The 109,130-nt window shown below is 60.4% G+C and carries 130 protein-coding genes, 2 tRNA genes and 1 pseudogene (2 of these 133 running past the window's edge); 59 read left to right on the top strand and 74 right to left on the bottom strand.

All coding sequences use genetic code 11. From position 1 onward, the window contains the following. Positions 1-728: the 3' portion of an O-acetylhomoserine aminocarboxypropyltransferase/cysteine synthase family protein gene (locus FZZ85_RS00955; protein ID WP_226411299.1), read on the top strand. The gene continues 598 nt to the left of window position 1, outside the view; 728 of the gene's 1,326 nt are visible here — the last part of the coding sequence; the start codon falls outside the window, past its left edge; it ends in the stop codon at positions 726-728. 17 nt (positions 729-745) lie between these two features. After that, a complete protein-coding gene (locus FZZ85_RS00950) occupies positions 746-1,639 on the top strand; it encodes a homoserine O-succinyltransferase (protein WP_226411297.1) in 894 nt (297 codons plus the stop codon). A 33-nt stretch (positions 1,640-1,672) separates the two neighbouring features. Here FZZ85_RS00950 and FZZ85_RS00945 read toward each other — a convergent pair whose 3' ends face one another. Further along, the gene (locus tag FZZ85_RS00945; protein WP_226411295.1) at positions 1,673-1,981 is read right to left on the bottom strand and encodes a hypothetical protein; all 309 of its coding nucleotides are present in this window, start codon (positions 1,979-1,981) and stop codon (positions 1,673-1,675) included. 58 nt (positions 1,982-2,039) lie between these two features. On the opposite strand from FZZ85_RS00945, the gene FZZ85_RS00940 reads away from it, so the two are divergent. Then, positions 2,040-2,624, top strand: coding sequence for an alpha-ketoglutarate-dependent dioxygenase AlkB (locus FZZ85_RS00940; RefSeq protein ID WP_226399221.1), 585 nt, complete (start codon positions 2,040-2,042; stop codon positions 2,622-2,624). Here FZZ85_RS00940 and FZZ85_RS00935 read toward each other — a convergent pair. Then, positions 2,615-3,529: an AEC family transporter gene (locus tag FZZ85_RS00935; RefSeq protein ID WP_226411293.1), complete on the bottom strand. Its 915-nt coding sequence runs from the start codon at positions 3,527-3,529 to the stop codon at positions 2,615-2,617. The genes FZZ85_RS00940 and FZZ85_RS00935 overlap by 10 nt on opposite strands. 472 nt (positions 3,530-4,001) lie before the next feature. Between FZZ85_RS00935 and FZZ85_RS00925 the strand changes: the two genes are divergently transcribed. After that, the gene (locus FZZ85_RS00925; RefSeq protein ID WP_226411289.1) at positions 4,002-4,391 is read left to right on the top strand and encodes an AbrB family transcriptional regulator; all 390 of its coding nucleotides are present in this window, start codon (positions 4,002-4,004) and stop codon (positions 4,389-4,391) included. A 462-nt stretch (positions 4,392-4,853) separates the two neighbouring features. Here the strand turns inward: FZZ85_RS00925 and FZZ85_RS00920 are convergent, their stop codons facing one another. The 6 genes from FZZ85_RS00920 to FZZ85_RS00895 all read right to left on the bottom strand — a co-directional run bounded on the left by FZZ85_RS00920 (position 4,854) and on the right by FZZ85_RS00895 (position 11,819). Continuing rightward, positions 4,854-5,597 (bottom strand): amino acid ABC transporter ATP-binding protein, encoded by a 744-nt coding sequence (locus tag FZZ85_RS00920; protein WP_226411287.1) that lies wholly within the window; start codon positions 5,595-5,597, stop codon positions 4,854-4,856. Further along, on the bottom strand, positions 5,594-6,568 hold the full coding sequence (locus FZZ85_RS00915; RefSeq protein ID WP_226411285.1) for an amino acid ABC transporter permease: 975 nt from the start codon (positions 6,566-6,568) through the stop codon (positions 5,594-5,596). The genes FZZ85_RS00920 and FZZ85_RS00915 overlap by 4 nt, the downstream gene beginning before the upstream one ends. Then, positions 6,568-7,458 (bottom strand): ABC transporter permease subunit, encoded by an 891-nt coding sequence (locus tag FZZ85_RS00910; protein ID WP_226411283.1) that lies wholly within the window; start codon positions 7,456-7,458, stop codon positions 6,568-6,570. Before FZZ85_RS00910 ends, FZZ85_RS00915 begins: the two co-directional genes overlap by 1 nt. Next, positions 7,458-8,519, bottom strand: a complete 1,062-nt coding sequence (locus FZZ85_RS00905) for an amino acid ABC transporter substrate-binding protein (protein ID WP_226411941.1) — start codon at positions 8,517-8,519, stop codon at positions 7,458-7,460. Before FZZ85_RS00905 ends, FZZ85_RS00910 begins: the two co-directional genes overlap by 1 nt. Positions 8,520-8,912: 393 nt before the next feature. Continuing rightward, entirely contained in the window at positions 8,913-10,475 is a 1,563-nt protein-coding gene (locus tag FZZ85_RS00900; protein WP_226411281.1) for a SulP family inorganic anion transporter, read from the bottom strand. 30 nt (positions 10,476-10,505) lie between these two features. Beyond that, positions 10,506-11,819 carry an FAD-binding protein gene (locus FZZ85_RS00895; RefSeq protein ID WP_226411279.1) on the bottom strand — a complete coding sequence of 438 codons (1,314 nt, stop codon included), beginning with the start codon at positions 11,817-11,819 and terminating at the stop codon, positions 10,506-10,508. Here FZZ85_RS00895 and FZZ85_RS00890 point away from each other — a divergent pair. Together FZZ85_RS00890 and FZZ85_RS00885 are read left to right on the top strand one after the other, a co-directional pair. Then, positions 11,760-12,857: a sirohydrochlorin chelatase gene (locus FZZ85_RS00890; protein ID WP_226411277.1), complete on the top strand. Its 1,098-nt coding sequence runs from the start codon at positions 11,760-11,762 to the stop codon at positions 12,855-12,857. The two genes, FZZ85_RS00895 and FZZ85_RS00890, sit on opposite strands and share 60 nt — an antisense overlap. A 403-nt stretch (positions 12,858-13,260) precedes the next feature. Beyond that, positions 13,261-13,527: a DUF2811 domain-containing protein gene (locus tag FZZ85_RS00885; protein ID WP_226411275.1), complete on the top strand. Its 267-nt coding sequence runs from the start codon at positions 13,261-13,263 to the stop codon at positions 13,525-13,527. On the opposite strand, the gene FZZ85_RS00880 is transcribed toward FZZ85_RS00885, so the two are convergent. The 6 genes from FZZ85_RS00880 to FZZ85_RS00855 all read right to left on the bottom strand — a co-directional run bounded on the left by FZZ85_RS00880 (position 13,508) and on the right by FZZ85_RS00855 (position 17,808). Further along, complete coding sequence (locus FZZ85_RS00880) at positions 13,508-15,151, bottom strand: GMC oxidoreductase (protein ID WP_226411273.1); 1,644 nt, start codon at positions 15,149-15,151, stop codon at positions 13,508-13,510. The genes FZZ85_RS00885 and FZZ85_RS00880 overlap by 20 nt on opposite strands. Before the next feature lie 58 nt (positions 15,152-15,209). Continuing rightward, positions 15,210-15,286 (bottom strand) — tRNA-Met (locus FZZ85_RS00875). A gap of 45 nt (positions 15,287-15,331) precedes the next feature. Further along, complete coding sequence (locus FZZ85_RS00870) at positions 15,332-16,300, bottom strand: asparaginase (RefSeq protein ID WP_226411271.1); 969 nt, start codon at positions 16,298-16,300, stop codon at positions 15,332-15,334. Positions 16,301-16,317: 17 nt separating this feature from the next. Continuing rightward, complete coding sequence (locus FZZ85_RS00865; protein ID WP_226411269.1) at positions 16,318-16,812, bottom strand: CGLD27 family protein; 495 nt, start codon at positions 16,810-16,812, stop codon at positions 16,318-16,320. A gap of 11 nt (positions 16,813-16,823) precedes the next feature. Further along, positions 16,824-17,180, bottom strand: coding sequence for a ribosome silencing factor (gene rsfS / locus FZZ85_RS00860; protein ID WP_038554011.1), 357 nt, complete (start codon positions 17,178-17,180; stop codon positions 16,824-16,826). Continuing rightward, a complete protein-coding gene (locus FZZ85_RS00855) occupies positions 17,173-17,808 on the bottom strand; it encodes a DUF3318 domain-containing protein (protein ID WP_226399205.1) in 636 nt (211 codons plus the stop codon). The genes rsfS and FZZ85_RS00855 overlap by 8 nt, the downstream gene beginning before the upstream one ends. A 104-nt stretch (positions 17,809-17,912) precedes the next feature. On the opposite strand from FZZ85_RS00855, the gene carB reads away from it, so the two are divergent. Genes carB through FZZ85_RS00840 form a run of 3 tightly spaced genes read left to right on the top strand, consistent with a single transcriptional unit; the run spans position 17,913 to position 23,346 of the window. Beyond that, complete coding sequence (gene carB / locus FZZ85_RS00850; RefSeq protein ID WP_226411266.1) at positions 17,913-21,236, top strand: carbamoyl-phosphate synthase large subunit; 3,324 nt, start codon at positions 17,913-17,915, stop codon at positions 21,234-21,236. A 35-nt stretch (positions 21,237-21,271) separates the two neighbouring features. Then, positions 21,272-21,937, top strand: coding sequence for a DUF3386 domain-containing protein (locus FZZ85_RS00845; RefSeq protein WP_226411264.1), 666 nt, complete (start codon positions 21,272-21,274; stop codon positions 21,935-21,937). A 56-nt stretch (positions 21,938-21,993) separates the two neighbouring features. Continuing rightward, positions 21,994-23,346, top strand: coding sequence for a sodium:alanine symporter family protein (locus tag FZZ85_RS00840; RefSeq protein ID WP_226411939.1), 1,353 nt, complete (start codon positions 21,994-21,996; stop codon positions 23,344-23,346). Between the two features lie 59 nt (positions 23,347-23,405). Here the strand turns inward: FZZ85_RS00840 and FZZ85_RS00835 are convergent, their stop codons facing one another. Next, a complete protein-coding gene (locus FZZ85_RS00835) occupies positions 23,406-23,636 on the bottom strand; it encodes a DUF6447 family protein (protein WP_114987892.1) in 231 nt (76 codons plus the stop codon). 49 nt (positions 23,637-23,685) lie between these two features. Beyond that, positions 23,686-25,431, bottom strand: a complete 1,746-nt coding sequence (locus tag FZZ85_RS00830; RefSeq protein ID WP_226411262.1) for an ABC transporter ATP-binding protein — start codon at positions 25,429-25,431, stop codon at positions 23,686-23,688. 39 nt (positions 25,432-25,470) lie between these two features. Here FZZ85_RS00830 and FZZ85_RS00825 point away from each other — a divergent pair, with 39 nt between their 5' ends. The 4 genes from FZZ85_RS00825 to FZZ85_RS00810 are packed head-to-tail and all read left to right on the top strand — an operon-like array spanning position 25,471 to position 28,235. Beyond that, positions 25,471-25,668 carry an RNA-binding S4 domain-containing protein gene (locus FZZ85_RS00825; protein WP_115161771.1) on the top strand — a complete coding sequence of 66 codons (198 nt, stop codon included), beginning with the start codon at positions 25,471-25,473 and terminating at the stop codon, positions 25,666-25,668. A gap of 32 nt (positions 25,669-25,700) precedes the next feature. After that, positions 25,701-26,432 (top strand): triose-phosphate isomerase, encoded by a 732-nt coding sequence (gene tpiA / locus FZZ85_RS00820; protein WP_186495377.1) that lies wholly within the window; start codon positions 25,701-25,703, stop codon positions 26,430-26,432. After that, positions 26,410-27,255, top strand: coding sequence for a dihydropteroate synthase (gene folP, locus FZZ85_RS00815; protein WP_226411260.1), 846 nt, complete (start codon positions 26,410-26,412; stop codon positions 27,253-27,255). Before tpiA ends, folP begins: the two co-directional genes overlap by 23 nt. Further along, positions 27,252-28,235, top strand: coding sequence for a GlcNAc-transferase family protein (locus FZZ85_RS00810; protein ID WP_226411258.1), 984 nt, complete (start codon positions 27,252-27,254; stop codon positions 28,233-28,235). Before folP ends, FZZ85_RS00810 begins: the two co-directional genes overlap by 4 nt. Positions 28,236-28,312: 77 nt before the next feature. Here FZZ85_RS00810 and FZZ85_RS00805 read toward each other — a convergent pair whose 3' ends face one another. Next, a complete protein-coding gene (locus tag FZZ85_RS00805) occupies positions 28,313-32,323 on the bottom strand; it encodes a magnesium chelatase subunit H (RefSeq protein WP_226411256.1) in 4,011 nt (1,336 codons plus the stop codon). Between the two features lie 117 nt (positions 32,324-32,440). Here FZZ85_RS00805 and dapB point away from each other — a divergent pair, with 117 nt between their 5' ends. Genes dapB through FZZ85_RS00780 form a run of 5 tightly spaced genes read left to right on the top strand, consistent with a single transcriptional unit; the run spans position 32,441 to position 35,664 of the window. Beyond that, complete coding sequence (gene dapB, locus FZZ85_RS00800) at positions 32,441-33,274, top strand: 4-hydroxy-tetrahydrodipicolinate reductase (protein WP_226411254.1); 834 nt, start codon at positions 32,441-32,443, stop codon at positions 33,272-33,274. 10 nt (positions 33,275-33,284) lie between these two features. Next, entirely contained in the window at positions 33,285-33,941 is a 657-nt protein-coding gene (locus FZZ85_RS00795) for a hypothetical protein (protein WP_226411252.1), read from the top strand. Positions 33,942-33,992: 51 nt separating this feature from the next. Then, positions 33,993-34,244 (top strand): high light inducible protein, encoded by a 252-nt coding sequence (locus tag FZZ85_RS00790; RefSeq protein ID WP_186493572.1) that lies wholly within the window; start codon positions 33,993-33,995, stop codon positions 34,242-34,244. Between the two features lie 41 nt (positions 34,245-34,285). Continuing rightward, a complete protein-coding gene (locus FZZ85_RS00785) occupies positions 34,286-35,431 on the top strand; it encodes an FAD-dependent monooxygenase (protein WP_226411250.1) in 1,146 nt (381 codons plus the stop codon). Positions 35,432-35,451: 20 nt separating this feature from the next. Next, complete coding sequence (locus tag FZZ85_RS00780; RefSeq protein WP_226411248.1) at positions 35,452-35,664, top strand: DUF2949 domain-containing protein; 213 nt, start codon at positions 35,452-35,454, stop codon at positions 35,662-35,664. On the opposite strand, the gene FZZ85_RS00775 is transcribed toward FZZ85_RS00780, so the two are convergent. Further along, positions 35,655-36,209 (bottom strand): adenine phosphoribosyltransferase, encoded by a 555-nt coding sequence (locus tag FZZ85_RS00775; RefSeq protein WP_370631108.1) that lies wholly within the window; start codon positions 36,207-36,209, stop codon positions 35,655-35,657. The two genes, FZZ85_RS00780 and FZZ85_RS00775, sit on opposite strands and share 10 nt — an antisense overlap. Before the next feature lie 7 nt (positions 36,210-36,216). Between FZZ85_RS00775 and FZZ85_RS00770 the strand changes: the two genes are divergently transcribed. The 3 genes from FZZ85_RS00770 to FZZ85_RS00760 are packed head-to-tail and all read left to right on the top strand — an operon-like array spanning position 36,217 to position 37,815. Then, the gene (locus FZZ85_RS00770; RefSeq protein ID WP_226411244.1) at positions 36,217-36,765 is read left to right on the top strand and encodes a DUF3038 domain-containing protein; all 549 of its coding nucleotides are present in this window, start codon (positions 36,217-36,219) and stop codon (positions 36,763-36,765) included. Between the two features lie 7 nt (positions 36,766-36,772). After that, on the top strand, positions 36,773-37,387 hold the full coding sequence (locus FZZ85_RS00765) for a DUF4335 domain-containing protein (protein ID WP_226411242.1): 615 nt from the start codon (positions 36,773-36,775) through the stop codon (positions 37,385-37,387). A gap of 59 nt (positions 37,388-37,446) precedes the next feature. Beyond that, on the top strand, positions 37,447-37,815 hold the full coding sequence (locus FZZ85_RS00760) for a hypothetical protein (RefSeq protein ID WP_226411236.1): 369 nt from the start codon (positions 37,447-37,449) through the stop codon (positions 37,813-37,815). Here the strand turns inward: FZZ85_RS00760 and FZZ85_RS12120 are convergent. Continuing rightward, positions 37,800-37,886: a hypothetical protein gene (locus tag FZZ85_RS12120; RefSeq protein WP_226411937.1), complete on the bottom strand. Its 87-nt coding sequence runs from the start codon at positions 37,884-37,886 to the stop codon at positions 37,800-37,802. The genes FZZ85_RS00760 and FZZ85_RS12120 overlap by 16 nt on opposite strands. Positions 37,887-38,643: 757 nt before the next feature. Between FZZ85_RS12120 and FZZ85_RS00750 the strand changes: the two genes are divergently transcribed. Next, on the top strand, positions 38,644-38,856 hold the full coding sequence (locus FZZ85_RS00750) for a hypothetical protein (RefSeq protein WP_226399187.1): 213 nt from the start codon (positions 38,644-38,646) through the stop codon (positions 38,854-38,856). A 166-nt stretch (positions 38,857-39,022) separates the two neighbouring features. Here the strand turns inward: FZZ85_RS00750 and FZZ85_RS00745 are convergent, their stop codons facing one another. From FZZ85_RS00745 to FZZ85_RS00735, 3 genes are all read right to left on the bottom strand, one after another. Further along, positions 39,023-39,244 carry a hypothetical protein gene (locus FZZ85_RS00745; RefSeq protein WP_041435027.1) on the bottom strand — a complete coding sequence of 74 codons (222 nt, stop codon included), beginning with the start codon at positions 39,242-39,244 and terminating at the stop codon, positions 39,023-39,025. 124 nt (positions 39,245-39,368) lie between these two features. Continuing rightward, positions 39,369-40,622 (bottom strand): organoarsenical effux MFS transporter ArsJ, encoded by a 1,254-nt coding sequence (arsJ, locus tag FZZ85_RS00740; RefSeq protein ID WP_226411234.1) that lies wholly within the window; start codon positions 40,620-40,622, stop codon positions 39,369-39,371. Then, positions 40,619-41,641: an ArsJ-associated glyceraldehyde-3-phosphate dehydrogenase gene (locus FZZ85_RS00735; RefSeq protein ID WP_226411231.1), complete on the bottom strand. Its 1,023-nt coding sequence runs from the start codon at positions 41,639-41,641 to the stop codon at positions 40,619-40,621. Before FZZ85_RS00735 ends, arsJ begins: the two co-directional genes overlap by 4 nt. A 61-nt stretch (positions 41,642-41,702) precedes the next feature. On the opposite strand from FZZ85_RS00735, the gene FZZ85_RS00730 reads away from it, so the two are divergent. From FZZ85_RS00730 to FZZ85_RS00720, 3 genes are all read left to right on the top strand, one after another. After that, the gene (locus FZZ85_RS00730; RefSeq protein WP_226411229.1) at positions 41,703-42,020 is read left to right on the top strand and encodes a metalloregulator ArsR/SmtB family transcription factor; all 318 of its coding nucleotides are present in this window, start codon (positions 41,703-41,705) and stop codon (positions 42,018-42,020) included. A 2-nt stretch (positions 42,021-42,022) separates the two neighbouring features. Then, positions 42,023-42,640 carry a DUF938 domain-containing protein gene (locus FZZ85_RS00725; RefSeq protein ID WP_226411935.1) on the top strand — a complete coding sequence of 206 codons (618 nt, stop codon included), beginning with the start codon at positions 42,023-42,025 and terminating at the stop codon, positions 42,638-42,640. Between the two features lie 63 nt (positions 42,641-42,703). After that, the gene (locus FZZ85_RS00720) at positions 42,704-43,729 is read left to right on the top strand and encodes a mechanosensitive ion channel family protein (RefSeq protein ID WP_226411226.1); all 1,026 of its coding nucleotides are present in this window, start codon (positions 42,704-42,706) and stop codon (positions 43,727-43,729) included. Here FZZ85_RS00720 and FZZ85_RS00715 read toward each other — a convergent pair. Both FZZ85_RS00715 and FZZ85_RS00710 read right to left on the bottom strand, forming a co-directional pair. Beyond that, complete coding sequence (locus FZZ85_RS00715; protein WP_226411224.1) at positions 43,690-44,004, bottom strand: Tat pathway signal protein; 315 nt, start codon at positions 44,002-44,004, stop codon at positions 43,690-43,692. The two genes, FZZ85_RS00720 and FZZ85_RS00715, sit on opposite strands and share 40 nt — an antisense overlap. A 38-nt stretch (positions 44,005-44,042) precedes the next feature. Further along, complete coding sequence (locus FZZ85_RS00710) at positions 44,043-44,447, bottom strand: hypothetical protein (RefSeq protein ID WP_226411222.1); 405 nt, start codon at positions 44,445-44,447, stop codon at positions 44,043-44,045. A gap of 55 nt (positions 44,448-44,502) precedes the next feature. Between FZZ85_RS00710 and purS the strand changes: the two genes are divergently transcribed. The 3 genes from purS to FZZ85_RS00695 are packed head-to-tail and all read left to right on the top strand — an operon-like array spanning position 44,503 to position 46,357. Continuing rightward, a complete protein-coding gene (purS, locus tag FZZ85_RS00705) occupies positions 44,503-44,757 on the top strand; it encodes a phosphoribosylformylglycinamidine synthase subunit PurS (protein ID WP_226399180.1) in 255 nt (84 codons plus the stop codon). Then, positions 44,754-45,404 carry a phosphoribosylformylglycinamidine synthase subunit PurQ gene (gene purQ, locus FZZ85_RS00700; RefSeq protein ID WP_226411219.1) on the top strand — a complete coding sequence of 217 codons (651 nt, stop codon included), beginning with the start codon at positions 44,754-44,756 and terminating at the stop codon, positions 45,402-45,404. Before purS ends, purQ begins: the two co-directional genes overlap by 4 nt. Further along, entirely contained in the window at positions 45,404-46,357 is a 954-nt protein-coding gene (locus FZZ85_RS00695) for an LD-carboxypeptidase (RefSeq protein ID WP_226411217.1), read from the top strand. Before purQ ends, FZZ85_RS00695 begins: the two co-directional genes overlap by 1 nt. An 87-nt stretch (positions 46,358-46,444) precedes the next feature. On the opposite strand, the gene fba is transcribed toward FZZ85_RS00695, so the two are convergent. The 19 genes and pseudogenes from fba to hisA form a co-directional block, all read right to left on the bottom strand. Then, a complete protein-coding gene (gene fba / locus FZZ85_RS00690) occupies positions 46,445-47,518 on the bottom strand; it encodes a class II fructose-bisphosphate aldolase (RefSeq protein ID WP_115025231.1) in 1,074 nt (357 codons plus the stop codon). 60 nt (positions 47,519-47,578) lie between these two features. Next, entirely contained in the window at positions 47,579-48,661 is a 1,083-nt protein-coding gene (locus FZZ85_RS00685) for a Gfo/Idh/MocA family protein (protein WP_226411215.1), read from the bottom strand. 1 nt (position 48,662) lies between these two features. Beyond that, entirely contained in the window at positions 48,663-49,034 is a 372-nt protein-coding gene (locus FZZ85_RS00680; RefSeq protein WP_226411213.1) for a hypothetical protein, read from the bottom strand. Continuing rightward, entirely contained in the window at positions 49,031-49,912 is an 882-nt protein-coding gene (gene accD / locus FZZ85_RS00675) for an acetyl-CoA carboxylase, carboxyltransferase subunit beta (RefSeq protein ID WP_226411211.1), read from the bottom strand. The genes FZZ85_RS00680 and accD overlap by 4 nt, the downstream gene beginning before the upstream one ends. Before the next feature lie 54 nt (positions 49,913-49,966). Beyond that, positions 49,967-50,732: pseudogene (locus FZZ85_RS00670) on the bottom strand (A24 family peptidase). A 17-nt stretch (positions 50,733-50,749) separates the two neighbouring features. Further along, entirely contained in the window at positions 50,750-51,037 is a 288-nt protein-coding gene (locus FZZ85_RS00665; protein WP_226411933.1) for a hypothetical protein, read from the bottom strand. A gap of 67 nt (positions 51,038-51,104) precedes the next feature. Next, complete coding sequence (locus FZZ85_RS00660) at positions 51,105-52,007, bottom strand: phosphoribulokinase (protein ID WP_226399173.1); 903 nt, start codon at positions 52,005-52,007, stop codon at positions 51,105-51,107. Positions 52,008-52,071: 64 nt separating this feature from the next. After that, complete coding sequence (gene leuB / locus FZZ85_RS00655; RefSeq protein WP_226411931.1) at positions 52,072-53,145, bottom strand: 3-isopropylmalate dehydrogenase; 1,074 nt, start codon at positions 53,143-53,145, stop codon at positions 52,072-52,074. A 32-nt stretch (positions 53,146-53,177) separates the two neighbouring features. Beyond that, positions 53,178-54,221, bottom strand: coding sequence for a UDP-3-O-(3-hydroxymyristoyl)glucosamine N-acyltransferase (gene lpxD, locus FZZ85_RS00650; RefSeq protein WP_226411208.1), 1,044 nt, complete (start codon positions 54,219-54,221; stop codon positions 53,178-53,180). Positions 54,222-54,256: 35 nt separating this feature from the next. Next, positions 54,257-55,330: a glutamate 5-kinase gene (gene proB, locus FZZ85_RS00645; protein ID WP_226411206.1), complete on the bottom strand. Its 1,074-nt coding sequence runs from the start codon at positions 55,328-55,330 to the stop codon at positions 54,257-54,259. Further along, positions 55,327-55,848 (bottom strand): YqeG family HAD IIIA-type phosphatase, encoded by a 522-nt coding sequence (locus tag FZZ85_RS00640; protein ID WP_226411203.1) that lies wholly within the window; start codon positions 55,846-55,848, stop codon positions 55,327-55,329. The genes proB and FZZ85_RS00640 overlap by 4 nt, the downstream gene beginning before the upstream one ends. After that, positions 55,836-56,390, bottom strand: a complete 555-nt coding sequence (locus FZZ85_RS00635) for a DUF3727 domain-containing protein (protein ID WP_226411201.1) — start codon at positions 56,388-56,390, stop codon at positions 55,836-55,838. The genes FZZ85_RS00640 and FZZ85_RS00635 overlap by 13 nt, the downstream gene beginning before the upstream one ends. A gap of 20 nt (positions 56,391-56,410) precedes the next feature. Continuing rightward, positions 56,411-56,887, bottom strand: a complete 477-nt coding sequence (ruvX, locus tag FZZ85_RS00630; RefSeq protein WP_226411199.1) for a Holliday junction resolvase RuvX — start codon at positions 56,885-56,887, stop codon at positions 56,411-56,413. Further along, on the bottom strand, positions 56,887-57,918 hold the full coding sequence (locus FZZ85_RS00625) for a hypothetical protein (protein WP_226411197.1): 1,032 nt from the start codon (positions 57,916-57,918) through the stop codon (positions 56,887-56,889). Before FZZ85_RS00625 ends, ruvX begins: the two co-directional genes overlap by 1 nt. Before the next feature lie 38 nt (positions 57,919-57,956). Further along, on the bottom strand, positions 57,957-59,117 hold the full coding sequence (locus FZZ85_RS00620; protein ID WP_226411195.1) for a F420-0:Gamma-glutamyl ligase: 1,161 nt from the start codon (positions 59,115-59,117) through the stop codon (positions 57,957-57,959). Positions 59,118-59,181: 64 nt separating this feature from the next. Next, positions 59,182-59,748, bottom strand: a complete 567-nt coding sequence (locus FZZ85_RS00615; RefSeq protein WP_226411193.1) for a thylakoid membrane photosystem I accumulation factor — start codon at positions 59,746-59,748, stop codon at positions 59,182-59,184. 15 nt (positions 59,749-59,763) lie between these two features. Next, on the bottom strand, positions 59,764-61,359 hold the full coding sequence (locus tag FZZ85_RS00610; protein WP_226411929.1) for a DUF3685 domain-containing protein: 1,596 nt from the start codon (positions 61,357-61,359) through the stop codon (positions 59,764-59,766). 68 nt (positions 61,360-61,427) lie between these two features. Further along, the gene (locus tag FZZ85_RS00605; protein WP_226411927.1) at positions 61,428-61,796 is read right to left on the bottom strand and encodes a Fur family transcriptional regulator; all 369 of its coding nucleotides are present in this window, start codon (positions 61,794-61,796) and stop codon (positions 61,428-61,430) included. Positions 61,797-61,924: 128 nt separating this feature from the next. Next, positions 61,925-62,692: a 1-(5-phosphoribosyl)-5-[(5-phosphoribosylamino)methylideneamino]imidazole-4-carboxamide isomerase gene (hisA, locus tag FZZ85_RS00600; RefSeq protein ID WP_226411191.1), complete on the bottom strand. Its 768-nt coding sequence runs from the start codon at positions 62,690-62,692 to the stop codon at positions 61,925-61,927. Between the two features lie 71 nt (positions 62,693-62,763). On the opposite strand from hisA, the gene FZZ85_RS00595 reads away from it, so the two are divergent. Next, positions 62,764-63,684, top strand: a complete 921-nt coding sequence (locus FZZ85_RS00595; protein ID WP_226411925.1) for an NAD-dependent epimerase/dehydratase family protein — start codon at positions 62,764-62,766, stop codon at positions 63,682-63,684. On the opposite strand, the gene FZZ85_RS00590 is transcribed toward FZZ85_RS00595, so the two are convergent. Next, positions 63,653-64,189, bottom strand: a complete 537-nt coding sequence (locus FZZ85_RS00590) for a CDP-alcohol phosphatidyltransferase family protein (protein WP_226411190.1) — start codon at positions 64,187-64,189, stop codon at positions 63,653-63,655. The genes FZZ85_RS00595 and FZZ85_RS00590 overlap by 32 nt on opposite strands. 31 nt (positions 64,190-64,220) lie before the next feature. Between FZZ85_RS00590 and FZZ85_RS00585 the strand changes: the two genes are divergently transcribed. Beyond that, positions 64,221-64,694, top strand: a complete 474-nt coding sequence (locus tag FZZ85_RS00585) for a CBS domain-containing protein (protein WP_226411188.1) — start codon at positions 64,221-64,223, stop codon at positions 64,692-64,694. 1 nt (position 64,695) lies between these two features. Here FZZ85_RS00585 and FZZ85_RS00580 read toward each other — a convergent pair whose 3' ends face one another. Beyond that, positions 64,696-65,169, bottom strand: coding sequence for a hypothetical protein (locus FZZ85_RS00580; RefSeq protein ID WP_226411186.1), 474 nt, complete (start codon positions 65,167-65,169; stop codon positions 64,696-64,698). A 227-nt stretch (positions 65,170-65,396) separates the two neighbouring features. Here FZZ85_RS00580 and FZZ85_RS00575 point away from each other — a divergent pair, with 227 nt between their 5' ends. From FZZ85_RS00575 to FZZ85_RS00565, 3 genes are all read left to right on the top strand, one after another. After that, positions 65,397-65,561 carry a hypothetical protein gene (locus tag FZZ85_RS00575; protein ID WP_226411184.1) on the top strand — a complete coding sequence of 55 codons (165 nt, stop codon included), beginning with the start codon at positions 65,397-65,399 and terminating at the stop codon, positions 65,559-65,561. Between the two features lie 286 nt (positions 65,562-65,847). Further along, positions 65,848-66,057, top strand: coding sequence for a hypothetical protein (locus FZZ85_RS00570; RefSeq protein WP_226411182.1), 210 nt, complete (start codon positions 65,848-65,850; stop codon positions 66,055-66,057). Between the two features lie 278 nt (positions 66,058-66,335). Beyond that, positions 66,336-66,626, top strand: coding sequence for a 2Fe-2S iron-sulfur cluster-binding protein (locus tag FZZ85_RS00565; protein ID WP_226411180.1), 291 nt, complete (start codon positions 66,336-66,338; stop codon positions 66,624-66,626). A 902-nt stretch (positions 66,627-67,528) separates the two neighbouring features. Here FZZ85_RS00565 and dcd read toward each other — a convergent pair. After that, the gene (gene dcd / locus FZZ85_RS00560) at positions 67,529-68,053 is read right to left on the bottom strand and encodes a dCTP deaminase (protein WP_226411178.1); all 525 of its coding nucleotides are present in this window, start codon (positions 68,051-68,053) and stop codon (positions 67,529-67,531) included. Between the two features lie 685 nt (positions 68,054-68,738). On the opposite strand from dcd, the gene FZZ85_RS00555 reads away from it, so the two are divergent. Then, on the top strand, positions 68,739-69,182 hold the full coding sequence (locus tag FZZ85_RS00555; RefSeq protein ID WP_226411176.1) for a hypothetical protein: 444 nt from the start codon (positions 68,739-68,741) through the stop codon (positions 69,180-69,182). After that, entirely contained in the window at positions 69,182-69,547 is a 366-nt protein-coding gene (locus FZZ85_RS00550; protein ID WP_226411174.1) for a hypothetical protein, read from the top strand. Before FZZ85_RS00555 ends, FZZ85_RS00550 begins: the two co-directional genes overlap by 1 nt. Before the next feature lie 306 nt (positions 69,548-69,853). On the opposite strand, the gene FZZ85_RS00545 is transcribed toward FZZ85_RS00550, so the two are convergent. From FZZ85_RS00545 to pdeM, 5 genes are all read right to left on the bottom strand, one after another. Next, complete coding sequence (locus FZZ85_RS00545; RefSeq protein ID WP_370631089.1) at positions 69,854-70,174, bottom strand: hypothetical protein; 321 nt, start codon at positions 70,172-70,174, stop codon at positions 69,854-69,856. Beyond that, positions 70,153-70,350: a hypothetical protein gene (locus tag FZZ85_RS00540; RefSeq protein WP_226411172.1), complete on the bottom strand. Its 198-nt coding sequence runs from the start codon at positions 70,348-70,350 to the stop codon at positions 70,153-70,155. The genes FZZ85_RS00545 and FZZ85_RS00540 overlap by 22 nt, the downstream gene beginning before the upstream one ends. A gap of 28 nt (positions 70,351-70,378) precedes the next feature. Then, a complete protein-coding gene (locus FZZ85_RS00535; protein ID WP_226411170.1) occupies positions 70,379-70,894 on the bottom strand; it encodes a 4'-phosphopantetheinyl transferase superfamily protein in 516 nt (171 codons plus the stop codon). A gap of 57 nt (positions 70,895-70,951) precedes the next feature. Next, complete coding sequence (locus tag FZZ85_RS00530) at positions 70,952-72,316, bottom strand: hypothetical protein (RefSeq protein WP_370631107.1); 1,365 nt, start codon at positions 72,314-72,316, stop codon at positions 70,952-70,954. A 77-nt stretch (positions 72,317-72,393) separates the two neighbouring features. Next, positions 72,394-73,068 (bottom strand): ligase-associated DNA damage response endonuclease PdeM, encoded by a 675-nt coding sequence (gene pdeM / locus FZZ85_RS00525; protein ID WP_226411166.1) that lies wholly within the window; start codon positions 73,066-73,068, stop codon positions 72,394-72,396. An 89-nt stretch (positions 73,069-73,157) separates the two neighbouring features. Between pdeM and FZZ85_RS00520 the strand changes: the two genes are divergently transcribed. Both FZZ85_RS00520 and FZZ85_RS00515 read left to right on the top strand, forming a co-directional pair. Next, positions 73,158-73,337: a hypothetical protein gene (locus FZZ85_RS00520; protein ID WP_226411164.1), complete on the top strand. Its 180-nt coding sequence runs from the start codon at positions 73,158-73,160 to the stop codon at positions 73,335-73,337. 87 nt (positions 73,338-73,424) lie between these two features. Then, positions 73,425-74,498 (top strand): transporter substrate-binding domain-containing protein, encoded by a 1,074-nt coding sequence (locus FZZ85_RS00515; protein ID WP_226411162.1) that lies wholly within the window; start codon positions 73,425-73,427, stop codon positions 74,496-74,498. A gap of 8 nt (positions 74,499-74,506) precedes the next feature. Here the strand turns inward: FZZ85_RS00515 and FZZ85_RS00510 are convergent, their stop codons facing one another. Beyond that, positions 74,507-74,743: a CopG family transcriptional regulator gene (locus FZZ85_RS00510; protein ID WP_226411160.1), complete on the bottom strand. Its 237-nt coding sequence runs from the start codon at positions 74,741-74,743 to the stop codon at positions 74,507-74,509. 84 nt (positions 74,744-74,827) lie between these two features. Between FZZ85_RS00510 and FZZ85_RS00505 the strand changes: the two genes are divergently transcribed. Then, entirely contained in the window at positions 74,828-75,430 is a 603-nt protein-coding gene (locus FZZ85_RS00505) for a PCC domain-containing protein (RefSeq protein WP_226411158.1), read from the top strand. Further along, a complete protein-coding gene (locus FZZ85_RS00500; protein WP_226411156.1) occupies positions 75,408-75,644 on the top strand; it encodes a DUF6737 family protein in 237 nt (78 codons plus the stop codon). Before FZZ85_RS00505 ends, FZZ85_RS00500 begins: the two co-directional genes overlap by 23 nt. Here FZZ85_RS00500 and FZZ85_RS00495 read toward each other — a convergent pair. Both FZZ85_RS00495 and FZZ85_RS00490 read right to left on the bottom strand, forming a co-directional pair. Then, a complete protein-coding gene (locus tag FZZ85_RS00495; protein WP_226411154.1) occupies positions 75,635-75,835 on the bottom strand; it encodes a hypothetical protein in 201 nt (66 codons plus the stop codon). The two genes, FZZ85_RS00500 and FZZ85_RS00495, sit on opposite strands and share 10 nt — an antisense overlap. 45 nt (positions 75,836-75,880) lie before the next feature. Next, positions 75,881-77,416 carry an NAD(P)/FAD-dependent oxidoreductase gene (locus FZZ85_RS00490; RefSeq protein ID WP_226411152.1) on the bottom strand — a complete coding sequence of 512 codons (1,536 nt, stop codon included), beginning with the start codon at positions 77,414-77,416 and terminating at the stop codon, positions 75,881-75,883. Between the two features lie 44 nt (positions 77,417-77,460). Between FZZ85_RS00490 and FZZ85_RS00485 the strand changes: the two genes are divergently transcribed. Continuing rightward, the gene (locus tag FZZ85_RS00485) at positions 77,461-78,012 is read left to right on the top strand and encodes a rhomboid family intramembrane serine protease (RefSeq protein WP_226411150.1); all 552 of its coding nucleotides are present in this window, start codon (positions 77,461-77,463) and stop codon (positions 78,010-78,012) included. On the opposite strand, the gene FZZ85_RS00480 is transcribed toward FZZ85_RS00485, so the two are convergent. Further along, positions 78,003-78,734, bottom strand: coding sequence for a peroxiredoxin-like family protein (locus FZZ85_RS00480; protein WP_226411148.1), 732 nt, complete (start codon positions 78,732-78,734; stop codon positions 78,003-78,005). The two genes, FZZ85_RS00485 and FZZ85_RS00480, sit on opposite strands and share 10 nt — an antisense overlap. Positions 78,735-78,818: 84 nt before the next feature. Here FZZ85_RS00480 and FZZ85_RS00475 point away from each other — a divergent pair, with 84 nt between their 5' ends. The 5 genes from FZZ85_RS00475 (at position 78,819) to FZZ85_RS00455 (ending at position 80,787) form a co-directional block, all read left to right on the top strand. Continuing rightward, positions 78,819-79,217, top strand: a complete 399-nt coding sequence (locus FZZ85_RS00475; protein WP_226411146.1) for a hypothetical protein — start codon at positions 78,819-78,821, stop codon at positions 79,215-79,217. 252 nt (positions 79,218-79,469) lie between these two features. Next, positions 79,470-79,637 (top strand): DUF4278 domain-containing protein, encoded by a 168-nt coding sequence (locus FZZ85_RS12115; protein WP_226411144.1) that lies wholly within the window; start codon positions 79,470-79,472, stop codon positions 79,635-79,637. Positions 79,638-79,725: 88 nt separating this feature from the next. After that, positions 79,726-79,962, top strand: coding sequence for a hypothetical protein (locus FZZ85_RS00465; RefSeq protein WP_226411142.1), 237 nt, complete (start codon positions 79,726-79,728; stop codon positions 79,960-79,962). A gap of 109 nt (positions 79,963-80,071) precedes the next feature. Beyond that, positions 80,072-80,263 (top strand): hypothetical protein, encoded by a 192-nt coding sequence (locus FZZ85_RS00460; RefSeq protein WP_226411140.1) that lies wholly within the window; start codon positions 80,072-80,074, stop codon positions 80,261-80,263. A gap of 314 nt (positions 80,264-80,577) precedes the next feature. After that, a complete protein-coding gene (locus FZZ85_RS00455; protein WP_226411138.1) occupies positions 80,578-80,787 on the top strand; it encodes a transcriptional regulator in 210 nt (69 codons plus the stop codon). Here FZZ85_RS00455 and pepN read toward each other — a convergent pair. The 3 genes from pepN to FZZ85_RS00440 all read right to left on the bottom strand — a co-directional run bounded on the left by pepN (position 80,777) and on the right by FZZ85_RS00440 (position 84,666). Continuing rightward, positions 80,777-83,380 (bottom strand): aminopeptidase N, encoded by a 2,604-nt coding sequence (pepN, locus tag FZZ85_RS00450; protein ID WP_226411136.1) that lies wholly within the window; start codon positions 83,378-83,380, stop codon positions 80,777-80,779. The genes FZZ85_RS00455 and pepN overlap by 11 nt on opposite strands. Before the next feature lie 182 nt (positions 83,381-83,562). Next, positions 83,563-83,973, bottom strand: coding sequence for a cAMP phosphodiesterase (locus tag FZZ85_RS00445; protein WP_226411134.1), 411 nt, complete (start codon positions 83,971-83,973; stop codon positions 83,563-83,565). Positions 83,974-84,078: 105 nt separating this feature from the next. Further along, the gene (locus FZZ85_RS00440; protein WP_226411132.1) at positions 84,079-84,666 is read right to left on the bottom strand and encodes a hypothetical protein; all 588 of its coding nucleotides are present in this window, start codon (positions 84,664-84,666) and stop codon (positions 84,079-84,081) included. Between the two features lie 108 nt (positions 84,667-84,774). Here FZZ85_RS00440 and FZZ85_RS00435 point away from each other — a divergent pair, with 108 nt between their 5' ends. Both FZZ85_RS00435 and FZZ85_RS00430 read left to right on the top strand, forming a co-directional pair. Continuing rightward, entirely contained in the window at positions 84,775-85,926 is a 1,152-nt protein-coding gene (locus FZZ85_RS00435; RefSeq protein ID WP_226411130.1) for a histidine kinase, read from the top strand. Positions 85,927-85,973: 47 nt separating this feature from the next. Further along, positions 85,974-86,046 (top strand) — tRNA-Glu (locus FZZ85_RS00430). 173 nt (positions 86,047-86,219) lie between these two features. On the opposite strand, the gene FZZ85_RS00425 is transcribed toward FZZ85_RS00430, so the two are convergent. Next, positions 86,220-86,741: an SRPBCC family protein gene (locus tag FZZ85_RS00425; protein WP_226411128.1), complete on the bottom strand. Its 522-nt coding sequence runs from the start codon at positions 86,739-86,741 to the stop codon at positions 86,220-86,222. A gap of 161 nt (positions 86,742-86,902) precedes the next feature. Between FZZ85_RS00425 and FZZ85_RS00420 the strand changes: the two genes are divergently transcribed. From FZZ85_RS00420 to FZZ85_RS12105, 8 genes are all read left to right on the top strand, one after another. Further along, complete coding sequence (locus tag FZZ85_RS00420; protein ID WP_226411126.1) at positions 86,903-88,093, top strand: FAD-binding oxidoreductase; 1,191 nt, start codon at positions 86,903-86,905, stop codon at positions 88,091-88,093. Between the two features lie 154 nt (positions 88,094-88,247). Further along, positions 88,248-89,771 (top strand): glucose-6-phosphate dehydrogenase, encoded by a 1,524-nt coding sequence (gene zwf, locus FZZ85_RS00415; protein WP_226411124.1) that lies wholly within the window; start codon positions 88,248-88,250, stop codon positions 89,769-89,771. A gap of 56 nt (positions 89,772-89,827) precedes the next feature. After that, entirely contained in the window at positions 89,828-91,114 is a 1,287-nt protein-coding gene (locus FZZ85_RS00410) for a glucose-6-phosphate dehydrogenase assembly protein OpcA (protein WP_226411122.1), read from the top strand. Positions 91,115-91,128: 14 nt separating this feature from the next. Then, complete coding sequence (locus FZZ85_RS00405; protein WP_226411120.1) at positions 91,129-92,556, top strand: cobyrinate a,c-diamide synthase; 1,428 nt, start codon at positions 91,129-91,131, stop codon at positions 92,554-92,556. Then, on the top strand, positions 92,484-92,804 hold the full coding sequence (locus tag FZZ85_RS00400) for an acylphosphatase (protein ID WP_370631106.1): 321 nt from the start codon (positions 92,484-92,486) through the stop codon (positions 92,802-92,804). Before FZZ85_RS00405 ends, FZZ85_RS00400 begins: the two co-directional genes overlap by 73 nt. 85 nt (positions 92,805-92,889) lie before the next feature. Continuing rightward, complete coding sequence (locus FZZ85_RS00395) at positions 92,890-93,264, top strand: hypothetical protein (RefSeq protein WP_226411116.1); 375 nt, start codon at positions 92,890-92,892, stop codon at positions 93,262-93,264. Between the two features lie 177 nt (positions 93,265-93,441). Then, positions 93,442-93,666 (top strand): GAP family protein, encoded by a 225-nt coding sequence (locus tag FZZ85_RS12110; protein ID WP_370631087.1) that lies wholly within the window; start codon positions 93,442-93,444, stop codon positions 93,664-93,666. 8 nt (positions 93,667-93,674) lie between these two features. Beyond that, positions 93,675-93,923 (top strand): hypothetical protein, encoded by a 249-nt coding sequence (locus FZZ85_RS12105; RefSeq protein ID WP_370631086.1) that lies wholly within the window; start codon positions 93,675-93,677, stop codon positions 93,921-93,923. A 144-nt stretch (positions 93,924-94,067) separates the two neighbouring features. Here FZZ85_RS12105 and FZZ85_RS00385 read toward each other — a convergent pair whose 3' ends face one another. Genes FZZ85_RS00385 through folD form a run of 7 tightly spaced genes read right to left on the bottom strand, consistent with a single transcriptional unit; the run spans position 94,068 to position 98,522 of the window. Continuing rightward, positions 94,068-95,519: an AAA family ATPase gene (locus FZZ85_RS00385; protein WP_226411114.1), complete on the bottom strand. Its 1,452-nt coding sequence runs from the start codon at positions 95,517-95,519 to the stop codon at positions 94,068-94,070. After that, a complete protein-coding gene (locus tag FZZ85_RS00380) occupies positions 95,516-96,028 on the bottom strand; it encodes a divergent PAP2 family protein (protein ID WP_226411112.1) in 513 nt (170 codons plus the stop codon). The genes FZZ85_RS00385 and FZZ85_RS00380 overlap by 4 nt, the downstream gene beginning before the upstream one ends. Further along, positions 96,025-96,915 carry a geranylgeranyl diphosphate synthase CrtE gene (gene crtE / locus FZZ85_RS00375; protein ID WP_226411110.1) on the bottom strand — a complete coding sequence of 297 codons (891 nt, stop codon included), beginning with the start codon at positions 96,913-96,915 and terminating at the stop codon, positions 96,025-96,027. The genes FZZ85_RS00380 and crtE overlap by 4 nt, the downstream gene beginning before the upstream one ends. A 27-nt stretch (positions 96,916-96,942) precedes the next feature. Continuing rightward, positions 96,943-97,251, bottom strand: coding sequence for a hypothetical protein (locus FZZ85_RS00370; protein WP_226411108.1), 309 nt, complete (start codon positions 97,249-97,251; stop codon positions 96,943-96,945). Further along, the gene (locus tag FZZ85_RS00365; RefSeq protein ID WP_226411106.1) at positions 97,252-97,398 is read right to left on the bottom strand and encodes a hypothetical protein; all 147 of its coding nucleotides are present in this window, start codon (positions 97,396-97,398) and stop codon (positions 97,252-97,254) included. Between the two features lie 12 nt (positions 97,399-97,410). Continuing rightward, positions 97,411-97,632: a hypothetical protein gene (locus tag FZZ85_RS00360; protein WP_226411104.1), complete on the bottom strand. Its 222-nt coding sequence runs from the start codon at positions 97,630-97,632 to the stop codon at positions 97,411-97,413. Between the two features lie 8 nt (positions 97,633-97,640). Beyond that, on the bottom strand, positions 97,641-98,522 hold the full coding sequence (gene folD, locus FZZ85_RS00355; RefSeq protein WP_226411921.1) for a bifunctional methylenetetrahydrofolate dehydrogenase/methenyltetrahydrofolate cyclohydrolase FolD: 882 nt from the start codon (positions 98,520-98,522) through the stop codon (positions 97,641-97,643). Between the two features lie 70 nt (positions 98,523-98,592). Between folD and FZZ85_RS00350 the strand changes: the two genes are divergently transcribed. After that, positions 98,593-100,683, top strand: coding sequence for an HDIG domain-containing metalloprotein (locus FZZ85_RS00350; protein ID WP_226411102.1), 2,091 nt, complete (start codon positions 98,593-98,595; stop codon positions 100,681-100,683). 109 nt (positions 100,684-100,792) lie between these two features. Here the strand turns inward: FZZ85_RS00350 and FZZ85_RS00345 are convergent, their stop codons facing one another. The 4 genes from FZZ85_RS00345 to FZZ85_RS00330 all read right to left on the bottom strand — a co-directional run bounded on the left by FZZ85_RS00345 (position 100,793) and on the right by FZZ85_RS00330 (position 102,528). Next, positions 100,793-101,398, bottom strand: coding sequence for an RluA family pseudouridine synthase (locus FZZ85_RS00345; protein ID WP_226411100.1), 606 nt, complete (start codon positions 101,396-101,398; stop codon positions 100,793-100,795). A gap of 8 nt (positions 101,399-101,406) precedes the next feature. Next, on the bottom strand, positions 101,407-101,895 hold the full coding sequence (locus FZZ85_RS00340) for a hypothetical protein (protein WP_226411098.1): 489 nt from the start codon (positions 101,893-101,895) through the stop codon (positions 101,407-101,409). Positions 101,896-101,977: 82 nt separating this feature from the next. Beyond that, positions 101,978-102,280, bottom strand: a complete 303-nt coding sequence (locus FZZ85_RS00335; protein WP_226411096.1) for an MTH1187 family thiamine-binding protein — start codon at positions 102,278-102,280, stop codon at positions 101,978-101,980. Continuing rightward, positions 102,280-102,528 (bottom strand): hypothetical protein, encoded by a 249-nt coding sequence (locus FZZ85_RS00330; protein WP_226411094.1) that lies wholly within the window; start codon positions 102,526-102,528, stop codon positions 102,280-102,282. Before FZZ85_RS00330 ends, FZZ85_RS00335 begins: the two co-directional genes overlap by 1 nt. A 90-nt stretch (positions 102,529-102,618) precedes the next feature. Between FZZ85_RS00330 and FZZ85_RS00325 the strand changes: the two genes are divergently transcribed. Beyond that, the gene (locus tag FZZ85_RS00325; RefSeq protein ID WP_370631105.1) at positions 102,619-103,065 is read left to right on the top strand and encodes a hypothetical protein; all 447 of its coding nucleotides are present in this window, start codon (positions 102,619-102,621) and stop codon (positions 103,063-103,065) included. 70 nt (positions 103,066-103,135) lie between these two features. Next, the gene (locus tag FZZ85_RS00320) at positions 103,136-103,345 is read left to right on the top strand and encodes a hypothetical protein (RefSeq protein WP_226411090.1); all 210 of its coding nucleotides are present in this window, start codon (positions 103,136-103,138) and stop codon (positions 103,343-103,345) included. Between the two features lie 18 nt (positions 103,346-103,363). On the opposite strand, the gene FZZ85_RS00315 is transcribed toward FZZ85_RS00320, so the two are convergent. From FZZ85_RS00315 to FZZ85_RS00305, 3 genes are all read right to left on the bottom strand, one after another. Next, positions 103,364-103,555: a bacteriocin gene (locus FZZ85_RS00315; protein WP_255615914.1), complete on the bottom strand. Its 192-nt coding sequence runs from the start codon at positions 103,553-103,555 to the stop codon at positions 103,364-103,366. Positions 103,556-103,902: 347 nt separating this feature from the next. Then, the gene (locus tag FZZ85_RS00310; protein WP_226411088.1) at positions 103,903-104,727 is read right to left on the bottom strand and encodes a carbohydrate ABC transporter permease; all 825 of its coding nucleotides are present in this window, start codon (positions 104,725-104,727) and stop codon (positions 103,903-103,905) included. Between the two features lie 10 nt (positions 104,728-104,737). Next, entirely contained in the window at positions 104,738-106,360 is a 1,623-nt protein-coding gene (locus FZZ85_RS00305; RefSeq protein ID WP_226411086.1) for a 2-isopropylmalate synthase, read from the bottom strand. A 109-nt stretch (positions 106,361-106,469) separates the two neighbouring features. Between FZZ85_RS00305 and FZZ85_RS00300 the strand changes: the two genes are divergently transcribed. Next, the gene (locus FZZ85_RS00300; RefSeq protein ID WP_226411084.1) at positions 106,470-108,053 is read left to right on the top strand and encodes a 1,4-alpha-glucan branching protein domain-containing protein; all 1,584 of its coding nucleotides are present in this window, start codon (positions 106,470-106,472) and stop codon (positions 108,051-108,053) included. An 81-nt stretch (positions 108,054-108,134) separates the two neighbouring features. Here FZZ85_RS00300 and crtL read toward each other — a convergent pair whose 3' ends face one another. After that, positions 108,135-109,130: the 3' portion of a lycopene beta cyclase gene (crtL, locus tag FZZ85_RS00295; RefSeq protein WP_226411082.1), read on the bottom strand. The gene runs 243 nt beyond the window's last position; the window shows 996 of its 1,239 coding nt (coding positions 244-1,239); its start codon lies off the right edge, out of view — the gene reads right to left on this strand; its stop codon occupies positions 108,135-108,137.

Below are 109,130 nucleotides of genomic sequence, written 5' to 3'. Positions count from 1 at the left end.
TGGTGGTTGAAAGTGCCACCAAGTGGATCGGGGGCCACGGCACCAGCCTGGGGGGCGTGATCGTGGATGCCGGCACTTTCAATTGGGGCAACGGCAAGTTCCCATTGATGAGCCAGCCAAGCGCGGCGTATCACGGCTTGGTGCACTGGGATGCGTTTGGCTTCGGCAGTGACGTCTGCAAAATGCTTGGCCTGCCAGATGACCGCAACATCGCCTTCGCGCTGCGGGCCCGGGTGGAGGGCTTACGAGATTGGGGTCCGGCCGTCAGTCCGTTCAACAGCTTCTTGCTGCTGCAGGGCCTGGAAACCCTGAGCCTGCGGGTTGAGCGTCACACGGAAAACGCAATGGCCCTAGCCACCTGGCTGCAGACCCATCCCGCCATTGCCCATGTGAGCTACCCCGGTCTGGCAGGTGATCCTTACAACGCTGCCGCGAAGAAATACCTGACAGGCCGGGGGATGGGATGCATGCTGATGTTCTCCCTCAACGGTGGCTACGACGATGCAGTTCGGTTCATCGACAGCCTCAAGCTGGCCAGCCACCTTGCCAACGTGGGCGATGCCAAAACCCTGGTGATTCACCCTGCATCCACGACCCACCAGCAACTGAGTGAAGCTGAACAAGCCTCGGCTGGCGTGACCCCCACGATGGTGAGGGTCTCTGTAGGACTCGAACACATCGACGACATCAAGGCCGACTTCGAGCAGGCCCTAGCCGTTGTCAGCTGAATGACGACCCAGCCCCCATGGCGCTGATCCTTCCTGGCAGTTATCACAAAATCGCGGAGGTTGAACGCAACCGGATCTCCTGGATTCAGCCTGAACAGGCCGAACGCCAGGACATCCGACCCCTGCGTATCGGCATTTTGAACATCATGCCGCTGGGCAAGCAGTACGAGTTCAACCTGTTGCATCCACTGGGCCTTTCGGTGCTGCAGATCGAACCGATTTGGATTCGACTCAACTCCCATGCCTACAAGAGTTGGGATCAGAACCATCTCGACCAGCTCTATGTGAGCTGGGATGAAGCCTTGTCCCAGGGTCCCCTGGATGGCTTGATCATCACCGGTGCCCCCGTGGAACACCTGCCCTTTGAACAGGTCAGTTACTGGAACGAACTGGTCCAGTTGATCAAGGAAGCGCGCAGCACCTGTGCCAGCACCCTCGGACTGTGCTGGGCCGGTTTCGCCCTCGCCTACCTTGCAGGCGTCGACAAGGTGGCCTTCCAGCAGAAGCTGTTCGGGATCTACCCGATGCGCAGCCTTGTTCCGGGGCATCCATTGATGGGAACCCAGGACGACCATTTCGTCTGCCCCCAAAGCCGTCATGCCGGACTGCCGGATGCCGCGATGGAAGCCGCCGAACGGGACGGTCGTCTTCGTTTGCTCGCCCATGGCGAACAGGTGGGCTACACCATTTTCGAGACACCGGATCAGCGGCAGCTGATGCACCTCGGCCACCCCGAATACAACGTGGGACGGATCCTCGGAGAAATGGAACGAGACCAGGCCCGGGGAGATGTTCCTCCGCCTGAAAATTTCGATCCAGCCCAACCGCTGACCCTCTGGCGGTCCCACCGAAACCTTCTGTTCCAACAGTGGCTCTGGTTCTGCTACCAGCGAGTCAGCCTGAAGGCCTGATCAAGCTTGGCTACAGCAGCACCCTCAACCGTTTCATTTCGGGGTTGGTTCCAAATTGACCGATGGCTCGTGAGCGACGGCATCTGGGCGCTCAGCTGATCTGCGATTGAGTTCCCTCTCAAGCGAGGCGATGCGTCTCTCGCGAAGGCAATGACGGCAGCCACCCAGGGTTTGAAGATGCTTTTCCGGTGTGATCGTGATCGGTTGAACCGGATGGGCGTTGCAACGGATTTGAACGGGACTCTTGTAACTGCGCCAGCGGATCAAGCTGTAATCGAATTGATCACCGAAGCGCTGTACGGCGCGCTTGAGGAATTCGTCTTGGGTAATGCGGGCTCCCATGCACCGAATGTATGGGACAGTCGCGGGAACGAAGCGACCTCGTCATCCGACGTCACGAATGGCCATCCATCCAGCCGCAGCTGTAACGGACTGGTCCCTGCATGAAGGTTGGCTGAAGCCAGATCTTGCCAGGCACTGGCAAACACAGCTTGAACACCAGCTCCAGTGGGAGCAGCCCGTCGTTCAGGTCTATGGCAAGCGCCACCCGGTCCCCCGAATGACGGTGTTTCTTGCCAATGAAGGAATTCACTACCGCTACAGCGGTGCCATTCACACCGGCTGTGGCTGGCCTGAATGGTTCAAGCCATTGCTCCACCAGGTGAATGAAGCCTGTGAGACCCACTTCAATGGATGCCTGCTCAATTTGTATCGCCATGGCGATGACCGCATGGGTTGGCACGCCGATGACGAACCGGAAATTGATCAGCGGGCTCCGATTGCCTCCCTTTCACTCGGGGCGACGCGGGATTTTCAGCTCCGCCACCGCAACACTGCTCAGCTGAAGATGTCTCTGCCGTTGGCCGATGGTGACCTTCTGGTGATGCACCCGGGGTGTCAGAGCCGCTGGATGCACAGTGTTCCCCAGCGGCGCAAAGTGCAGAGCACCCGCATCAACCTCACCTTTCGCCGTTTTCAGAACTGAGATCGCAGCAGCACACCCCATGCAGGCGCTGTCATCAAGGCCAGCAGCGTGCTCCAAAACACCAGACCTGCGGCCTGCTCCTGATCAGCACCCACAGACTCTGCAATCAACAAAAGAGAGATCGCCGTCGGTGCGGCTCCTTGCAGAGCAACCGCCTGAACCATCAAAGGCTTGAATTGCAACAACGACGCAAGCAGCAACAGGAGCAACGGGTAGAGCAGAAGTTTGCCCACCAGTGGCTTGAGCAGCTGCACAGGACGTGCCACTGGAGCGATGCCATGACGATGAATGCTGCCCAGGCGCATGCCCAACACCATCAGAGCCAGCACAATCACGCTGCGGGAGGGCCACCACAGCGCATCGGCCACCGCCCCAGACCATGGGGTCGCCTGAACCAGCAAGGCGCCGATGAGCCCTCGGGTTGCAGGACTCCCAGCAACGCTGCTCAGAAGACCACGTAACCGTTTGGAACCATCGACCTGCCCCTCGATCAGCAGCGGTCCCAGGCTCCAGGCCAACAGGGTCGCCCCGAGGTCGTAGCCAATGCTGATGGGCAGAGCTTCGTCAGGGAGGAAGGCCAGGGCGAGAGGAACCCCGAAATAGGCCGTGTTTCCGGTGCAGCTGCCGAGCCGCAGCGTGGGAGACGCCAGCTCAGCCAATCCCGGCAGGCGCGCGGCCCCCACCAGAACAAGGCCCATGGCGAGCACCGCAAGACCTGCGGACTGCAACATGTCGCCGCTGAGGCCACCTTTCAACAGCAGGCCCATCACACTGATCGGCACACCGAAGCGCACTAGCGGTGCGGCCATGAGGGTGGACAGGGTTTCATGGCGTCGACCAGCCCAGAGCCCAAGCAGAAGAGAGGGCACAAGCTCCAGCAAAAACCGAAGAATTGGCACCTCCATCAGACAAATCGACCCTAGAAAACTGAGGTAACTGATGCCTCAGCCCCAGGCTTAATCTGACGCCCGATCGGCCGCGGAGATCCAGCTGATGCAACCAGCTTCGTGCCACCGCATCGTGCGCAGTGATCAATCAGAGGATGGGCTGACAAGGCAGCGCTTTGACTGCTACGACGCTGCCTACGATGAACTTGAGCGTTACTACAGCGATTTTTGCTGCTCTGATGATGATCGTGTCGAGTACACGATCGTTTGTGAACCCTCAGACAGTCCTGAGGTTTAAACCACTGAGGAGGCCTCAAAATCAGCCCGTCAAACTTCATCGCAGGAGAGCAGTCTCAAAAGCCAGACCACAGAGACGCATCCCCAGATACCAACCTTTCAAACCAATAAGCCTTGGCAATATCGGCTCGAATGATTGACATCCAGCCAGCTAACCAGTTATGAACTATGTATCCATTGAGACGCATTTAAAATGCTGACCGGTTCCGATCTGCTTGCCAAGGTCAAAGAGATTGGAGATGTTTCCAAATCCGATCTGGTGAGAGCTTGCGGATACGTCTCTGACAAGAAAGATGGTGGTGATCGCCTGAATTTCACAGCCTTCTACGAAGCTCTGCTTGAAGCCAAGGGCGTGAATCTGAGCAGCGGTGGTGCTGCGATTGGCAAAGGCGGTCGCAAGCTGAGCTACATCGCCAAAGTGCAGGGCAACGGCAATCTGCTGATCGGCAAGGCTTACACCGCCATGCTGAACCTGGAACCCGGTGACGAGTTTGAGATCAAGCTTGGCAAGAAAGCCATCCGTCTGATCCCCACGGGTGCAGCTGCGGAGCACAGCGAAGCTGCCGACCAGGTTGACGATTGATCAACTGATCCATCACCCCAAGGTGAATCTCTCTCAGCCCCTCCAGCACAAGGAGGGGCTTTTTTTTGGCAACAAAACAACCCGGGTCTTACCGCAGCCACGATGGGGCTGGCATCACAATTGTTGCTCGGTAATGTGAGCCTGAGTGGAGCGACAGAGTTGAAATCCTTCAGGACAACCGTCGCTTCGCTCCTGAGCAATACGTTTCTGATAGGGGGCTCAGTCGCCATATCCATCCATATCGTGCTGACCTTTTTTCGGATGCACGGACTGGCTCTGACCCTCGCTTTTGTGGTGTTTTGGCTGATCAGCGTGACTGCCTACCTCCATTGGAAGGAGCAGCATTCGAAGCCTCGGACTGTCAGCCAAGCTGCAACGCACCAAAAGAACAGCCGAAAGCCCACTGAGGCTTGGAGAGAACGACAGTCGGCCTGAAGCAATGCACGAGGCTGTGCAAGCCGTTTAGTGCTGCATCTGATTGAGGAACCTGCGGCTGCGTTCTTCCCTGGCATTGCTGAAAAACGTTTCTGGATCGGAGGTCTCCACCACCTGGCCCCGATCCATGAACATCACCCGATCCGCCACCTCACGGGCAAAGCTCAGTTCGTGGGTGACCACCACCATCGTCATGCCGCCTTTGGCCAACTGACGCATCGCATCCAACACTTCCTTCACCCGCTCCGGATCCAAGGCGCTGGTGGGCTCGTCGAACAGCATCACCTCAGGATCCAACGCCAGAGCCCGGGCGATTGCCACCCGCTGCTGCTGACCACCACTGAGCTGCGCCGGGTACTTGTAGGCCTGCTCGCGAATCCCCATCTGATCAAGAAGCTCCATCGCCCGCTGCTCGGCAGACGCCTTGGCACGCTGTTGCACCTTGATCGGGGCAAGGGTGATGTTGTCGAGAATGGAAAGGTGAGGAAACAGGTTGAACTGCTGAAACACCATCCCCACGCGCTTGCGAATCGCAAGCACCTGACGTTCACCATGGGTGGCATCCAAGGAAACCCCGAGCACATCAAGAGCACCGCCGTCCAGCGTTTCCAGACCATTGAAGGTACGGATCAGCGTGCTCTTACCGGACCCAGAAGGGCCCATCACCACCAGCACTTCGCCGCTGTTCACCTCAAGGGTGACGCCATCGAGAGCTCGAACCCCTTGGGAATAGCTCTTAACCAGATCAGTGGCACGAATGGCAACAGTCATGAGGCGGAGCGGGCAGGGTCAAGCTGAACTTCCAGGTGGCGGGCCAGCAGCGCCATGGCCGTACAAGCCAGCCAGTAAACCGCAGCAAGCCAGAGATAGACCTCCAGATAGCGGCCGATGAAAGCTGGATTCGCCAACAGGCTGCGGCTGATGCCCAGTAATTCCACCAAACCCAGAATGGCCATCAGGCTTGTGTTTTGCAGCAAACCCACCGCCTGGTTGGTAAGCGAAGGAAGCGCAACCCGCAGTGCCTGCGGCAGCACCACCAATTGCAGCGATTGACGTGGCGACAGCCCCAGCACGGCTGCAGCTTCCCGCTGGGTGGGCGGAATCGCCTGCAGTCCACCGCGCACATCCTCTGCGATGTATGCCGCTGCAAACAAAGCGAAAGCGACAAGCGCCCGCAGAACCCGATTGATCTCAAGCCCTGGCGGCAGGAACAACGGAATCAGCAGTTGTCCGAAAAACAGAACTGCAATCAACGGCACAGCCCGCATCAGCTCGATGTAAGCAGCGCTGCTCCAACGCAGCACTGGCAGATCACTGCGCCTGCCGAGGGCTAGGAGGATCCCCAACGGAAGCGCCAAAGCACCACTGCCTCCCGTAAGCAGCAGCGTGAGCGTCAGACCACCCCAACTGCGCGTGCCCACCGGCAGCAAGCCCAAACCTCCGGCCAAAAACCAGAGACCCAGCGGTGCCATCACGATCCAGAACAACGGCAACCAACGGCGAAGCCAGCCATGCTTTGGACCGACGAGGGTCAGCAGCGTGAGCGTGATCAGTGCAGCCATCCACAGCAGCGGTCGCCAGCGTTGATCCGCTGGAAAACTGCCCACGGCATACAGCGGCAGATTTGTGGTCACCACAGACCAATCGGCCCCAAGCAGCAGCCAATGCAGCATTGACCAGCCAGCCCATCCGAGCAGAGCCAGCAGTAGCAGGGTGATCCCACGATCCAACCAACGGTTCATCAACGGCTCCTATTGAGACGGCCCAGAACGGCACGATTGAAGGCAGCCATGCCGCCGCTGATCAACAAATTCAGCAGCAGAAAGCTGAGCAGCAGCAGCAGGAAGCCTTCAATGGCGCGGCCGGTTTGGGTGATGGTGGTGTCACTGACGGCGTAGAGATCGGCGTAGCCCACGGCAATCGCCAGAGTGCTGTTCTTCGCGAGATTGAGGTACTGGCTCGTGAGCGCGGGAAGAATCGCCGGCAGCGCCTGGGGCAACACAATCCGACGCAGCCCTAACCCTTCCCCAAGTCCAAGGCTGCGAAAGGCCTCCCACTGGCCCCTTGGCACAGCGTTGATGCCACCGCGCACGATCTCTGCAATCGACGCACCCGTAAACACCGTGAGTCCGACAAGAACCGCACAAAATTCAACGCTGAGATTCAGGCCCAACAACTGAATGCCCTGATTCGAAAGCCGGATCAGCCCACCGATCGGCACGGACGGAAGGCCAAGGAAGGCAACGAAATACCAGAACAGCAACTGCAGGAGCAGAGGAACCTGACGAATCAACGCCACATAGCCCCCGGCCAAGCTGCGCAGCAAACGGTTGTTGCTGCTGCGGGCTGCACCAGCAGCCACACCCAGGACGGTGGCCAACACCAGACCAGCCGCGATCACCTTGAGGCTGTTAAGCCAACCGATGGTCAAGGCCCAGAGGTAGCTATCGGATGGGGCATAGGGGAGAGCTGTTTCCGCCAGAGCAAAACCAGCGGGTCGACCCAGCCAGCCAAAACCCAGCCCCAAGCCCGTCCTGATCAGATTGACGGCCAGATTGTTGACCAAGAGAGCCAGCAGGCCGATCAGAACGGCGGCGACACCAACCTGAACCAGGAGACGACGCTGCCGCATCAGGTGAACGGTGGGGAAATCATCAAACCACCTTCACCGCCCAGGCGGTTCGCCCCCCGTGGAATCGCCACGGCACTGTCCGGTCCGAGATGGCGGTTGTAGATCTCGCCGTAATTACCCGTGGCACGGATCATTTGAACGACAAAGTCATCGGCGAGTCCGAGTTTGTGACCCAGGCCTGGATCCACACCCAAGAATCGCCGCAGAGCGGTCTGGGAGGGATCGGCTGCGGCTTGCTTCATCACCGCATCCACATTCACTTGGGTGATGCCCCGTTCCTCAGCTTCAATAAGGGCGTTGACCACCCAAGTCATGGCATCTCCCATGGGCTGGTCCCCCCCCACCACAGCTGGAGACAATGGCTCCTTGCTGATCCGGTCATCAAGGATCAGATGCGCCTGGGGATCACTGAAACCTGAGCGCGCCGCCGCAAGTTGCGACCGATCAGACGTCATGGCTTCGCAGCGCCCCTGGAGGTAGCCGCCAACCACCTGATTGAGATCTTGATATTTGATCGGTGTGTAGGGGAGCCCCTGGGAGGCGAAGGCGTCGTTGAGGTTTTGCTCGGTCGTGGTGCCCGATCCCACGCAAATGGACTTACCACTCAAATCAGCCAGCGCACGCACTCCGCTGGTGGCGTTCACCATCAAGCCCTGTCCGTCATGGAACACCACAGGTCCGAAGCGCAGCCCATTGCCCCCCACCGCATCGCGGCTGAGGGTGTGGGTGGTGTTGCGGGACAACAGATCGATTTCGCCCGATCGCAAGGCCGTGAACCGCTCGGGCGCGGTTAAAGGCCGGTACTGAACCTTCTCAGCATCGCCAACAAAAGCAGCAGCCATGGCACGGCAGATGTCGACGTCCAGGCCGGTGTAACGCCCATCAGGGCTGAGAAAACTGAAGCCTGGGATCTTGCCGCTCACCCCGCAAAGCAACTCCCCTCGCGCTTTGACCAGATCAAGACGCGAGCCAGACGCACTGTCCAGTGACGCGCAGGACGCAAGCAATGAGGACAACCCGGCCAACGCAACGATCAGAACACGCGAACTGGATCGGAACATCAGCGTTGGTAGGGATCGGGTGGGATTGTCCCAGATCCCGAGGACATCCATTACTTCCGACCTACGTTCACGGCAATCAGCATCGCTGCAATGAAGGTCTGAGCCTGCCTTTTGGCTGGACTGATCGCTGGAACCACGGTTCCCGGTGCTACGGCATTGGACGAGCAAGACCGTGGTGCGTACAACAAGCAAGATGGCGCTGTTGGACTTTCTTCTAGAAAGTGCCCAGCAAAGTACCGGACGTGATGTTCAAACCATGTGCCTGTTGATGAGCATCGGCAACGATGTCACCGAGTAGTACATGGCGACCAACCCTGAGGACATGCAGATTCAGCAGCGGCTCATGACGATGCGCCAAGACCTCAGCGCCTGTCTTGCCAACCAAGTGGAGGCTCATGCATGGGCTGATTCCTGACCGCCGATCCGCTCGAACAGATCAAGGCTTTCCTCATTCAGTCCAATCACGCTGACAACAGATCCCCCGCTGCGGAATTTGCGGATGACCTGATCCAGCGCAGCCACGCCGCTCTGGTCCCAGATGTGGGCTTGGGAGAGGTCAATCGTGATGCGCTCGGGATGATCGTGAAGATCAAATCCCTGGAGAAAATACACCTTGCTAACAAAAAACAGCTGCCCCTGCACGCGGTACAACCGCTCCTGATCACTGATCTCGACAGCCTCCACCTGAATCACCTTGGCTACCTTGCGGCTGAACAGAATTCCTGCCAGCGCCACGCCAGCCAACACGCCAAGGGCGAGGTTGTGCGGGGTGGTGAGCATTGTGACGGCGAAGGTCATCAGCATCACCGAGGTGTCGCTCTTGGGGATGCGACGGAGGTTGCGCAGACCATTGATGTCAGCGGTGCTGACAGCGATGCTGATCATCACGGCCACCAGTGCCGCCATCGGAATTTGCTTTAGCCAGGACCCAGCCAGCAGGATCATCGCAAGCAGGCTCACCCCCGAGAACAGGGTTGAGAGCCGCGTGCGACCGCCGTTATCCACATTCATCACGGACTGACCCACCAGGGCACAGCCGGCCATGCCACCGAACAGGGACGCGACGATATTGGCGATGCCTTGCCCCCTGGCCTCAACGTTTTTGTTGGTGGTGGTGTCGGTCTTGTCGTCGAGGATGTCCTGGGTCAAGAAGGTTTCCATCAGACCAACCAGGGAGATGGCCAAGGCTGTGGGGAGCACCAAGCCAAGGGTGTCCAAGCTGAAGGGAACACCGCCTTCACCGAAGGGAAGGCTGAAGGAGGGCAGCCCTGCCGGGAGGGTGCCGAGACTGCTGACCGTGGGGATGTCGAAGCTGAATCCCACACTGATGGCGGTCAGAACAATGATGGCAACCAGCTGTGAAGGCACCACCCTGGTCAGCCGGGGAAGGCCATAGATGATCACCAAACCCAGCAGGACCAAGCCCCAGACGACGGGGATCTGGCCGCCATGAGGGAGCAACGACGAGGCCCCATGTTCACCATCTCCAGCATGAAGATTGAGACCGAGCTGAGGCAGCTGGGCCTGAAAAATCAGCAAGGCGAGCGCATTGACGAAGCCGCTCAGCACCCCTTGGGGAACAAAGCGCATCTGATAGGCAAGACGCAGATACCCCCAAAGGATCTGCAGCAGACCCGTCACAAGCCCGGCCACCATCAGGTACTGGACACCCAGGCCTGGCCCCCTGGCTTCACCGGTGGCCACAAGCCCTGTCATCAACAGGGCCGTAGAGCCGGTGGCTGAGGTGATCATGGCCATGCGACCACCCACGACAGCGATGGTCAACGACAGGCAGAACGCTCCGAACAGGCCCACCTTGGGATCAACCCCAGCGATCCCCGAAAAGGCAATGGCCTCGGGAATCATCGCGAAAGCCACCACCAGACCCGAGAGCAGGTCTTTACTGGGGTTGGCCAACCACTGATTCACCAGGGTTGGGCTGGATCGTTTGGCCATCAATGGATGCCGATTAGTGGCGACCGTAAATCAGAGCGTCGGCAGGGTGCCTGCTGGATCCAAGCGCTGTTTCAGCTTTCGCAACTCGAGCAACCAGAGGCCGAACGCTGCTTCCAACTCCTTGTGATGGAAGGGCAGATGGTCGTGAAACTGCGCCAGATGCACACCAGGGCAGACCGGCTGGAGGACCTGCCAGACCTCCTCCAACCAAGCGAGGCTGCGCCTTTGGCCAGGGGCATCCCCGGGCGTCCACGCGGCCGTGATCCATGGTTTCCACTCGGAGTTGCGGTGCACAAACGAGCTGGCCTCCACCGCAACCTGTTGCGTCGCCGCCCCAAGCTGCTGACAGGCCAGGCTGCAGAGGGGATGAGGACGGTGCTGCAGCAAACGACATAAATCCGGCATCAAAGCCCGCCAGAGCTCAGCAGCTGCAGGCCCCAACAAGCCGACCACCTCCGTGTGACAGCGGGGAGACATCGGGGCCGATCCCCGCAACGGCGGGAGCTGATGCAACCCTTCGATCTTCTGCGCACCGGCCCATGGGGTATCGGCAATCCGGAGCAACTGCACCGCGTCAGCGCTCTCCCAATGCCACTGCAGGCTGGCGCTGGAGTCGGATGCTTCCGCCTGAAGCATGAACTCAGCCAGTTGATCCGGAGACACCACGCGTTGCTCCGCCCACAGCGGCACGAGCGGCTGGGTGGTCATGCGCAACGCGCTCACCACCCCCAGAAACGGCGCGGCACCACAGAGGCTGCGCCACTCCAGCGAACCAGCATCAGCAGCCCGAGACAGGGCAAAGGGGCTGCCATCGCCCCAGACCCCATGGATCTCGAGCACTTGATCGACAGCGAGCCCCACCTGCCGGCTCAACGGCCCCATGCCGCCCGTGAGCACATAGCCAAGCCCAGGCAGACCCGACAAACCTGCAGCCACAGTTCGGGCGTGGGGAAGCAAGGCCTCCAGTACCTCTCCCATGCGGCAGCCCGCTCCAATCCAGACCGACTGATCAGCGGGCTTCCACTCCAGACGCTGGAAGTGGGTTTGAAGATCGAGGGTCCAGTGGTCGTCCACGGCGGAACGAGACGTGGTCCCCCCACCACAGAGACGCAGCGGCCGCGGGCCGGTCCAGTTTTGAACCAAGGCCACCAACTCCTCTGGTCGGGGGGAGACCAGACCGGAGCGCCTCGCATCAGCCGCCTGCGCATTGAAGAAAACGGGACGGTCTGAATCCATTGCGATGCGACCGATATCGTCAAACCATTGGAACAGCAGAGCGACCTTTTGGCCGAACAGCACGCGGAAACCGGCAACGAGCGTCTTGGCGTTCTGATCTGCGGCCACGGCAGTCGCAACCGACTAGCCGTTGAAGAATTCGCCCAGATGGTGGACGCCCTCCGACCCCGGCTCGCCCCCATGCCGGTGGAGCACGGCTATTTGGAATTCGCCCGACCCATCCTTCGAGATGGCCTTGAAGCGCTCCGGCAAAAAGGCGTCACCAAGGTGCTGGCCATTCCAGCCATGCTGTTTGCCGCAGGGCATGCCAAGAACGACATCCCCTCTGTTCTGAACACCTATACGGCCGAAACGGGTTTACCGATCGATTACGGACGAGAGCTTGGGGTGGATCGGTTGATGGTGTTGGCCGCCGGGGCCCGCGTTCAGGAGTGCCTGAGTGCGGCGAAGCACGACGTTCCACTGGCCGAAACCCTGCTGGTGGTGGTGGGTCGAGGTTCCTCGGATCCAGACGCCAACTCCAACGTGGCCAAGGTGACGCGGCTGTTGGTGGAGGGATTTGGCTTCAGCTGGGGAGAAACGGTGTATTCGGGCGTGACCTTCCCCCTGGTGGAACCGGGGCTTCGTCACGCCGTGAAGCTGGGCTTCCGCCGGGTGGTGGTAATGCCCTATTTCCTCTTTTCAGGGGTTCTGGTGAGCCGAATCCGCCAACACACCGAGCTGGTGGCTGCCGATCATCCCGAGGTGGAGTTTCTCTCTGCGGGCTATCTGGGCGACCACACCCTGGTGGTGGACACTTTCAAAGAACGGGTCGAAGAGGTGTTGCGAGGAGACACCGCCATGAACTGCTCCCTCTGCAAATACCGCGCCCAGGTGCTGGGCTTCGAACAGGACGTGGGACGTGCCCAGGAAAGCCACCACCACCATGTCGAAGGGCTTGCGGAAAGCTGCACGCTCTGCGAACTGGAGTGCACGGGTGCCTGCCAACCCGACGGCATCCCGATTGCCAATGACCACAGCCACCCTTCAGACAACAGCAATGGGTCAGACCACAACCATGTGCACCATCACCCGCCCTATCCCCACGCCGATCACCCCCTTGGGCCGGTAACGCTGCAACGCAGAAGCGATACTCCTAAAGATTGAGTCCATAACCCTTAAGGGAAACAGTTTCTCGGTCACCAATGACACGGTTCTCGAAAGCGACAGCAGCGACGAAGCAAAGATCAGGCTTTCTTATCGAAATTGCTTCGCCAGGGGCCGCCCTCTTTTTCCACAAAAAACAACGTCGTTTTCCACAGGCAGAAGTTGGCCCGCCGGCTGTGACGGTCAACCTGTGAATTTCTGAGGGAATCGTTCCACCAGGTTGACAGACTGTCTATTCGACCTAGGTCAACCGCACTTCGTCATTTTCCATGCACTCAGACCCAGTCACAGACTGCCGTCTCATCTCGTCTCACCTGCAACTCAACAAATGTGGACGTCTTTGACGCAAGTGCCGGTTATGTGGCTTTCTTGGTGGGCGTTGGACAAGGACAAGCTGGAAGGAATGAATCGAAATCACCTCGAGCGATGCCATGAAAAGGGGACCACGGAGCGCGGAAATGCTTCAAAAGCCAGCTACGTGAGCCTGGAAACGGAAATCCCCGAGGTGCTCTATCGAGGCATGAAGGATTTCCTCGGAGAGAACCCCACTTGGGACCAATACCGCGTGATGAGTTCTGCTCTTGCCCACTTTCTGTTTCAGAACGGCTGTGACGACCGCGCCGTGACCGAGCGCTATCTCGACGATCTGTTCACCCGCCCCGACCACTGAGGGCCAGCAGACAGGCCCGACGGCTCAGGGCCATCATCGTTAGCGTTGGGCTTTGCCAGGCCGAAGTCGGCCAACAGGCGCCATCCACCACAAGAACGTTGGGAGCTCGCCAAAGGCGGTTAGAGGAATCAACAACGCTGCTGGTCTCGCTCCCCCCCATCGCAGCCCCTCCCACCTCGTGGATGTAGTAGCCAGGTGGAGCTGCACCGTCTGAAAGCGCAACAGCCCCCTCCAGGAAAGGCTCAACCAAGGGCAGGTGGAAGAGGTCTTTGATCGATTTGGCTTCGCCTCCGGCTGCGGCAATGCAGGCCTTGATCGAGGCGCGCATGTGCCTCACCATTGCCAATTCATTGCCGCTCCAACGGCAGGCAATCGAGGGGACACGCACGCCCCAGCGGTCCATACGCTCACTCAGGGTCACCCTGTTGTCAGCCCTGGGTAGAACTTCGCCATGACCAATGAGGAACCCTGTGATGCTTGAAGGTCGACGCCGCAACCACCGCGGCGGATCAAACCGTCCAATGCCACCCCAAAGGCCATAGCCACCCTGAAAATCAGCCGATGGCAGGTGTCGGCCAAACGGAACAAAAAAACTTCCAGCCCCCGTGAGCATGGGCTGATCGCCCTGAACAGGCTCGGGGAAGGCAAAAAACTGCGATGTGGACACATGGTCCATCAAACGTGTTCCAAGTCGTCCTGAAGGGTCGTCCAAACCGTTGCTCTGTTCCCCACGACGGGAACGCAACAGGATGGACACGGTCTGAATCGTGGAAGCAGCCAAGACCACGAGATCCGCCTTCAACTCCCTGCGGTTGCCGTTGGATTGGTCAACGGCAACCAGACCAATGGCTTTGTCTCCGCCGGCATCCATCAACACATGCTCCACCAAATGCGCAGAAAGCAGCTGTGTACGTCCTGTGGCCATGGCGCGAGGGAGGCTACTGCCGCGACTGCTGGAACGAGGCCAGGCGGGATCCTCTCCCTGCGGCGCCGGACCAAACCCCCTTGAAGGAATCACGGGATACCCCAACCGTTGCCTCACAGCTTCAGCAAAACGCTCTTCCGCCGGCGTCGCCGCCAGAGCCGGTTGCGTTTCGCCATCCGGCAGATGATTCAAACCATCGCGCCCACCATGAACGCCTAGCCAGCGCTCCAGTTCGGCGTAGTGAGAAGTCAGCTCACCGCTGCGCAAAGGCCAACTGACCTGTTCACCTTCCACATCCACACCGGCCAGATCCTCATCAGAGAGACGCAGGGTGATGCCACCCCAGGTGAGGCTGCGGCCGCCAACTTGCAAGCCTCGCGTCCACAGAAACGGCTGTTCCGACGGGTGCTCGTAGGGATGCAGACGCTCGTCGGCATACAGACGAGGATTGGCTTTCCAGTAGCCGGGATGCTGGGACTGCTGGCGGTGGCTGCCGCTGGTCAGGCCCACGATCCGCCGCAAAAGATTTCCTGGTTCAGACCCGAAGGCTTGTGTGCTGTTGAGGTCAGGGCCTGCCTCCACCACGAGCACGCGCGCTCCTGCTTCAGCCAAGGTCATTGCGGCCACGCCGCCACTCGCTCCAGAGCCAACAACAATGGCGTCCCAAGGGCCATCGCAGTTCATAGAGCGACTGCTCATGGAGGTACGACAAGCAAAAAAAATCTCCCGTGGGGGAGATCTGTTATTCAATCAGAGTTGGTGGCGGGGGGGAGATTTGAACTCCCGACCTTCGGGTTATGAGCCCGACGAGCTACCAGACTGCTCTACCCCGCGGCGACCTAAAAATCATACATGTCGGTGTCGCACGTGACAGCAAAGTCACGACTGCAAGGCACCGGACACGCTGAGCTTGACGCTCGGGTTCACGACCAGCACCTGCTCATCGAGCTCATCAAGCCCCATCGGTGTGAGCCACTCCAGTTGACGCAACAAATGCAGAGCAACCGCTTGCTTGGCACGACGGGAGCCGTCTTCCACCTTGATGGCTACACCAAGACCCTCACCAACGCGGCTTAGGCATTGAATGCCCTCTGCACCACCTTTGCTCAAGACCTGACCATGGCTGCGCCGCATCAGCTCAGTGTCAAAACGACCCTCGCCGGCCACCAGATCAGGATGACTCAGCATCGCCCGACTGATCTGCTCGAACTCAGCATTCTGTGAAGCGCCGAGGTGGGCATAGAGCAAGGCCATCTGAGCGCACTGCAACACCAGGGTGGGAGCACCACAGTCATCCCTTTCTGCAACTAACTCCTCAGCAGGTAGACCGATCAGTTCAGCGACCCGGCGGTTCACTTCAAGCTGCAGCGGATGGTCCTGCTGGAGATAGGTCTCGATGGGCCAGCCCATCTTTCGACTGGTAGCCAGGAACGCAGCGTGCTTACCAGAACAATTGTGCTGCAGCGGACTGTCAGCCCCATTTGGAACTGGACATTGAAGTGAGGAGCTGTCCAACTCTGCTTTCCAGAGCAATCTGAAGGCTTCCCGGGCATGGGCATTGGTGCCCGCATGGGACGCGCAGCTGATGGCGATGCCCCGTTCATCTACATCCAGTTGGTCGGCGGTTCCACTGCTGAGAAACGGCAGAGCCTGAAAGGGTTTCAGAGCCGAACGAATGAAACTTTCCTGCCCGGGGTTTCCTGCCGACATCAACACCCGTCCTCGGCCATCACAAACCACCGCATGAACGCGATGCACCGATTCAGTAATCGATCCACGCCGCAGACAGACCTCAAGGGGGGCTGACGCGGATCGGGCTGCAGGGCTGAAGCCCGAGGGCAAAGTCATCGGACACCCCGATTGATTCAGAGAGCCTGACAGAGACTGGCACCGGCCAGCATCAAACCTGCCGAGGTGGCCATGGCTCGTCCGAGACGTCCAAGGATCGGGCGAACCTCATGCCGCGCCACAAGAAGATCCCGTTCCCGCCAGGAGAGCGGCTTTTCCCACGTCTGCCCGTCGTACCAGCCGGATTCTTCGTAGTCGACGGATTCACGCAGAAGCCTCTGCATGACGTAAGTCCATCCAAGCCATTGCCGAACCAGTAGAAGCAGGGGGAGCACAAGAGCTGCAACAGCGGCTGAGGCCAGGAGCCTGGGCGGATCCTGCTTCAAGGTCCAACTCCCACTGGCAATCAAGCTGCAGACCGGGAGTATCAGCAGCCAGAAGCCGGCAAGGCGTTGGGTCAGGAGAGGGGCTTGCCCAGCTGGCCAAGAAAAAAACCATGACTCACAGAGCTGCTGAAACTCTTCAAGTGGCCGCTGCTCCGGTGGAACGGGGCAGGGCACCGCTTCTGACATGGGGCAAGCGGCTACTTCACCGACGGTAAGAAGGTTCGGCTTTCACCGTGACTCCAAAACGCCTCAAGGTCGTAGTAGCCGCGCTCATCGGGCATCAGCACATGAACGATCACGTCGCCATAGTCCAGAAGAGCCCAACGCCCCTCATTAAGCCCTTCCTTGCGCAAAGGGAGCAGGTCTGCCTCAGTCTCCAAGCGGTCTTCAACCGACCGGGCAATTGCACGTACCTGAACATCGGACTGACCGCCGGCGATCACCATCCAATCGGCGAGGCTGGAGACTTCATCAACGCGGATTAGTCGGATATCGGTGGCCTTGCGGTCATCGCAGGCGTCCGCCACCAACTCAGCAAGCTTCTCGCTATCCATAAACGTTCTCACTGGTGACGGAACTACGTGAGCCCTCCTGTTGAGCCATTTCAGCTCTGGCCTTGCTGGCGCTCTTGCGCAGGGCCTCAAGACGGTCTTCGTAGTAGCTGCGGCGGCGCTTCTTGCGGGTCTTTTCGACCAAGTCCTTCAGCGCTCCCCCCAAACTGCGGTAGGCATTGGGCACGCTGTAACCAAACCGGCAGGCCAGGTCAATCGCGCGCTCATCAGCGCTGATGGCGTCTTGAAGACGCTTTTCAGAATTGTTCTTCAGGTACAGCCTGTAGCCCGCGAATCCGGAAAGGCCAAGGGCCATCATCAGCAGCAGGCCGTCCTGAACCCACAATTCACCGATGGCTCCCCCGAGGCCGATGGCGAGAGCCGCCATCTCCCAGCCATCCCGAGGAATGGTGTCGTTCTGGATGCGGCCAACCTCGTGCCAGAACAAGAGATTGCGATGGTCCAGCGCGAGAGCATCCCATTCATCGAGATCCACCTGGATCTCCACTTCATCCCGGCCGATCTCTTCCAGGGTGATCAATGGAGGATCGACTGCAGCAGCTGATTCCACAAACACCCAGCTCTGCATTTCCGGTGGCAGCAGCCCCTTCAGGCGCTGGAGCTCACTCATTGCAACTCTGGTGCTGATCTGCACTCACCGTAGCGAGGCCAAGTCCCGCGGTCGGGGCAAGGCCGCGTGAGAGGCTTGAACTGTTTGGCCAAGGACGATTTCCCATGCCGAGGCGGTCTGACCTGCGTCGCATTCTCCTGGTGGGATCTGGTCCGATTGTGATCGGCCAGGCCTGCGAGTTCGATTACTCCGGAACCCAAGCCTGCAAAGCCCTTAGAGCCGAGGGATATGAAGTCATTCTGATCAACTCCAATCCGGCATCGATCATGACCGACCCGGAGATGGCTGATCGGACTTACATAGAGCCGCTGACGCCGGATGTCGTCACCCGGGTCATCGAAAAGGAGCGCCCGGATGCTCTGCTGCCCACTATGGGGGGGCAGACCGCCCTGAACCTGGCTGTCACCCTGGCGGAAAACGGCACCCTGGAACGCTTCGGCGTCGAGTTAATCGGTGCCGACCTCAAGGCGATCCAGAAGGCAGAAGACCGTCTGCTGTTCAAGCAGGCGATGGAGCGCATCGGCGTGAAGGTCTGCCCTTCAGGGATTGCCTCAACCCAGGAGGAAGCCGAGGCCGTTGGGGCCGCAATCGGCAGTTTCCCCCGGATCATCCGTCCTGCGTTCACCCTCGGCGGAAGTGGCGGCGGCATTGCCTACAACCCAGAGGAATACGCAGCAATATGCAAGAGCGGACTTGAGGCGAGTCCTGTTTCTCAGATCCTGATCGAGCAATCGCTCCTTGGCTGGAAGGAATTCGAGCTTGAAGTGATGCGTGATCTGGCGGACAACGTCGTGATCGTCTGCAGCATCGAAAACCTCGACCCCATGGGGGTGCATACGGGGGATTCGATCACGGTGGCTCCGGCCCAGACCCTCACCGACCGGGAATACCAGCGACTTCGCGACCAATCGATCGCCATCATTCGCGAAATCGGTGTCGCAACTGGCGGTAGCAACATCCAATTCGCGATCAATCCCGACAACGGCGATGTTGTGGTGATTGAGATGAATCCCAGGGTGAGTCGATCCTCGGCCTTGGCCAGCAAGGCCACCGGCTTCCCGATCGCCAAGATCGCCGCACGCCTCGCCGTCGGTTACACACTCGACGAAATCCTCAACGACATCACCGGTAAGACGCCTGCCTGCTTCGAGCCGACCATTGATTACGTCGTCACCAAAATCCCGCGCTTCGCCTTCGAAAAATTCCGAGGCAGTCCGGCCGTGCTCACCACCTCAATGAAATCGGTGGGCGAAGCAATGGCCATCGGCCGTTGTTTCGAAGAGTCCTTCCAGAAAGCCGTGCGATCCCTGGAAACGGGATTCTCGGGATGGGGAGGCGACCGGGAGGAACCGGAGCTCACTGATGGTGAGCTGGATCGCCAGTTGAGGACCCCCTCTCCAGAGCGCATCCTCAGCGTGCGTACGGCGATGGTGCGCGGACGCAGCGATGAGGAGATTCATCGGATCAGCAGGATTGACCCCTGGTTCCTGGCCAAACTGCGACGCATCATTGAGGCGGAGGCAAGGCTGATCAAGGGCAAAAGCCTGGAACAGCTGGATGCTGACAGCCTGTTTGAAGCCAAGCAGCTGGGTTTTTCAGACCGACAGATCGCGTGGCATACCAACAGCGACGAATTGTCGGTGCGTCAGAGGCGTCATCAGCTCGATGTTCGCGCCATCTTCAAAACCGTCGACACCTGCGCTGCGGAGTTCGCTTCCTCCACTCCTTATCACTACTCGACCTACGAGCGTCCCTTGCAGACCCTGCAGGCCGACGGATCCCTCAAGCCCCTTCCCGCTTCATCTGAGGTATGTCGCCGCGAGGACGGCCGCAAGATGATGATCCTCGGCGGTGGACCCAACAGGATCGGGCAGGGAATCGAATTCGACTACTGCTGCTGCCATGCCTCCTTTGCAGGGCAGGACCAAGGGATCACCACGGTGATGGTGAACAGCAATCCGGAAACGGTGTCCACCGATTACGACACCAGCGACAGCCTCTACTTCGAACCGCTCACCTTGGAGGACGTTCTCAATGTGATCGAAGCGGAGCGTCCCGATGGCGTAGTGGTGCAGTTCGGTGGACAAACGCCTCTGAAACTCGCGATTCCCCTGCTGCGCTGGCTTGACAGTGATGAGGGGCGCGCAACGGGTACCAGCATCTGGGGCACCTCTCCTGAATCGATCGACCGAGCCGAGGACCGCGAACAGTTCGAAGCCATCCTCCGGAATCTGAACATCCGCCAACCCCGCAATGGCTTGGCACGCAGTGAGGAGGAGGCACGGGCCGTGGCGACGAGGGTGGGCTATCCAGTCGTCGTGCGTCCGTCCTACGTCTTGGGCGGACGAGCCATGGAGGTGGTGTTCGACGAAGAGGAACTCAACCGCTACATGCGCGAAGCCGTGCAGGTGGAGCCAGACCATCCGGTGCTGATTGACCAGTACCTCGAAAATGCCGTTGAGGTGGACGTGGACGCGCTCTGCGATCACACCGGTGCTGTGATTATCGGTGGTCTGATGGAGCACATCGAACCGGCTGGAATCCATTCCGGAGACTCAGCCTGCTGCTTGCCGGCGGTCTCTCTAGGCGAGGCTGCACTGAACACGATTCGCGATTGGAGTCGCTCCCTGGCGCAAACCCTCGAGGTGCGGGGTCTGATCAACCTTCAGTTCGCCGTGCAGCGCAACACTGATGGATCGGAGGTCGTCTACATCATCGAAGCCAACCCCCGCGCATCCAGGACTGTCCCCTTCGTCGCCAAGGCCACAGGACAACCACTGGCTCGCCTGGCAACCCGACTGATGGCGGGCGAAACCCTGACCGACATCGGTATGACCAACGAACCGAAGCCACCGCTTCAGTCGATCAAGGAGGCGGTGCTGCCGTTCCGGCGCTTCCCGGGGGCGGACACGGTGCTAGGGCCAGAAATGCGCTCCACGGGAGAGGTGATGGGATCCGCCGATAGTTTCGGCATGGCCTATGCCAAGGCTGAACTCGGCGCTGGAGAAGCTCTGCCCACCCAGGGGACGGTGTTCCTCTCCACCCACGACCGGGACAAGCAGGCGCTGGTGCCCATCGCCGCTCGGCTGATCGAACTCGGGTTCGATGTCACGGCCACCTCGGGCACGGCTCAGGCTCTCGCCAACGCGGGATTGAAGGTGCAATCGGTGCTCAAGGTGCACGAAGGGCGCCCCAACATCGAGGATCAGATCCGCTCCAATCAGGTGCAGCTGGTGATCAACACACCGATCGGTCGGCAAGCTGCCCATGACGACAAGTACCTGCGTCGAGCAGCGCTCGATTACGCCGTGCCAACGGTGACGACCCTGGCGGGAGCACGGGCGGCTGTGGAGGCGATCTCAGCGCTCCAGCAACAGCCGAGGCTCAGCATCCATGCCCTGCAGGACGTTCACGCCATGCATCGTTAGGCCACCGGTAGGGTTGCAGAAGCCATCTCACCGCTGTGACAGCCTCCCTTCCCGTCAAGTCTGGTAATGACCTGCGTGATGATTTCCGTCGCGCCTACGAAAACCGCTACACCTGGGCGCCTGGATTCCCCGGTTACCGCGGACGCTGCATCTGGCAGCAGGGGGATCAGCGGGTCGAGGGCAAGTTTGAGATCGGCGCAGATCTCAAAGCCAAGGTGGAAGGTATCGAAAACGAAGAGATCCTCAAGGCGGTGAATTCCCAGCTCTGGGAAGTCGCCATCCATCGCGTACGTCGCAGCTTCGAGCAGACCCACGGTGAGAACACCTTCACCGCCGGTGACACCAACCATGTGGGAACCGAAGTCCTGGTCGGCGGCAAAGGAGCAGGGGACAAATACCGCATCAAGGATGACGTGGTGACCATGGTTCACCGTCACATCCACGGCACTGTCGTGACGATCTACACCACCGATGTCACCGACACGGGTGCGGGCTACCTCAGTCACACCTACACCAGTCAGTATTCCGACCCGGCAACGGGAGAAGCCCGGGGCGGCCGCAGCAGCTTCAAAGACAGCTTCTCTCCCCTGCCTGGGGATGGCCCCTGGGTGCTGGCCGAGCGGGTCGTGACCACCGAAGCCCATGGCGATACCCCCACCGGAAGCCAGACCTTCCGCTTTGAAGATCTCGAATCACTCTGAGTTGATTGCCGGTACAAGCCGGCTATGAGACCATCCGCCCAAACCTGTTGGAAGGTATGGGCGGAGTCGAGTCGACCATTCAGGCCATCAATGGCCCGATCAACAGCATTGTCTGGGGATGGCCCACCGTCCTTTTGATTGCCGCAACGGGCATTCTTCTGATGGTGGGTCTGCGGTTCATGCCGCTGCAACGGCTGGGCTATGGCATCTCAATGATGCTGCGTCCTGCCGCGTCTCAAACCGAAGGAGAGATCACCCCCTTTCAAGCGCTGATGACCTCGTTGTCGGCAACGATCGGCACGGGAAACATCGCCGGTGTTGCTGGGGCCATTGCCGTTGGTGGACCTGGTGCCGTCTTTTGGATGTGGATCATCGCGATCTTCGGCATTGCGACCAAGTACGCCGAAGCTGTGCTCGCGGTTCAGTTCCGCGAAACCGATGGAGACGGCAACCACGTAGGTGGTCCGATGTATTACATCCGCAACGGACTCGGAAGCGACTGGAGCTGGATGGCTGGCCTGTTTGCCCTCTTCGGCATGTTGGCGGGATTCGGCATCGGCAACGGGGTTCAGGCCTTTGAGGTGTCGTCAGCCTTGAGCCTGATCGGCATCCCGAAGCTGGCGACCGGTGTGATTTTGGCGGCCCTGGTTTTTGCTGTCGTCATCGGGGGCATCAAGCGCATCGCCCAGGCGGCCTCCGCCATTGTTCCGTTGATGTCGATCCTCTACATCGCTGCATGCCTTCTGGTGTTGTTGGCAAATCTGGGGAGCGTGCCTGAAGCCTTCGCTACAATTTTTTCCAACGCCTTCTCTGGCAAAGCTGCGGCCGGTGGTGCCCTCGGTCAGGTTGTGCTGATGGGGTTCAAACGGGGCATCTTCTCCAATGAAGCAGGCCTGGGGAGCGCTCCGATCGCTCACGCGGCTGCCAAAACCGATGATCCCGTCCGCCAAGGCACGGTGGCGATGCTGGGCACCTTCATCGACACCCTGATTATCTGCACAATGACCGCTCTGGTGATCATCACCACCAAAGCCAATCTGATCCTCGATGCAGCGGGCGAAAAGCTAAGCGGAGCAGATCTCTCAATCACTGCCTTCAACACCGGCATCGCAGGCAGCGGCGTGGTGGTCACCCTGGGGTTGGTGGTCTTCGCCTTCACAACCATTCTCGGCTGGAGCTTCTATGGCGAGCGCTGCACCACCTATCTGTTCGGTCAGTCCGCCGTGCTGCCCTTTCGTCTGACTTGGGTGGCTGTTGTGGTGATTGGTGCTGTCGCCGGCGACCGTGGAGTGATCTGGTCGATCGCCGACACCCTGAACGGCCTGATGGCTCTACCGAACCTCGTGGCCTTGATCCTGCTGTCCGGAACGGTGTTCAAACTCACCAAGGACTACAGCTTCAGCGACTGAGCACAACGACGAGCATTAAAAAAGGGGGCTGTTGAGCCCCCTTTTTTAATGGACGGCGATCAACCCTGATCAGGCAACGGAGTCACAGACTTGAGCCTTTCATTGAGCTGCGTGGCCAGGCTCTGACGGCCCACCGCCAGAACCTTGAGGGTGTCTTCGTGCATCCGCAGCTGAGCGTCGGCAACCTGCATGCCACGCACAAGTTCCTTGAGCTCATCGGGAAGCGTATTGAGGTCATAGCGCTTGCCCTCAAAGGTCAAGACAGGGTTGTTGGCTGCAGAGTCAGTCATCATTCATTGCCGGGATGGCGGTGTGCCGGCGGCCAGATCGTAGAGGGATTCAAGTCTTTTGCTGATCTCGAATGAACTGCCGTTCGCACAATTCGCGATAACGCCCACCACGCTGCATCAATTCATCGTGGGTTCCTCGATCGACAACAGCACCTTTCTCAAGAACCACGATTCGATCAGCTTCCTGCACCGTGGCCAGACGGTGAGCGATCACCAACACCGTTCGTCCCTTCATCGCCTGCTTCAGTCCGAGTTGCACCGCAGCCTCGGCTTCAGCATCGAGGGCACTGGTGGCTTCATCCAGCAGCAACAGCGCTGGGTTGCCAAGCACCGCCCGGGCAATAGCGATCCGCTGCAGTTGTCCTCCGGAAACGTTGGTTCCCCGTTCCTCAAGCTGGGTGTCATACCCCCGGGGCAAGGCACGGATGAAATCATCCGCATTGGCCAACCGAGCCGCATCGCGCACCTCATCGTCCGTCGCACGACGCCCGAACCGAATCGCTTCAGCAACGGTTCCGGAGAACACGGTTGTGCGCTGCGGAACCAGGGCCACCTGCTGACGCAGCTCACGGGCGCGCATCAGGCTGATGTCGGTGGCATCAAGACGAATCTCACCCTGTTGAACGGTGTTGAATCGCAGCAGGAGCGACAGCAAGGTGCTTTTGCCCGCACCGGAGGGGCCAACGATGGCCAGCACCTGACCGGCATCCACCCGCAGATTGAACTGATGCAGCACTGGCTGGGCTGGGTCATAGCCAAAGCTCACCTGATCAAAAACCAGATCACCTCGGAGAGCACCGATGGATTGCGCCTCGGCTGGATCAGCAGCCTCCTGAGGCTCTCTCTCGATCTCACGCAGACGTCGCAGCGACGCCTGCCCCTGCTGGAATTCGTTGAAGTTGTTGGTGACGTGGGCAATGGGATCGATCAGCACGATCAGCCCCGTCAAGTAACTGCTCAGCCCGGCAATGCTCAGGTCCCCGGTCTTAATCCTCCAGGCTCCGAGGGCCAATACGGCAAACAGACCCACCACCTCGATGATGCCAACCACCGGATGCTGCAGCGCCACGAGGCTGTAGGTGCGGTGGCGAGCCTGCCGGTGCTGGTCGATTTCCGTCTCGAAACGCTCCTGCAGCCAAGGCTCAGCGGCAAAAGCACGCACCAGGGGCAAACCTTCGATGGCCTCACCAAGCAGACCGGCCAGTTCACTCACCTTTTTCTGACTGCGTTCAGTGGCCGCCATAACGCGCGCACCAAACAGGCTGATCAACCAGACGATCACCGGTGCCAGCAACAGGATGGCCAGCGTCAGTTTCCAGTCGAGCCAAAGCATCATCCCCAGCACAGCAAAGAGCTGAAGCACGCTGGGAACCGTGTCGTGAATGGTCTTGTAGAGCACCTCGCTGACGCGATCTGCGTCTTCGGTGAAGCGGTAGGTGAGATCACCGGCCGAGAGCTTCTCCAGCGCTCCCAGCTCCACGGTCTGCAAGCGGCGGAACAAATCGCGCCGTAAGTCTTGGCTCACCAGCAATGCAGGCCCGGCAAGAAGAGAGTCCTGACCGAACTGGGCGATTTTCTGAACAGCAAAGATCAGCAACGCCAGCCCGATCAGCTGAAACACGCGAGCAAGATCACCCGACCCCAGGGCTGGCAACAAGTCCCCGGCCAGCTGCACGAGCAGCGGAAAGCTACCGACGTAAACCACCATGCAGCAGCCCCCCCAGAGCAGTTCCCGCAAGTGGGGGCGAAGCAGCGGCAGCAGCCGGCGGAATCCGGCCTGGGATGGGGTCAGCATCGCGGCACAGTATCAATGGTGAGATCAGAACTCTCTCCAATGAAGCTGGATCAGTTCCTGAAATGGAAGGGTTGGGTCTCCACCGGCGGTGAAGCGAAGCAACGCATTCAGATGGGTGAAGTGGAGGTCAATGGAAGCGTTGAAACCCGGCGGGGACGTCAGCTTTCTCCGGGAGATCGGGTTGTGCTTGCTGGGGAGGAGTCCGTTGTCGGGGGCGAAAACGCGACCGGGCCGTAAGTTGGCTGCCACATTCCATGGGGAAGCAAGGCGTGCGCAGACCGGTGATCGCTGGCAACTGGAAGATGCACATGACCTGCGCTCAGTCGCGGGAATTCATGGAAGCCTTCCTGCCACTGATTGCTGACACCCCAGACGACCGCGATCTGGTGCTGGCACCACCCTTCACGGCGCTGTCGACCATGGCGGAACTCAGCCAGAACTCCCGTCTCTGCCTTTCAAGCCAGAACGTGCACTGGGAAGGCCAAGGGGCCTTCACTGGAGAGATCTCCCCAGCGATGCTCAAGGAGCATGGTGTGACCCACACGATCGTGGGCCACAGCGAACCCCGGAAATACTTCAGCGAAAGCGACGAGCAGATCAACCACCGGGCCAGGTCATCCCAGTCCAATGGTCTGATTCCGATCGTTTGCGTTGGCGAAAGCGATGAGCAACGTGAACGGGGCGAAGCCGAACGGGTGATCCGCCGCCAGATCGAGCAGGGACTCGAGGGTCTCGATGCAGAGAAGTTAGTGGTCGCCTACGAACCGATCTGGGCGATCGGCACAGGCAAAACCTGCGCTGCCGAAGAAGCCAACCGCATCTGCGGTCTGATTCGAAGCTGGGTGGGATCCCCCGATCTGGTGATTCAGTACGGCGGCTCCGTCAAGCCCAGCAACATTGATGAATTGATGGGAATGAGCGATATCGACGGGGTTCTAGTGGGGGGAGCTTCCTTGGAGCCTGAAAGCTTTGGACGAATTGCCAACTACCAAGCAGCTTGATTCAGGCAACTGGCCCCAGGGCTGGCGCCAACGCACAACAGTGATGGGGGTAATCAACATCACCCCTGATTCCTTCAGCGATGGAGGACGATTCCTCGCCAGCGAACGGGCCCTCGCCGAAGCCCAGCGGCAACTGAGCAATGGCGCTGACGTGTTGGATCTGGGAGCACAGAGCACCCGCCCTGGGGCTGAGGAGGTTGGCGCCGAGGAGGAATTACGCCGACTGTTGCCTGCGCTCCAAGCAATCCGGCAACACTGCCCAGAGGCCCTGATCTCCATCGACACGTTTCTCGCACCAGTTGCCGCAAAAGCACTGGAGGCAGGTGCCAATTGGATCAATGATGTGAGCGGTGGCAGGCGTGATCCCGATCTGCTGCGCGTTGTCGCCGACGCGGGCTGTCCGGTGGTGCTGATGCACAGCCGCGGTGACAGCCAAACCATGGATCAACTCACGACCTATGCCGATGTCGTTGCGGATGTGAAGGAGGCGTTGCGGGAGTGCAGTGAGGCCGCGATTCAAGCCGGCGTCCTGGAAAGCCAAATCATCTGGGATCCGGGTCTCGGTTTTGCCAAGACTCACGAGCAGAACCTCCAGCTGCTGCGGGATCTGGAACAACTCACTGAGGGCCCGCAACCGGTGCTGATCGGTCCTTCGCGCAAGCGCTTCATTGGTGCCGTGCTCAACGAGCCCAGACCGAAAGCGCGGCTCTGGGGGACCGCTGCCGTGGCCTGCCGCTGCGCTCAGGCGCGCACTGCCGTGCTTCGGGTGCACGATGTAGGCCCCATCAGCCAGACGCTGCGCATGGCTGCCGCCCTTTGGTGAAATCCACGATCTTCATACAGATCGCGTCTTACCGAGACCCGGATCTTCCGGCCACGCTGCACAACCTGATCGAAAGGGCAGCACAACCCGAACGCCTGCGCTTCGGCATCTGCCTGCAGCTGGCTGATGACGACCCAGCCCACTGGGGAGAAAGTGCATTTCCGAATCATCCACACCTGAAGATCGTCAGGATCGACGCGACGGAAAGTCATGGAGCCTGCTGGGCACGTCGGCAGGCCCAAAGCTTTTACGGCGGGGAAGATTTCCTGCTCCAGATCGACAGCCACATGCGGTCCGTGGAGCACTGGGATGACCTGCTGCTGAAGACCTGGAAAGAATGCAGCGATGAGCAAGCCATCCTCAGTGTTTACCCCAACGGCTTTCAACCGCCCTGTCGATTGCAAACATCAACATTGCCGGTGATGGGTGCGGACGAGTTCGATGCATACGGCATCCTCAAGCTACGAGGCATCAGCCGATTCCAGCTTCCAGAAGAACAGCCAGAACGTCCTATCCCCGGAGCCTTTATCGCAGGAGGCTTCCTGTTCGGAGCTGGCTCAATCGTGAGAGAAGTGCCCTACGACCCCGAGCTCTACTTCTATGGAGAAGAGATTGCAATGTCGGCACGACTTTGGACTTCGGGTTTCAACATCTACGCCCCGAATCGCCTGCTTCTTTTTCATCTCTACAAGCAAGAAACCGCGGCAGCAGTACATTCAGCCACTCATTGGGGTGATCACAGTGACTGGCACCGGCACAACCTTCGCTCACTCAAACGTGTTCACATACTGCTTGGCAGCCTCGACAATGCCCCGACAGCAATCCGTTGCTTCAATGATCATCCTGGCGAACTTAAATACTTCGGATTAGGGACGAATCGCAACTTAAAAATGTATCAAGATTGGGCTGGAGTTGATTTTAAAACAGCAAAGATTAGCCTTGCCGCAAGAAAGGCAGAGTTCAACATTTCGCAGCTCTGAATTGCAGCCAATTCATCTCCAAAAAAAAGCCAGAGTTCGTTGAGAACTCTGGCTGATGTTCAACGCTTGCTTGAAGGTCAGTCGGTGACAACACCCTCAATCCGATCTTCCACTTCCTGATACAGCTCCTGCAGCTGCTCGATGTTCTCGTCTGAGGTTTCCCAGTAGCCGCGACCATGAACCTCAAGAAGCGTGCCCACAATCTGGCGGAAGCTGTTGGGGTTCAATTCCAGAAGACGCTTGCGCATCTCCGGGTCGTTGATGAAAGTCTCGTTGGCTTCCTCGTAAACGAAGTTGTCTACGGCACCACTGGTTGCACTCCAACCCAAAGTGAAGTTGAGGCGCTTGGCCACCTCTCGCACACCCTCATAGCCAGAGTCGAGCATGCCTTCGTACCACTTGGGATTCAGCAACTTGGTGCGTGAATCCAGGCGGATAGTTTCACTCAACGAACGAACCTGCGCATTGGCCGTGGTGGTGTCAGCGATGTAGCTGGTGGGAGCTTTGCCGTCATCACGGAGGCCAGCGATCAGCTTGGTGGGATCGGAGTCGAAGTAGTGGCTCACATCGGTGAGGGAAATCTCAGCCGAATCCAGATTCTGGAAGGTCACATCCGCCGTCTTCATCACATTCTCGAACACTTCCCGCTTCTGGTTCATCTCACCAGGGTTGTCGGCATTGAAGGCAAAGGTCTTGCGGGAGAGGTACATCTCCTGCAGCTCACCTTCCTCCTCCCAGGTGCTGTTCTCCACCGCAAGGTTCACGTTGGAGCTGTAGCTGCCGCTGGCGTTGGAGAACACCCGACAGGCCGCATCACGCAGGCTCATGCCTTCTTTCTCGGCCTGCTCAAGGGCGTGCTTGCGTACAAAGTTCTGCTCCAGGGGCTCGTCGGCCTCTGCAGCCATCTTCACGGCCTGATCAATCAGGGCCATCTGGTTGATGAACAGATCGCGGAACACACCCGAGCAATTCACCACCACATCAACACGGGGACGACCGAGTTCTTCAAGGGGGATCAGCTCAAGCTTGTTAACCCGACCCACGGAATCAGGCATCGGCTTGACACCGACGAACCAGAGAATCTGAGCCAGGGATTCGCCATAGGTCTTGATGTTGTCCGTTCCCCAGAGCACGCAAGCGATTGTCTCGGGCCAAGTGCCCTGCTCCTCGCGCTGACGCTCAATCAACTTGTCAACAACACTCTTGGCTGCAGCCACCGCGGCACGGGTGGGAATCGCCTGCGGATCCAGCGCGTGGATGTTCTTGCCGCTAGGAAGCACACCAGGATTCCGAATCGGGTCACCACCAGGGCCCGGAAGGATGTATTCACCATCCAGCGCCTTCAAGAGACTCTCCATCTCCATGTCGGCACACACCTGCTCGAGGCAGAAGCGCAGATAAGCAAAGAGTTTGTCGAGCTCGGTGGAATCGATCTGAACGAAACCGGCCGTACAACAAGCCCGCAACCAGGGTGAGGGAAGCTTGAAGCCAAACTTCGCCAGCAGGTCGTAGAACCAACCAAAGCTGTTGCGCAGGCTGACACGACCATCACGACCGGTGAGGGTGCGAACCATGGCACCGATCGCAGCGCGAGATGTCTCCGTGATCGTGCGGTTGAGCTCGACATCAGCGAGCACGCCCTCGTCGTTGCCTTTGTAGATGTCTTCAATGGAGCGACCCATCGCCTCAGCCAGCAGACCGGGGAGTGAGCGCAGGCCATCCTCCTCACGCTCAAGAGCAGCGATGCTCACCAACGTGGCAACTGCTTCCTCCGCGGTGGGAGGCTTACCAATGGTGTGCAGGCCACAAGGAAGGAGACGGCTTTCAATCTCCATCAACTGGCGATAAACGGCACCCACCAGGGCATCGCGTCCCTCCAATTCGAGGGTCGAAGCATCTTCCTCAGGAAGGTCGACGTCCTTATCGAGGTTGCACTGACGTGCCGTCTCAACAATCGTGTTGACGATCTGAATGCCGCGGCCGCCCTCACGGAGCTGCTGGTAGGAACCAACCAGCTCACCCAGTTCCTTCAGGCCCTTGTAGAGACCGGCGTTTTCGGCAGGAGGGGTGAGGTAACTGATGGTGGAGGCATACCCCCTCCGCTTGGCAATGGTGGCCTCGGAGGGGTTATTGGCGGCGTAGTAATAAAGATTGGGCAGCGCACCGATGAGTGAATCGGGATAGCAGGTTTCGCTCATGCCCATCTGCTTTCCGGGCATGAATTCGAGGGAGCCGTGGGTGCCGAAATGCAGCACCGCATCAGCCTTCCAGATCTTCTGCAGGTAGGTGTAGTAGGCGGCGAAGCCATGATGAGGGCTTGCACTACGGGAGTAGAGCAGGCGCATCGGGTCACCTTCGTAGCCAAAGGTGGGCTGAACACCGACGAAGAGGTTGCCGAAGTGGCGACCGAAAACCAAAAGGTTCTGGCCATCGCTGTTGAGGTTGCCAGGGGGCTTACCCCAGTTCTCTTCAAGCCGCTCGGAGTAAGGAGTCAGGCGCTCGTACTCCTCAACGCTCATCCGATGGGCAATGGACAGCTCCGGGGAGCCCTGCATGGCATCGGCGTCATTGATGACGGCCTCCAACAGCTCTCGAGGAGTTGAAGGCATGTCCTGAACGTCGTACCCCTTGGCCTTCATCTCCTGCATCACCCGATGGATGGAGCCGAAGACGTCGAGGTAAGCCGCCGTTCCGACATTGCCCTTGTCGGGAGGGAAACTGAACACGGTGATCGCCAGCTTCTTTTCGTTTCGGGGCTTGATCCGCAGTGATGACCAGCGGATCGCGCGCTCAGCAATGGCATCAACCCGATCTTGGAGGGTATGAGCTTTGCCGGTGGCGTCGTCGCGACCAGACAAAACGATGGGCTCGATGGCACCATCAAGTTCCGGAATGGCGATCTGCAAGGCCACCTGCACCGGGTGCAGGCCAAGGTCGCTCTGTTCCCACTCCTGGGTGGTTTGGAAGACGAGAGGAAGCGCAACCATGTAGGGGCGGTTGAGCTTTTTCAGCGACTCAATCGCCTTGGGGTGGTCCTGGCGGGCCGGGCCTCCGACCAGCGCAAAACCGGTGAGGGAGACGATGCCGTCCACCAGGGGCTGCTCGGGATTCAGCGGGTCGTAGAAGAAAGCGTTGACAGGCTTTGAGAAGTCGAGGCCACCGCAGAAGATCGGAATCACGCGGGCGCCACGGAACTCCAATTCCTGGATGGTGGCCACATAATGCGCATCGTCACCGGTGACGATGTGGCTGCGCTGCAGCACCAGGCCAATCACAGGTCCTTTGCGGGCTTCCTCAGACAGGTCTGAGCGACTGGAGTTCCAGTTCAGATATTCCTTGAGGTCCTCGAACATCGAGGGAGCCAAGGGATGCCAGATCCCGAGGTCGGGGAACACTTCGGGCTCCGCCACGTCCATCGCTGGACGCTCCTCACCTTCTGCGGCTGGGAAGACGTACTTGTCCGCCAGCATCAACAGGAAGTTGCGGAGGTTGTCGGGAGTACCGCCCAGCCAGTACTGGAAGCTGAGCATGAAGCTGCGGGCATCCTGCGCCTTCTCGACTGGCAGGTACTTGAGGACGGTGGGCAGGGTGTTCAGCAGCTTGAGCATCGCGTCCTGGAAACCAGCACCTCCGGCCTCCTTCCGCTTCTTCATGAAGCCTGCGATGGCGCTCTTGCTCTGGCCGAGCTGGGCCATCGAGAAGCTGCCCAGCTTGTTCAGCCGCATCACTTCAGGCATGGACGGGAAGACCACAGCCGCCTTGAGTCGTTCGCGGTGTGGGGCAACGGCGTCTACAACCTTCTGAGCCAGATCTTCAATGAAGATCAAGGAGGCGACAAAGACATCAGCCTCAGCCACATCGGCACAGAAGCTGGCGTAATTGTCGTCGTCGCGGAGTTCTTCGATCAGATAGCCGCTCAGTTCGATCCCGAGATCGCCACTTGAGGCATTCAGTGCCGTCGCAGCCTGAGTGAGGGCGTTTTGATACTGGGGCTCCAGCACCACATAAACCGCTTTCATCACGGACTTGTGGTTCTGACCCTCCACAGGAGCAACTCGGCGATCGGCGGAGCGGACCTGTGTGAACATTTGGGCGCTTTTAGCAATGTAAAGAACCTTACGGTGACTGGCCCTAGGGACGCGAGAATTTCTGATCGGCCGTTACACGAGCCGACCCATAGGCTTTGAAGCGTCTGCTGCGCTTTCATGACCGCTCCGATTCCCGTCGTTGTCGCCGGTGCCTTGGGGCGAATGGGCGCCGAGGTAATCAAGGCTGTGGTGGGGGCCCAAGACTGCAGTCTGGCTGGCGCCATCGACAACACACCCGGCAAAGAGGGGGCCGACGTGGGCCTGGAGCTGGGCTTGGGCGAGCTTGAGGTGGCCGTGACGGCTGATTTCGAAGGCTGTCTCTGCGCTGTGAGCCAATCGGTGCGGGACAGCGGCAGCGGCGCCGTGCTGGTGGACTTCACCCACCCTTCCGTTGTGTACGAGCACACCCGAGCGGCAATCGCCTACGGCGTTCATCCCGTGATCGGAACCACGGGGTTATCCCCGGAGCAACTCAACGACCTCACCGAGTTTTCGGTCAAAGCGTCCGTGGGTGGGGCCGTGATCCCTAATTTTTCAGTGGGCATGGTGCTTTTGCAGCAAGCGGCAGCCGCAGCGGCACGGTTTTACGACCACGCGGAACTGACGGAGTTGCACCACAACCGCAAGGCCGACGCCCCCAGCGGCACCTGCATCAAAACCGCTGAGCTGATGGAAGAGCTGGGGAAAAGCTTCAATCCCGAGGAAGTGGACGAGCACGAATCCTTAGCGGGTTGCCGCGGTGGACAGCGGGACAGTGGTCTGCGGCTGCACTCTGTGCGGCTGCCGGGCCTAGTGGCTCACCAGGAAGTGATGTTCGGTGCCCCGGGGGAGACCTACACCCTGCGTCACGACACGATCGATCGCTCCGCCTATATGCCAGGCGTGCTGCTGACAGTGCGCAAGGTGGGCAGCCTCGGCAGCCTTGTGTACGGCCTTGAGCGCCTGATCTGAAGGCGACACCATGCTCATTCCCCTTCGCCCCGGTGAACTGCAACGGCTAATCCCTGCCGTTGCCACCGCCAACCAGTTCCGCTTCTCCCTCGGCAACCCCCAGGAGGTGCTGCAGCGCCTGATGATCGCCGCCATCGGTGGAGTCATCACATTCCTGATCTACAACCAAGCGCAGCTCGGTAGCCGCTGGGGACCCGTCTGGCTGGTGATCAGCGTCGTTTTTTTCCTATATGTGCTGTGGGGCCCAATCGTTCAGGCCGGCCAGCGCAACGCCACCCTGCGGCGATATCCCTCGGCTGCACTGTTTGAGGGTGAAGTAGCGGACGTGATCACCCGAGAACGGGTGGAAAACCGCCACGAGCAGGCCGACAGCCGAGGCCGGCTGGAACTCGTGGAGAACCGACGCACATGGATGCTGCTGGAACTCGAAGACGAGGAGGGCTATCTCGGCAGAGTGGCATTTCCGATGGAGAAAAAGCACCAGTCGATCCGACGCGGCAGCGTGATCCGCTGCCTAGTGCTTAGTGAGCGCAAGGATTTCTCACAGATAGGAGCCCTCAGCGATGCTTGGCTGCCGGGCATGCGGATGTGGGTTGGCGAGTACCCATTCCTGCTCCGTCCAGCCTTTGAGGAGCTCTGCCAACTCCGCTTAAACAGCCGCAGCTGAATATTTCTTAAACCTGGTTTACACTTCTTATTAATTCAAGCGGTGGCATCCATGTCTCAGTCCTCACCTTCCACTCCTGTCGTGCGCGGTGCGCAGGTCACCATGGAAGACGGCGGCCGCCTCAACGCCTTTGCCACGGAACCCCGCATGGAAGTGGTTGAAGCGACGCAGGGTTGGGGTTTTCATGACCGCGCCGAAAAACTGAACGGCCGCATGGCCATGCTTGGCTTCATCGCTCTGCTCGCCACCGAGTTGGCCCTGGGTGGCGAATCCTTCGTTCACGGGCTGCTCGGCCTGGGCTGATTGCCTCGCGCTGGATTGGGATGGCTGGCCAGACTCCCCGAATGGTCCCTTCCCTTCCAGAAATTCATGTCTTGGGCGCTGGTCCCACCGGCGCCCTTACAGCTCTTGCTCTCGGTCTCCGAGGTCAGCGCGTGGTCCTGTTTGACCCGCTGACGTCATCGGAATTGCAGGCCAGAAGTCGCGCCTATGCCATCACCCACTCCAGTCGTCGGTTATTGACAAATCTGGGGCTCTGGCACGACCTGCACGATGCCTTGGTGCCCTTCCGTGACCTTGATTTGCGAGATGGGGCTACCAACTCACGCGTTCTCTTCGGCCAGGACGATCTGGCATCAGCCAATCGGAACCATGACGGCATTGGATGGATCCTCGATCACCGGCCATTGATGAAGCTGCTGCTGGCACGGCTGGAGGCCAATGCAAACGTTGCAATGCACCTGGCAGAACCATGCCCTGGTCCAAACGCTGATGCCCTGATCGTGGCGGCTGATGGACCGCGCTCCCCCACGCGAGAGGCCTGGGGCATCAGTCACTGGGGCATCCGCTATCGCCAGGGATGTCTCACCGCAAAAGTTGTCCTACGGGGACTCCCCCACGACAGGGCCTGCGAGTTGTTTCGTCCGGAAGGACCCCTCGCCGTTCTGCCTTTGGGTCAGGGAATCTTCCAAGTGGTGTGGAGTGCACCCTGGCAGCGTTGCCAGCAGCGCAGCACGCTGCAAAACAGTGCATTTCTCGATCAGCTGGCCGCTGTTCTCCCGCAGGGGATTGAACCGGATCGCCTGCTCGATCAACCCCGTGCTTTCCCTCAACAATGGCTGCTGGCTCGCCGCTTTCATCGCGGACGGGGCGTGCTGATCGGCGAAGCAGGCCACCGCTGCCATCCCGTGGGAGGCCAAGGGCTCAATCTCTGCTGGCGAGATGTGGAAGGTTTACTGAGCGCCGTGGAGCGGGGCGGCAGCGCTGCAACGATCGCTCGGCACTACGGGATGAGCCGCTGGCTTGATGTGCTCCAGGTGGGTTTGGCGACGGATCTTCTGGTGCGAGTGTTTTCCAACCGCCAACCGCTGCTGCTTCCCCTGCGGCGTTTGGCACTGCTGCTGCTAAAAGAGTTTTCTGTGTTACGCCGACTCAGCCTGCGGGCCATGAGTGACGGTCCCATGCAGCTCTGGCAGGCCTTGCCAAACTGAATCCAGCGCGGGTCGCGACCATGGTGATGTCCAGCCAGCGGCAACCTCCAGCAACCGACGCGCTGCTGCACTTTCTGCAGCGCCGTTTGGGGTTGAGTCCCAGCGCCCTGGAACTGGGGCAACGCCAGGCGGAACTGGAACAAGCCCCCCTCCCGATTGTGCTTTGGAGCTTCGGGTTGTTGAGTTTGAAGCAGTTGGAGGAGGTGTTCGACTGGCAGAACAGTCAGCCGTAGCGCAACAACACTTCCACGGGTTGGCCTGAGGGCAACGCCTGGCGACCTCCGAGCCCCTCCAGCTCGATCACAAAAGAAAAACCCACCAAACAACCCCCGGCTTGCTCCACCAGCTGTCCTGTCGCCGCAGCCGTTCCACCGGTGGCAAGTAGATCGTCCACCACCAAGACCCGGGGTGAATTCTCAAAGGCATCGGCTTGAATCTCCAGCCGATCGGTGCCGTACTCGAGGGCGTAGTCCAGACCAACCACCTCGCCAGGCAGCTTTCCGGGCTTCCGCACAGGCACGAAGCCAATTCGTCGGTCGCTGGCCAAAGGAGCCCCAAAGATGAACCCCCGGGATTCGATCCCCACGATCAGATCCGGCTTCACCTGGTCGCAGAACCGGCCCAGCTGTCGAATCACCTCGGCCATGGCCTCGGGCGAACGCAGGAGTGGGTTGATGTCTCGAAACAGAATTCCAGGCTTGGGAAAGTCTGGAATTGAACGAATGTGCGACTGAAGATCCAAATCCAGGTGACGCAATGGCGGTGCCCCTGGCATCATCTCAGCCATGACTGAAGCTCCAGCCCCAAGCGCACCCACCGACGGCTCGCGTCTCAGCCGGCGGGGCGTCGAGCGCCTCGACCTATTGCTGCTGACCATCGAGGCTTTGGATCTCAATGGTGGCGAGGCGATGGTCTGGACCAGCCAGCAGATGGGCCTTCAGGCGCAATTCCCTAACCGGGTTGAACTCTGGAAGCGGCGCTGTCATAACCCCCTTCGGCGGACCACCCGGCGGGACCAGCTCGACCCAGTGGACGCCGAATCCCTGATCTGCCTGGTTTGTGCCATGGCAGATCGGCTCTACCCATTGCTCCACCAACTCCTCTCGAGCCGCGAGCCGGAACAGCTCACCCAACAGCGTTGGCAGTTGTTCCACGAGCGTCTACGCGACCTCATCGAAGAGCGGATGAATCAGCGGCGGGAAGCGGTTGTTCGCCTTCTCACGATGGAGCCGGCGGGCTCTCTGCACCGCGAACTGATCAGCACCCTGGCGTTCTGCGCAGGCCCAGGAGGAATCGATCGACTCCGCGCCACCCTGCTCGACCCCACGCCCTAGGCCGACCATGTTGAAAACGACCTACCAATACGAACAGACCGCGGCAAGGCTGGTGGTTGAGGGCTTTCCCGACCTCTCCGCCGGCCATTCCAATGAGGCGATCGGCATCCTGTCGTCCTGGCGGCTGCAGTTGGTCGGAGCACCGGAACTAGAAGGCACACGGGATCATCTGGAGGCTCTGATGGGAGCCGTGATGCCCTACGCCAGACATCGCTTGTCCGGAGTGCAGCGCCGTTTTGGCCAGGAGAGTGGTTTTGTAAGCATCGCGCCGGATCAGGCCAACCATCGACTGGAACTGCGCAGCAGCAGAGAGGGCGTTGAGCCGCTGCAGCTCAAGCTCGATGACGCCGAACTGGCCGATCTGGTGCGTTGCCTCGATCGCTTGCGGCTGGACAGCCGGGTCAAGCTGACCTGGACGTTCCCCGAGGACCGCCCCTTGAAGCGTCAAGAGATCGTCGATCGCGTTCCTCTGCAGAAACGCCTTGGACCACCCCTTCTGGCTGGAGTCGCTCTGGCGTGCACCATCGCCACGGCATGGCTTGTTCCTCTACCTCATGAGACCAAGGAGTCGTCGCCGGTGCCCGCACCAGTAGAGAAGCCTGAAACGCAGTCAGACCGTTGACGTGCAGGAAACACGCTTCAGAATCGCCGCATTAATGGCTCACTGATCAGCACCATGCCATGAGGAAGGCACGCCGTAGCAGCAAACTCGATCAACGACGGGTCTTCCGCCCCCGTCGTCGGTTCCCCTACAGCGCCGTGCTGCGTCAGTTCACGGTCGTCGTTCTGATGCTGGCTGCGGCAGCCGGGATCGCTGTGCTTCTTCATCAGTTGCCCCAGCAGGTCGACATCATGCTGCTGCTGAGCACGGCCATCGATGATCTGATTGGCGGTGTTCAGCAACTGCTGGAAGCCATGCTTGGGCTCGCCGCCATCGTGCTGATCGCTGGCATCGCGCTCTTGGCCGGCATCCTCTTGCTTGGTGCGCTCTGGAGGTTGATTCGCATTATCCGCCTGGTGATCTCGCCCCCCGCTCAAGGCCGGCGCTGAGGCGGAGCCAGAGAGCGCTGATGGTTCCACAACTCCTCAAGCGTCACGGTTCCATCCCGATCACCATCCAAAACATTGAAGTTGCGACTGATCCATGCGATGCGCTTGGCTTCCTCTGGATCCAAGCGAAGATTCCGGTCGCGGTCGGCCTGGCGGAGATGGTGCTTCAGGCGTGAGCCAGTGGGCTATGAATCCTGAAGACGTAGGTCCTTCAAAGGAAGATAGGAACGATTTTTCTGCCGCTTGAGCACACGGCTCAAGGCACGTCGACCCTGCACTTCTGTCGGCCTCAGACAGACCGTTGGGTTTCGATTAGGCCAATGCCATCGAAATCCTTGCAATCCAAATCAGTACGCAAACCAACAGAACAAATAGATCAACAGTGATAAGCCAAACACCAATATCCCGATCGATGTTTTAATCCGCATCCACTTTTGTCCCATTTGTAGGGAACCATCACCACGATCATAAAAAATGTCAAAGCGGCATACACAACCAAGGTGTGCTTGGGCTGCTCCTTAGCAGCCAACGTACTGACACCATGCCAGAAGAAGGTCAGCATCGAGGCATAGGACGAAATCGCACCAAGGTTCTAAGCAACTCTTTGCGCTTTTTGAGTTGACCAGAAATCGATTATTGAAGGCGGATCAGAGACAATGAAGGGCCAAGAACTTCAACATAGCGACTAGATCTTTTTACTCACACTCCAATGAATCTCCTCATGAGATGGAGTGTCACGCGCAGCGGGCTTGAGCCCATACAGCAGCACGCTTTAAGGTGGCCAACCATCCAGTCCTGCAGGTTTTGCTCGGTTCCTGGCAAGTCCTAATGCGGTGTGTCGCGAGCGCACTGTTCCTGGTGGCCCATGGACTGCTGGTGCTGGAGCACATCACCATTGGAACGGCACTCCATGGGATCGCGGAGTTGTTCCTTGCCCCTTGGGCGATCCGCCACAAAGCATGGGACATCATCGTGATCGGACTGATTTTCTGCGTCTTCGACCTGTGGGGAACGCTGCGTCTGACCGGCGTGTTGGTCTAAAACCCTTCAACCACTCAGCCGCTGGGACCACAAACCAAACAGCTGCCACGACGACCAGAGGAACATCCCAAGAAAAACCCAGTTCAGCCAAGCCGGACGTCGTTCGTTTTCAAACATCTCTCAAGACAGCGAAAGGCGACACCTGACCTTATCGGTGTAAACCGGATCACTTCGCCGAAGAACTCCAATCGGCGGAACGAAACGACACGTTGGCGCCACCACTACGTTTCAAGTCGTGCATGCCCTCCAACTGGTTGTAGACCGACAAAAGCTGTCGGCGCATGTGGTCGGTATGGGGCAGATCAGCGATCAAACGCAGCACATCCTCCAAGGATCGCTTGGCATCGATCACCAAACGACAATCGGGGCTGCCGGGCTCGTCACGCATCAGATCAAAAGCGAATACATCTATTCAGCAGAAAATGCCTGCTCGTGGGTGTCTAAATCCCTACCAACACGGCGATATTCAGCAGAAATTCATGGTTTGTCCCCAACGTCCACCACCCATGCATTCATCCCGCGGCGTTTCGCACCGCTGGCAGCCTGAGGCTGCTGAACCACGACAACAACACCAGCAGGGATGAAGCCCAGAGACAAGCCTGCATGCCCGCGGCTTCGGTTCTGCCGAGCATGAACACCGCTCCCGAGAGCAACGTGCCCACGAGTCGCCCGGCAGCATTGGCCATGTAATAGAAGCCCACGTTGAGGCTGACGTTCTCCGCATCGGTGTACGCCAGCACCATGTAGGAGTGGATCGACGAATTCATCGCGAACACCACGCCGAAGGCGGCAAGGCCTCCAGTGATGGCCACCGCCACATCCACCTGGCGCCACAGCGCCACCGCGATCAAAGCCGGTATTGCCGTCAACAACGCACTCCAGAACTGCACCGCAGACACTCCCGGGGATGTGGTCTGCCCCCAGAGTCGTCGAAGTGCCGGCGCTGATCCCTGAACGATGCCGTAGCCAATCACCCAGAAACCGAGAAAGCCACCGATCTCCCCGAAGCTCCAGCCCAGGGAGGCCTCGAGGAACACCGGCAAAGCCACCACAAACCAGACATCCCGGGCACCAAACAAAAAGAAGCGCGCCAGAGACAGCACGTTGATGCCCTCGGATTTCGAGAACAGCGAGGAGAAGGCCGGCTTGGACTTCATCTTTCCGATCTCCCTGGGCAGCACCAGGGTGAGCAGGAAGGCAAGGGCGAGGCCTGACGCCATCCAGCCCACGGCAGCATTGAAGCCAAAGGAGGTCAGCAGCACTCCACCGAGAAAGAAGCCCACACCCTTGAGAGCGTTCTTGGACCCCGTGAGGATCGCCACCCACTTGAACAGCTGCTGCTGCCCCTGCTGCTGATCATCCGGAGTTTCTGGCACCACCGTCTTGATGGCACTCTTGGCGCTCATCTTGTTGAGATCTTTGGCGATGCCGCTGATGGCCTGAGCGGCCATCACGTAGATCACGCTCAACAGTTTCGGCCAACTGGCGGCGACGGGCATCAGCATCAGCAGCGCCAAGATCTGCAGCAGCGTGCCCACCCAGAGGGTGAGCCGAAGACCGTATCGGGCCCCAATCCATCCCCCGTAGAGGTTGGTGATCACCCCGAACAATTCGTAGAAGAGGAAGAGGAACGCAATCTCGAGGGTGGTGTAGCCGAGCTGATGAAAATGGAACACCACCAGCATGCGCAGCGCTCCATCGGTGAGCGTGAACGCCCAATAGTTGGCGGTGACGATGCCGTACTGCTGCAGGGGGGAAAGCCTCATGCCTCCAGTCCCACCACGTGGCAGGCGAGGTCAGCCATGCGGCAGCTGTAGCCCCACTCGTTGTCGTACCAGGCAAACACCTTCAGCTGGTTGCCATCCACCACCATCGTCGAGAGGGCATCGACAATCGAGCTGCGGTTGTCGTTGGTGTAATCGCACGACACCAACGGGCGTTCCTCGTAACCCAGAATTCCCTTCAGCGGCCCTTCAGCAGCTGCTTTGAAGGCGGCATTCACCTGCTCCACCGTGACGCTCTGCTTGAGCTCAAACACCGCATCGATGAGTGATCCATTCAGCAGAGGAACGCGCACAGCATGACCGTTGAGCTTGCCCTTCAGCTCGGGGAAGATCATCGCGATCGCCTTGGCCGAGCCGGTGGTGGTGGGGATCAGTGAGGTGAGGCCGGAGCGCGCCCGGCGTAGATCGGTCTTGAAGGAATCGACCGGCACCTGGGTGTTGGTGATGTCGTGAATGGTGGTGATCAGCCCGTGCTCAATGCCGAAGCTTTCGTGCACCACCTTCACCACCGGCGCCAGGCAGTTGGTGGTGCAGGAGGCGGCCGTCACCAACTTGTGCCGCGCCGGTTCATAGAGGTGGTGATTGATCCCGTAAACGATGTTGAGCGCGTCCTCACCGGCGATCACACCCTTCACGGGACAGGCCACCACCACACGCTTGAGGCCCAGCTGATCGAAATAGGGATTGAGAGTCTCCGGCGTTTTGATCTTGCCGCTGGCCTCGAGCACCATCTCCACCCCCCGATCGCTCCAGGGCACGGCGGTGGGATCGCTTTCACTGGACCAGGTGAGTGCGGATCCCTCCACGCTGAATCCATCAGCGCTGCTGGTGATTCCTCTATCCCAGCGACCATGCACAGAATCGAACTCCAGCAGGTGGGCCGCCGTTGATGCATCGCCAGCGGGATCATTGACGTGCACCAATTCGATGCCAGGCCGGCCCCAGAGGGCCCGGAACACCAGGCGACCAATCCGCCCAAAGCCGTTGAGGCCGATGCGCATGCCGAACCCCAATCATCCATCAAATTATGTTGATCCAAGCAGATCGGGCGATGCGGCTCTTGTGATCCAGAACACCCTCAATGTCGAGCAGTCGAGGCAGCTGTTCAAAGCACTGGCCGACCCGATCCGCCTCGACGTGATCCATGCATTGGCGCAAGGCGAACGATGCGTCTGCGACCTCACCGGTGATCTCAACCTCTCCCAGTCGAAGCTCTCGTTTCATCTCAAGGTGCTTCGCGAAGCAGGGCTGCTGACAGACCGACAAAGCGGCCGCTGGATCTACTACCGCCTGCAACCGAACGCCCTGGCAGCACTGGAAGCCTGGCTGGCGGAGCTGCGCCTTCATTGCAGCCAGAGCGCTGCCCCCTGCCCGAGCTGACGATGGACCAACGGCTTTTCTTCCCAGCCACAGAACGCAATCGAGGCCCCATCGGAGATCTGCTGAACCAGCTGTTGCCTGCCTCAGGGGCCGTGCTGGAACTGGCCAGCGGCAGTGGTGAGCACGCCACCTGTTTTCAGCAACGCTTCCCCCATCTGCGCTGGCAAGCCAGCGATCCAGATCGAAACCATCGCGCCAGCATCGACGCCTGGATCCAGCACCAGGGTCTGAGCCAGGTGATGCCAGCAGCTCTCAACATCGATGTTGAGAAACGCCCCTGGCCCCTGCCCCAGACCATACGAGGAGCACTGAACGCTGTGGTTTGTATCAATCTGCTGCACATCAGTCCAGCCAGCTGCACTGATGCCGTGCTGGAGGAATCCGCCCTGCTACTCCCCAGCGGAGCCCCCTTGATCATTTACGGACCGTTCATGCGCAATGGTGCTCACACGAGTGCAAGCAATGCAGCCTTCGACCAATCCCTTAGGGAACGCAACCATCGGTGGGGGTTGAGGGAGCTGAATCACGTAACAGCCATCGCCGCCAATGCAGGCTTCAAAACCGAAAACGTGCTCCCCATGCCCGCCAACAATCTGAGCCTCGTTTTTCAGCGCGCTTGAGCCCGATCTTGTTGCCAGCTTCAGCAAGGCCATCGACAATCACGCTTATATCCGGTGCGCGCGATGGATCCGACTGGTGTTTTAACAACGCTGCTGATCGGTTCAGCCATCACCCTGGCCCTGGTCTTCCTATGTAGGACGGTTTTTCCTCGGTTCACGAAGCGGAGCAAAACCGACTTCGACGACTTTGTGCTCAACGCCTTAGCCGCTTCGGTGGTGCCTTTCGGTTTGGTGGTCACCCTGATCCTTGCGCAGGATGATTTGGGCTTGCCCAACAACATCGAAAGGGCCTACAACACATCGCTACGGATTGTTGGCACGGTCATTCTTATTCGGTTGGTTAACCGAATCGGAGCTCGATTCCTTTTCGGATTGGCACGCCGTGCAGGCGCAGATGATCTTCAAAAACTCCTCCAAAGCCTGCTCCCGCTGCTAAGAACCGTGGTGTGGGCTATCGGCTCCTTGGTGCTGCTGCAGAGCCTGGGCGTGAAGATGACGGTGATCTGGGGTTTGCTCAGCGCCGGCGGCATCGGCATCGGCTTGGCCCTGAAAGAACCTGCCCAGGAATTGTTCGCTTATCTGATGATTCTTCTGGACAAGCCTTTCACCGTTGGGCAATTCATCACGGTGGGCTCAACTTCGGCAACGGTGGAACGCATCGGTGTTCGCTCCACCCATCTGCGCAGCCTGCGCGGTGAACAAGTGGTGATGAGCAACTCATCCCTTACAGGCTCCACCATCCTCAACTTCGCCGAAATGGCACAACGCCGGATGATCTATTCGATTGGCGTCACCTACACCACATCAGCCGAGCAGATGAAGGCGATACCAACGATGATTCAAGCCATCATCGATGCTCAGGAGCACAGCACCTTCAACCGCTGCCACTTCACCGAATTCGCTGATTCAAGCTTAAATTTTGAACTGGTTTATTACATCGACACCCGCGATTTCACGGTCGCTATGAACGAACAGCAAGCAATCAACCTCGGAATCATGGAGGCCTTTGCAGAAGAAGGCATCGATTTTGCCTTCCCGAGCCGGACGCTCTACCTGGAGGGAGATTCACTCACTGGTAAAGCCTCCTGAGCCGTCGGCACGGCAGCACGCCAAACGACACCGGCGATCAACAGGGCCGAGGCCGCCACAGCAGCGACCAGGGGAATCAAGCGTCGACGCCCAGGACTGGGCCCAAGAGCGATCTGGCCTGAGATGTTGTCGCGTCGTGACGCCAGGAATGCCCCCTGCCGGCATTGGGTGCACACCGTTTTGGCGACCCCTGCACTCTTCAACTTGAAGCCGTAACGACCAGGGATCTCAACGGGTGTTCCACAGCTGGAACAAGGGAGAGAAAAAACTGCCATGGGGAATCTGCCCTCAATTCAGATCTATCACTCCGGTTTCACTCCAGCGGGATGACACCCGTGGCACAAACCGAACCCCAGCAGAGGCTGTGATCCACCGTCCAGAAGGGCTGCACCTCGAGCCAGTCTTCAGCCTGACCAACCCGCATCATCATCTGACCGCTGCCGTCATGGACAAATTCGACGCGCTGCTGATTCCAGGTCAACACCCAGCGCTCTCCAGGACTGGAGGCAACCATCCGACAGGGACTCCAGGCCTGCTGAGCAATCCGGCAACGCATCGAGGCCGCTGCTGCTGAGCTGCCATCTGCTGAGCTGCCAATCAGCAGCAGAGCAGCTGTCCAGAGCTGAATGCGAAACACAGACACCGACTCGGCAACACACTGGCTAGAGGCCTCCTTTTCACCGTGGGGGCGGGCGATGGTCACGCCGTTGAGGCGCACCGGATCTCTTCAGGGTTTGGTGTCTGTCAGGATTTGATCAGACCAGTTGCTGATCGTGCCGCGTTTTCAAGCCCGCGTCCTCGTGCGTCTGCGCCCCTCTGTGCTCGATCCAGCCGGAGAAGCAGCGCGTGGTGCCGCTGAACGACTTGGGGTGGAAGGCCTCAGCAAACTGCGCATCGGCAAAGCCGTGGAAATGGAGCTGGAGGCTCCTGATGAAGCCGAAGCCCGCCGCAGGTTGGAACTGCTCAGTGATCGCTTGCTGGCCAACCCGGTGATCGAAGACTGGACCCTGGAGCTGGAGCAGTCATGAGCATCGGGGTCATCGTTTTTCCAGGCTCGAACTGCGATCGGGATGTGCAATGGGCTACTGAGGGTTGCCTGGGGATAAGCACGCGCCGGGTCTGGCATGAGGAGACCGACCTCAGCAGCTTTGACGCCATCGTTTTGCCAGGCGGTTTCAGCTATGGCGACTACCTGCGTTGCGGTGCCATTGCCCGCTTCGCGCCAGCCCTGCAGTCCTTGATCGACTTTGCAGCCAAGGGCGGTCGCGTGCTCGGCATCTGCAACGGATTTCAGGTGCTCACAGAACTGGGGCTCCTCCCCGGTGCACTCACCCGAAACCGGGATCTGCACTTCATCTGTGAGGACGCACCCCTCAAGGTGGTGAGCCAACGCACGGCCTGGATGCAGGGGTACAACGACGGAGCCCTGACCCTTCCGATCGCCCACGGTGAAGGCCGTTACCAATGCAGCGATGAGACGCTGAAGCAGCTTCAGGACGAAGACGCCATTGCCCTCAGCTATGGCAACAACCCCAATGGGTCGGTGTCCGACATCGCGGGCATCACCAATGCCAGCGGCAGTGTTCTTGGCCTAATGCCCCACCCGGAGCGGGCCTGTGATCCAGCCACGGGAGGAACCGACGGCCGCCGCATGCTGGAAGCCCTGCTGGGCTGATGCCAACCAGACGGACGCTGCTGATTTCAGGGGCATCCACCGTCATCACTGCCCTGCTCTCCCCCCTGGGCATGGCTGCCCAGCGCAGGCTGAAACCCCTCAAGCCTGGATCGCGCATCCGCACCGTGAACCCCGGCACCTGGATGGATCCGGACACCGATCTGCAGGCCTTGCGCGAACGCTGTGATGAACAGCAGTGGCATCTGGAGACTCCCAAAGCCGTCACCCGTCAATGGCGCTATTTCTCGGGAACCGACCAGGAACGGGTTCAGGATCTGAAGTCAGCCTGGAATGATCCAACCGTGGATGCCGTGGTGACCCTTGGCGGTGGCTGGGGGGGCGCCCGTGTGCTCGAAGCTGGGTTTCGCTTTCCGCGACATCCCAAATGGAGTCTGGGGTTCTCCGACACCAGCTCCCTACTACTGGCCCAGTGGGCCGCTGGGCTACCGGGTGCCATCCATGGATCCAGCGGCGGCAGTGAGGCGCAGTGGCAACGCACGGTGGATTTGCTCTGCGGACATCCTGTGGCGCCCCTGCTGGGCGAGTCACGACGACGGGGAATTGCCCGCGGCCCTTTGGTGGTCACCAACCTCACCGTGGCGACCCACCTGATCGGCACGCCCTGGCTTCCCTCCCTGAAGGGGGCCATCCTGGTGCTCGAAGACGTGGGCGAAGCGCCCTACAGGGTCGATCGGATGCTGACCCAGTGGCGCAGCGCAGGCCTGTTGCAGCACTTGGCAGGGGTGGCGTGCGGTCGCTTCAGCTGGGCAGAAGACGACATCCTTCCGGGTGATTTCACGATGGACGAGATCCTTGAAGAACGGCTTGGCGATCTCGGTATTCCACTGGTGCTGAATCTGCCACTGGGCCATGGAGGGCCCAACCAGGCCTTGCCCCTGGGAGCGCAGGCGCAACTGGATGGCAACCACGGCCGTCTCAGCCTGATGGCCTGATCAAAGGCTGACTCCGCTCACGAAGGAGCAGCGCAACAAAAAAGGGGGCCTTTCGGCCCCCGGTGATCGATCGTTTGATCGTGATGATCATGCAGCGACGGCAGCCTTGGGATCGAGAGCGCCCTTGGCGTACAGGCCGGCGAAGTGGGTGATGCTCTGCTGCTGGATCTTGCTGGCATTGCCGGCAGCCCAGAACTGCTGATAGCGGTCGAGGCAGACCTGCTTCATGTACTTCCGAGCCGGCTTGTTGAAGTGGCGGGGATCGAAGTTGGCAGGGTCAGCCATGGCGGCTTCACGCACAGCGGCGGTGAAGGCCAGACGGTTGTCGGTGTCAATATTCACCTTGCGCACACCGTTTCGGATGCCTTCCTGGATTTCTTCGACGGGAACGCCGTAGGTCTCAGGGATGGAACCACCGTGCTTGTTGATCATCTCCAGCCATTCCTGGGGAACGGAGGAGGAGCCGTGCATCACCAGGTGGGTGTTGGGGATGGCTTTGTGGATTTCAGCGATGCGGCTGATGGCCAGCACTTCACCTGTGGGCTTGCGGGTGAACTTGTAAGCGCCGTGGCTGGTGCCGATGGCGATGGCCAGAGCGTCGCACTTGGTCTTGGCAACGAAGTCGGCAGCCTCAGCGGGATCGGTGAGCAGCATGTCCTTGGACAGCTCGCCCTCGAAGCCGTGGCCGTCTTCTGCTTCACCCTTGCCGGTTTCCAGGGAGCCCAGGCAACCCAGCTCACCCTCAACGCTCACACCCACGGAGTGAGCGAAGTCCACCACCTGCTTGGTGACATTGACGTTGTAGTCGTAGCTGGCGGGAGTCTTGGCGTCTGCTTCCAGGGAACCGTCCATCATCACGGAGGTGAAACCGTTGATGGCAGCGGAGTAGCAGGTGTCAGGGGCGTTGCCGTGGTCCTGGTGCATCACCACGGGAATGTGGGGATAGGTCTCGGTCGCGGCCAGGATCAGGTGACGCAGGAAGATCTCGCCGGCGTAGCTGCGGGCACCGCGGGAAGCCTGGAGGATCACAGGGCTGTCGGTCTCGTCAGCCGCTTCCATGATGGCCTGGACCTGCTCCAGATTGTTCACGTTGAACGCAGGAATGCCATAGCCGTTCTCAGCGGCGTGGTCGAGCAGGAGCCGAAGCGGAACGAGCGCCATGGATAAATCCTCGGAGGGTTGGGGTCGTCGAAGACGAGTCGGCGGCAACTTTACCGCGTGTTACGCAAGATCCAATGTGCCGAGGGCAGCCTGATCGCAAGCCACACGACTCGCCACGCCCTCGGCCAGTCCAGGCAGCATCGGTTGCCCACTGCGAATGCTCTCGGCCCACCCGCCCAGCACCCGCACCACAGGGGCGATCCGGCCATCCGACCAGGTTTGCGGGAAAGCGAGGTCGGCATCGGGCTCCACCGCGCGGAAGGGCTCACCGAGCGGGGCGTGCTGCAGCTCAAAGCCATGGACGTAGTCCTTCTGATTGGTGCTGCTGAGCAGCAGCGATCCCGAGGACCCCACCACATCCAGGCAGAACCCGCGACCGTTGCGTGACACGGAACTGAGGCTGACCTGTGCCGGCACCGGCAGGTCTTGCCTTCCCTGCCAATGGGCAACGGTCTGCAGCAGCGACACATCGGGGGCATCCACGGCGGCCAGACCACCATCGCGGCGGGGGCGTTGCTTGATCGAAACACTGTTCAAGGCCTCAACGGCCCCCAGGGGACCGATCAGCCAGGCCAGCATGTCCATGGCATGGGTTCCGAGGGCTCCAATCACGCCGCCGCCCTGATCCGCCTGGGCATACCAGTTCCAGCCGCGCTGGGGATCGGCACGGCTGCCCATCAACCAGTCGAGCTTCACCAGCCAGGGGGTACCTACAGCACCGGCCTGCAAAAGGCGTGCGGCCTGCATGAACAGGGGAACGGCACGGTACTCGTAATCCACAGCCACCGATAGTCCACGTGCCAGGGCCAGCCGCTGCAGCTCCCGGGCTTGATCGGCATGCAGCGCGATTGGCTTCTCCAGCAGCAGGTGCTTCCCCGCCTCCAGGGCCCGACGAGCCAGGTCAAAGCGGGGGGCCGGGGGGGTAGCGATGATCACCGCGTCCACCGCGGGATCGGACAGCAGAGCATCCCAGTCGCTGAATCCCTTCAAGCCATGGGCGGCCGTGGCGGCATCCAAGCGCTCCTGGCGCGGGTGCCAAAGCGCCACTGCCTCAAGATCAGTCGCTGCAGCAAGGGCCGGCAGGTGCACCTTCTCCCCGAAGCCGAGACCGGCTACGGCAACACCAAGGGGTTGTGGGGACATCTCAGCTGGAGAGGGGTTCGGTGCAGACAGCCTCAATCACGGAGGTGATCAGCCCGTCATCCCCGGCAGGCTGCCATTGGGCACGAAAACGCGGCAAACCATTGACCTGTTTGTCGCGATACAGCTCCTGGGAGCAGTCCAGCTGCATCACATAGAGCTCTCCGGAGGGCTGATCTCCATCTTCGGTGGCCGCTGGGGTGAACCGGCTGAGCACGGTTCGGTATCCATCCCGATCGATGCGCACACTGCCGCGGTCCCACCACTGCTGGCCCGCGTCGGTGGCAGGCACCTCAATCCATTCGACGGGGCCCGCCAGCACGGGAGCGACCCAGCAGACCAAGGCCAAGATCAGAACACAACCAGCTCGGATCATGCGCTGGTGAGCTCCATCGGTTTGCAGCCATGCAGGCGCAGAAGATTGGCCAGGGTGGAGCGCAGCTGTGTGCGAGGAACGATCGTGTCCACGAAGCCGTGCTCCTGCAAATATTCAGCCGTCTGGAAATTGTCAGGAAGCTTCTCCCTCAGGGTCTGCTCGATCACCCGGCGCCCAGCAAAACCAATCAAGGCCTTCGGTTCCGCCAGGATCAAGTCGCCCAGCATGGCGAAACTGGCGGTCACACCTCCCGTGGTGGGGTGGGTGAGCAAGGGCATGTAGAGCAGCTCGGCTTCGCGGTGACGTTCCAGCGCGCCGGAGATTTTCGCCATCTGCATGAGGCTGAGCATCCCCTCCTGCATCCGGGCACCGCCGGAGGCACAAACGATCAGCAGCGGCAGCTTGCGGGCGGTGGACTCCTCGATCAGACGGGTGATTTTCTCCCCAACCACCGAGCCCATCGATCCACCCATGAAGCGAAAGTCCATCGCTGCCAGGCCCATGGGGATGCCTTCCACACGGCAGAGCCCGGTGACCACACCATCTCGCAGCCCCGTCGAAGCCTGACTTTCCCGCAGCCGGTCGGCATAGGCGCGCCGGTCTTTGAATCCAAGAGGATCCACCGGTGCCAGATCCGCATTCAGCACCTGGAAGCTGTCGGGATCCGCAATCAGTGCGATGCGTTCAGAACTGTCGATCCGGTGGTGATAGCCACAGTTAGCGCAAACACTGGCATTGAGTTTCAGGTCTTTGAGATAGACGACCTGAGCACATTCCGGACACTTGCTCCAAAGACCATCGCCTTCATCCGGTTCCTGCTTGACGTTGGCGACGTACTGACCCTTGCGGCGATCAGCAAACCAATCGAACAGAGACACACAGGGCCGTCAGCTCACACCATTAAAAGCCGGCCCGGGAATAGAGCTGGTTCATCAAGCGCCCAACAACATCAACCAGGTGCTCCACCACCACTGCGGACCGGTCAGCCAGACCAGCCAAATGCCCAGGGCGATGAAGGGACCGAAGGGGAACGGTTCCCTAGGGCCCAGCCGGCCACTGAGGCGAGCGGTGCTTCCGACCAATGCTCCCGACACAACCGCAAGGGCCATCGCCGCTGCGATGCCCCCGGGGCCCAGCCATGCCCCACCCAACGCCGCCAACTTGGCATCGCCCAGGCCCAGCGCGGGCTGTCCCAACAACTGTTCGGCCAGGGCACTGAGACCTTCCAACAGCAGCAAGGCCAGCACCGCGGTGATCAAATGGTTCGCCAGAACAGGGATCCCAGCAGCAGTGCTGACGAGCAAGACCAGCACCACCCCCCATCGGCACAGGGGCACCGGCAACCAAAGGTGATTCAGATCGATCAACACCAGCGGCAAAAGCAGCGCGATCAAGGGGAGACCAGCCCAGGGGAGCCAGAAATCAGACAGGCTCCCTCCAGCACCAGGCAACACCAACAGCGCCGAGATCCAGAGACCGGCACTAAGGGCTTCCACTACGGGGTAACGCCAGCTGATCGCTGCATCACAGTCGCAGCAGCGCCCCCTCAGCAGCAGCCAACCAAGCAACGGGGTTGTCATACCAGCGGATGGCATAGCCGCATTTGGGGCAGTGGCTGCCGGGGAAGACCACCGATTCCTGGCGGGGCAAGCGCCAGGCCACCACATCGGTGAAGCTGCCGACGCAGGCGCCCAGCAGGCCGGTTCAAGCCAGAATCAACCCTTCCATCGGGTCCGACCACGGCTCGTGCGCCCCCGGATCAGATCGATGACAATAAATTCTTCATCCGGCAGAAGAACAGGGGTCTCAAAGACCACCCGACCATCGGGGTCTTGCGTATCCACCACCACGCCGAGGGGCTCCTGCCCTGCAGGGCTGCTGGAGAGATACGCGAAATAAACTCGACGGGCCTGGGCGATCAGAGAGCGGCTGTCAATACGGTCCCAACGGGGAGTCGATGGCGCCCCCGAGGCTCCACGGATTTCAAAGGAGGGCGTTGGCAAAGAAATAGAGCCCACCTGATCACTCAGATGAGCCCATTGTAAAGACGATTGTTGGTAGGAGAAGCGATCAGCTGGCCTTGTTCTTCTCTTCGATCATGCGGTGAATGATCGGGGTGAGAATCAGCTCCATGGCGAAACCCATCTTGCCGCCGTTCACCACAATGCTGGTAGGGCTCGACATGAAGGAATCGTGGATCATGTTCAGCAGATAACCGAAGTCGATCCCCCACTTCTCACGAGCACCTTTGCGGAAGTGGATGATCACGAAGCTTTCATCCGGGGTGGGAATGTTCCGGCAGATGAAGGGATTGGAGGTGTCCACAGTGGGAACCCTCTGGAAATTGATGTCGGTCTGGCTGAACTGAGGGCAGATGTGATTGATGTAATCAGGCATCCGGCGCAGGATCGTATCAACGATGGCCTCAGCGGAATAACCACGCTCAGCGTTGTCACGGTGGATCTTCTGAATCCACTCGAGGTTGGTGATCGGCACCACACCCACCAAGAGGTCGGCCAGGGCGGACACGTCGTAACCCTCGCCCTTCACACCACCATGAAGGCCTTCGTAGAACAGCACGTCAGTGCCTGAGGGGATGTCTTCCCAAGGCGTGAACTGACCCGGCTCGAGGTTGACGCCAAGACGGGCGTTGTGTTCAGCAGCTTCTTCGACGCTGTGAAGGTAGTAGCGCTTCTGACCAGCACCGGTTTCGCCGTAGGTGCGGAAAAGTTCCTCGAGCTTGTCGAAAAGGTTGGCCTCAGGGCCGAAGTGAGAGAAGTTCTCACCCTTGGCCAGGGCATCCGCCATGGCCTGTTTCATGGGCATCCGCTCGTAGCGGTGGTAGCTATCGCCTTCCACCACTGCAGGGGTAATGCCTTCCCTCGCAAAGATGTGCTCGAAGGCGCGCTTGACGGTGCTGGTTCCCGCTCCGGAAGAACCGGTAACAGCGACAACCGGATGACGCTTCGACATCGACGCAGGGACTACGGGCTCGGCGATCCTGCCAGATCAGGGCCCGATTGCACCAATCTCGGGCTTAAAGAGCTTTAAGCAATTGCTCACCCATGGCGCGACAACCCAGCTGGATGCAGCCTTCTGCCATCAGATCACCGGTGCGGAAGCCACCGGCCAGAACGGCATCGACGGCCGCTTCCAGATCATCGGCGGCCGCGGATTCTTTCAAACCAATGCGCAGCATCATTGCGGCCGACAGCACCATGGCCATGGGGTTGGCCTTGTCCTGACCGGCGATGTCAGGGGCGGAACCGTGCACAGGCTCAAACAGACCAGGTCCCTCACTGCCAAGGGAGGCCGAGGGCAGCATGCCGATGGAGCCGGTAAGCATCGCTGCCTCGTCGCTGAGGATATCGCCGAAAAGGTTGCCGGTGAGCAGCACATCGAACTGGCGTGGATCACGCACCAGCTGCATCGCCGCGTTGTCCACATACATGTGACTCACCTCCACACCGCCATAGGTGGGCGCCATGGCATCAACCCGGTCCCGCCAGAGCTGGCTGACATCGAGCACATTTGCCTTGTCCACCGAGCAGAGCCGGCCCCGCCGTTCCTGGGCGATTTCAAAGGCCACCTTTGCAATCCGATCCACCTCCGAGGCGGAGTAGGTCATGGTGTTGAAACCGCGCTCCTCCCCCTCGGTCTGGATGCGTCCCTTGGGCTGACCGAAATAAATCCCCCCGGTGAGTTCCCGCACCACCATCAAATCCACCCCGTCGATCACCTCACGCTTGAGGCTGCTGGCATCGATGAGGGCCGGAACAATCTTCACCGGCCGCAGATTGGCGAACAGCTCCATACCGGAGCGCAGGCCAAGCAAGCCTGTCTCTGGCCGTTTCTCGCGGGGAAGGCTGTCGAAGCGGGGGCTGCCGATGGCGGCCAGCAACACCGCATCGGCAGCCTTGCAGGCCTCCAGGGTGCTAGTGGGCAACGGCTCACCGGTGGCATCGATGGCGCTGCCGCCGATGGGCTGCTCTTCGAAGCTCAGCGAAAAATCATGGCGCTGGCTCACCACCTCCAGCAGCTGACGGGCGACAGCGGTGATCTCGGGGCCGATGCCATCACCGGGCAGGAGAACGACGCGGTGCTGAGCCATGACGGTGCTGTGCGGCAGGTCGACCGCTGAGGTTACTGAGGGGTGTCGCGTTTCAGCTCCCGCAGGGTCTTGGCCATCTCCGGCAGCTTGCTGAAGGTGACGGCGCATCGCAGCCAGAGGCGATTCGGAATCGCGGGAAAACCACTCACCACCTCTCCGGGGGCCACATCACCGGTAATGCCGGTCTTGGAGCTGGCGATGACGCGATCGCCGACGACAACACGATTGGCGACCCCGACCTGGCCCGCCAGGATTACCCCCTGACCGATCCGGGCGCCGCCGGCGATGCCCACCTGGGACGCGAAGGCACAGCCACGCCCAGTGGTGACCCCATGACCGATCTGCACAAGGTTGTCGATCTTGGTGCCGGCACCAATGCGGGTCTCCCCAACGGAAGGGCGATCGATGGTGGTGCAGCTGCCCACCTCAACGCCGTCTTCAATAACCACCTGGCCGGTCTGCGGCATTTTTCGCCATCCTTTCGCTGTCGGCACGAAGCCAAAGCCCTCGGAGCCGACAACGGCATTGGAGTTCACCACACAGCCACGTCCGAGACGACTGCCGGGATGGAGCACGGCATTGGCGTGCAGCTCGCAGCCATCACCCACCACCACGTCTGCGTAGATCACGACCCCAGGATGAACGATGCAGTCGGCACCAAGGCGGCTTCCCTCACCGATGCATACCCGCGGGCCCACCGCCGTGCCTGGGCCCACCACAGCCCGTTCATCGATCACCGCCGAGGGGTGAATCTCCGCCAAGGGCCGGCGGCGGGGATGCAACTGATCGAGGGCTTCAGCAAAAGCCAGGCGCGGATCAGCGAAGACCGCAAAGGCGATGCCACGCTGCGACGCCAGATCAATCAGATCCTGTTGATCGGGTAGCAACAGGGCACCCACGCCGCTGGCACCCAAGGCCGAAGTGAGGGCGTTGCCCTTCTCCAAAAAGCTGATCTGCTCAGCTGAGGCCTGATCGAGCGAAGCAGCACCTTCAAGCCATGGGTCCAAGCCCGCCTGGCTCCAGCGCAAGCCTGCATCACCGGTCTGCAAAACCTTGATCAGGGTGCTGAAACGCATGGAGGCCAGAACATTCCGGCGGATCGTAGACGTGGTTACCGACTGCGAAGCACCAGACCATCGCGATGCACCACCACCGGGGAGGACTCCCCCGGCGATGGATCATTCATCGCGGCCCGCAGCTGGTCGCTGTCCATCGAACAGAGGCCACGGCCCAGGTCCTCGCCCTGGGGGTCCAGCAACTGAACGGGTTGATTGGCTGCGAAATCGCCCCGCACCGCTGTCACACCCACCAGCAGCAGAGACGCGCCACGGTGCTGCAGCGCATCACAGGCCCCCGCATCCAGCTGCAGTTCACCCTCAGGCCGAAGCACGTGGGCGAGCCAACTGCGTCGATTACCCAGAGGTTCGGGGTGGGGATGGAACACTGTCCCCCCCCGTTCCCCCTGCAACAAGGCCTCGAGGCGAGCGGTGTCGCGGCCATCGGCGAGCTGCACAGTGATGCCACTAGCGGTGGCGATGCGGGCTGCCGCCAGCTTCGTGGTCATGCCGCCGGTGCCCCAGCGACCGCCGTCGCCGGCCCCCTGTTCGAGCTGGTCCAGCTCCCGGGGGTGGCGAACATCCGAGATCGGTTCGGCATTGGCATCAACCCGCGGATCGGAGGAATAAAGGCGGTCAACATCCGTGAGCAGGATTAGTTGCTGCGCTTCAACAGCGGCGGCCACCAAAGCCGAAAGGGTGTCGTTGTCGCCGAAGCGCAACTCCGCCGGCGAGAGGGCATCGTTCTCGTTGATCACCGGCAGCACCCCCCAGCTCAGCAGCTGCCGCAAGGTGCCCGAAGCGTTCTGATAGCGACGGCGATCGGCCAGATCGGAGCGGGTCAGCAACACTTGAGCCACGGAATAGCCGTGGCGTTCCATCGCTCCCTCATAAAGAGCCATGAGCGCGCCCTGCCCGATGGCTGCAGCGGCCTGCAGAGCAACAACCGTGTCAGGTCGACTGGAGAGAGCCAGCTTCTGGCAGCCCAGCCCAACGGCACCACTGGTGACCAGCACCACCTGATCCCCCCGGGCCATGGCCTCTGCGAAGCAGCGGGCGTAGCCATCAATTGTGGCGGCTGTCTCCCCCCGAAGCAGGCTGGTACCGACTTTCACGACCCACAGGGTCATGCTGAAGGCGCCCCCATGACGCGGGCCATGGCGCGTTCAAACCGCTGCACTCGGTCATGGCGGCAGGGCTTGCCATCCTCTCGAACCGGACGCACCAACACCGTGTAAAGCCCCATCCGGTTGCCGCAGAGCACATCTGTGAACACACGGTCTCCGATCATCGCGATCGCCTCCGGTGGCAGCGCGAGATCGCGAACCACGCTGCGCAGGGCGCCACGCCGGGGCTTGCCAGCACCAAAGGTGAAGCTGACCTCCAGCTGATCAGCCACAGCGGCAATCCGATCGCGGGAGGGGTTGTTGCTGAACAGATGCAGTTGCAGGCGGCGGCCGGCATCAACCAGCCAGTCGCGCACAGGCCCTGGCAAGGTCACATCACGACCGGGCAGGAGGGTGCGGTCGACATCGATCACAGCAGCCATCAGGCCATGGGCCGTGAGGTGGGGTATCGAAAGCTGGGCAATGGTGAGATGCGAATCCCAATCAGGGGTCAACCAATGCTGTGCCGTCAATCCGGCCATTCACGCTCCTCCAGTTCGGCCTCAATCAAGGGTTGAACGCGGTCGAGCTCATCGTCGCTCAGAAGCACCGCCTGACCATCGACCATCCGCACCAACACCAGGAAAGGATCGAGCGGGATGTAAAGGCCGTATTCCTCCGCTTCGACCATGAAGCTCACCAGCAGTTCAAAGGTCTCGGCGTCCTCATCAACGTCGTCATCGTCCTCCAGCTCATCGAGCTCGTCCTGATCCGGCTCCTCCAATTCACCACTGACGGTGAGGGTGATCGCCGATCGCACCAAGACCAGGTCGTGCTCCTGGAGCACCACATCAGCCACCGAGAGAATCGGCTCGCTGCTGGCGACTTCCGTGATCGGCACTGGCTCAGCATCGTCATTAAGCCGAAACAGCGACACGGGCGTGTCGACCGGCGAGAGCAGGGCGTAGTCCTGCCCCTCGATGGGGATCAGATGCTCGAGGAAGCACAGCAGGTCATGGCCCTCGCGGTCGCGTACCAGCAAGGTGGGGTGATCGCTGCTCTTACCGGGGCCCGACTCAGACATAGACGCGGCTCTGACTGGGCTTAGGATCCACCATCGCCCGCCCCGGCGCCCGACCTTGACGCACTCTGTTGGGCCGGTTTGAGCTCCGGACCCTCCTCCAGCCACTGCTCCAGCAGCAGGGCAGCGGCTGCACTGTCCAGACGCCCGCTGCGGTCACCCGTCAACCCGAACTGTTCACCGGCCGCCCAGGTGCTGCTGTGTTCATTCACCCAGGCCAGGGGCAGCTCAAGGGCGGCTGCCAGCCGCAGGCCGTAACGCTGGCAATGCTCCGCCTGGGCAGTGGGCTGGCCCGCGGCATCCAGGGGCAATCCCACCACGAGCCCCTGCACTGAGCGTTCGCGGCAATGAGACCGCAGAACGACCAGATCGGCATCAAAGCGACCGCGACGCAGGGCAGTAAGGGGGGTGACGCTAATGCCGAGGGCATCGCAGCCGGCCAGGCCGATACGCCGCCGGCCCACATCAAGGCTGAGGATCGAACAGGGACGCGGGCGCATCAGTGCCGATCACCCAGGCTTGGCGTGGGAAGGGGTGTGCCCTGGGGCCGCAAACGGCCCAGCACCTGATCGAGCGATCGGGACAGCTGCGAGTTGCGCTGGGGTGACTGACGCCGCCACATGCTTCGTCCGAGCAGCAGCTGCTCTTCGCCGCGGGTCCACCCCTCGGCCTCCAAGATCCGGCTGAGGGGTGCATCGTCAAACGCTGTGAGCAGCCCACGGGGGCGGCCGCGCTGAATGATTCCGTTCAAAATGTGGGGAAGGGCCTGATCCAGCCGGGGATCCCAGGCGACGTCACGCATCAGCTCCAGGAAACCGGCCTCGCCCGCGTCGGGAAGGCGGATGCAGCCTGCAAGAACAGCGTCTCCGGCCATGAGCACGCCGCAGCCGGGTCCGTTCCGGTCCAGCAGATCCAGCCAATGGCGGTCGGTGATCTGACGCAGGTGGCTGTGGCTGCCGCCCTGCTCGATCGGCCACAGCAACTGGGCGGTGCGGCGGTTCAATGCCGCCCAACGCAGACCCGCAGGCAGCTGATCGCTGCCCATTGACTCAACCTCGCCACCTGGTGGACACCAGCACTGATATGGGCGAAGCGGTTGAAAACCAAGCTCCCGCAGCAGGGCGATGGCATCGGCATCGGTGGCCGGACAACGGATCACCCAGCTGCAAATCTGGGCCGTCCAGGACTGCAGGGCCTGCTGAAGCAAGGACTGCTGAATGATGCGATGGCTGTGATCGTCCACCGGCCCCAGCAGCTCCGGCAAATGGAGGATCCAGCAGCTGCCGCGGCGGTTGAACGGCCGCGCCACAACACTGGCCACCGGGCGATCAGCATCAAGGGCCATCAAGCAACGAGGCGAGCGGCTGGGAAGCAGATCAGGGAAGCGCTGCTCGACTCTTGAAAGCCATTCACCGATCAGAAAGCCCTGAAACCGTGAGAGCTGATTGATCGGCGCGTCTTGATTCCACTGCGCTAGGTGGGCCGGATTGAGGGGCTCAATACGGATGGAGGTTGTCTTGGGTTCTGTCACCGGACACCCTCCAAGCCCAACTGTTCACAATGTATCGCTCATTCCAGGCCTGGCCGCACCAAGACCAGGGGGGTGCGCTCATTGGCATTGCCAGCGGGATTGGGGCGCAGGGCCCGACCCAGCAAGCCCTCATCACATCCGGGGCTGGAAGCCAGTACCTTCACTCGGCCGAGGTCGTTGACGTCGACGATGGCTACGTCAACCCCGAGTTCAGCAGAGGCATCACGACAGAACTGCTCGGCCTGCGATGGACCCAAAACGATGGTCTGGTCGTAGGGCGGTGTGGTTCCGGTGATGTCGTCGATCAAGCGAGCCTGATCACCGGCGAGGCGATAGAAGCCCCCGGGGATGCCCACCAGCTTCATCAGCAGGCCCCCCAGCCAGGCCGCAAGCACCCGCGTCGGGCCCACCAAATCGATCAAGGTCTGCATGCCGCAGGCAGTCGCCAGGCTGCTGGTGGGGTGGAACACACGGCAAGCCAGACGCGCCACCATGCCTGGTTCCACCTCACTGGGATGGCGATAGCGCCCCTGGATCACAGCCACGGGGGTCTCGCCGATGGTGAGTATGTCGCCGGGCTGGACCAAATCGGCGGCATAGGTCCGCAAGACGTCAATGGAGTCATCCAGGGGTCCGAGCAGGTGGGTGCGCAGCGGCAGCACACGGCAGCCCTCCCCCTGGCGGAAGTTGGCTTGATCGGGCTGCAGGGGTTTAGGACGGGTCAGGGGAACCAGCACGCCCTGACGGCGCTGCAAGCGACCGAAGGGTCCGTAATTCACCCAGTGGGCATCCACCCAGAGGCTGTCAACCCGGGCCGATGGCGTTGGTCCGGTGATCTCGATCGAAACCCGAGCACGCGTGGTCTTGCGTCCTTTGACGATGTAAGCCGCCCAGTAGCCGTCCGCCCTGGTCTCCTCATCGGGATGGTCAGCAATGATCCGCGTTTTCACCTCCAGACCGGCGGGGTCGAAGGACCCAAGCAGAACGGGTTCGACCCGCAGCTCCGGCACAAAAACCTCCATGCGGGGGTGGGGGTTGCTGATCTCCAACACACCTTCGATGCGGAGCCGGCCGCTCAGATCATCGACGCGCCAGTTGCGAGGAGTCATCCGCAACGGCGAAGCCGGTCTCAGGCGGTGGCGGAGCTCCAACCAGGCCACGGCGAGTCCAAGGCCTAGCGGAGCAAGCAGCAGCGACACAGCGGATCCGGCTCAGCGACCGGGACAACTGGCCGGCAGCGTAGGCGCCGTGGCTGTGGGCGTCTCAGTTAGCGGTGACTTCGATGTTCACTTCGTTGAAGCTGCCTTCCTGGTTAATCCGCCCTAGATCGGGAGCGGGAAGACCGGTGGAGGCGCTAATGGCATCGTTGATCGCCGCCAGGGGAACCTGACCCTTCTGATCGAGAACAATCCGGCCATCGGTACCGATCACCACCACCTGAGGAATGGTTCCGGACCAATAGGTGGCTGGATCACCGGCCCCCAGGGCTTCACGGCCCTGTAGCGGATCGGTGGAGAGCGGCAGCAGATCAATGCTGCGGCCCCAAAGCCGTTGCAGTTCAGACACCACCGGAGCGAAGCGTTTGCTCACGGCGCTGTCATCCAAGTAGTAGATGATCACGGCCGTGCGTCCCTCCGCAAGGGACTCCTCCAGAGTGTTAGCGGGAGGCACCAACGAACCGTTGCCGGCGTAGAGGGCATAGATGTTGCCGTCGTAGCTGTCACTGTTCAACACAGCGGCGGCTGGAGCGACATGGAGCAGCAGCGCGATCGAAACGGTGATCAGACAGCGCACCAAAGCAAGCATCAAGCCGAAGCAGCGGATCGCCATTGTGGACCCAGGCGCCTAACCGCGGCCGAAGCTGCGTCCCATGCCCTGGGCAATGCCCCGCCCAACTAGACCGATAGCGCGACCCAGCACCTGAGTGAGCAGGATCACAGCAAGGTCGCCGATCCGGCGCACCAGGGCCTGCACCTGAGGTGCGAGGGCATCCCTGGCTTCCAACAGCAAGGCCACCTGCCGCTGCCACCAACCCAGCTGATTGAGCTCTTTATCGCGGGGCTCCGTCAGCAGCAGCGGTTCGATGCGACCTGAGCGCAACTGGAAAAGGGTGCGCTGGCTTTCGTAGAGCTGAATGGGGCGCTCAACCCAATCCGCCCAACGCAGCTGGGTGTTCAAGCGGTTCCTGAGGCGATCGAGTTCCCGGGTCGCCAGTAGGGGATCCCGCAGCAGATAACGACGCAGCTCCGGCCAGTCACCACAGGCATCCAACAGTTCGGCACCAATCAGTTCAGCTGTCCTAACCAGCCAATTGCTGACCAGGGTTTCCAGCTGCAGGAAGGCCCTGGGATCATCGGCCGGCAGCAGCAAGCCATTCACCAGCATCGGCTGATCGGCCACCAGCGGGGCCAGCATTCCGGTTGGATCCGGCAGCTCGCCGTCCGCACCGGTGAGATCAGCACGGCTGAGCAGCGATGCAACCACCGGTTGCAGCTCGCCGTCGCAGGGGATCTGAACGTAGCTGCCGGCCAAAGCGGTGAGGGCCTGCTGGCGCAACTCGGGCTGAAGGGCATCCCAGGATTGGGCTATCGCAATGCTGTCCTGGCGGCTGCGCAGGCGCTGCAAGACCTGATCAAGCTGTTGCAGCAAAGCCAGAAGCAACTCCCGGCGGCGATCCGGGTGCAGACCTTCAATCGCCAGCAGACGGCCGGTGGAATTAGTCAATCCCGCCTGAACCGATGCATCGATGCGGTCTCTGATGGCATCCCAAACCGCAACGGCATTGCGTTCGCGCAGGCTGATCGCCGTGGTGGTGGGTAATCCATTGCTGGACGCGGATGGGGCCAAAGGCTCCGCATGCTCGAGGCCCATTTGCAGCGGCCCCCAAAGCCAGAGCAGCAAGCCCTTTGCGAAGCGCAATTCGCGTCGGCGACCCTGGAGCAGAAGGAACAGCAACGGTTGCTCCGGGGGCGGATTGAGCAGGGCCTCCACCCGCCGGAGGTCGCGGCTTACCTGCTGCAGGCCACTCACCAGCAACCACTGCCCCAGGCCCATGGTTTGACCCTGGTTCTGGGTCTCCGAAGCAGCCTCAAGGCGAATATCACGACCACCCTGCAGCAGGGTTTCAATGGCGTTCTGGAGGCCCTGTGCATCAACGTTTTGAAGCAGGCCGGCGGCCGGCAGCTCCAGTAGCTGTTCCCGCGACAGGAGTAGCCCGCTGGGAAGCAGCAGCAACACCGGGGCGGGCTGCCAGCGCTCCTGAAGGGCGAACAGCTCCTGCTGAATCGCCGACAATGAGGCCACGGTGTCGATCGACCAGATCACGAGGGCAGGGGAGCCCTTCAGGCGCTCAGGACGAAGCACCACCTCCCAATCGGTGCGGGCGGAGGTGAGTTTCAGCGCCAGCGACTCCCCGAACAGATCCGGAGCAAGCAGCAACATCCGCACCGGCGAAGGGGAGGCCAAGCGTTGAACCCGAAAGAGTTGGGCTCAAGGTAACGAGCTTCTGCTCAGTTCTCCAGGGTGCGCCGGCCGTTCAATTGCAGGGTGTACGACTCGATGCAAAAGCCGGTGCGCTGTTCGATCTGAAGCAACAGGTCGTCGGGAAGAACAACGTCGATGTCTTCGATCGAACCACTGTCCAGACAGGTGAGATGGCTATGAGGATCACTCCGGTAGCCATACAGGCGACCACTGGCACGGTCGAGACATTCGATGACGCCTGCCGACTGCAGGGCTTCGAGGTTCTGATACACCGATGTGTGGCCGATGCTCCGCCCCCTCAGATTCAATTGTTCAAAAATGTCTCGAGCACTTAGGTGGCTCTTTTCGCTCCAGAGCAGGTCGAGCACCATGCGGCGCTGACGGCTGAGGCGCATCCCCAGACCCCGGCATTGCTCAAACACCTCCTGCAAGCTACCCGCGGGGGACAGCGTGCTGCTCTTGCCGGCGGCTGCTCTTACCACAGAAGGTGCCTGCTCCCTTAACCATAAGGCCCTAGGCCTGTTCAGGCGATGTCTGCCGCCACGGAGGTGACGTCTTGAAGCCTTGCCTCACCCAACGCGGCGATGGCCTCCGCCAGGTCAACACGGCCGTCATAGAGGGCTCGGCCAACGATCACTCCCGTCACACCAAGAGGCTCCAAGGGCAGAAGCGACAGGAGATCGGCCATGCAACCGATACCACCGGAGGCGATCACCGGAACAGCGCTGCATTGCGCCATGGTTCTCAAGGCCTCCAGGTTGGGGCCGGCGAGGGTTCCGTCGGTGGCGATGTCGGTGGTGATGATCGCCGCGATGCCAGCAGCACTGAACTGCTTGGCCAGATCGGTAGCTAGAACATCGCTCTGCTCGATCCAGCCCCGGGTGGCCACCCGGCCATTTTTGGCATCAATGCCAACAACAATGCGGCCGGGATGAAGTTGGGCCAACTCCTGGACCAACTGCGGCTGTTCAATCGCCACCGTGCCGAGGATGACCCGATCCAGGCCACAGGCGATCAACTCTTCGGCACGCCCAAGCGAGCGCACACCACCACCGAGCTGAACAGGAATGTCGAGAGCGGAGGTGATGGCCCGCACCGCTGCGTCATTGATCGGCTCACCCCGTTTGGCGCCATCGAGATCCACCAGGTGCAAACGGGTTGCCCCCTGGCTCTGCCAGCTGAGGGCCTGAGCCACAGGATCCTCACTGAATCGGGTCACCTGGTCGTAATCCCCCTGGTGGAGCCGGACGCAGGCACCATCGAGCAAATCAATTGCGGGAAGGATCTCCATCGGAGGCGGACCAGAGACCCTCCATCCTGCAGCGCCACGCTTCAATGGCTGCGCTTTTCGGGCCCAAGTGCATGAAGATCCTGGTGATGGGGGGAACCCGCTTCGTGGGCAGGCCCCTGGTGGCCCGCCTACATGCCCAGGGCCATGCACTCACCCTGTTCACCCGCGGCAAGAACCCCGTTCCCGCCGGTGTGGAACATCTCTGTGGAGATCGCAGCAACGATGAAGGTCTAAGCGCACTGCAGGGCCGCAACTTCGATGTGATCGTTGATAGTTCCGGACGCAAGCAGGAGGACAGCAGCCGCGTGGTGGCCATCACTGGGGCCCCCAGCCATCGCTTTGTATATGTGAGTTCAGCCGGGGTGTATGCAGATTCGGAACAGTGGCCCCTGGATGAATCCAGCCCCATCGATCCGCAGAGCCGTCACGCCGGCAAGGCCGACACCGAAGCCTGGCTGCGCAAAGAAGGTATCTCCTTCACCAGCTTCCGGCCGACCTACATCTACGGGCCGGGCAACTACAACCCGGTGGAACGCTGGTTCTTCGATCGCATCGTGCACAATCGCCCCATTCCCCTCCCCGGTGACGGCAGCACGATCACCCAATTGGGCCATGTGGAGGATCTAGCGGAGGCAATGGCCCGTTGCATCGAGGTGGATGCAGCGGCCAACCGCATCTTCAACTGCTCCGGCAAACAGGGCATCAGCTTCCGGGGCCTGATCCGCGCCGCCGCCGTGGCTTGCGGCCGCGATCCCGATGGCCTCGATCTGCGCAGCTTCAACCCCAGCGATCTGGACCCCAAGGCCCGCAAGGCCTTCCCACTGCGGCTCAATCACTTTCTTACCGACATCACCCGGGTGGAACGCGAGTTGGCCTGGCAACCGAGCTTTGACCTGGCCAAGGGCCTGGCCGACAGCTACAGCAACGACTACGCCAAGAGTCCAACCGCAGCTCCAGACTTCAGTTCTGACGTGGCGCTGATCGGGGCATGAGGTAACCCAGGGCTGAGCTCAGAGCCAGGGCAAGGGAGGGCCAGAACAGCCACCAGCCCAGGCTCTGAAGCTCGGGAGCATGGATCCAACCGGCAGGCCAGAGCATCAGCAACAGGCTGAGGAACTGAAGAATCGTCTTGGCTTTGCCCGACAACGAGGCCGGCCCCCCATCGCTGACTTGGGACCGCCAGCCAGAGATCAGCAGTTCACGTGCCAACAACAACCAGACCGCCCAGAGCGGCAGCACGGCGGACGACGCCAGCCAGAGCAACGGTGCCGCGATCAACACCTTGTCAGTGAGGGGATCCAGGCGAGCGCCCCAGCTGCTGCCGCCCCCTGCGCGACGGGCCAGCCAGCCATCGGCCGCATCACTGAGGCCGGCCAGCAGCAGCAACCACCAGGCCGAGCCCTGCCAGCCGAACTGCAGGGCAAGGATCAGCGGGAAACCGGCAACAGCTCGCGCCACAGTGAGTCCGTTGGCAATCGAACGCAAAGACAGAAACAACTCTCAGAATGTGGTGAGCTGAACCTTGATCATGGTCCTGCAGCTGACGGTGGCTGATGTGATGACCAAGCCTGTTCTGACGGTCACGCCCGACACCCCGTTGCAGCAAGCCGTGCAGATCATCAGCGATCACCACGTGAGTGGTTTACCGGTGGTGGACGCAGAAGGGCGTCTGATCGGCGAGCTGACGGAGCAAGATCTGATGGTGCGGGAAAGCGGCGTTGATGCCGGCCCTTACGTGATGCTGCTGGACAGCGTGATCTACCTGCGCAATCCCTTGAACTGGGACAAGCAGGTGCACCAGGTGCTCGGCACCAACGTGAGCGATTTGATGCGCAAGGACTCCCACAGTTGTAGGAACGACCTACCGCTGCCCAAAGCAGCATCCCAGCTGCATGAGAGGGGCACGCAGCGCCTGTTCGTTCTCGACGGGAACAAATGTCCCATCGGCGTGATCACGCGGGGCGACGTGGTGCGCGCCCTCGCCTCCCATCAAAAGAGCTGATTCATCGGGCCAGCCGAATCCAGATCGCAATCCGTTGAATCGAACAGAAACCGACAAAGTCACCCAGTTTGAGTTGGGTAAGACGATCGCTGTTGAGCCATGGGCGTACGACGAGGTTATGAACCACTCCGAAGGGACCGCGGAGGCTGAGTTCATGGTCGTTCTCCGAGATCTTCACCACCTCCGCGGTGCCTGTCCCCATCGCCACCCTGGCGCCCTTGCGCACCTCACTGAAATCCTCCGAAAGGATCACGTCTTCTCGCTTGAAGCTGAGGCTGCTGGCGGAGCCTTTGCTTAGGTCCACCACAAGGCCATCCAGAACGTCGACGATCACCTCATTGCCGTTGTGCACCCCAGCTGTTTTGAGCCCGCCCCCCATGGTGTTCAACAGAGTGTGGCCGTAGGGGCTCTGAAGCTCCATCACCTGCTGATGCGGCTTGAACTGCAGCAGCGTTACCTGCACCTGCGAGAGCACGAACGCCTCCAGCAGCTCTGCCTTCAGGTTGGTGCGGAGATCAGCACGGCCCCTGAGCAGCGATTGCGACGTTGACGCACTTCACCAACTGGTCCTTCGTTCTCCCTTTCCAATCTGATAGTGCGTTTTGTTCTGTTCGTTTGTTTGGTGGCAGCTGTGCCCCTCCCTCCAGAGCCATGCGTTCCCCACAGCAGAAATCGAGAAAAACGACTTCCTCGATCTTGTTGATGGAGAAGGCAAACATGCGGATCCAGGCCCGAGGGGTTGATGCGGTCAATGCTGAAGCCCGAACCCAGGGCTTGGCGTTTCATGCCCTGGGCTACTGGTCGCCAGAGAGTCACGGCTTTGTGAAAACTGCTCCGGGGGACTGCAACGGTGTGTTCAAGCGCTAAGGGCGTTCCGCCGTTTGCGATGCATGAGCAGGCTGCACGCGGTTATCCACGCGCAACGGCGAGAAAAGAACGAGGTTGCCCGCCACCAAACCTGCGGTGACAACAACAGCCGCGAGAACCTCTAAGCCTTCCAATATTTTGGCTTGCATGCCTCGAGCATGCGCCCTTGGGTTGCCAATGGCGAGGCCATGTCTGGCTTTCAACGTGTGCAAACAAACGGAGTCAGTTGATACCTCAACCGTCGAACCAGGAGAGTTACGACGGAGCAGTTGATGCGCCCAGACCTGTGTCGCTCATCTCACGATTTCACGCCGACACAGGTGATGTGCCTCCGATCAAGTTCGAGACCGGGCATCAGGGGAAGGAGGCGGAACGCCTGACTCGATTCATCTGGAATCAAGTTATTCAACTGCTGCTGGCAGGCAAGGAGTTAGAAGCCAACTCGCTGTTGGAAGAATTTGATGAACCACTCCTTTGGGACGACCCAATCGACTAACAGACCATGGGAACTCCACTCACGCAATGGCTTCAGCTGGTGGGCTGGGTGCTGCTCGCCACAACCCTGATTTGCTTGAGTGCGACAGGGGTTTTCTGAGTTGATCAGTTGAATCAAAACACCCTCTTCAGCAATCGATCTAATCTGCAAAATCAGAGATCAATGACATCGGAATTAATCCTGTATGACTTGCTACATCGATCCCGAAGTCTTCCTTGAATGAATTAGCTGCGGCATCCAATCGGATTTTTGATTGATGCATGCATTGATTGAAACCAATGGCTTCGTATCAGATCACAGTCTCCACATCCGAAGGGTCGTCGACCTTTGCGTGTGCCGACGATCAGTACATCCTGGATGCTGCAGAGGAAGCTGGTGCTGACCTGCCCTATTCATGCCGAGCTGGCGCCTGCTCCACCTGCGCGGGCAAGCTTTCGAGTGGCTCTCTTGATCAATCGGATCAGAGCTTCTTAGACGACGAACAGATCTCCAAAGGCTTCGCCCTGCTTTGCGTGGCTTACCCGACAAGTGATTGTCAGATCGCAGGGGAAGCTGAAGAAGACCTCTGATCATCTTTGGGCTGAAGGGAGCGGGGAGGTATCCCTATCGCCCCGCTTTTATGTTCAAGGTTTGGCCCTAGCGATCATGGATCGTCCCAAAAAAAAAAACCCGGCGTTTAATACCGGGACCTCCGCCTCTCATTACATCAACCAGTTCTAGCAAAGTGCGTAAGCACTTATACGCACGGTTCATATGACTTCTTACGGCGAAGAACGGTCAAACCCTGTCTCTGTTTTTTTTGACCAGCTCCAGTCCATTCACTTGAGCAATCACGTGATTCGCCCAGGCTGAATTCACCACGCGATAGGTGCCCAATGTAGCCATTGACTTAGTGCGAGCGTTCACAAAAGCTTTGAACTCCGTCTTGAAGCAGATTTCTCTCCTCCATTGAGCGTCATCGTCTTGGCGTTCGATGCAATACATGCCGTGAAGCTCTATCAGCACATACAAGCCAGGCAATGCTCAAACGCAGTGAAATTGCAGAACCGCTTCGGGATTGCCTCTTCAATTCCTCACAGTGGCTTGTTGCAGCGGTAGCAGGTGATGCATAAGTGCTCCCTCTGACTTGCACCTGCAAGGAGCGGCGAAGCGAGGCTCGTCGTAGGGATTAGACGCCAAAGAAAGCAAGGACTGCTTCTAAGGCTCCGAGACCCAACAGGAAAACAGCCGTGAGCAAGGCAAAGTCTTTTTTTGAGTTAGCCACAGATGCAACGGTTGCTCCGACGAATGCCAACAGAACAAACCTAAAGAGAATCGGAAGGGTGAACATTGCGGAGGATGTACGCCTCCGATGAGTTTTGTAAACCCGCTGCGGTGCAGGGAGTTAGCGGCTCAATACCAATGTTGAGTTCCTTAATTCCTCTCGAAGGAGGTAATCAGGATGACCAAAGGCATCACCCTCCCCCCCCCCTTAAAAACTGCCCTGGCTCTGCCCAGCGAAGCGGCCCGCGTAGTGCTCTTCACCATCCATCCGCTGAAAGATGAACTGACAGATCAGCGTGCCCGGCACCACCGCCAGTGGAGCCGGGCCGAAATTGCTCATTTCCAGCACCTGCTGACTGTCGATCCCCGGCCCCATGAATGGCGCACTGATATGCACCATCAACCCCAGGCGAGCAAAGCGACTGCGGCCCTCAAGCCAACCGCAAAGGCCTGGACCAAGCTTGACCCGCTCGCGGGTGATCCCCAGTACGGTCTCCCCCGGCATGATCAAGATGTGCCCGCCCTCTGGGATCTCCAGCTTGTCGGTGCATTCGCGGTAATCGGTGTGATCGCGAACCTCGATCACTTCATGCACCTTGCGGAACACCCGAAACATTGAGCCGAGGGTGAGGTCCAGCGATGCAGGCCCGACATTGCCGGCGCTGAAAGGCGTGATAGCGATCAGACCGTCATCAACCGCTTGAAGAATGGCCTGACGCCCAAGCACCGCCATGGGTCGATCCCTTGATGGGACATGAGTATGGACGCCTCAGACGCCTGGGTGCTCAAACAGAACCGTCGATCGCTCTGACTCGCTCAGTTCGGCAGCATCTTGCTCCTGAGACGGCTTAAGCGGTGGAGCTTCGGGAAGCCGGAATGCTTTTTCGAGATCTGTCTTGATGGCACCAAAGGGGTAGGTCATAAAAAAGAGGACTGCCCACAGCCCCCTCGGAAAGACTTGGCGACGCATCACTGCGTCTTCGTTACAATAGTAAACAAAGTTTTGTATTGGGAGTCATGGCCTTCACCACCCAGGACCTGCTCATCGCGTTCGGCAGCTTCGGCATGGCCGTCTTCGCCCTGAACCTTTACAAACTGACAAAGCCGGCCAACGGCTGATCACATTGGACGCTCAAAGAGCCGGAGCCGGCGACCTTCATCGGTTTGTACGTCCCCTGAGTGGAAGCAGCCCAGCTCTGTTGGGGGAACCCGCATGCCGACGTGAGTCGAAAAATGAGCAGAGCTCCTTACCCTTAGTCGCCAACACGAGCACAAAAGCAGCGAGTGAGAGGAGAGCTGTGAGAAGCACTCGCATCCAGCTCTGAACAAAAGAAATTTAAGTCTGGTCGGAAGATCCCCTCGGTGAAGCCCCTCGAAGAAGAAACTCCTCCTTAGGCTGATCTCAGGAACCCTGGACAATGGAAAAAACCAGAGAGCCGGTTGGTCATCTCAGCTCGATCGTCGGGATCGGCCTCTTACTGATTGGCCTCGTTGTCTTTGGAGTTGTCGAACAGAAGGCCTGGAGCCATCAAGCGGAACTCACCAAAAATTTTGAAGCATGCATGGAGAGCGCTCCATTCAAAAAGTCTCTACGTGTGCCGAGACCAGAGGCTGTGCTGACAGCAAAGCAACTGCAAAACCACTTTGACGCTTTTGATCAGATGATCAAAGAGACAGGTTTACCGCCAATTTGGGATGGGAAAACCTTGATTCCTTGGAAGAAATACCACAAAAACTCAATTGAGTTCGCAAGGCAATGCCACGGCCAGCTGGGCATCAATCAGCCTCAACGACAACTAAAGGGGAGCTACTCCAAACCCGTCTGGGATCCCAACTCTCCAATCTGGCGGCAGGCTGATTGATGAGCACGCCTCGATTTAAAGGGCTCTACTTGAAAGCCACCGGTGATCCATGCTGCTTCTCATTTGTGACGTACACACCACAAACCAAAGAACAGATGGTTGCTTATGGAGGCCTAGATGAAAGCGAAGAATATTTTAATCCAGTAATTTTTGATTTTCTTTTGTTCGCATCAGAAGCTGTACTTAGAGCACCATCTGGCGACTCATTCCCCATCAAATACGACGACGTCTCGATCATCACATCACGACAAAGAGGCTCGGGCATTCAGCACGAATACCTGATCAGGCTCTCAGGCCAAGACTGGAATGATTCGAAACAATCTGCAATTGATCAACTTCAAGATGTGTTAACGAGTGAGCAATGAATGGAGCTCGGCTCACAGATTCGCGCGATTAAAAAAAGCAGCGAACCGCCAAGGGACAGCCGAGTCCTTTAGCTTGCCTGCTTCAAAAGTGATCACCATAATTCCAGAGCCCCACGAACCCTTTGAATCCAACAAAAAGGAAGACTCGATCTTCCTTTTTGGTTCAATGTTCATTGTGATTTTACTCCTCCTACTTTAAAAGAGAAGCTACTGATCCCGAACAGCAAACAAAAAGGACTTGCCTGACATTAACAGGTGCTTTTGGGCTGCTTAATTAACATTAACGAACAATTTGCTAGGCAATTTTCAACGGCTCGGCAGGCTCACCTGATACATCGTGTCGTCAGCAGGCTTCCACTGCACAAGATGAAGTCGATCGATGTTGTTGTTTTCCAAACAATCCCAAATCGTGGTGCCTGAAAGTATTGCCATCGACCACATATCTCCCTGGCTCTTCATCTGCTTGCGATTTCGATCTTTCCATTCCGTCCAATTGATTTTTGGATAGGAGCCCACCTGCTCACTCAGAATCACAACAGTGAATTCCACCGAACCCGAACCAAAACCGCCTTCAACTCTAAGTTGTTGAACTGCAATTCCTTGGTTCAGCCCACCGGTTTGCGCCATATCCGCCAGACGAGCCAGCCCGTTATCCCGAGCCAGAGGAACGCCACGGCCGAGAGGATCGGGACGACGATCAGATAGCTCCACACCCCCAGGGCCACCCAAGCCAGCAAAGACGTGATCAACGCCTTCTGGAAGTTGTTGGCCTCAGCCAGACGTTGCTGAAGACGAGATCTCACGCTGTTGCTCGATGCTCCACCCCTTCCTCTAGCCACGGATCCCCTCAGCGACCGCAACACTGAAGCCCTCCTGGGTCCACAGGCTGAGGGCGTAGCGCGAGCCATGCAGCCATGCCGCAGCCCCATCCGGCGCAATGATCACGTTGGCAAGTCCGCCGCCCAGTCCCAGTCCCGCTGCCTTCAACACTGCCTCCTTCGCCGTCCAGGCCTGAATCAACGTCCAGTGCTGCAGGCAGGCTGTCGCATCAGCGGCCGAGGCAAACATGCGCCGCTTCAACAGTTCAGAGGCCACACGCAACGGCCGGTCCAGCGCTTCAACATCAATTCCAATCGGATCAGGTCCCACCACACCAAGGCTGAGCAAACCGGTGTTGGAAATGCTGTGGTGCAGAAGGGAATCGCGCAGCTGCGGCTTGCCATAAATCGTGCGGCCGATGTCATCCGCAGCAACCACCTGGCCTGCATCGGCGAACAGTCGGCAGGTGAGGCTGTCGCTCAAGGCCCGCTGCTCAGCGCGCGTTGGGGGTTGGGGGAGATGCGCCACCAAAACCCGACGTTGCGTGCTGGGGATCGACCACCAAGACCAAACGGCTTCCAAAACTCAATCCTGAACAGCAGGCACGGGCACCTGCGGGATGGGAGGCAGAGCCGGCGGCGGCATCTCCGGTGGAGCTGGCTCATCCAGGAGAACCTCAGCGGAGTTGAGCATCGGCTCATCGAGCACAATCGGCGGCGGCAGATCGGGGGGCAACGGAACAAACGGCTGCGGCTCTGTCCAGCTGTCATCTGAGCTGTCATCTGAACCGAGTTCAGCGGGCTCCGGCTCCCGGATCACAGCCGGCGGCTCGCGCAACACCAAAGGATCCGCCGTGATCGGGGGTTCCCTCAGGGGTGCACGGTCCAGATCGATGCTGCGGTCGTCGGCATCCGCAGGCAAGCCCGGCTTGGTGAGGTTGTTGGAGGGCCCCCAAATCATCCGGGCCAATGGTTCAACGCCCTGTTCCATCACCCGGTTCAAGCCCGCCAGGGCGCGATCGGCGAAGTGATTGCCAAAAGACGACACACAGTCGAGCGGGCCATCGCAGCCCTCATCCAGCACCAACTTGGGCGTCAGAGCCGCGATCAAATTGCCCTGCAGTGGGATCTGGCGAGGGCTCAACCGCAGTAGGTAGGGGACGTGCACAAAGCTTGTGGCACCGCCGCTGATCCAGTTGGCGTCTTCTTCGGTGAAACCCTTGACCCCAGGAATAATCAAACGACTCTTCGAGGCATGGTCGGGCATGTAGGCCGCCAGATAGCCCCGGCGACGGGCGAGGTCTTTGGTCTGCTCGAGGGTCAGGCCATCACGGCTCATCAACACCTCCATGTGACCGTCCTGACGCAGGCCCATCACCATGCGGATCCGCGGCAGGTAGTAGCGGATCCGCTGACCCATGCTGATGCTGTAGGCCCCCTTGTAGCTCTCCGGCGGAGCCTCGATGTCGTTGTAAAGACTGTGCAGGCCGCCGATGAAGGTGTCGTAGGTGCGGCTGCGCTCATCGGTCAGCTCCCCGTAGCTGAAATCAATGCTGCCGTCGTGGCGGATGCCGATAAAGGCCCGTTGGCGGGAAGCCGTGCGGTTCCGCCCGAACCAGACCTGCTTACCGAATTTGAGATCCCCCAGGGGGACCGTGATCTCTCGGCCATCGTCGTCCACATGGCGCTCATACATCGGGCCCGTGACGTAGGCCAGGGCAGCGCTGTCCTGGTAGGCATCCTGTTCACGATCCCAACCCTCCAGCAGCCCGAAGCGCACCCTCCGTGGATCGAGATCCAACGCGTAGACCTCATCGTCGGGGATGTAGCGGAACGGCTTGGCATCCCGGCCGCGCTGCTGGGCCGAACGGACAGGTTGATCCTCAAGGTCGGCGCGCTCGGGAACCACAGGGGCCAAGGCGATCAGACCGCTTAACACCACAAACGGCATGGCCAGCAAGAGCCAGCGCTTGCGCAGACGGATTCTGCGGTTGGTTCGGGGTCTGGGTCGCGGCGCAGCGGGCTGAGTCACGCGATCCTTCGCTCTCGGTTTTTGGGGATTGAATCGAACCAAGGAACGATGGAGTCTTCAGCCACCAGCCATTGCTGATAACGCTCGCCGCAGTCATGGCCTCCCGTCAACTGCCCGAAGGAAGGAATCACTAAACGCGGCCCATCCGGATCAAAGGCGAAGCAGGGCAAGCGCAACTGATCGGAACGGCTGCGAATCCGGGTGGTGGGATGCAGGTGACCGCACACGTTCAACAACCCCGGCTCAGGAACCCGTTCGGGCATATGGCTCAACCAAAGATTGCCCAAGCGCTGAGAAGGCTGCTGGGGCAAGCCTTCAATCCAGCTGTCCTGGTCATGGTTGCCACCGATCAGCACCACCGGGCAACCACACAGATCGGGCAGCGCCAGCAAGGTCTCGCGCAGGAGAGCGGTGATGCCGGTCCGGGCATGCACGAGATCACCCAGCACAAACAAGCGCTGAGGTGACCAGGCATTGCAGAGCTCTATCAATGGATTGAGGGTTCCCTGATCCCCGTCGCTGGGCAGGGGGATCCCATGGACCTGGAACACCTCGGCCTTGCCGAGATGCAGGTCGGCGACAAATAGCTCTCGCCCCTCAGTCCGCCACAGGGCCCGCTGGGGCAGGAACGTGAGCGGGCTATCGCCCCAGGACCACTCCACTGCTGTCATGAAGGGTGCAGATCGCAGATCTGTAGCGCTGGCTGCATTGGATGACTGACGTCGTGCCGCAAGCTTCGAGGGCCTCCAGAAAACTCATTGTGGCGCGGAGCAAGGGTCCACACCAGCTCGCGAGTTCAACCCTGCGCACGCTCGAACAACGGTTGAGCTCGCTGGAAGAGGAAGGCCGTTTCGAATGTGCCTATGCCCTGAGGATGGAAGTGGCCGACTGGCTGCTCGGGGCCGGGGATGCCAACCTGAGCGAACTATCACTTTCCTGACGTTTCCATGACCATTGCCCTGCTGATCGCGCTGGCGGGTTCCCTGGCGGCAATGGCCGTAATCGTGCGTCGTCTGGAACAGCGCTGATGGAAGGGGTCCGGCGCTGGTCCGTCGTCCTCGCGCTCGCTTGCTTCGGCACCGCACTTCCCCTACAGGCCAACCAACTGAAGGTGGGGGTCAGTGGATCGGCCCCCTTCGTGATCAAGAACGGCGAGCAGATCAGCGGTATCAGCCTCGAGATCTGGCGACGCGTCGCCGAAGACAACAACCTCAGCTACGACCTAATTCCCCAGCCAACGCCCAAAGCCGGCATTGAGGCGGTTGATGAGGGCGTCATCGACGTGCTCGTCGGCCCAATCAGCATCACCTCCCGCCGCCTTGCTATCGCAGGGATTGACTTCACCCAGCCCTACTTCCTGAGCAAGGAGGGCATTCTTCTTCCCCTGAAGGCCCCCTCCCTCTTCAGTCGCCTGGGGGTGTTCTTCGGCTGGGCCGTGATCTCCTCAATGTTGGTGCTGATAACCGTGCTGTTGGTGGTCGGCAGCCTGGTCTGGCTGGCCGAGCGGCGCACGAACAGCGAGCAGTTCCCCCGCGACTGGCTGCCCGGCATTAGCAGCGGCATGTGGTTTGCCTTGGTGACGTTGACGACCGTGGGTTATGGCGACAAGGCACCGATCACACGAACCGGCCGGGGCATCACCGGCGCCTGGATGGTGATCTCCCTGATCGCGGTGTCATCCCTGACCGCCAGCCTGGCCTCAGCCTTCACCCTGTTTCTCTCGGGGACCACCGAAGTAGCCATCGACAGTCCTCAACAGCTCATCGGCCGCCGGGTCGCCGTCGTCAAAGGCACCGATGGCATGGAGCTGGCGGAAAACCGCGAGATGCGCGTCGTGCCGGCACCCAGCCTCGACAGCGCCGTTCAGTTGGTGCTGGATCGCAAGGCCGACGCCCTGATCTTTGATCGGCATTCGCTTCGTTACCACCTCAAACAGAACCCTGACATTGCTGTGCGGATCGCACCGTTCACCCTCGCGGATGAGACCTACGGATTCGTGTTGACCCCCAACAGCGAGCTGCGCACGCGCTTGGGGGTGTCGATCCTGAAGCTCCAACAGAGTGGTGGCGCGGAAGCCATCGCCGACAAGTTTCTGGATTGAAAGGAGCCCTAGCCCAGGGGGCGATGGCGACGCAGGGCCTCTTCCAAGAGGTAGGCAGCGAGATTGCCGCAACTACGCCCTTCAGCGAGAGCGTGGCGCTTGAGGTCATCCATCACCCCGCGGGGCAGGGTGACATTGATGCGCTCCGAGCCGGCCGCATCGGCCACCGCAGCCGTGCTGGGAGCCACGGCCTGGTCCTCGATCCGCTGCTGCAACTCCTGAACCAGGTCTTGAAGGAGAGACACGATTTCGTGAAAATACAAACACAATAAGTAAACAATATCGTGCAAGACAAGATTGCGTAATCTTGAAGCCCCAATTGAGGCGCCATGCAACCCCTGCCGCTGAAGCTTGCTCCCGGCAGTGATCTGCGCCTCAGCCTCGAAGAGCTGGCCCAGCGAGACGGAATCAACGGCTTCATTCTCGGCGTGGTTGGCAACCTGACCAGGGCGTCGTTCCAGTGCCCCGGCCAGGCTGAGCCCACTGTCCTGGAAGGCGACCTTGAGGTGATCACACTCAATGGGACCTTTTCCCCTGAGGGTGTGCACCTGCACCTGAGCCTCTCGGATGGAGCCTGCCAGGTCTGGGGAGGCCACCTGGAGCCCGGCACGATCGTGCAGAAAGGCGTCGACCTCCTGATTGGGGTCCTAGAGCAACGAGCATGCCGCCCTGCACGCCAAACCGCAGCGCCGCGGATAGAGATCGCCGTGCTGCCGGGATGCCCCTGGTGCAGCCGCGCCCTGCGCATCCTGAGAACCCTGGATCTGCCCCATACCGTTACCACCATCAACGACGACGCAGCCTTCCAAGCCGTGCAGCAGCGCAGTGGAATGACCACCTTCCCCCAGGTGTTCATCGACGGATCCGTGATTGGTGGCTACGACGATCTCGCCGCCATGCAAGCCGCCGGTGAACTCAACGCCTTCCGCTGAACCGCCGAAACAGCCTCCGTTCTGGTCGCTGAAACCCTGGTGGTGCCGGCCCTGGTCCATCGTCTCGACAGGGGTACTTGTGGTCAGCGGGTCCTGGACCCTGCTGCATCAGCTCTGGATAAGCCTTCCCCTGGCCCTGGGCGTGCTGGCCTGGTGGCTGCTGTTTCTGGTGCTCGTTCCCGCCGCTTACCGATCCGCCTCAGATCAGGCCTGACGTGAGACTGAACGGGACCGCTGTTTCTCATCCAGCAATTCCCCTTCCAGCTGCTCGATCAAACGACTCACCAACGCCTGAAATTCCGGCTGGCATCCACGAAATGCAGCCTTGTGACGGATCGGCTCGTTGCGCATGCGCAGATCCGTGAGCATCAGCTGCAGCGAATCGATCCGGGCGTTGGAAGTCATGGACTGCGTCGGTGTTCCAAGACGAGGTTATGACGCGCAGCTGCTTCAGAGCCCTAGCTCCCGCAGCAAACTGTTTTGCGTCTCTCGACCGAGGATTGCATGGGCCGCCATCGCACCACTCGCCGCCACGGGAGGTATGCCTATACCGGGGAAGGTGCTGGCACCACAAAGCCAGAAATTAGCGAGGGGCGTCGTCACACCAGGGAAGAGACCTTCAGCCGCTGAGAGGGCAGGGCCATAACTGCCTTGATGAACATTGAGGAAATAGCTGTGGGTCAGCGGCGTCCCCTCCATGATCAGCTCGCATCGTTCGCGGATGTCGGGAATACGGCGATCAAGCACCCGCCAGAAAACAGCGCATCGCTCCTGTTTTCTCTGCTGATACGCCGCACTGTCACGCTCCAGATCAGCCCAAAACTCCCAGGGTTCGCTGGCCGGGGTGTAGGCGTGCAGCACATGGCGACCTGGTGGCGCCATTGAGGAATCCAACACCGACGGAATCGACAACACCACAGCATTGCGCTCGGCGTCGATCCCACGCTCCCAGTCGTCGACCCAGACGTTGTGGATCGGCAAATCCTCCAGCCCCGTGGCATCAAAGCCCAGATGCAGATGCAAGAAGCCGTTGCAGGCCGGCGTGGCCTGGCGCTGACGCTGCCACTTCGGCGCCACGGACTCCGGCAGCAGACCAAGGGTGGACCAGATGTCGGCATTGCAGATCACCTGCTTCGCCGCAATCTGCGTTCCATCGGCCAGGGTCACACCCACAGCACGATCACCCTCCACCCGCAGCTGTTGCACCGCCGTGCCCGTCTCCAGACTGCCGCCGTGGGCCTCCAGGCCACGCACCAGGGCATCAACCACCGCAGCACTGCCGCCAACGGGGTAGTCGAGATGGGCTTCCGGTTCAAACCACTCGCCGAACAGCGTGGCCATGGCTGCGGCGTTGGTGTCTCCCATCGGCATGCCGCTGATCAGGAAGGAGAGGAGATCCACCCAATGGCGTAGGAAGGGATCGCTGAGGTGACGATCCACCAGCGGCCCAAAGGAACCGGAGAGGTGACGCATCGCCGCGAGGTGCGGCAAGAGGCGTCCGCCGCGCTTCAGCAGTTGCGCCATGCCATCCACCCCAGGCCGCAGGGCCAGCAAGGGCAAAGCATCGGCAGCGGCGGCAATCGGCTGAAGCGCCTCCACAAAACGCCGCCATTCGGCTGCCACCTCGGGACCGCGCAGGCTGCGCACCACAGCCTCGAAATCATCGTGGCCAACGGCGATGCGCAGATCCCCTTCCGGCAAAAGCACATCCCAGGTGCGATAGGGAATCACTTCGACGGTCTGCCCCAGCGCGCGAAGCACCTGGGCCAAGGGATTGCTGCTGGGCCAACGCCCCAGGCCACTCCAGAGGGATGGACCGGATTCAAAGTGATAGCCCTGGCGTTGAAAGCCATGGGCGGCCCCACCGGGTTGGTGGTGGGCTTCCAGCACCAGCACCTCACGGCCAGCGCGGGCACACAAACCAGCGGCACAGAGCCCACCGATGCCGCTGCCGATAACCAGAACGTCGACGTCTCCTCTGATCATCCGCCCAGCGTTCGCGTCATTATTGTGATCATTGGCGCAAGACGATGCGCGCTCGACTGCTGCTTCCCCTGCTGATCCTGGCGTTGGCCTGGGGGCAGGAGTTGATAGACAAACTGATCTTTGCGGGGCAGTTGAACCTGCCGATGGGCCTGGATCAACCGTGGTGGGGGGTCATCACAGCGCCGTTCAGCCATGCCGGCTTTGGGCATCTGATCTCCAACAGCCTGGCGTTTCTGCCCCTGAGCTGGCTGGTGCTCAGCCTAGGGATGCGCGATTACCTGAGCGTCTGGCTGTCGGTGCTGCTGATCAACATTCCCGTCGCCCTGTTCTGGCCAGCCCGCAGCCATGGACTCTCGGGCGTGGTTTACGGACTGCTGGGCTACCTGCTGCTGATCGGCTGGCTGGAACGTCGCATTTTGTCCTTGGTCCTGGGCCTGGTGGCGTTCTGGCTCTACGGCTCAGCCCTGATCGCCTTGATCCCCGGCGTTTCACCCGCCGGTGTCAGCTGGATCGGCCACAGCGCAGGCTTCATCGGCGGCTTGGTGGCAGCCCTGGCGGTGTATCGCGAGCATTCCGCCGATGGCGGTCAGCCCTGAGACAAAACCGCGTCCAGAAATGCCAAGGGGCATTCCATGGTGGCGGAGTAGCCGAGCAGGCTTTGATCGCGGTGGCAGTAGATCACGCTGTCATCCTCATCGAGGAGAACGGTGGCACCGCGCTGAGTGATGTAGTCGTCGCAGGGCACATAGGTGCGCCAGTTGCGAAGCACTTCGTTCATGTTGCGCAGACGCTTGGTGGCGAGCTCAAACGGTCGCTGGAAACCTGCGCCACCAGCACGACGGAACAGAGCACCCCGGAAGCGCGGCAGAGGAAACGCCTCAACCCACTCGTCGTCGTCGAAGATCTGGACAGCCGAGCGATCCCCGGTGTAGCCGCGCAACACCTCGCGCAGGGTGCCGGGTGAACCTACGCCCGCACACATCAGTAAAAAGCCAGGCCAGGGCCCACCGGGCAGCTTCAAGCCGGCCTCCAACCCCAGGGACTCATGCAACAGCGGTGATGGATCAGCGATCAGCTGTAGCAGCGGAAATCCGGTGAAAGCAGCAAACTGCTCGGCGCTGGCGGCGTTGCCGATGCCGAACAGTTGAACCTTGACCCCAACCGCCGCTAACTGGGGAAGCCTTGGCACCAGCGCCTGGGCGTATTCGATCGAGTCGAAATCGCCCAGCTGACCCAGCACAACAACAAGGCGCTTGCAGCCGCTCTCCATGCCGGCGACTCCGGCCAGCCGTTGCAGCAGAGGGTCTAGTGGGATCATCCTGACAGGTTGACATTTCGCCTCCGAGAACGTGGATGGCGCTTGCGCACCGGCTGAGAGACTCAAATCAAAGGCAGGAAGCAGGTGGGCAAGAAATCTGGCTTCACAAGTGCTGAGATCGAGGAGATCAAGCGTCTGTATCTGCAGGAAGGGCGATCGATCCTGCAGATCCCCAAGATCCTGGGCAAAGGCAGTGAAAACTCCGTGCGCAACGCCCTGCACAAGGCGCGGGTCAAGCATGCCCCCGAACAACGCACCAAGCTGGAACGATTCAAGCCAGACCAAGTTTTTGGCAACGTCACCCTTTTAAAGCGACTCAAAAAAGCGAAAAAGCTGAAGTTCCATGCCCGCTGCGCCTGTGGCTACGAATTTGACGTGGATCCATTCCGGCTGACGCTGCCGGAACACCACAAAGACAGGATTACTGCATGCCAACGCTGCAGCAAAGCGCACACAGAGGAACGCTCCAAGCCTCAAGACTGAGAGAATCAATCAAACAATTTCAACAGCACGAGTAAAACCAACAAATATTTCAACCACTACACAACAACCAACGCAAAATCCCACAACTCGCATCGCCTCCTTTCCCCAGCCAGGGCAGCGGTTAAGAGCAGAACCCGTACCAAGCCGACGCAGCCTTAACAATCGCTATAGAACAAAGTATCGGGCGGAACCTTGCAGCTTTTTTACGACGACGTAGAACACAAAGAGTTTTAATCCAATCCTATTCCCAACATGGAACTCACTTTCTTGGGGAACAAATACGCAAAGACAGAAGCAGTATCTACGAGGCCAACAATCCAACTGAAATACATGGGGAAAAGCTATCGCGCTGAGCCAATCAAATCCGTTCGCAATTGCGTTGCTCTGACCTACCGCGGCGTCTCCTACTCCAAAGCCTGAACAAACTTGGACTGAGCCGTTACGACGCAGCCCTGACAACGCAGCCGACGTGACGGCATGACGCCGCAGGATCGGCAAAAATGGCGGGATGAGACTTCTGATCACAGCCCTGATCGCGTCCAGCGCTTTGGCATGGCCGGCAAAGAGTGCGGAACCGATACCCCTCGTGGTGGTTCCCTTTGATGCCGCATGGGGGTCGCGACGTCTTCCCGTTCAGCCCGCAGCGTTGTTGCCGCCACCTCCAATCCCTGGATCGAGTGGAGCAGAAGAAGCCGATCCTGAACCGAAGCCGCAACGCCTGCGCTGGTGCCGACGCGGCTGCTGAACACAGCACGGCTGTCACCTTGAGGCGTTCTGTCAAGACCGAAAGGAAGAACAACCTAATCGGGCTCTAACGATGCGAAAAGCGGCTCTGTAGGTGGCTAGCAACTGACTTGGATCCCCTGGCTCTTGCGGGCGACAAGCAGGCCACAGCCCAAAGGCCGTCCGAGCAGTTCGCCACCGATGAGGCGATACGGGTGATCCCGAAAGGGGCAACGATCACCGACACAACCTGCAAAAGCATTGATGTGGGAGCCAGCCAGCAGCCGCTATCGCCGCACCATCACCTACAGCCGCTGAGCTGATCGATGAAAGGCTGGTGTGCTGCGTGTTGGAGCCTGGTCCTGTTTGGGATACCGGCTGCGGGGCTCGCCGAATCTAATCAGCGTCGACGAATCGATCGGGTGCTTAATCGCCTGGGCAACGCCATGGCAATCAACCCTGAAAGTAGTGATCAGCAAAGCAGTTATTGCGGCCAGTGATGCTTTGGCCTAACAGAACGAGAGCTACCGGATTCCCAAACGCCAACACTCCAAGGCCGGCTGCGACGGCTGGCGAAGTGACTGGCTGGCTGGCTGACAAACTCCAGGCAAGCTGGTGAAACGATGATCGAGGGACCTTGGCCGTCACCGTCTGCCAGAACTGCGGAAGCCGCCGGTTTCGTGCCGACCGATCCATGGCCGGTCGGCTGATCTGTCAAAACTGCGGCCTTGCAGCTGGAAGCCGAGCTGGGCGGTCCACAACGCGCAGCAGCCGGCGCAGCAACGCAAAACGTTGGCTGGTGATCCTTCTGATCGCGGTGATCGTGCTGGTGGTGGTCACGTCGTGAGCAGCTGCACCACCTCGGCCGTGTTCGCCGACAAGGGCTTGGCGGCCAGTTGGTCAATGGCCTGACGCATGACCGTTTGACGCTCGGTGCCGTAACTGCAATAGCGGCTGAACACTTTGGCCATCCGTGATGCGGTGATTGGATTGCGGGAATCGACCGCTGCGATTTGCTCCGCCATGAACCGGTAACCACTGCCATCGGCGGCATGAAATGCCTGCAGATTGGCGGTGAATCCACCGAGAACAGCGCGAAGGGAATTGGGCGCAAGGGGATCGAAGCGAGGGTGCTCCAAAAGTTGTTGGACCCGCTCCAACGCATTGGACCTGGGGGCTGATGCCTCCATCGCAAACCAGGCGTCAAGGATCACGGGCTTGTCTTGCCAACGCTCGTAGAACAGCGCCATCGCCTGCTCACGCTTAGCGCTCTCCTGCGGCAGCAAGGCCCGCAGGGCTCCCCGAGCAAGGGTCATCGAGGGTCCGGAAACCGCCGCCAACGCTTGCGCTTGAACCGTGGCATCTCCCGCCGCGGCAAGCGAGCGCCAGGCCAAGGCCGTCAGGGCACGACCGCCCTGGCCAGCCGGCCAAGCCAAGGTCCAGTCACCTCGGGCCAGCTCCAGGAGTCGGCGCAGGGACGACTGCAATTGAACGCCCATCTCCTGAGTCCACGACCGGAAGGCTTGATCGAGTGCCAACGGATCTACCGGGGATTGCAATGCCTCCAGTTCCGCCATTCCCGGCAGCGCCAGCAGCGCCGCCAGGTCCATGCCATCACCACCGTCGTAGGCGCAGATCCGCTGATCAAGGGCCTGAATCAGTGCCGCCTCGACGGCAGGCTTCGGCTGGTTTTCAGCTCGCGCCAGCAACACCTGGCGTGCAAGGCGCTGGGCCGCATCCCAGCGACAGAAAGAGTCATCGTCGGAAGCCAACAGCTGCAGGCACTCCTCCAGCGGCTGCTCCAGACGCACGTGGACCGGCGCCGAGAAGCGACGCAGCACCGAAAGGGCAGGGGGGGTGTCGCCGGGCTGGCCCTGCAGGGTGATGCTGGCGCGCTCTGCCTCCATCACCAATAACTGCTCCTCACCAACACGGCCTTGCTCACCCACCAGGGCCAGGGCAACCGGTAGCACCAGGGGCTGTTTGTCCGCTTGCCCAGGCGTCGGAGGCGTCGCCTGGTGCAAGTCGACCGTCAGCTGACCCAATTCGGGGTTCCAGTGCCGATCAATGCTGATTTCCGGAGTCCCTGCCTGGTGGTACCAGCGCTTGAAACGTTCCAGATCAAAGCCAAGGGGCTCGCCCTGGCTGGTGGCGCCATCAGCGATCGCCTGAACAAAGTCTTCAGTCGTGGCAGCCGTGCCATCGAAACGTTGCACATAAACCTCCATTCCCTTCATGAACCGATCGGGTCCAAGCAGGGTGCGCAGCATGCGGATCAACTCCGCACCTTTTTCATAAATGGTTGTCGTGTAGAAGTTATCGATCGCCTGGTATTCCGCTGGCTTCACCGGGTGCGCCGTGGGGCCAGCATCCTCACGAAATTGGGTGTTGCGCAACATCGCAACATCCTCAATGCGCTTGACCGCTTCCGAATGTAAATCTGCGGTGAAGCATTGATCACGGAACACCGTCAAGCCTTCTTTGAGCGAAAGCTGGAACCAATCCCGGCAGGTGATGCGATTTCCGCTCCAGTTGTGAAAGTATTCATGGGCGATCACACTTTCTATGCGTTCAAGTTCAGCATCGGTGGCTGTTTCCGCATCAGCTAGAACAAGCTTTGAGTTGAAAATATTCAGACTCTTGTTCTCCATCGCGCCCATGTTGAAGTGACGGACGGCAACGATGTTGTATTCATCAAGGTCGTATTCAAGGTTGTAGACCGATTCATCCCACTGCATGGATCGCTTTAACGAGGCCATGGCGTGGGCTGTGAAGGGTTCATCCCCCTCCTCCACATGCAATCGCAAGGCGACCTGCCGGCCGGATGCCGTTGTGTACTGATCACGAATCTCTCTGAGGTCTCCGGCCACCAGGGCAAACAAATAGGAAGGCTTGGGGAAGGGGTCATCCCAAGTGACTGCATGACGATCAGCACCTAAGGATTCCTCCTTAACCGCATTGCCATTGCTCAGCAGCACAGGGCAGCTGCTGCGAATGGCCTCAATCCGCACTTGCCATCGGCTCAGCACATCCGGACGATCGGGGTGAAGGCTGATGCGCCGGAATCCCTCGGCCTCGCACTGGGTGCTCAGCAGACCACCACTGGCATACAAGCCTTCGAGCGAACTGTTGGAGTAGGGGTCCAGACGGCAACAGGTCTCCAGAACAAACGGCTGGCCCGGCACGTCGGGAATGGTGAGACGTCCGTCGGTGAAGCTGTAATCCTCAGGCTGCAAAGGCGTCTGATCGATCGCCAGGGATTCGATGGCCAGATCGACACCGAACAGCACAAGGGGCTCTCCGGACCGGCGCGGCTCAAGGCTGAGCCTGGATGTCACAACGACATGGTCGCTTTGGATGTTCACGTCCAGGGTGATGGCGGGGAGCGCAAACGCCCATGGGGTGTAATCCACCAGACGAATCGAAGCAGCAGCAGTCATGGCCTAACGACGCGAGCAGGAAATAATCCTGACGGACGAGCCCCAAAACCGAGACGTTTCAAGCGAAAACCTTCAGCCAGGAGGCCAGCCTTCAAACACAAGAAGACTACAGAACATATAAACAAAAAAAATGCCTGACCTCAATCGGCCAAACGTTGCAAGTACTGAAGACTGAAGAAGAATTATTTTTTGCCGGGCTTCAACGAGGCAGCAGCTTTTTCAAAACGAGCTTTTTCTGCTGCGGGGACTGATTTAGGGCAGAATTTTAGCGCTCCTCCAACAATCATGAATCCTGCGTTGTTGAGAAACTGCTTCTCCGGCAAGGGCTCTTTGCTGCCGGGAAGCAAACCACCGTGCTTGCCGTAAATAACATGCAACTGACCAGCGAGAGCCACGGCCAAAGACTTGATGAAATCAATCTTTTGAGCCCTTGCCTCACAAAAGGTGGCTATAGACATCACTCCGTAGGTGTTGACCTCTATGGCTGTAGCGGGAGAGGGCTTGTCCTTGGAGGCCTGAGCCAGAGCCGTTGCGGGTGATAGCAAGGGGGCTGCCAGCAAAAGAGCTGCTGCAGCAAATGAACGACGAATCACCTTTGGTCCCTGACAGCGTCAATTTTTGCAACCTACCGCCCATGCCAAAGCAGGCCGAGGCTTAGGCGCGGTTGTTGAACTGGGCCATCAGCACAACGGCGTCGTTCAGTCGTCCTCGATCAGCGGCAGGGGATCGGACATTCGAATCTCATGATGGTGCTCAACGATCGAGAGATCACCGTTTTCCCAGCTGTAGATGGCGCGGTAGCGGTAGCGGTCCTGATCAACAAGGCGAATGTGCTCAAGGATGTCCCACTGCTGATAGTGGGATTCGAGGATGGTTTCGTGCTCATCCACTTGACGCAGCCGGGTGCGCACCGGGTCTCCCGTTAGGTAACCGCGACTTCTCTGGAGTTGATGACCCCACAATGTGGCTTCCATCACGCCACTGCGCTCAAACCAGGGCTTGCGGGCAAAAAATTCGTCGCAATGCTGGTCTTCTTGTTCAGACCACCAGCTGAAGCGATAGCGGCTCTCACCCACCTCGGGGTGCGCGAAGGCCTCCATCTTCAGGTTCATGTCCAAGTGGAGAACTTGGTCGTCACTGAAGGTGTATTGCCGCCTGGAACGCCATAACCCCAGATTGCGGCTGAACCAGCGGCGCAGGTTGCTATCAACCTGAATCGAAGGCTGGTCAGCCACTCCGCCGGGGACGGTCAGAGGAGCACGGTTTTGCGCGGAAAAAAGCGACATGGACCGCGTCAATGACGCAACGGAGTGTTCCTGTTCGTCTTAGCGCTGCTGGCGGTGCAGTCAAAAACCCATAAGGTAAGAATCGGTTTTTGCTGTCTTGCAGTCCGCGTGGTCAAGGACGCTCCCAAGACACGGCAAACGCTGAAGCTATTGCTGGTGGCTGCTCGACATCAACTGTCGGGTCAGGACCTCCGTTCCTTGGTGCAGTTCCTGGAAAGGGAGGACTTGGGCTTCGAAGTCACCCTGCAGGTTGCCGATCCCGCACAACAACCCGAACTGCTTGAACTGCATCGCCTCGTGGTGACGCCAGCACTGATCAAACTCTCTCCGAACCCCAAGCAGGTTTTCGCCGGAAGCAACATCCTTCAGCAACTCAAAGGATGGGTGCCCCGCTGGAAACAGGATGGCGTGGTGAGCGGCCTTGGCCTTAGCCTCAGGCCGACCGAACTCGATGGCAGTCGAACCCAAAAAGAACTCCAGCTGGAGGATCAGCTGCTGGTGCTGCGCCAGGAGAATGAGACGCTGATCGATCGCGTCAGCGCTCAGGAGCGACTGTTGCGCATGGTGGCCCATGAACTGCGCACACCACTCACGGCAGCGGCGTTGGCCCTGCAAAGTCAGAAGCTGGGCCAGATCGACATGGATCGCTTTCAGGATGTGATCACCCGTCGCCTTCAAGAGATGGAGGCGCTGTCAAAAGATTTGCTGGAAGTCGGCACCACCCGATGGGAAACCCTGTTCAACCCACAGCGGCTTGACCTGGCCAGCGTTTCAGCCGAAGTGATTCTCGAGCTTGAAAAATTATGGCTGGGCCGCAACGTTGAGATCAAAACCGATATTCCGGCTGACCTGCCCAAGGTCTTTGCCGATCAACGGCGAATGCGTCAGGTAATGCTGAATCTTCTGGAAAACGCCCTGAAATACACCAACGATGGCGGGCACATTTCGCTCACGATGCTGCACCGCACCAGCCAACGAGTGGAGGTGAGCGTTTGTGACAGTGGCCCCGGCATTCCGGAGACGGAACAGCAGCGAATTTTTCTGGATCGGGTGCGGCTGCCGCAAACCTCCGACCAAACCACCGGCTACGGCGTGGGGCTGTCGGTCTGTCGCCGCATCGTCGAAGTGCACGGCGGCAAGATCTGGGTGGTTTCGGACCCTGGCGAGGGTGCCTGCTTCACCTTCACAGTGCCGATCTGGCAAGGACAAGGTGTCGAATGGGGTCAAGCTGTCTTGACGGAGGGTCAGACCAAGCCCTAGTGTTCACAAGTGATCAGAAGCACAGACTGCTCACTGATTACGGCCTCGCCCCCATCGTCTAGAGGCCTAGGACACCTCCCTTTCACGGAGGCGACAGGGGTTCGAATCCCCTTGGGGGTATGACTTCATCACCAAGCTTGTTTTGGTGGTGAATCTTCTAAAAGTTCAATTGTTATCAGGTGCTGTCCAGGCACCGGTTTCTTGATGTTGCGGGGGCAAAGGCCACGCCCTCGCATCTCGATCAGTTCCCATCAAACTTGGGTCGAGAATTGAAGCGCTATCAAATATGTATTTCAGTTGTTTCTGCGATGTGCTTCTTGTACCACGGCGTTGAGGTTGCTGGAGAGATCGTCCCGCAGCCTCTCTTCGATCAGACCGATCGGCATTCCAAGGCAGCCTTGAACCGTCAGCTCATAAAGCAGTGAGCAGCCGTCGGGACGTTGACGGATCTGCCACGAGCCTTCAAAGCGTCGGAAATCACCTTTCACCATGCGGAATTGCAGCAGTCCGTCCTGCCGGAATTCCGTCAGCTCCAACTGAACCTGGGCCGAGAATCGAAGCCCAAGAAGCTGCTGACTGCCCACCTGTTGAAGCCGCACCGTCTGACCCTGGCGTTGGATCAGCTCGCTGCTGCTGAGGTTAGGGATGAACCGAGACAGGTTCTCGTAATCGGTCAGCACGTCCCAGAGCAGTTGAACGGGCAGAGGAGATTTGAGTTCAGCTGCCAAACGCCGCGTCCCCTGAGGCAGCCGCTCCATGGTCTGCTCAATCGCAGTCCCTGAATCTGCGGAGGTTTGCAGCCCTGGTCCAAACATTGTCTGGGGGAAAACCAAAAGAGACGCCGAGATGAGAGGCCGAACCTGAGGATCTTAAGGAGGTTCCCTGGATCACATCAGATTCTGTTCCGAACAGCAACCTTTTTGTGTGAAATCAAAGGCCACGCCTATAGTCGCGCCACCAAAAGCAGGTGATTTCAATGCGGGTGTCCAATGCAGCGACAGAGCACTGCAATGAGGCTCTGTTCACTGTCGTGGCAAGTGGTCCCCATGTCGGCTCACAACCGTCTGTGGTTCAGACCTACACCGTTGGGATGAACCAGTTTTCCGCACTTTTCAAACGATTGGGTGCCTCTGGCGCCAAAATCTTGTCTGTGAATGGTGTGGAAGTAGAGCTACAAGCCTCTCCCGTTGCCACCACCCCGGCACCTGCCAAAAAACCCGCCAAAAAACCCGCCAAGAAAGCCGTGACGTCAAGCGCCCCGAAGAAAAAGCCCCACGCCGACGTTCCGGTCAACATTTACAAGCCCAAAACCCCCTTCATGGGGACGGTCACCGAGAACTATTCCCTGCTTCAAGACGGTGCGATCGGTCGTGTTCAGCACATCACGTTTGACCTCGCCGGTGGTGACCCCCAGCTGAAGTACATCGAAGGGCAGAGCATCGGCATCATTCCCGAAGGTGAAGACGCCAACGGCAAACCCCACAAACTGCGCCTGTATTCCATCGCCAGCACCCGCCACGGCGACAACCTGGAGGGAAATACTGTCTCCCTCTGTGTTCGCCAGCTCGAATATAAGAATGAGGCCGGTGAACAGATCTACGGCGTCTGCTCTACCTATCTCTGCGACATCGAACCAGGCACCAAGGTGAAGATCACCGGTCCAGTTGGCAAAGAGATGCTTCTTCCTGACGATGAGGACGCCAACATCATCATGCTGGCGACCGGCACCGGCATCGCTCCAATGCGCACCTACCTTCGCCGCATGTTCGAACCCCGCGAACAGGAGACCAACGGCTGGAAATTCCGCGGCAAAGCTTGGTTGTTCATGGGCGCACCCAAAACCGCCAACCTCCTGTACGACGAAGACTTCCTCCACTACGAAAAGGAGTATCCCGACAACTTCCGCTACACCAAGGCGATCAGCCGGGAACAGCAGAACACCAAAGGCGGCCGGATGTACATCCAGGACCGCGTTCTGGAACACGCCGAAGAGATCTTCGCGATGATCGAAGACCCCAAGACCCATGTATACATGTGTGGTCTGCGTGGCATGGAGCCAGGCATCGATGAGGCCATGACCGCCGCCGCGGCCGCCAAGGGTCTGGACTGGGCCGAACTGCGCCCTCAGCTCAAGAAGGCCGACCGCTGGCACGTGGAGACCTATTGATCGATCAGCCACCGATCGTTTTCAGTCCACCCCCCGGGGTGGACTTTTTTTTTGGGTTGGCAACAAAAGCTGACACCAACACGGAAACAAAGAGGCAAGTCCATGTCTGTTGCCGGTTCCGTGCCTAAACCAATCTCAGAAGCCTGGAAGTTCCATGGTTGCCACGATGACGAACCCCCTCAGGGTTGGACTGCGTCAGGAGCGGGTGATCGCACCGCAGTGTCTGGTGATCTTCGGTGCCAGCGGTGATCTGACCCACCGCAAGCTGGTGCCAGCCCTATTTGAGCTGTTCAAGCAACGGCGTCTGCCCAGTGAGTTCGCCCTGCTGGGCTGTGCGCGACGGCCGTGGAGTGACGAAGAGTTCCGCGGAAAGATGGCGGAGGCACTCGCCAGCACGATTCAGGACGATCCCCAGGCCTGGGAGCAGTTCGTCGGAAAACTCTTCTACGAGCCGGTCGACCTTCAACAATCTAAAGATGTGGTGCGGCTGGGCACACGGCTAGAAAAAATCGATCAACAGTGCGCCACCCGCGGCAACCGCACTTTTTATCTCTCCGTCTCCCCCAAGTTCTATGGCAGTGGCTGCCGTTCACTCGCCGAAGCTGGCCTGTTGAAGGACCCCAAACGCAGCCGGGTGGTGATCGAAAAGCCGTTCGGTCGCGACTACGGCAGTGCCCAGGCCCTCAATCAGGTGGTCCAGGCCTGCGGTCAGGAGAACCAGATCTTTCGCATCGACCATTACCTGGGCAAGGAAACGGTTCAGAACATCATGGTTCTGCGCTTTGCCAACACGATCTTCGAGCCGATCTGGAATCGCAATTACATCTCCAGTGTTCAGATCACCGCCGCTGAAACCGTTGGAGTGGAGGAGCGCGCCGGGTACTACGAGTCGGCCGGTGCCCTGCGAGACATGGTGCAGAACCACCTGACCCAGATGCTGGCGATCACCGCCATGGAACCACCAGGACGCTTTGATCCGGAAGCGATCCGCAACGAAAAAGCCAAGGTGCTCCAAGCTGCTCGCCTGGCCGATGAGCTAGAACCGTGGAACTGCTGCATCCGTGGCCAGTACGGACCCGGTGGTTCCGCGGAATCGCCCCTTGCCGGTTACCGCCATGAACCCGGTGTGGATCCCAACAGCACCACCGAGACTTACGTAGCGATGAAGCTATTCATCGACAACTGGCGCTGGCAGGGGGTTCCGTTCTATGTACGCACCGGCAAACGGCTGGCCAAGCGAACAAGTGAGGTGGTGCTCACCTTCCGAGAAGCACCGGTGCATCTCTTTGATGCAGCAACAGGTGGCCCTACCGCCAATCAGCTGATCCTGCGCATCCAGCCGGATGAGGGGGCTGAATTCCGATTCGAGGTGAAATCACCCGGTTCTGGTATGCGGAGCCGCCCCATCGACATGGAGTTCTCCTACGACGAATCCTTCGGGGAACCGTCCGATGAGGGCTATGTGCGGCTCTTGGCTGACGCCATGCTCAGCGACCCCACCCTGTTCACCCGCAGTGATGAGGTGGAGGCGGCGTGGCGGCTCTACACCCCGCTGCTGGAACTGATTGAAGACAGCCCCTGGCAGCTGCCGGTTCATCCCTACGAATCCCGCACCTGGGGACCTGCCGCCGCGGATGCCTTGCTGGCGAAAGACGGACTGCTCTGGCGACGCCCCTGACAGCGCGCGTTCACAGCCCTGTTTCTCAGATCTCCACGTCTCGTTCATCCGTCACCATGTCCCCTCAGCTCACCCTGCAAACCCCGCTGGAACTGGCACCTGCGGAGGTGCCCCACTACCTCGAACAACTCTGGTCCCCTGAGCAACAGGGCAGCACGGGCACCGGGGCGAACACCTTCTGCCTGCTGATCTGGCAACCCGCCTGGGCGGAGCAGCAATTGATCCGAAGTGGTCGCCTGCCTGGGCCCGTCACCGGACAGCAATCCGCCTCCTTGATCGCTGCGGGCCGCCAAGCGGTGTTGGATGGCGACCTCCCGCGTAGCACGCCGCCGCTGGATGGGGCCGTGGTGAAGGCGGTGGCTGATTTTGAGGGGCAGGCGAGCGCAGAAGACCTGCGTGGGCAATACATCGATCCGGCCCTGAGTGCACTGATGCCCCGGCGCCTGATCACCCTGGCACCAACCATCGATGCGGCGCAGCCCCTAGAAACACTTGTGGCCGCATACTGCCCGCTGCCTGAGGAGGGGGGGGGTACCACCGCCTGCGGCGATGTTGTGGTTCTGCGGGGCGGCCATGGTGCCCTGCGTGAGGGCCTTTCGATTCTCGACCCCCTGCTGCCGGAATCGATGCCGGCCTGGGTCTGGTGGAACGGCTGCATCGACGAAGCGCCGGAGCTGATGCAACGGCTCAACAGTGCACCACGGCGCCTGATCATCGACACCGCTTTGGGGGATCCGCATCAGTGCCTTGAGCTGCTGAGCAGCTGCGTGGTGAGCGGCCAGGCGGTGAACGATCTCAACTGGCTGCGCCTGCGCAGCTGGCGCGAGACCCTCGCCATGGTGTTCGACCCGCCGCAACGGCGCGATGCCTTAAGCCACATCACCCGTGTCGACATCGATGTTGAGGGCCATCACCCCGCCCAGGGACTGCTGCTGGCCGCCTGGATCGCCGATCGACTGGGCTGGACGCTGCTCTCGACCGACACGATCGAGGACGGCACCACCGCCCAGTTCAAGCGCTCCGATGGAACGGAGGTGACCTTCCAACTGATGGCTGTGTCGACGGGGCAGCCCAACGTGCATGCCGGCCAGATGGTGGGGCTTCGACTCATTGCCGAACCGGAAAACAAGCAAGGCGTGTGCGTGATTCTCTGCGCTGAATCGGGGGGCTGCATGCGTTTAGAGGGGGGAGGCATGGCCAACCTCGATCTGCATGAGGAAGTGGTTCCCGTCCAGCACGACACCCCTGAAATGGATGTAGCCCGCTTGCTGGGCGGCGGTCACGACAGCACCAACCCCTTGTTGGCCGCTGCAGCTCCACTGGCTGCCAGGCTGCTGGGCTGATCCGCGTCTGAGCCATGGCCGCTGTTATCGCTGCACCAGCCAGTGGCAGCGGCAAAACCCTGTTGAGCCTGGCGCTGTTGAGCTGGGCCCAGCAGAACGGACGCCGGATTCAAGCTTTCAAGGTGGGACCGGACTATCTCGATGCCCAGCTGCTCAGCCAGGCCTCAGGTCAGGCCTGTCGCAACCTCGATCTCAATCTCTGCGGGGAAACCTGGGTTCGCCAGGCGTTTCACGGTTACGGAGGTGCCTCTGAGCTGACCCTCGTGGAAGGGGTGATGGGGCTCTTCGATGGCATCGGCAGCAGTACAACCGGAAGCACCGCCGACGTGGCCCGCCTGCTGGAACTGCCAGTGGTGCTGGTGCTGGATGCCTGTGGTCAGGCCGCCTCCCTCGGTGCCATCGTGCGCGGATTCCGCGATCACGATCCCCAGCTGCACATCGCCGGTGTGGTGCTCAACAAAGTCAGCAGCCCCAGGCACCGGGAGCTGCTGGCCGAGGTGCTGGATCGCATGGGGGTGCCATTGCTGGGCTGCCTGCCGCGCAGCGAAGCCCTGGCCCTGCCGGGCCGTCATCTCGGGTTGGCCCCGGCCCATGAATTGGAGGCCCCCGAGCAGCGACGCCAGGCATGGGCCGCTCTGGCCAGACAGCACCTGAACCTGGAACGCCTGGAACCCCTGCTGCAGGCACCCCGCCCCGGGCCGCAGCCCCTGGCCAACATCCCCATGGAACAGGGACAGCCCCTGCCAGTGGCACTAGCCAGTGATGCCGCCTTTCACTTCCGCTACCTGGAAACCAGCGAACTGCTGGATCACATGGGCATGCCCGTGCTCCGCTGGAGCCCCCTGGCAGATGAGGCCATCCCTTCAGAAGCCAAGGGACTGATCCTGCCGGGCGGTTTCCCCGAACAGCACGCCGCCCAGCTCAGCGGCTGTGAGCGAAGTTTGAGCTCGCTACGGGCCTTCGTGCAGCAGCGACCGATCTACGCCGAATGCGGCGGGATGCTTGTACTTGGAGACCAGCTGACCGACCTCGATGGCACAAGCCATCGCATGGCGGGCCTGCTTCCCTTCACGGCCCAGCGCGGCCCGCTGCAGGTGGGCTATCGCCGCCTGCAGGCACGTCGGGACAGCCCTGTTGTGCAGAGCGGTCAGCAGCTGGTGGGTCACGAATTTCACCGCTGGGAACTGCACACCAAACGGCCGTCCTCCGACAGGTCAGTGCTGTGGGACATTGAGGGATGGAAAGTCCATCGACATTCGGAAGGATGGGTCGATCAGACAGTTCACGCGAGCTGGGTTCACCTGCACTGGGCAAGCTCTACGACGATCTGCTCCCGATGGCGCGCCGCGCTCGAAGCCGGGGAGAAGCGATCGGCAAGCGCTTCGTCAGCCGCCAGCAACCCCCGCGAATCCAACCCTTCGCCGAACGCTGGCGCTGGATGATCGAAGGCCGCGTTCAACGGGTGGGGTTCCGCGCCAGCTGCAATCGGCGCGCCCTGGATCTCGGCATCAGCGGTTGGGTGCGCAACCTCAGTGATGGCCGTGTGGAAGTTCAAGCCGAAGGGCCACCGCTGGCCTTGTCTGAACTACGGGCCTGGTGTGAAGTCGGGCCGCCGGGTGCAAGGGTGCTTCGGGTGACACCCAGCCAGCTCCCAGTTACGGGCGACGATTGGTTCGAAGTGCGCTACTGAGAAACTCAGGCGAAAAGATTGAGAAGGAGGGTTCCGCGCTCCGCCTATCTCGCTACGGCTCAAACAAGACCTTCGCGCCAGTCGCATGCTTGGCTTCGGATTTGTCCTTTTGATCACCGCGCTGCCCCTGCTTGGCATGGAGGCCATGAGTACGCGACGGGAAACCAGCAAGAAGGTGTTCGATTCCGCGGCAGAGGCCCTCGACGCCTGTCAGAGCTGGCAGCACGGGGAAGGAAAGTTTTCAGCCCTGATTCCCGCAGCTGCACCAGTGTCAACGCTGGCGCGGCCTGTCCAGACTGACATCAGCAGCTGCGAGGCCGATCTGGAGGATGCGCTGGTGCTGGGGCGCCGTTACAGCGTTGTGCCCGGCATGAATTACAACAAAGCGCTGGGGTCGCTGCACCGCCCGATCTGTCGCACCTTTCTTTACCTGCTGCCGGATGGCAAAACTGACGACTGAAGCCCCTGGCGTTCCTTGAGCAACTTCCTCGACACCAAAGACAAAGCCTTCTGGAGAGCCCTTCTCGGTGTTGTGAGTTTGGGGGTAAGCATTGGCCTGGCGGCCCTGATCCTGAGCCTCTAAAGGCCGATAGCGGGACCCCGAATCTGGACAGTACTGCTGACCTACGGGCTTGGCGTGGCGCTGTCGCCCATCCACATCGTTATGTTGCTGGAGGGCTCGCCGCTGCTGCGCGGGGGCTTGTTTGTAGGCGGCTGGCTGCTGACCAGCGCCCTTGCGGTGATCGGGCTACTGCAGCTGGGCAACGGACTGCTGCTGGACATGACCCATGCATCCGACCACCGCACCGGCCTGGATCTGATCGGCGGCGGAGCGTTAATCGCGCTGGGCGGGCGGAACTGATCCAAGGGGTGCTGGATGACGGAGCAGCCCCCGCCTGGAGCGGTGCTGTGGATCGTTTCACCGCGATGCCGCTTCCCTTGCTGTTGCTGATCAGCAGCGTCACTGAAGTGATCAGTCCCGACGACCTGTTGTTGTTCGCCAAAAGCGCCGCCGTGATCCCGACCGCGCAATTGCCCCTGCAGGAGGAGATTGCCTTCAGCATCGGCTTCAGCATCGCCGCCACTGCCCTGCTGCTGGTTCCGTTTCTGGGGGGGTAATCGGACGCCAGGGGATTCTTCCTCTGCTCCAACGCGGCAAAACTGCCCTGCTGCGCCGGGGAGAACTGGTGGTGGGCAGCCTAAGTTTCGGGCTTGGGACTTATCGGGGCTGGCAGGGGATCAGCGGCCTGATGCTCTCCTTATTCATACTGGGTCCGTAGTGTTATCAAATTCACGCTGCCAGGCAGCGCGCAGATCAGGCGAAGTCTCCCCTCCAAGCAACCAAACCCCCGTGCGGGCTCGGGACACTGCGACATAACAGAGCTGCTGGCGAATGGCTGGGTCGGCCCGGAACACATCCGGCGCCACAAAGACATCCCCGAAACTGCTGCCCTGACTGCGGTGCACCGTGAGCACCGCCGCCGGCCCAAGGGAAGCGAAGGCATCACGAATCAGGAAGTACTGCCGCCAGATCGCGCGACCGTTTTTCTTGCCGGCATCACGGGCCTGCTTGCGCAGCCGCTGCATCACCGCATCGAGCTCCTGACGACCAGAGCTGCCAATCGGCGGCTGCAAGCGGAGGGTGAGCTCCAGATCCCCCGCATTCACCGTTGCGGAGAGGGTCTCGATTACCGGCACAGGTCCGTCGGCGGAGGACAGGCCGAAATCCGCCAGGTCACAGGCCTCCGGCTTAACGTCCCGCACCGTCACTTCACGGTTGGAGCCAAGCACCATGTCGGGTTCTTCTCCAGCCTCTTCTCCATCCCTTGAGGCCGGGGCCATCACCGCGGTTCGAGTGATCAACACCTCACCGGGCAGCACTGGCATCTGATCCGCCATTTCCCCATGGATCGCGCGGCGGGCATGGGGCACCAAACGATCCAGGGTGCGGTTCGTGTAGCAGAGGATGCGTGCAGCATCGGGGTTGTCTTGCACCGAGGCGTCCCGCAAGGCACGTCGGGCCTGATCAAGCCACTCCCGTTGCACCAGGCTGCGCACCTGCCCCTGCAGAGAACGAATCGGCGGCAGCAGCGGTGGCATCTGGCAGGGCAGGCGCCCCTCCCGTAGACCCACCGCCAGCCGCAGCACCGGGCCTTGATGCCGCACCACTTGGGTCAAGGTGGCAGAACAGGACCGTTGCATCGCAAACACGGGACTGTTCTGCTCGCCCACCGGTGGCAACTGGGCTGGGTCGCCTACAAACACCAGACGGGTCTTGAACGGATGGGCGCACTGGAGGGCGATGCCCAACAGGGTGCTGTCCACCATCGAGGCTTCGTCAATCAGCACAAGGCCCAGGTTCTCCAGGGCCATGGCCGTCTGCTCGGTGGGTTCGCAGAGTTCAGCGTCGGCAGAGCGCTTGAGCTTCAGCCGCAACAAGCGATGGATGGTGGAGGGATACCAGGTGGGTTGGAGCCCCTCCAACTCCAAGGCCTGGCTCAAGACGCCCACCGCTTTGTGGGTTGGGGCAACGACGGTCCAACACAAACCGCTGGCTTCCACCTGACGCAGCAGGCGCATGGAAAGAAATGTCTTGCCGCTGCCAGCAAAACCACTGAGCACGAAGGGAGTGCCATCCACGGGCTGCTTGAGCCAGGCCGCAAAGGCATCCGCCGCGGCCTGCTGATCAGCGGTGAGGTCCGCGGCGGCGGTCACCCCAGCCCAGCTCCAAGACCCGACAGCAGATGCAGCGGTGATCCCACAAACTCCAAGCCAGGCAGAGCAATGGCAGGACCCATCAGGCTGCCCACCAGCACCTGCAGCCGGCTGTGGCCCAGGCTTTCCTTGAGGGGTTTCTCCGGAGCGTCCGGCCAGAGCAAATCAGGCAAACCATTCACCCGTTCCGCCGTCAGCCCGGCATTACGCCGAATGCCACTTGCGTCGTACATGACAACGAACGCCACCATCGCCGCAAGGGCGAAGAGGGGGTGATCAAAACCCAGGGTCCAGCCCACACAAGCTGCCGTGCCTGTGACCAAGGCGGAATGGCTCGACGGCATGCCGCCGGTTTCGATCAGCACCGACGGACGCCAACGGCGATGCAGGAGCAACTCAAGGAACAGCTTCGACAGCTGGGCAACGCCACAGGCCATCAAGCCCCAAGTGAGCGAACTGTTGTCGAAGAACTCCCGCAAGACCGCATGGGAAGGCGTGGCGTCGATCATCGGTCGCGGCTGGTGATGAAGTCGGCCAACGCCAGCAGGGGAATGGCCTTCTCGGCCCAGGGTTGAAGAGACTCTTTCGCTTCGTTCACCAGCGCATCAGCGCGGCGGCGGGACTCGTCGAGCCCCAGGAGCTTGGGATATGTGGTCTTATCAGCGATGAGGTCCTTGCCGGCGGTTTTACCGAGCACCTCGCTGCTCGCCGTGATGTCGAGGATGTCATCGATGATCTGGAAGGCGAGGCCGATCCCCCTTGCGTAGATGCGAAGGGCGTTGATCAGCGCCTCATCGGCGCCGCCGATCAACGCCCCAGTGATCACACAAGCGCTCAAAAGGGCTCCGGTTTTGTGGAGATGGATGTACTCGAGGGTTTCAAGATCCACCTCCTTGCCCTCGCTTTCCAGATCCACCACCTGGCCGCCTACCAGGCCAGGAGCCCCGGCCACCAACGACAGTTCTCCCACCACCTTGAGCAGGCGCTCAGCCGGCACATCCGGACTGCGCAGCGCCACCATTTCAAAGGCGCGGGTCAGCAGGGCATCACCCGCAAGGATGGCGACCGCTTCGCCGTACACCATGTGGTTGGTGGGACGACCACGGCGCAGGTCGTCGTCATCCATGGCCGGCAGGTCGTCGTGAATCAACGACATGGTGTGGATCATTTCCAGCGCCACGGCTGTGGGCAGGGCCTGCGTCGCCTCCCCGCCCGCCAGCTCGCAGGCGGCAAGGCAGAGAATCGGGCGCAGACGCTTGCCACCGGCAAGCAGGGAATAGCGCATCGCTTCCCTGAGGGACTCCGGCCGCTCAGGACCAAGCGATCCATCGAGGGCCGCTTCCACCTGCTCTTTGGCCTTGCCGAGATAGGCCTTGAAATCGAACTCGGCGCTCATGGGTGGACCCTGGCTGGCGGGATTCTCTCAGGCCGAGCCCTTACCAGCCGAGAGGGACCCATCCATCGGATGGGGTGTTCGCATCTCGCGTCCCTTGCCTGGCGCCGTGGTGATGGCCAGGTCGTAAGAAACCGAATAGCGAGGGCCGCTTCCCTCGTAAGGGAGCACCCGATAGCGCAGGTCCGAGGGGAACATCAAAAGACTGTGGGGCATCGGCGCGAACACACCACCGGAGACAGCCGCGTCGCGGTATGGAATCGCCATCACATGGCTGAAGTAATCATCGGGCGCCTCAAATTCCAGCTCCCCGCTCTCGTTGGCCGGATCCGTCAACACTTAAAACACTTCGCTCAACTGGGCATTGCGGTGGTTGTGGAGATCCACCGTTCCGCCATTCCTCGCACACACCACGGGCCAGGCTTTTGGGATATTGGCCACAAGACCGTGATCCGGGCCTAACAGCGAACGGAGATAGGCCGACACCTGCTCGCCCAACTACACGTTCAGCCACAGGAGCGCATCCATGCGATGCAACTGATCCAGGCCGGCATGGCGCAACAGATCCCCAGTGAGGTTGTTGCGATCGCTGCACTCGGGGTGCAGATACACCCGGGCATCGCACTGCTCTAGCTGCTGCTGCATGGCTGCTGCCATGGCGGCATGCGGCTCGAGATCCACCTGCAGAACGGGGGTGGGGAACAGCCAGTGCAGCGACATGGAACCGATCAGGGCACGAGATCGTCTAAATCATGGCCAAGGTTGTGGCGTCTGCACCAAGCCACAACGGTGTTTACCAGAAGCATCGTCACCGTCATCGGTCCCACACCGCCAGGGACAGGCGACAGCGCAGAAGCGATCGACTCGATTTCAGCCGCTCGAACATCACCGCACAATCCACCTTCCGGCTTGCGGTGTATGCCGACATCCACCACCGCCGCTCCCGGCCGCACATGCTCGGCCCCGATGAACTCAGGACGGCCGGCTGCCACCACAAGAATGTCGGCTTCGCGAGTGTGGGCTACCAGATCGGCCGTGCGGGAGTGAGCAATGGTGACGGTGGCGTTGGCGGCCTGCAGCATCAAGGCCATTGGCTGCCCCACAAGGATGCTGCGGCCGATCACCACAGCGCGCTTGCCCGCTGGATCGATGCCATTGCTGCGCAGCATCGCCATCACCCCTGCGGGGGTGCAGCTGCGCGGGCCCGGTTCCCCCTTGAGCAGCCGTCCGAGATTGAGGGTGTGCAGGCCATCGGCATCCTTTTCAGGATCGATGGCCATCAGCAGCGGCCCCTCATCGAGGCTGGCCGGAAGGGGAAGCTGCAGAAGGATCCCGTCTACTTCCGGGTTGGCGTTCAACCGTTCAATCGTTTGAAGCACCTGCGCTGGAGGCGTGTCGGCGGGGAGGTGATCGCCAAAGCTGGCCACCCCGATCCGAGCACAGGCCTTTTCCTTGTTGGCCACATAGACGGCGCTGGCGGGATCATCACCAACCCTCAGCACCGCCAAGCCCGGCGGTCGCCCCGTCTCGGCCAGACGCCGTTCGATCAGGGTTTGAAGACGATGCTCCACATCCCTTGCCAGCACCTTGCCGTCCAAACGCAGGGCCATGGCATCCACGTGCACTCCGTCCAGCATGCCCTCTAGAGAGAGCTAGCGTTAGGTTGCTACAGGGTCCTTTTTGGTTCGCGTTCCTCGGCTGAGCAGCCTTTGGCGGAACTGGGTGCGGCTCGAAGGCCCAGGGGGTCGCCTGCTGCGCTGGACGCGACTGCAGACCCTCGTTGTTTTGTTGCTATGCCTTTCTGTGGCCGTAGCCTCAAGCCTGCCCTGGCTGATCAAGCCGAAAGTCCAACCCGGATCGCTGGCCCCGTTTGAAGCCATCGCTCCGAAAGATGCACTGGTGCGGGACAGCACCGCCCTCGAGCAGCAGCGGGCCTCTTTGGTGGCGCGATCGGTGGTGCAGGTCATCGATCAGGAGCAGACCCAAGCACTCAAACAACGGCTCGAACAACAACTGCTGCAGCTGCAGGAGGTCACCAAAACTGGATCTGGGGCCCGGATCGGGCCGGTGAACCTGTCTGAGCCGGAGAAGAAATGGCTGGAACGACGCAGCGAACGGGAACATCTGGTCTGGGATGAGGCGGTGCGCAGCACCGCTCATCGCATGCTCAGCCAAGGGCTGGTTAGCAATTTGGCCGTTGAGCAATTACGCCAGGCGGCCAACCTTCAACTTAAGCCGGTTGCCCTGCAGCCACCGGCAGCGAGCTCCCTGGCCGGCAAGGTGCTAATCAGCGCCCTGCGCGGCAGCAGCAACCTGCGCACCGACCCAAACCTGAGCAAACAGCTGATCGAAGAACAGCTGACCAAACAGGCCATCCCCACCATCGAGGTGCGCAAGGGGGATCTCATCACCCGCAAGGGCGAGCCGATCAGCCCCCAGGCCTACGACGTGCTGGATTATTTCGGCCGCGTGCGTCGCGAACCCCAACCGTTGATCTGGTTCCAACGGTTTGTTGAAGCCGCTGCAGCCTGCGCAGTGATGCTGTTGGTGATGCGGCGCGAACGGCCTGGCCTGGAAGTGCGCCACGCCCTGCTGGCGGTGGGCCTGCTGCTGCTGGTGCAGGGAGCGAAACTTTGGTTCAAAGGAACCGTGAGCCCTCTGGCCATCCTTGTGCCGCCCAGCCTGCTGCTGGCGGAGGGACTGGGCACCGGTTGCGGGTTGGTCTGGATGGGTGTGGCCGCTCTGCTCTGGCCAGAACCCGTGCAGGGACTGGGGGATGGTCGCCTGCTGGTGGCAGCAAGCGTAGCCGCCGCTGGGGCCTTGATCGCGGGCCGTCAACGCAGCCGCGGCCAGCTGCTGCAACTGACGGTGCTCCTGCCGATCGGCGCCCTTGTGGGCCAGTGGCTGCTGCTGCAGCTTCAACCCTTCACCGGCCTGCGGCTCTGGGGAAGCCTGAATCCAAGCCTGGATGAACTGGCCACCGATGCCTTGCTGCTGGGGGTTGTCCTGATGTTCAGCCTGCTGCTGATCCCGATGCTGGAAGGATCCTTTGGCCTGCTCACCCGGGCACGGCTGCTGGAGCTGGCGGATCAGGAACGGCCTCTGTTGCGCCGCCTCTCATGCGAAGCCCCGGGAACCTTTGAGCACACCCTGATGATCTGCGGCCTGGCGGAGGAGGGGGCGCGGGCGATTGGCGCGGATGTGGATCTGATCCGGACCGGGTCGCTTTATCACGATGTGGGCAAACTGCATGCTCCGGACTGGTTCATCGAAAATCAGAAGGACGGCCCTAATCCCCACGACGCGCTGGATGACCCCCAGGCAAGTGCAGCGGTGCTTCAAGCCCATGTGGATGAGGGGTTGAAGCTGGCGCGGCGTCACCGCCTACCCCGGCCCATCGCCGATTTCATCCCTGAGCACCAGGGCACCTTGAAGATGGGCTACTTCCTGCACAAGGCCCAGGAACGAGGCGGAGTGGTTGAGGAGCGCCGCTTCCGTTACAGGGGCCCGGAACCCCAAACCAAAGAAACAGCGATCTTGATGCTGGCGGATGGCTGTGAGGCGGCGTTGCGATCCCTCCCTCCCGACACCTGCGATGCCCAGGCAGTGGACACGGTGAGGCGGATCGTGGAAGCGCGGCAGCGGGATGGACAACTGCGCAAAAGCAGCCTCAACCGCAGCGAAGTGGAACTGGTGATTCGTGCCTTCGTGCAGGTGTGGCGGCGGATGCGCCACCGCCGCATTCCCTATCCGATCCCGGCCCGTCGCTGATGGCCTGAGGGCTCATCGCTTACAACGACCACAACGCCACACCACTGGTGAACACGGCATACATGCCCAGGGGAATCGCCTTGGTGTTGCCACTGCGCAGCGTCCAAGTTCAGCACTCAATTGCAAAGGGAAGCTCCTGCGCGATCAAACGGACGCGTTGCTGAGTAAATGGATGTCGAAAGCTCAGGGCCTGGGCATGCAGATGCATGCGAAAGGAACGGCCGACATCCCCGTAGATCGGATCTCCCACGATGGGATGGCCCCGTTCGGCCAGATGGACCCGCAGCTGATGGGAGCGCCCCGTGAGCGGACGCAACCAGAGCCGCGTGCAGTGGGAACCAGCGGCAAGGGCTCGCCAGATCGTCAGCGCCAGACGACCCTCCGGGTGGCTGCCGTAGCGCGGCGGTTGGCGCGAGAGACGCGCCAACGGGCTAGCAATGCAGCCGCTTCCGTGAAGCTCCCCCTCCACATCCGCCTGATACAGCTTGTTGATCCTTCGTTCAGCAAACAGGGCACTGAGCCGCCGCAGGGCATCAGCGCTTCGGGCCAAGAGCAGCACCCCCGAGGTGTCGCGGTCCAGGCGGTGAACCAGGCGCAGGCCTTGATCCTGCTGCTGCAAGCGGGTGATCACAGAATCGCTTTGCTCCGGCCCCAGGCCCGGTTGGCTCAGCAGGCCGGCGGGCTTATCGACCGCTATCAGCCATGGGTCCCGCATCAGCAGCTTCAAGGGGAGAGCCGCTTGGCGCAGTGTTTTTCAAACAAGGCCACCACCTGCTCCTCTGGCAGGGCCTGAATCAGCCGGGCTTCGAACTCAACGTGATGCTGACTCGAGTGATACAGCTGCAACTCATGAAAACGATTGGGGTCCTGCTGACGGGCCAGCTCCACCTCACGACTGAGCAAGGCCGCCGGCATCAGATTGCCGCCGTTGCACAACTGCATCACATGGGCTGATTCATGGGCCAGCACCACCCAAACCACCGCTGGATCATCGGGGAGGTTGTTGCCGCACATCAACAGGGCCTGCTTGCCCTCATGGAAGGCCCCCAGCAAGCCCAAAGGGCAGTCTCTCGCTACCAGGGCATTCACCCCCGCCCGCTGCAGCATGCGCAGGTAACTGGCAATGCGATCCCACGTTGACGCTTGAACAGCACTGCCCGTCAGCTGCACAACCAGCAGTGCCAACAGCGCAGCCCTGAAACCGCGACCCATCAAGCCAGGGACCACACAACGATCTCATTGGTCTCAAGATCGGCTCAGTCCGGATCGAAACCCACCGAAGTTCTACAGATTTTTAATCGCCGAGAAGCTCTTTCACTGAGGCGACCTTCTCAGCGAACGACTGCTGCCGATCGGTGCGGGTGTTGAGCTTGAGCGTTGTGTAAAGGCGCGGGGCGCCCATGCCATGCAATTCGGCGTGACAAGCCCGCACACAGTCCATGACCTCGTCCCACGGGCCTTCAATCGCCGTGCCATTGGGACCCAGCTGATGGCTCAAGCCCGTGGCAGCGATCACCCGCTCACAGGCGGCGATGTAAGGCGAAAGACTGACGCCGACACCGATCGGCACCACGCAGAGGTCAACACTGACCCACATCAACCCACTGTCGCACTGGATCGGTTCAAGCAACTCACTGGGTAGTCGATGGTGCGCCAACTGCCGCTGTCAGTTCGCACTTCAACCGCAATACCCTGCTGACCCATGGAACATCGGGACCCTTGCCCCGTGCACCACTCGCTGGCATCAGCGAGTGCCAGTTCCAACGTGTCGTAGGGGGCGTCGAGCACCGGATGCGGTTGACCGTCGAGGCCAACCAACCGGTAGCGGGAGCGACGCTTGGCCATCGCAGTCCAATCCCGGAAGTGTCACCATCTTCCCATAATCGTGGCCGAGCGTCATTCACACACTTGAGCCAGCAACGGGACGGCAACGGCATGAGTGAACAGCTCCAGCAGGCCTACAACGCGCTGATGGTGAAGGCTCCGGGGGCAGCGTTTCAAAAAGCACGGGCCCTTTATCTCAACAAATATCCACTTCCCCAGGCCGACAGCAGCGGGCCACTGCGGCTCTACGTCTGCGAGGAGCAACTGGAGGAGTCGATTCAGCCCGCCAACGATGGCGATCCGAATCACCGCCTGGCGATTCTCCGCTCACGGCCGGTGAAGTTGGCCGTGGTTCACTGGCAACAGCCCTATCGGCCCGAGCTGGAGCAACTGCGCGGCTACCTGCAAGACACATGGTCTCTCAACCTGGACGATCTGGAGATCGAGTCCCTCAGCACCCCCTGGTTCCGTGAGGGAGGACATCAGAGCCGCTTTGCCTCACCCAAGGGGTTGAGCTGGCAACAACAAACTTTATTAACCCTCAAGGAAGAAAAGTAAAAGCAATTCTGCAGTTCGCGCCAAGCCGCAGCAATGCATCGCTAGCGACCAAATAGAGCCCTCTCAGCCAATGCTCAGTAAGTACGCCGAACGCTACGTGCTGCGGTCCTGTTCAGCCGGCGGCTATCTCGGCGTCAATGCCGTGGATCAACGCATCGAACGCCAAACGTCCCCTGACAACGCCTGGATCTTTCACACCCACGAAGGTGCAGTGAACCACGCCCGTTGGATTGGCGAAGTGCACGGGGAAACACCAGACGTGGTGAAGCTAGATCAATGACATGAGAGGCGGCGGGGATCAGCCGTGGATGAAATTGCTCAGGAGCCGCACTTCCGCAGCCTGATCCTGCTGAAGCTCAGCTGCCGTTCGCACGTGGTGCTCACGCTGCTGCGCCGCGAAGACATCCGCCTCACTCAAGGCAAAGCCATGCTCAGCAGCGAGCCTGAGAAACCGCTCGAGGTCCATGGGCTGCGCCAGGGTCTTGGCCAGATCGGGATCGCTGTCGCCAAGGGTGAGAAACCGATCCAGATCCTCAAGAGAGATCCCGGCAAAACTTGTTGCGTGCCCCCATTCAAGTCAGCATCGGTCCAAGTGGGTGAGGTTGGATGCTGATGAAACTGATCAGCTGAGGCAGCCTGGCGCTGGTGAGTGTTCTGGTGGTGACCCCGCTGCAGGGATTGCGTCAGCACAACCAACGCATCTAGGCGCTTCGGGAACGGATCGATCAGCTGGAGGAGCGCGCGCCGAAGCGTGCTCACAGCGACTTGCTCAGCCAACAGATGGGTGTGATCCAAGAACGCATGGATGCCTTCGCAGCCATGCGCACCACAGCTCCTTCATCCCTTCACCGCATCCCCACTGGCATTGGGCAGGATGAAACGCTGCAACAGCACAAACAAGACCAGCACCGGCAGGATTGAGACCACCGAGCCGGCGGCAACGATGCGCCAATCCAGCGAAAAGCTGCTGGATAGTTGCTGCAGGCCCAAAGGCAAGGTGTAGAGGGATGGGTCGTCAAGGATCACCAGCGGCCAAAGGAAATCACTCCAGGTGCCGATGAAGACGAACATCGCCAGGGTGATCAGATCGGCTTTGGCGGCGGGGATCATCACGTTCCACCATTCCCCCAGGCGGCTGCAGCCATCAATCCGTGCCGCCTCCTCCAGCTCCTTGGGAACGCCGAGGAAGCTCTGGCGCAGCAGATAGAGACCAAAGGCGGTGGCTGCCTGGGGAATCACCAGGGCCAGCAGAGTGTTGCGCAGTCCCAGCTGCACCATCAGCAGATACATCGGAATCATCACCACCTGAAACGGGATCAGGATCGTGGCCACCACCAAGCCCAGCACGAGGCCTCGGCCGGCGAAGCGCAACCTGGCCAGGGGGTAGGCGGCCAGGGAGCAGAACAGCAGGTTGGCCAGCACCGCCAGGCCACTCACCACGGTGCTGTTCAACAGATAAGTGGTGAGGGGATTGTCTCGAAACAGCCGGATGTAGGCATCGAGGCTCGGCTGGGCGGGCAGCAACGCCGGCGGACTCCTGAAGATGTCTTCGGCCGGACCCTTGAGCGAGGTGCTCACCAACCAGAGCAACGGCGTGAGCACCAGCAGCGCCAGAAGAATCAGCAACACCAGCTGGACAGCCCGAGCGGTGGAGGTGCGCATGGCGTCGGATCTAGAGCGTCGGTCGGCTCTCCAGAACAACAGGATCCTTCTGGGGATGCAATGACTGGCGCTCCTCTCCGGCCACAAGGCGATTGAGGGCATTCACGAAAGCCATCGCCGCCGCCACCACCACATCGGTGTCGGCAGCGTGGCCGGAATAGAGGGCACCGTTGCGGCGCAGACGAATGGTCACATCGCCCATGGCATCGATGCCCTCGGTGACCGACTTGACCGAGAACTCGATCAATTCATTGGGCACACCCGCCAGATCATTCAAAGCACGGCAGACGGCATCCACCGGACCGGTGCCCACCGCCGAACCTGTGGCCTCACTGCCCTCTTCATCGAGAAGGGTGACGGTGGCAGTGGGGCGCAGGCTGCTGCCGCAGCTGACCTGCACGAGCTTGAGCTGGAAGCGGGCTTCCGGCTGCTGCACCTGTTCGCTGACGATCGCCTCGAGATCACGGTCGGTGATCTCGCGCTTGCGATCAGCAAGTTCCTTGAAGCGGGCAAAGGCTTCATCAAGGTCCTCACGGATGAGGTCGTAGCCCAGCTCCTCCAGACGGGCGCGAACGGCACTGCGGCCGCTCAGCTTGCCGAGGGAGATGCGGTTGTCGGACAACCCCACGGTCTTGGCATCGATGATTTCGTAGGTGAGCCGGTTCTTGAGAACGCCGTCCTGGTGGATGCCGGATTCATGGGCGAAGGCATTGGCACCAACAATCGCCTTGTTGGGCTGCACCACCATGCCGGTGAGATTGGACACCAACCTTGAGGTCTTGGTGATCTCTTCGGTGCGCACGGCCGTAAGCGGCGTGGGGCTGTCTTCATCCCGGCCAAAGAACGGGTTGTAATGACGCCGCCGCACGTGCAACGCCATCACCAACTCCTCGAGGGAGGCATTGCCGGCCCGTTCGCCAATGCCATTGATCGTGCATTCGAGCTGACGCGCGCCGTTCTTAACGGCCTCGAGAAAATTGGCTACGGCCAGGCCGAGATCGTTGTGGCCGTGCACGGAGATCACGGCATCGCCGATGTTGGGCACGTGCTGATTGATCCCTGCGATCAAGGCACCGAACTCCGACGGGGTGGTGTAACCGACGGTGTCGGGAATGTTGATCGTGGTGGCGCCAGCAGCAATCGCCGCCTCAATCACCTCGTAGAGAAACTCCGGATCGCTGCGGCCGGCGTCTTCACAGGAGAACTCAATGTCTTCAACAAGGGAGCGGGCATAGCTCACCATTTCGGGAACGATGCCGAGCACATCGCCACGGCTCTTTCGCAGCTTGTGCTCGAGGTGGATGTCGCTGGTGGCGATGAAGGTGTGAATGCGACGGCGCGGTGCTGGCGCCACGGCATCAGCACAGGCCTTGATGTCGGCCCGCGAGGCACGGGCCAGGCCGCAGATGATCGGGCCGTTATCGCCACCCACCTGCTGGGCAATCCGCTGCACAGCGGCGAAATCACCGGGGCTAGCAAAGGGAAATCCCGCCTCGATCACATCCACACCGAGCCGCGCCAGCTGCTGGGCAATGGCCAGCTTTTCCTCCAGGTTGAGGCTCGCCCCGGGCGACTGCTCACCATCCCGCAGGGTGGTGTCAAAAATCAGGACGCGACCGGGGTCCTTGGCCATGGAAGAGGCTCCAGCGGAGGTCTTAGTCGGAATGACTATGAGTTAAAACATATTAGTTCAGCCCCCAAGGGGGAAACGGATTAAGGTCAGCCACCGTTTGGGCTTGTTCGTGACCAAAGGCGCTGTCGCCCTGGTGTTGCATGCCCATCTGCCTTACGTGCGGTCGGCACAACCTGGCTCCCTGGAAGAGGACTGGTTTTTCCAGGCCCTCATCGAGTGTTATTTGCCGCTGTTGGAAACGCTGGAGCTGGCCAGCGCCGACCCCAACCAGCAGCCCAGACTCACCATCGGCTTGTCGCCGACGCTGCTGTCGCTGCTGAGTGATCACGACCTGAAGAAGCGTTTCCCCCAGTGGCTGAAAGAACGGCTGGATCTCCTCCCGAAGGCCGACCCATCACTGCGTGCAGGCGCCGAGCACCTTGCGGCCGCAATCGAGAGACATAAGCGGGCCTGGCAGAGCTGCGACGGCGATCTGATCCAGCGCTTCGCCGCCCTGCAGCGCGATGAGGTGGTGGACCTGCTCACCTGCGGCGCCACCCACGGCTATCTGCCCCTGCTGCGCCATCACCCGGAAGCGGTGCGCGGCCAACTGCGCACGGCGGTGCGGGAACACCAACGCCTGGTGGGCGAACGCCCCTTGGGGATCTGGTTGCCCGAATGCGCCTATTACGAGGGCCTGGACCGCTGGATGCGCGATGCCGGGCTTCGCTACGCCGTGCTGGACGGGCATGGGCTGCTGCATGGCCGGCCCCGGCCCCGCTACGGCGTGTACGCGCCGATCTGCAGCCGCAACGGGGTGGCTTTCTTCGGGCGTGACAGTGACGCCACCCTGCCGGTGTGGTCGGCCAAGGACGGCTACCCCGGCGATCCCCACTACCGGGAATTCCACCGAGATCTGGGTTGGGACCTACCCATCGAAGAGCTCAAGCCCCTGAGGCTGGATCAGCCTCGCCCGCTGGGCCTGAAGCTGCATCGAGTGACCGATCACAGCGCGCCGTTGGACCGCAAACGCCCCTACGAACCAGGTGTGGCTGCTGAACGGGTGAAAGAGCATGCCGCCGATTACTTACAGGGCCGCCACCGGCAGTTGGATCAGCTCGAGAATGCCATGGAAGTTTCCCCACTGTTGGTGGCGCCCTTCGATGCGGAACTGTTCGGCCACTGGTGGTTTGAAGGGCCGGCTTTTCTCAGCCAGCTGTTCGAACAGGCTCCCCAGGAAGGGGTGGCCTTCACCCGGCTACGCGATGTACTGAACAGCGTTGGCCAACTTCAGCTCTGTGATCCTTCCCCCTCCAGCTGGGGGCAAGGGGGCTATCACGACTACTGGCTGAACGACAGCAACTCCTGGATCATCCCCGAGTGGGAAAAGGCCAGCGCCGCGATGGTGCAGCGCTGCAGCCGCGGGGTGGGCAGCGAGCAGGCGATGCAGTGGCTGCGACAGGCGGCTCGGGAACTATTGCTGGCGCAGTCGTCGGATTGGAGCTTCATCCTTCGGGCCGGCACCACCACCGAACTTGCCCGAGAACGGGTGCAACGCCACCTGGGCCGCTTCTGGCAACTGATGCAGGCGATCGACGGCACAACCGAACTGCCTGAGGGCTGGCTCGAGGAGGTACAGATGGATGACCGCCTTTTCCCGCTGATTCAGCCGCTCGACTGGGCCCCGGTGACCCCCTCAGCTCCAAACGAATGAACCAAAAGGTCCCCCAAACAGGGAATCCATTGGTGTTCATCACTCCCCCAACTGAGGGATCGGAACTTACCTGAAACAATCTCAAAAGCGCGGAGCTTGCCCCTGAGCCGCCCCCAGCACCAGCCCCCGCCGCAATTCCCAAGGCGAAAGGGCAAACAAGTGGAGCATCACCCCCATCAAGCGCGGCAGCGGCAGGGTGTTGGTGAGGAAGCCAAACCACTCCTCTCTGGGCAGCGAGAAAAACGTGGCGAAGTGGGTGCGCAACAACGCTTCGTTGAAGCCCATCAAGCGGCCCAAACCGAATTGATAGAGCTGATGGCGCAGTACCAACTCAATCGGCCAGAGCGCCTGCCAACCCCTTTGTGCCAAGGCCTCTGAGCCAAGGCTTTGATTGGCGAGGGCTTCAGCGATGGCCTGGGCCAGATCAGGACCCCGCCGCAGCAGCGATCCCACCATGTAGCCCGAAGCTGGGTGCACCATGCTCGCCGCACCCCCAAAAGCCAGAACAGGCTGGTTGCGGTCCGGCAGCGGCAGGTTCATCGGGAAAAGGCAGAACTCCTCATGGATCACCTCGGTGATCTCCACGCCGCGCAGACCCAAACGCTGTTGTAGCCGTTGCTTGAGTACGTCGTAGGGAACACCCGGTGCCAAAGCAAGCGAGGTTTCTTCCACGAAGAACACCCCATCGCCCAGATCCATCGCATACAAGAACGTGGGTGGTTCGCTGCGCTGTGCTGCGCTGAGGTGATCACAGCGGTAGTCCATCAACACAAACCGGCCCGGCTCAATCGGCAGTCCGGAGAAACGTCCCACCACGCCGTAAGCCGCCTGGCCCGCAACCGGCCCCTGATTCGGGCGGCGAATGTGGGGCGTGCGCGAACCGGAGGCATCGATCACCAATCGCGCATTCAAAATCGTTCCCGATGCACAACGGACGCTGGCGATTGGACCGGTTGCGTCTACCCGTTCGGCCGTGTCTTGATGCCAGACAACACCATCAGCCCGCTCCCGCCAATAACGCTGCAGAGCAGATCGATCGAACAAGCCGTAGTCAATCCCGTGGGAATAGCTCTGATC

The organism is Synechococcus sp. MU1642 (genome assembly GCF_020514115.1).
GTDB lineage: Bacteria > Cyanobacteriota > Cyanobacteriia > PCC-6307 > Cyanobiaceae > Parasynechococcus.
Note: the sequence above shows the minus strand (reverse complement) of the source record. Positions and strands in the feature narration are given on the sequence as shown.

Excerpts from the sequence above, each read along its gene's own strand:
- FZZ85_RS00330 (WP_226411094.1), bottom strand. The coding sequence starts at position 102,528 with ATGGCCAAGCGTCGCTCCCGCTACCGGTTGGTTGGCCTCGACGGTCAA.
- FZZ85_RS00660 (WP_226399173.1), bottom strand. The coding sequence starts at position 52,007 with ATGTCGAAGCGTCATCCGGTTGTCGCTGTTACCGGTTCTTCCGGAGCG.
- FZZ85_RS00635 (WP_226411201.1), bottom strand. The coding sequence starts at position 56,390 with ATGTCTGAGTCGGGCCCCGGTAAGAGCAGCGATCACCCCACCTTGCTG.
- FZZ85_RS00585 (WP_226411188.1), top strand. The coding sequence starts at position 64,221 with ATGGTCCTGCAGCTGACGGTGGCTGATGTGATGACCAAGCCTGTTCTG.
- FZZ85_RS00405 (WP_226411120.1), top strand. The coding sequence starts at position 91,129 with ATGGCCGCTGTTATCGCTGCACCAGCCAGTGGCAGCGGCAAAACCCTG.
- crtE (WP_226411110.1), bottom strand. The coding sequence starts at position 96,915 with ATGAGCGCCGAGTTCGATTTCAAGGCCTATCTCGGCAAGGCCAAAGAG.
- FZZ85_RS00855 (WP_226399205.1), bottom strand. The coding sequence starts at position 17,808 with ATGAGTGAGCTCCAGCGCCTGAAGGGGCTGCTGCCACCGGAAATGCAG.
- FZZ85_RS00320 (WP_226411090.1), top strand. The coding sequence starts at position 103,136 with ATGCTCAGTAAGTACGCCGAACGCTACGTGCTGCGGTCCTGTTCAGCC.
- ruvX (WP_226411199.1), bottom strand. The coding sequence starts at position 56,887 with ATGCGCCCGCGTCCCTGTTCGATCCTCAGCCTTGATGTGGGCCGGCGG.
- FZZ85_RS00835 (WP_114987892.1), bottom strand. The coding sequence starts at position 23,636 with ATGACTGACTCTGCAGCCAACAACCCTGTCTTGACCTTTGAGGGCAAG.
- FZZ85_RS00880 (WP_226411273.1), bottom strand. The coding sequence starts at position 15,151 with ATGAGCAGTCGCTCTATGAACTGCGATGGCCCTTGGGACGCCATTGTT.
- FZZ85_RS00380 (WP_226411112.1), bottom strand. The coding sequence starts at position 96,028 with ATGATCGACGCCACGCCTTCCCATGCGGTCTTGCGGGAGTTCTTCGAC.
- FZZ85_RS00530 (WP_370631107.1), bottom strand. The coding sequence starts at position 72,316 with ATGCCGTTTGTGGTGTTAAGCGGTCTGATCGCCTTGGCCCCTGTGGTT.
- FZZ85_RS00945 (WP_226411295.1), bottom strand. The coding sequence starts at position 1,981 with ATGGGAGCCCGCATTACCCAAGACGAATTCCTCAAGCGCGCCGTACAG.
- FZZ85_RS00310 (WP_226411088.1), bottom strand. The coding sequence starts at position 104,727 with ATGCGCACCTCCACCGCTCGGGCTGTCCAGCTGGTGTTGCTGATTCTT.
- FZZ85_RS00605 (WP_226411927.1), bottom strand. The coding sequence starts at position 61,796 with ATGCGCCTCAGCCGTCAGCGCCGCATGGTGCTCGACCTGCTCTGGAGC.
- FZZ85_RS00565 (WP_226411180.1), top strand. The coding sequence starts at position 66,336 with ATGGCTTCGTATCAGATCACAGTCTCCACATCCGAAGGGTCGTCGACC.
- arsJ (WP_226411234.1), bottom strand. The coding sequence starts at position 40,622 with ATGAGGCTTTCCCCCCTGCAGCAGTACGGCATCGTCACCGCCAACTAT.
- FZZ85_RS00745 (WP_041435027.1), bottom strand. The coding sequence starts at position 39,244 with ATGCGTGACGAGCCCGGCAGCCCCGATTGTCGTTTGGTGATCGATGCC.
- FZZ85_RS00910 (WP_226411283.1), bottom strand. The coding sequence starts at position 7,458 with ATGCGGCAGCGTCGTCTCCTGGTTCAGGTTGGTGTCGCCGCCGTTCTG.
- folD (WP_226411921.1), bottom strand. The coding sequence starts at position 98,522 with ATGGCCCTGCGTTTGGACGGCAAGGTGCTGGCAAGGGATGTGGAGCAT.
- FZZ85_RS00515 (WP_226411162.1), top strand. The coding sequence starts at position 73,425 with ATGGAAGGGGTCCGGCGCTGGTCCGTCGTCCTCGCGCTCGCTTGCTTC.
- FZZ85_RS00770 (WP_226411244.1), top strand. The coding sequence starts at position 36,217 with ATGACTGAAGCTCCAGCCCCAAGCGCACCCACCGACGGCTCGCGTCTC.
- FZZ85_RS00595 (WP_226411925.1), top strand. The coding sequence starts at position 62,764 with ATGAAGATCCTGGTGATGGGGGGAACCCGCTTCGTGGGCAGGCCCCTG.
- FZZ85_RS00395 (WP_226411116.1), top strand. The coding sequence starts at position 92,890 with ATGCTTGGCTTCGGATTTGTCCTTTTGATCACCGCGCTGCCCCTGCTT.
- FZZ85_RS00885 (WP_226411275.1), top strand. The coding sequence starts at position 13,261 with ATGAATCGAAATCACCTCGAGCGATGCCATGAAAAGGGGACCACGGAG.
- FZZ85_RS00420 (WP_226411126.1), top strand. The coding sequence starts at position 86,903 with ATGCGGGTGTCCAATGCAGCGACAGAGCACTGCAATGAGGCTCTGTTC.
- FZZ85_RS00900 (WP_226411281.1), bottom strand. The coding sequence starts at position 10,475 with ATGGCCAAACGATCCAGCCCAACCCTGGTGAATCAGTGGTTGGCCAAC.
- FZZ85_RS00340 (WP_226411098.1), bottom strand. The coding sequence starts at position 101,895 with ATGGGTCGCGGTTTCAGGGCTGCGCTGTTGGCACTGCTGGTTGTGCAG.
- FZZ85_RS00550 (WP_226411174.1), top strand. The coding sequence starts at position 69,182 with ATGAGCACGCCTCGATTTAAAGGGCTCTACTTGAAAGCCACCGGTGAT.
- FZZ85_RS00425 (WP_226411128.1), bottom strand. The coding sequence starts at position 86,741 with ATGTTTGGACCAGGGCTGCAAACCTCCGCAGATTCAGGGACTGCGATT.
- FZZ85_RS00940 (WP_226399221.1), top strand. The coding sequence starts at position 2,040 with ATGGCCATCCATCCAGCCGCAGCTGTAACGGACTGGTCCCTGCATGAA.
- FZZ85_RS00715 (WP_226411224.1), bottom strand. The coding sequence starts at position 44,004 with ATGGCAGTTTTTTCTCTCCCTTGTTCCAGCTGTGGAACACCCGTTGAG.
- dcd (WP_226411178.1), bottom strand. The coding sequence starts at position 68,053 with ATGGCGGTGCTTGGGCGTCAGGCCATTCTTCAAGCGGTTGATGACGGT.
- FZZ85_RS00305 (WP_226411086.1), bottom strand. The coding sequence starts at position 106,360 with ATGGCCAAGGACCCCGGTCGCGTCCTGATTTTTGACACCACCCTGCGG.
- zwf (WP_226411124.1), top strand. The coding sequence starts at position 88,248 with ATGGTTGCCACGATGACGAACCCCCTCAGGGTTGGACTGCGTCAGGAG.
- FZZ85_RS00685 (WP_226411215.1), bottom strand. The coding sequence starts at position 48,661 with ATGTCCCCACAACCCCTTGGTGTTGCCGTAGCCGGTCTCGGCTTCGGG.
- FZZ85_RS00555 (WP_226411176.1), top strand. The coding sequence starts at position 68,739 with ATGGAAAAAACCAGAGAGCCGGTTGGTCATCTCAGCTCGATCGTCGGG.
- rsfS (WP_038554011.1), bottom strand. The coding sequence starts at position 17,180 with ATGGATAGCGAGAAGCTTGCTGAGTTGGTGGCGGACGCCTGCGATGAC.
- FZZ85_RS00830 (WP_226411262.1), bottom strand. The coding sequence starts at position 25,431 with ATGCTGACCCCATCCCAGGCCGGATTCCGCCGGCTGCTGCCGCTGCTT.
- FZZ85_RS00775 (WP_370631108.1), bottom strand. The coding sequence starts at position 36,209 with ATGATGCCAGGGGCACCGCCATTGCGTCACCTGGATTTGGATCTTCAG.
- hisA (WP_226411191.1), bottom strand. The coding sequence starts at position 62,692 with ATGGAGATCCTTCCCGCAATTGATTTGCTCGATGGTGCCTGCGTCCGG.
- FZZ85_RS00790 (WP_186493572.1), top strand. The coding sequence starts at position 33,993 with ATGTCTCAGTCCTCACCTTCCACTCCTGTCGTGCGCGGTGCGCAGGTC.
- FZZ85_RS00505 (WP_226411158.1), top strand. The coding sequence starts at position 74,828 with ATGCAACCCCTGCCGCTGAAGCTTGCTCCCGGCAGTGATCTGCGCCTC.
- FZZ85_RS00720 (WP_226411226.1), top strand. The coding sequence starts at position 42,704 with ATGGATCCGACTGGTGTTTTAACAACGCTGCTGATCGGTTCAGCCATC.
- FZZ85_RS00545 (WP_370631089.1), bottom strand. The coding sequence starts at position 70,174 with ATGGCGCAAACCGGTGGGCTGAACCAAGGAATTGCAGTTCAACAACTT.
- carB (WP_226411266.1), top strand. The coding sequence starts at position 17,913 with ATGCCGAGGCGGTCTGACCTGCGTCGCATTCTCCTGGTGGGATCTGGT.
- FZZ85_RS00345 (WP_226411100.1), bottom strand. The coding sequence starts at position 101,398 with ATGCGGGACCCATGGCTGATAGCGGTCGATAAGCCCGCCGGCCTGCTG.
- FZZ85_RS00925 (WP_226411289.1), top strand. The coding sequence starts at position 4,002 with ATGCTGACCGGTTCCGATCTGCTTGCCAAGGTCAAAGAGATTGGAGAT.
- FZZ85_RS00725 (WP_226411935.1), top strand. The coding sequence starts at position 42,023 with ATGGACCAACGGCTTTTCTTCCCAGCCACAGAACGCAATCGAGGCCCC.
- FZZ85_RS00615 (WP_226411193.1), bottom strand. The coding sequence starts at position 59,748 with ATGGCGATCCGCTGCTTCGGCTTGATGCTTGCTTTGGTGCGCTGTCTG.
- FZZ85_RS00410 (WP_226411122.1), top strand. The coding sequence starts at position 89,828 with ATGTCCCCTCAGCTCACCCTGCAAACCCCGCTGGAACTGGCACCTGCG.
- FZZ85_RS00440 (WP_226411132.1), bottom strand. The coding sequence starts at position 84,666 with ATGTCGCTTTTTTCCGCGCAAAACCGTGCTCCTCTGACCGTCCCCGGC.
- FZZ85_RS00760 (WP_226411236.1), top strand. The coding sequence starts at position 37,447 with ATGAGGAAGGCACGCCGTAGCAGCAAACTCGATCAACGACGGGTCTTC.
- FZZ85_RS00695 (WP_226411217.1), top strand. The coding sequence starts at position 45,404 with ATGCCAACCAGACGGACGCTGCTGATTTCAGGGGCATCCACCGTCATC.
- pepN (WP_226411136.1), bottom strand. The coding sequence starts at position 83,380 with ATGACTGCTGCTGCTTCGATTCGTCTGGTGGATTACACCCCATGGGCG.
- fba (WP_115025231.1), bottom strand. The coding sequence starts at position 47,518 with ATGGCGCTCGTTCCGCTTCGGCTCCTGCTCGACCACGCCGCTGAGAAC.
- pdeM (WP_226411166.1), bottom strand. The coding sequence starts at position 73,068 with ATGACAGCAGTGGAGTGGTCCTGGGGCGATAGCCCGCTCACGTTCCTG.
- FZZ85_RS00610 (WP_226411929.1), bottom strand. The coding sequence starts at position 61,359 with ATGTTGCTGCTTGCTCCGGATCTGTTCGGGGAGTCGCTGGCGCTGAAA.
- FZZ85_RS00750 (WP_226399187.1), top strand. The coding sequence starts at position 38,644 with ATGCGGTGTGTCGCGAGCGCACTGTTCCTGGTGGCCCATGGACTGCTG.
- FZZ85_RS00780 (WP_226411248.1), top strand. The coding sequence starts at position 35,452 with ATGGTGATGTCCAGCCAGCGGCAACCTCCAGCAACCGACGCGCTGCTG.
- FZZ85_RS00805 (WP_226411256.1), bottom strand. The coding sequence starts at position 32,323 with ATGTTCACACAGGTCCGCTCCGCCGATCGCCGAGTTGCTCCTGTGGAG.
- FZZ85_RS00465 (WP_226411142.1), top strand. The coding sequence starts at position 79,726 with ATGAGACTTCTGATCACAGCCCTGATCGCGTCCAGCGCTTTGGCATGG.
- FZZ85_RS12115 (WP_226411144.1), top strand. The coding sequence starts at position 79,470 with ATGGAACTCACTTTCTTGGGGAACAAATACGCAAAGACAGAAGCAGTA.
- FZZ85_RS00950 (WP_226411297.1), top strand. The coding sequence starts at position 746 with ATGGCGCTGATCCTTCCTGGCAGTTATCACAAAATCGCGGAGGTTGAA.
- FZZ85_RS00765 (WP_226411242.1), top strand. The coding sequence starts at position 36,773 with ATGTTGAAAACGACCTACCAATACGAACAGACCGCGGCAAGGCTGGTG.
- FZZ85_RS00490 (WP_226411152.1), bottom strand. The coding sequence starts at position 77,416 with ATGATCAGAGGAGACGTCGACGTTCTGGTTATCGGCAGCGGCATCGGT.
- FZZ85_RS00680 (WP_226411213.1), bottom strand. The coding sequence starts at position 49,034 with ATGATCCGAGCTGGTTGTGTTCTGATCTTGGCCTTGGTCTGCTGGGTC.
- purQ (WP_226411219.1), top strand. The coding sequence starts at position 44,754 with ATGAGCATCGGGGTCATCGTTTTTCCAGGCTCGAACTGCGATCGGGAT.
- FZZ85_RS00495 (WP_226411154.1), bottom strand. The coding sequence starts at position 75,835 with ATGACTTCCAACGCCCGGATCGATTCGCTGCAGCTGATGCTCACGGAT.
- FZZ85_RS00840 (WP_226411939.1), top strand. The coding sequence starts at position 21,994 with ATGGGCGGAGTCGAGTCGACCATTCAGGCCATCAATGGCCCGATCAAC.
- FZZ85_RS00735 (WP_226411231.1), bottom strand. The coding sequence starts at position 41,641 with ATGCGCATCGGCCTCAACGGCTTTGGGCGGATTGGTCGCCTGGTGTTC.
- FZZ85_RS00905 (WP_226411941.1), bottom strand. The coding sequence starts at position 8,519 with ATGTTCCGATCCAGTTCGCGTGTTCTGATCGTTGCGTTGGCCGGGTTG.
- FZZ85_RS00870 (WP_226411271.1), bottom strand. The coding sequence starts at position 16,300 with ATGACTTTGCCCTCGGGCTTCAGCCCTGCAGCCCGATCCGCGTCAGCC.
- FZZ85_RS00335 (WP_226411096.1), bottom strand. The coding sequence starts at position 102,280 with ATGTGGGTCAGTGTTGACCTCTGCGTGGTGCCGATCGGTGTCGGCGTC.
- proB (WP_226411206.1), bottom strand. The coding sequence starts at position 55,330 with ATGACCCTGTGGGTCGTGAAAGTCGGTACCAGCCTGCTTCGGGGGGAG.
- FZZ85_RS00915 (WP_226411285.1), bottom strand. The coding sequence starts at position 6,568 with ATGAACCGTTGGTTGGATCGTGGGATCACCCTGCTACTGCTGGCTCTG.
- lpxD (WP_226411208.1), bottom strand. The coding sequence starts at position 54,221 with ATGCGTTTCAGCACCCTGATCAAGGTTTTGCAGACCGGTGATGCAGGC.
- leuB (WP_226411931.1), bottom strand. The coding sequence starts at position 53,145 with ATGGCTCAGCACCGCGTCGTTCTCCTGCCCGGTGATGGCATCGGCCCC.
- FZZ85_RS00865 (WP_226411269.1), bottom strand. The coding sequence starts at position 16,812 with ATGTCAGAAGCGGTGCCCTGCCCCGTTCCACCGGAGCAGCGGCCACTT.
- FZZ85_RS00480 (WP_226411148.1), bottom strand. The coding sequence starts at position 78,734 with ATGATCCCACTAGACCCTCTGCTGCAACGGCTGGCCGGAGTCGCCGGC.
- FZZ85_RS00640 (WP_226411203.1), bottom strand. The coding sequence starts at position 55,848 with ATGGCCGGATTGACGGCACAGCATTGGTTGACCCCTGATTGGGATTCG.
- FZZ85_RS00575 (WP_226411184.1), top strand. The coding sequence starts at position 65,397 with ATGGAGAAGGCAAACATGCGGATCCAGGCCCGAGGGGTTGATGCGGTC.
- FZZ85_RS00325 (WP_370631105.1), top strand. The coding sequence starts at position 102,619 with ATGAGTGAACAGCTCCAGCAGGCCTACAACGCGCTGATGGTGAAGGCT.
- FZZ85_RS00360 (WP_226411104.1), bottom strand. The coding sequence starts at position 97,632 with ATGTCGCTGCACTGGCTGTTCCCCACCCCCGTTCTGCAGGTGGATCTC.
- FZZ85_RS00485 (WP_226411150.1), top strand. The coding sequence starts at position 77,461 with ATGCGCGCTCGACTGCTGCTTCCCCTGCTGATCCTGGCGTTGGCCTGG.
- FZZ85_RS00825 (WP_115161771.1), top strand. The coding sequence starts at position 25,471 with ATGAAGCTGGATCAGTTCCTGAAATGGAAGGGTTGGGTCTCCACCGGC.
- FZZ85_RS00795 (WP_226411252.1), top strand. The coding sequence starts at position 33,285 with ATGCTCATTCCCCTTCGCCCCGGTGAACTGCAACGGCTAATCCCTGCC.
- FZZ85_RS00935 (WP_226411293.1), bottom strand. The coding sequence starts at position 3,529 with ATGGAGGTGCCAATTCTTCGGTTTTTGCTGGAGCTTGTGCCCTCTCTT.
- FZZ85_RS00785 (WP_226411250.1), top strand. The coding sequence starts at position 34,286 with ATGGTCCCTTCCCTTCCAGAAATTCATGTCTTGGGCGCTGGTCCCACC.
- FZZ85_RS00920 (WP_226411287.1), bottom strand. The coding sequence starts at position 5,597 with ATGACTGTTGCCATTCGTGCCACTGATCTGGTTAAGAGCTATTCCCAA.
- dapB (WP_226411254.1), top strand. The coding sequence starts at position 32,441 with ATGACCGCTCCGATTCCCGTCGTTGTCGCCGGTGCCTTGGGGCGAATG.